Source organism: Thorsellia anophelis DSM 18579, assembly GCF_900111395.1.
GTDB lineage: Bacteria > Pseudomonadota > Gammaproteobacteria > Enterobacterales > Thorselliaceae > Thorsellia > Thorsellia anophelis.
The window spans coordinates 43,257-158,599 of the sequence record NZ_FOHV01000004.1 but is presented as its reverse complement, the minus strand read 5'-3'; the positions used below and the strand labels follow the sequence as shown (position 1 = coordinate 158,599).

General features: G+C 34.8%; 92 protein-coding genes, 5 tRNA genes and 3 pseudogenes (1 of these 100 only partly in view). 43 read left to right on the top strand and 57 right to left on the bottom strand.

What is annotated here, in order from left to right; translation table 11 throughout:
- Positions 1-3,232, bottom strand: partial view of an autotransporter outer membrane beta-barrel domain-containing protein gene (locus tag BMW37_RS03705; protein WP_177168567.1) — the 5' portion only. Its footprint begins 5,642 nt before the window's first position; only the first 3,232 of its 8,874 coding nucleotides appear in the window; it begins with the start codon at positions 3,230-3,232; its stop codon lies beyond the left edge, outside the window.
- 596 nt (positions 3,233-3,828) lie between these two features.
- On the bottom strand, positions 3,829-5,664 hold the full coding sequence (cydD, locus tag BMW37_RS03700; RefSeq protein ID WP_093317891.1) for a heme ABC transporter permease/ATP-binding protein CydD: 1,836 nt from the start codon (positions 5,662-5,664) through the stop codon (positions 3,829-3,831).
- A gap of 556 nt (positions 5,665-6,220) precedes the next feature.
- On the opposite strand from cydD, the gene gltS reads away from it, so the two are divergent.
- A complete protein-coding gene (gene gltS, locus BMW37_RS03695) occupies positions 6,221-7,444 on the top strand; it encodes a sodium/glutamate symporter (RefSeq protein ID WP_093317890.1) in 1,224 nt (407 codons plus the stop codon).
- A gap of 82 nt (positions 7,445-7,526) precedes the next feature.
- Here the strand turns inward: gltS and malT are convergent, their stop codons facing one another.
- Both malT and BMW37_RS03685 read right to left on the bottom strand, forming a co-directional pair.
- Positions 7,527-10,403 (bottom strand): HTH-type transcriptional regulator MalT, encoded by a 2,877-nt coding sequence (gene malT, locus BMW37_RS03690; protein WP_093317889.1) that lies wholly within the window; start codon positions 10,401-10,403, stop codon positions 7,527-7,529.
- A gap of 75 nt (positions 10,404-10,478) precedes the next feature.
- A complete protein-coding gene (locus BMW37_RS03685; protein ID WP_093317888.1) occupies positions 10,479-11,699 on the bottom strand; it encodes an MFS transporter in 1,221 nt (406 codons plus the stop codon).
- 169 nt (positions 11,700-11,868) lie between these two features.
- Between BMW37_RS03685 and BMW37_RS03680 the strand changes: the two genes are divergently transcribed.
- The 3 genes from BMW37_RS03680 (at position 11,869) to BMW37_RS03670 (ending at position 13,714) form a co-directional block, all read left to right on the top strand.
- A complete protein-coding gene (locus tag BMW37_RS03680) occupies positions 11,869-12,609 on the top strand; it encodes a phosphodiester glycosidase family protein (protein WP_093317887.1) in 741 nt (246 codons plus the stop codon).
- Between the two features lie 68 nt (positions 12,610-12,677).
- Positions 12,678-13,391, top strand: a complete 714-nt coding sequence (locus BMW37_RS03675) for an AzlC family ABC transporter permease (protein WP_093317886.1) — start codon at positions 12,678-12,680, stop codon at positions 13,389-13,391.
- On the top strand, positions 13,388-13,714 hold the full coding sequence (locus BMW37_RS03670) for an AzlD domain-containing protein (RefSeq protein WP_093317885.1): 327 nt from the start codon (positions 13,388-13,390) through the stop codon (positions 13,712-13,714). The genes BMW37_RS03675 and BMW37_RS03670 overlap by 4 nt, the downstream gene beginning before the upstream one ends.
- 270 nt (positions 13,715-13,984) lie before the next feature.
- Here BMW37_RS03670 and BMW37_RS03665 read toward each other — a convergent pair whose 3' ends face one another.
- On the bottom strand, positions 13,985-14,710 hold the full coding sequence (locus BMW37_RS03665) for an ankyrin repeat domain-containing protein (protein ID WP_245711015.1): 726 nt from the start codon (positions 14,708-14,710) through the stop codon (positions 13,985-13,987).
- 1,078 nt (positions 14,711-15,788) lie between these two features.
- Here BMW37_RS03665 and BMW37_RS03660 point away from each other — a divergent pair.
- A complete protein-coding gene (locus tag BMW37_RS03660; RefSeq protein ID WP_093317884.1) occupies positions 15,789-16,901 on the top strand; it encodes a hypothetical protein in 1,113 nt (370 codons plus the stop codon).
- Between the two features lie 48 nt (positions 16,902-16,949).
- On the opposite strand, the gene BMW37_RS03655 is transcribed toward BMW37_RS03660, so the two are convergent.
- From BMW37_RS03655 to BMW37_RS03625, 7 genes are all read right to left on the bottom strand, one after another.
- Complete coding sequence (locus BMW37_RS03655; RefSeq protein ID WP_093317879.1) at positions 16,950-17,510, bottom strand: RDD family protein; 561 nt, start codon at positions 17,508-17,510, stop codon at positions 16,950-16,952.
- A gap of 42 nt (positions 17,511-17,552) precedes the next feature.
- Positions 17,553-17,864: a cupin domain-containing protein gene (locus BMW37_RS03650; protein WP_093317878.1), complete on the bottom strand. Its 312-nt coding sequence runs from the start codon at positions 17,862-17,864 to the stop codon at positions 17,553-17,555.
- A 19-nt stretch (positions 17,865-17,883) separates the two neighbouring features.
- Positions 17,884-18,393, bottom strand: coding sequence for an NUDIX hydrolase YfcD (gene yfcD, locus BMW37_RS03645; protein ID WP_093317996.1), 510 nt, complete (start codon positions 18,391-18,393; stop codon positions 17,884-17,886).
- Between the two features lie 266 nt (positions 18,394-18,659).
- Complete coding sequence (locus BMW37_RS03640; RefSeq protein WP_093317876.1) at positions 18,660-20,861, bottom strand: alpha-amylase; 2,202 nt, start codon at positions 20,859-20,861, stop codon at positions 18,660-18,662.
- 162 nt (positions 20,862-21,023) lie between these two features.
- Positions 21,024-21,461, bottom strand: a complete 438-nt coding sequence (locus BMW37_RS03635) for an SRPBCC family protein (RefSeq protein ID WP_093317875.1) — start codon at positions 21,459-21,461, stop codon at positions 21,024-21,026.
- Positions 21,462-21,889: 428 nt separating this feature from the next.
- Positions 21,890-22,840, bottom strand: a complete 951-nt coding sequence (dusC, locus tag BMW37_RS03630) for a tRNA dihydrouridine(16) synthase DusC (RefSeq protein WP_093317994.1) — start codon at positions 22,838-22,840, stop codon at positions 21,890-21,892.
- A 12-nt stretch (positions 22,841-22,852) separates the two neighbouring features.
- Entirely contained in the window at positions 22,853-23,458 is a 606-nt protein-coding gene (locus BMW37_RS03625; RefSeq protein WP_093317873.1) for an acetate uptake transporter, read from the bottom strand.
- A 319-nt stretch (positions 23,459-23,777) separates the two neighbouring features.
- On the opposite strand from BMW37_RS03625, the gene BMW37_RS03620 reads away from it, so the two are divergent.
- On the top strand, positions 23,778-24,173 hold the full coding sequence (locus BMW37_RS03620) for a hypothetical protein (protein WP_093317872.1): 396 nt from the start codon (positions 23,778-23,780) through the stop codon (positions 24,171-24,173).
- 78 nt (positions 24,174-24,251) lie between these two features.
- Here BMW37_RS03620 and BMW37_RS03615 read toward each other — a convergent pair whose 3' ends face one another.
- The 8 genes from BMW37_RS03615 to BMW37_RS03580 all read right to left on the bottom strand — a co-directional run bounded on the left by BMW37_RS03615 (position 24,252) and on the right by BMW37_RS03580 (position 32,337).
- Entirely contained in the window at positions 24,252-24,986 is a 735-nt protein-coding gene (locus BMW37_RS03615; RefSeq protein ID WP_093317871.1) for a helix-turn-helix domain-containing protein, read from the bottom strand.
- Positions 24,987-25,156: 170 nt separating this feature from the next.
- A complete protein-coding gene (glnD, locus tag BMW37_RS03610; RefSeq protein ID WP_093317869.1) occupies positions 25,157-28,072 on the bottom strand; it encodes a [protein-PII] uridylyltransferase in 2,916 nt (971 codons plus the stop codon).
- A gap of 91 nt (positions 28,073-28,163) precedes the next feature.
- The gene (locus BMW37_RS03605; protein ID WP_093317867.1) at positions 28,164-28,421 is read right to left on the bottom strand and encodes a GrxA family glutaredoxin; all 258 of its coding nucleotides are present in this window, start codon (positions 28,419-28,421) and stop codon (positions 28,164-28,166) included.
- Between the two features lie 213 nt (positions 28,422-28,634).
- Positions 28,635-28,711, bottom strand: a tRNA-Pro gene (locus BMW37_RS03600).
- Between the two features lie 37 nt (positions 28,712-28,748).
- A tRNA-His gene (locus BMW37_RS03595) sits at positions 28,749-28,824 on the bottom strand.
- A gap of 30 nt (positions 28,825-28,854) precedes the next feature.
- A tRNA-Arg gene (locus BMW37_RS03590) sits at positions 28,855-28,931 on the bottom strand.
- Between the two features lie 292 nt (positions 28,932-29,223).
- The gene (gene eno, locus BMW37_RS03585; protein WP_093317865.1) at positions 29,224-30,525 is read right to left on the bottom strand and encodes a phosphopyruvate hydratase; all 1,302 of its coding nucleotides are present in this window, start codon (positions 30,523-30,525) and stop codon (positions 29,224-29,226) included.
- A 180-nt stretch (positions 30,526-30,705) separates the two neighbouring features.
- Positions 30,706-32,337 carry a CTP synthase gene (locus BMW37_RS03580; RefSeq protein ID WP_093317863.1) on the bottom strand — a complete coding sequence of 544 codons (1,632 nt, stop codon included), beginning with the start codon at positions 32,335-32,337 and terminating at the stop codon, positions 30,706-30,708.
- A 349-nt stretch (positions 32,338-32,686) separates the two neighbouring features.
- Between BMW37_RS03580 and BMW37_RS03575 the strand changes: the two genes are divergently transcribed.
- The 3 genes from BMW37_RS03575 (at position 32,687) to BMW37_RS03565 (ending at position 33,457) form a co-directional block, all read left to right on the top strand.
- Positions 32,687-32,833 (top strand): DUF4113 domain-containing protein, encoded by a 147-nt coding sequence (locus BMW37_RS03575; protein WP_093317861.1) that lies wholly within the window; start codon positions 32,687-32,689, stop codon positions 32,831-32,833.
- Positions 32,834-32,921: 88 nt separating this feature from the next.
- Complete coding sequence (locus BMW37_RS03570) at positions 32,922-33,173, top strand: type II toxin-antitoxin system Phd/YefM family antitoxin (RefSeq protein ID WP_093317992.1); 252 nt, start codon at positions 32,922-32,924, stop codon at positions 33,171-33,173.
- The gene (locus BMW37_RS03565; RefSeq protein WP_093317859.1) at positions 33,170-33,457 is read left to right on the top strand and encodes a type II toxin-antitoxin system RelE family toxin; all 288 of its coding nucleotides are present in this window, start codon (positions 33,170-33,172) and stop codon (positions 33,455-33,457) included. The genes BMW37_RS03570 and BMW37_RS03565 overlap by 4 nt, the downstream gene beginning before the upstream one ends.
- Positions 33,458-34,194: 737 nt before the next feature.
- On the opposite strand, the gene BMW37_RS03560 is transcribed toward BMW37_RS03565, so the two are convergent.
- From BMW37_RS03560 to ybgC, 9 genes are all read right to left on the bottom strand, one after another.
- A tRNA-Met gene (locus BMW37_RS03560) sits at positions 34,195-34,271 on the bottom strand.
- A gap of 398 nt (positions 34,272-34,669) precedes the next feature.
- Positions 34,670-34,745: transfer RNA gene (locus BMW37_RS03555), tRNA-Lys, on the bottom strand.
- A 214-nt stretch (positions 34,746-34,959) separates the two neighbouring features.
- Positions 34,960-35,697 (bottom strand): tol-pal system protein YbgF, encoded by a 738-nt coding sequence (gene ybgF / locus BMW37_RS03550; protein WP_093317858.1) that lies wholly within the window; start codon positions 35,695-35,697, stop codon positions 34,960-34,962.
- Positions 35,698-35,814: 117 nt separating this feature from the next.
- Positions 35,815-36,348: a peptidoglycan-associated lipoprotein Pal gene (pal, locus tag BMW37_RS03545; protein ID WP_093317852.1), complete on the bottom strand. Its 534-nt coding sequence runs from the start codon at positions 36,346-36,348 to the stop codon at positions 35,815-35,817.
- A gap of 57 nt (positions 36,349-36,405) precedes the next feature.
- Complete coding sequence (tolB, locus tag BMW37_RS03540) at positions 36,406-37,701, bottom strand: Tol-Pal system beta propeller repeat protein TolB (RefSeq protein WP_093317851.1); 1,296 nt, start codon at positions 37,699-37,701, stop codon at positions 36,406-36,408.
- A 204-nt stretch (positions 37,702-37,905) separates the two neighbouring features.
- Positions 37,906-39,159 carry a cell envelope integrity protein TolA gene (gene tolA / locus BMW37_RS03535; protein WP_177168566.1) on the bottom strand — a complete coding sequence of 418 codons (1,254 nt, stop codon included), beginning with the start codon at positions 39,157-39,159 and terminating at the stop codon, positions 37,906-37,908.
- Positions 39,160-39,178: 19 nt separating this feature from the next.
- Positions 39,179-39,613 carry a colicin uptake protein TolR gene (tolR, locus tag BMW37_RS03530; protein ID WP_093317849.1) on the bottom strand — a complete coding sequence of 145 codons (435 nt, stop codon included), beginning with the start codon at positions 39,611-39,613 and terminating at the stop codon, positions 39,179-39,181.
- A 22-nt stretch (positions 39,614-39,635) separates the two neighbouring features.
- A complete protein-coding gene (tolQ, locus tag BMW37_RS03525; protein WP_093317991.1) occupies positions 39,636-40,316 on the bottom strand; it encodes a Tol-Pal system protein TolQ in 681 nt (226 codons plus the stop codon).
- Positions 40,317-40,320: 4 nt separating this feature from the next.
- On the bottom strand, positions 40,321-40,734 hold the full coding sequence (gene ybgC, locus BMW37_RS03520; protein ID WP_093317848.1) for a tol-pal system-associated acyl-CoA thioesterase: 414 nt from the start codon (positions 40,732-40,734) through the stop codon (positions 40,321-40,323).
- 513 nt (positions 40,735-41,247) lie between these two features.
- Here ybgC and BMW37_RS15885 point away from each other — a divergent pair.
- From BMW37_RS15885 to BMW37_RS03480, 8 genes and pseudogenes are all read left to right on the top strand, one after another.
- Entirely contained in the window at positions 41,248-44,865 is a 3,618-nt protein-coding gene (locus BMW37_RS15885; RefSeq protein WP_177168565.1) for a DNA translocase FtsK 4TM domain-containing protein, read from the top strand.
- A 62-nt stretch (positions 44,866-44,927) separates the two neighbouring features.
- Positions 44,928-45,554: an outer membrane lipoprotein periplasmic chaperone LolA gene (lolA, locus tag BMW37_RS03510; RefSeq protein ID WP_093317847.1), complete on the top strand. Its 627-nt coding sequence runs from the start codon at positions 44,928-44,930 to the stop codon at positions 45,552-45,554.
- Positions 45,555-45,585: 31 nt separating this feature from the next.
- The gene (locus tag BMW37_RS03505; protein WP_093317846.1) at positions 45,586-46,920 is read left to right on the top strand and encodes a replication-associated recombination protein A; all 1,335 of its coding nucleotides are present in this window, start codon (positions 45,586-45,588) and stop codon (positions 46,918-46,920) included.
- Positions 46,921-47,296: 376 nt separating this feature from the next.
- Positions 47,297-47,788, top strand: a pseudogene (gene mepS / locus BMW37_RS03500) (bifunctional murein DD-endopeptidase/murein LD-carboxypeptidase); the annotation flags it as partial.
- Positions 47,789-48,038: 250 nt separating this feature from the next.
- Complete coding sequence (locus BMW37_RS03495; protein WP_093317987.1) at positions 48,039-49,808, top strand: extracellular solute-binding protein; 1,770 nt, start codon at positions 48,039-48,041, stop codon at positions 49,806-49,808.
- Positions 49,809-49,837: 29 nt separating this feature from the next.
- Positions 49,838-50,941, top strand: coding sequence for a microcin C ABC transporter permease YejB (locus BMW37_RS03490; protein WP_093317845.1), 1,104 nt, complete (start codon positions 49,838-49,840; stop codon positions 50,939-50,941).
- Between the two features lies 1 nt (position 50,942).
- Positions 50,943-51,962: an ABC transporter permease gene (locus BMW37_RS03485; protein WP_093317986.1), complete on the top strand. Its 1,020-nt coding sequence runs from the start codon at positions 50,943-50,945 to the stop codon at positions 51,960-51,962.
- 60 nt (positions 51,963-52,022) lie between these two features.
- Positions 52,023-53,705, top strand: a complete 1,683-nt coding sequence (locus tag BMW37_RS03480) for a dipeptide ABC transporter ATP-binding protein (protein ID WP_093317844.1) — start codon at positions 52,023-52,025, stop codon at positions 53,703-53,705.
- Between the two features lie 402 nt (positions 53,706-54,107).
- Here BMW37_RS03480 and fliE read toward each other — a convergent pair whose 3' ends face one another.
- Positions 54,108-54,395, bottom strand: a complete 288-nt coding sequence (fliE, locus tag BMW37_RS03475; RefSeq protein WP_483887620.1) for a flagellar hook-basal body complex protein FliE — start codon at positions 54,393-54,395, stop codon at positions 54,108-54,110.
- 504 nt (positions 54,396-54,899) lie between these two features.
- Here fliE and fliF point away from each other — a divergent pair.
- From fliF to fliR, 13 genes are all read left to right on the top strand, one after another.
- A complete protein-coding gene (gene fliF, locus BMW37_RS03470) occupies positions 54,900-56,699 on the top strand; it encodes a flagellar basal-body MS-ring/collar protein FliF (protein ID WP_093317842.1) in 1,800 nt (599 codons plus the stop codon).
- On the top strand, positions 56,692-57,684 hold the full coding sequence (gene fliG / locus BMW37_RS03465; protein ID WP_093317841.1) for a flagellar motor switch protein FliG: 993 nt from the start codon (positions 56,692-56,694) through the stop codon (positions 57,682-57,684). The genes fliF and fliG overlap by 8 nt, the downstream gene beginning before the upstream one ends.
- Positions 57,668-58,378 (top strand): FliH/SctL family protein, encoded by a 711-nt coding sequence (locus BMW37_RS03460; RefSeq protein WP_093317840.1) that lies wholly within the window; start codon positions 57,668-57,670, stop codon positions 58,376-58,378. Before fliG ends, BMW37_RS03460 begins: the two co-directional genes overlap by 17 nt.
- Complete coding sequence (fliI, locus tag BMW37_RS03455; RefSeq protein ID WP_425441752.1) at positions 58,371-59,744, top strand: flagellar protein export ATPase FliI; 1,374 nt, start codon at positions 58,371-58,373, stop codon at positions 59,742-59,744. The genes BMW37_RS03460 and fliI overlap by 8 nt, the downstream gene beginning before the upstream one ends.
- 19 nt (positions 59,745-59,763) lie before the next feature.
- Positions 59,764-60,204, top strand: coding sequence for a flagellar export protein FliJ (fliJ, locus tag BMW37_RS03450; protein WP_093317839.1), 441 nt, complete (start codon positions 59,764-59,766; stop codon positions 60,202-60,204).
- On the top strand, positions 60,201-61,694 hold the full coding sequence (locus BMW37_RS03445) for a flagellar hook-length control protein FliK (RefSeq protein WP_093317838.1): 1,494 nt from the start codon (positions 60,201-60,203) through the stop codon (positions 61,692-61,694). Before fliJ ends, BMW37_RS03445 begins: the two co-directional genes overlap by 4 nt.
- A gap of 30 nt (positions 61,695-61,724) precedes the next feature.
- Positions 61,725-62,198: a flagellar basal body-associated protein FliL gene (fliL, locus tag BMW37_RS03440; protein ID WP_093317837.1), complete on the top strand. Its 474-nt coding sequence runs from the start codon at positions 61,725-61,727 to the stop codon at positions 62,196-62,198.
- Positions 62,199-62,327: 129 nt separating this feature from the next.
- A complete protein-coding gene (gene fliM / locus BMW37_RS03435) occupies positions 62,328-63,344 on the top strand; it encodes a flagellar motor switch protein FliM (RefSeq protein ID WP_093317836.1) in 1,017 nt (338 codons plus the stop codon).
- The gene (gene fliN / locus BMW37_RS03430) at positions 63,337-63,765 is read left to right on the top strand and encodes a flagellar motor switch protein FliN (protein WP_093317835.1); all 429 of its coding nucleotides are present in this window, start codon (positions 63,337-63,339) and stop codon (positions 63,763-63,765) included. Before fliM ends, fliN begins: the two co-directional genes overlap by 8 nt.
- A 4-nt stretch (positions 63,766-63,769) precedes the next feature.
- A complete protein-coding gene (fliO, locus tag BMW37_RS03425) occupies positions 63,770-64,198 on the top strand; it encodes a flagellar biosynthetic protein FliO (RefSeq protein WP_093317834.1) in 429 nt (142 codons plus the stop codon).
- 81 nt (positions 64,199-64,279) lie between these two features.
- On the top strand, positions 64,280-65,020 hold the full coding sequence (gene fliP, locus BMW37_RS03420; protein WP_093317833.1) for a flagellar type III secretion system pore protein FliP: 741 nt from the start codon (positions 64,280-64,282) through the stop codon (positions 65,018-65,020).
- A 21-nt stretch (positions 65,021-65,041) separates the two neighbouring features.
- Complete coding sequence (gene fliQ, locus BMW37_RS03415) at positions 65,042-65,311, top strand: flagellar biosynthesis protein FliQ (protein ID WP_093317832.1); 270 nt, start codon at positions 65,042-65,044, stop codon at positions 65,309-65,311.
- A 17-nt stretch (positions 65,312-65,328) separates the two neighbouring features.
- A complete protein-coding gene (gene fliR, locus BMW37_RS03410; RefSeq protein WP_093317827.1) occupies positions 65,329-66,114 on the top strand; it encodes a flagellar biosynthetic protein FliR in 786 nt (261 codons plus the stop codon).
- A 32-nt stretch (positions 66,115-66,146) separates the two neighbouring features.
- On the opposite strand, the gene msrB is transcribed toward fliR, so the two are convergent.
- The 4 genes and pseudogenes from msrB to rppH all read right to left on the bottom strand — a co-directional run.
- On the bottom strand, positions 66,147-66,557 hold the full coding sequence (gene msrB, locus BMW37_RS03405) for a peptide-methionine (R)-S-oxide reductase MsrB (protein ID WP_093317826.1): 411 nt from the start codon (positions 66,555-66,557) through the stop codon (positions 66,147-66,149).
- A 118-nt stretch (positions 66,558-66,675) separates the two neighbouring features.
- Positions 66,676-67,470, bottom strand: coding sequence for a thymidylate synthase (thyA, locus tag BMW37_RS03400; protein ID WP_093317825.1), 795 nt, complete (start codon positions 67,468-67,470; stop codon positions 66,676-66,678).
- A gap of 99 nt (positions 67,471-67,569) precedes the next feature.
- Complete coding sequence (gene lgt, locus BMW37_RS03395) at positions 67,570-68,448, bottom strand: prolipoprotein diacylglyceryl transferase (protein ID WP_093317824.1); 879 nt, start codon at positions 68,446-68,448, stop codon at positions 67,570-67,572.
- A gap of 468 nt (positions 68,449-68,916) precedes the next feature.
- Positions 68,917-69,393 (bottom strand): annotated as a pseudogene (rppH, locus tag BMW37_RS15455) (RNA pyrophosphohydrolase); the annotation flags it as partial.
- Positions 69,394-69,856: 463 nt separating this feature from the next.
- On the opposite strand from rppH, the gene ahpC reads away from it, so the two are divergent.
- The 4 genes from ahpC (at position 69,857) to uvrB (ending at position 75,273) form a co-directional block, all read left to right on the top strand.
- Positions 69,857-70,420 (top strand): alkyl hydroperoxide reductase subunit C, encoded by a 564-nt coding sequence (gene ahpC / locus BMW37_RS03385; RefSeq protein ID WP_093317821.1) that lies wholly within the window; start codon positions 69,857-69,859, stop codon positions 70,418-70,420.
- Between the two features lie 174 nt (positions 70,421-70,594).
- Positions 70,595-72,163: an alkyl hydroperoxide reductase subunit F gene (gene ahpF, locus BMW37_RS03380; protein WP_093317813.1), complete on the top strand. Its 1,569-nt coding sequence runs from the start codon at positions 70,595-70,597 to the stop codon at positions 72,161-72,163.
- A gap of 58 nt (positions 72,164-72,221) precedes the next feature.
- Entirely contained in the window at positions 72,222-73,166 is a 945-nt protein-coding gene (locus BMW37_RS03375) for a LysR substrate-binding domain-containing protein (RefSeq protein WP_093317811.1), read from the top strand.
- Between the two features lie 85 nt (positions 73,167-73,251).
- Entirely contained in the window at positions 73,252-75,273 is a 2,022-nt protein-coding gene (gene uvrB, locus BMW37_RS03370; RefSeq protein ID WP_093317810.1) for an excinuclease ABC subunit UvrB, read from the top strand.
- A gap of 52 nt (positions 75,274-75,325) precedes the next feature.
- Here uvrB and BMW37_RS03365 read toward each other — a convergent pair whose 3' ends face one another.
- From BMW37_RS03365 to BMW37_RS03355, 3 genes are all read right to left on the bottom strand, one after another.
- Positions 75,326-76,639 (bottom strand): DUF418 domain-containing protein, encoded by a 1,314-nt coding sequence (locus BMW37_RS03365; RefSeq protein ID WP_093317809.1) that lies wholly within the window; start codon positions 76,637-76,639, stop codon positions 75,326-75,328.
- Positions 76,640-76,757: 118 nt separating this feature from the next.
- The gene (folE, locus tag BMW37_RS03360; RefSeq protein WP_093317984.1) at positions 76,758-77,414 is read right to left on the bottom strand and encodes a GTP cyclohydrolase I FolE; all 657 of its coding nucleotides are present in this window, start codon (positions 77,412-77,414) and stop codon (positions 76,758-76,760) included.
- Positions 77,415-77,457: 43 nt separating this feature from the next.
- Positions 77,458-78,351, bottom strand: a complete 894-nt coding sequence (locus tag BMW37_RS03355; RefSeq protein ID WP_093317808.1) for an NAD-dependent epimerase/dehydratase family protein — start codon at positions 78,349-78,351, stop codon at positions 77,458-77,460.
- A gap of 519 nt (positions 78,352-78,870) precedes the next feature.
- Here BMW37_RS03355 and dapD point away from each other — a divergent pair.
- The 5 genes from dapD to BMW37_RS03330 all read left to right on the top strand — a co-directional run bounded on the left by dapD (position 78,871) and on the right by BMW37_RS03330 (position 86,945).
- Positions 78,871-79,704 carry a 2,3,4,5-tetrahydropyridine-2,6-dicarboxylate N-succinyltransferase gene (dapD, locus tag BMW37_RS03350; RefSeq protein WP_093317807.1) on the top strand — a complete coding sequence of 278 codons (834 nt, stop codon included), beginning with the start codon at positions 78,871-78,873 and terminating at the stop codon, positions 79,702-79,704.
- Positions 79,705-79,993: 289 nt separating this feature from the next.
- Positions 79,994-83,095, top strand: coding sequence for a pitrilysin (gene ptrA, locus BMW37_RS03345; RefSeq protein ID WP_093317806.1), 3,102 nt, complete (start codon positions 79,994-79,996; stop codon positions 83,093-83,095).
- A gap of 252 nt (positions 83,096-83,347) precedes the next feature.
- Entirely contained in the window at positions 83,348-84,760 is a 1,413-nt protein-coding gene (locus BMW37_RS03340) for a vWA domain-containing protein (RefSeq protein WP_093317805.1), read from the top strand.
- A gap of 169 nt (positions 84,761-84,929) precedes the next feature.
- Positions 84,930-85,241 (top strand): hypothetical protein, encoded by a 312-nt coding sequence (locus tag BMW37_RS03335; RefSeq protein ID WP_093317804.1) that lies wholly within the window; start codon positions 84,930-84,932, stop codon positions 85,239-85,241.
- 312 nt (positions 85,242-85,553) lie between these two features.
- On the top strand, positions 85,554-86,945 hold the full coding sequence (locus tag BMW37_RS03330) for a DUF4459 domain-containing protein (protein ID WP_093317803.1): 1,392 nt from the start codon (positions 85,554-85,556) through the stop codon (positions 86,943-86,945).
- Positions 86,946-87,342: 397 nt separating this feature from the next.
- Here the strand turns inward: BMW37_RS03330 and BMW37_RS03325 are convergent, their stop codons facing one another.
- The 12 genes from BMW37_RS03325 to BMW37_RS03270 all read right to left on the bottom strand — a co-directional run bounded on the left by BMW37_RS03325 (position 87,343) and on the right by BMW37_RS03270 (position 105,952).
- On the bottom strand, positions 87,343-88,362 hold the full coding sequence (locus BMW37_RS03325; protein WP_093317802.1) for a pirin family protein: 1,020 nt from the start codon (positions 88,360-88,362) through the stop codon (positions 87,343-87,345).
- Positions 88,363-88,489: 127 nt separating this feature from the next.
- Positions 88,490-88,984 (bottom strand): coiled-coil domain-containing protein, encoded by a 495-nt coding sequence (locus tag BMW37_RS03320; protein ID WP_177168564.1) that lies wholly within the window; start codon positions 88,982-88,984, stop codon positions 88,490-88,492.
- A 123-nt stretch (positions 88,985-89,107) separates the two neighbouring features.
- Positions 89,108-89,815 (bottom strand): hypothetical protein, encoded by a 708-nt coding sequence (locus tag BMW37_RS03315; RefSeq protein ID WP_093317801.1) that lies wholly within the window; start codon positions 89,813-89,815, stop codon positions 89,108-89,110.
- A 78-nt stretch (positions 89,816-89,893) separates the two neighbouring features.
- The gene (locus BMW37_RS03310; RefSeq protein ID WP_245711013.1) at positions 89,894-91,525 is read right to left on the bottom strand and encodes an SUMF1/EgtB/PvdO family nonheme iron enzyme; all 1,632 of its coding nucleotides are present in this window, start codon (positions 91,523-91,525) and stop codon (positions 89,894-89,896) included.
- On the bottom strand, positions 91,515-92,762 hold the full coding sequence (locus BMW37_RS03305; protein ID WP_093317800.1) for an ABC transporter permease: 1,248 nt from the start codon (positions 92,760-92,762) through the stop codon (positions 91,515-91,517). The genes BMW37_RS03310 and BMW37_RS03305 overlap by 11 nt, the downstream gene beginning before the upstream one ends.
- Complete coding sequence (locus tag BMW37_RS03300) at positions 92,755-93,486, bottom strand: ABC transporter ATP-binding protein (RefSeq protein ID WP_245711012.1); 732 nt, start codon at positions 93,484-93,486, stop codon at positions 92,755-92,757. The genes BMW37_RS03305 and BMW37_RS03300 overlap by 8 nt, the downstream gene beginning before the upstream one ends.
- The gene (locus BMW37_RS03295; protein WP_093317799.1) at positions 93,486-95,684 is read right to left on the bottom strand and encodes a vWA domain-containing protein; all 2,199 of its coding nucleotides are present in this window, start codon (positions 95,682-95,684) and stop codon (positions 93,486-93,488) included. Before BMW37_RS03295 ends, BMW37_RS03300 begins: the two co-directional genes overlap by 1 nt.
- An 80-nt stretch (positions 95,685-95,764) precedes the next feature.
- Positions 95,765-96,790 carry a hypothetical protein gene (locus tag BMW37_RS03290; protein WP_093317798.1) on the bottom strand — a complete coding sequence of 342 codons (1,026 nt, stop codon included), beginning with the start codon at positions 96,788-96,790 and terminating at the stop codon, positions 95,765-95,767.
- Positions 96,791-96,848: 58 nt separating this feature from the next.
- Positions 96,849-99,650, bottom strand: a complete 2,802-nt coding sequence (locus BMW37_RS03285) for a putative virulence factor (RefSeq protein ID WP_093317797.1) — start codon at positions 99,648-99,650, stop codon at positions 96,849-96,851.
- Positions 99,647-102,682: a virulence factor SrfB gene (locus BMW37_RS03280; protein ID WP_093317796.1), complete on the bottom strand. Its 3,036-nt coding sequence runs from the start codon at positions 102,680-102,682 to the stop codon at positions 99,647-99,649. The genes BMW37_RS03285 and BMW37_RS03280 overlap by 4 nt, the downstream gene beginning before the upstream one ends.
- Before the next feature lie 101 nt (positions 102,683-102,783).
- Positions 102,784-104,340 carry an SrfA family protein gene (locus BMW37_RS03275; protein ID WP_093317795.1) on the bottom strand — a complete coding sequence of 519 codons (1,557 nt, stop codon included), beginning with the start codon at positions 104,338-104,340 and terminating at the stop codon, positions 102,784-102,786.
- 364 nt (positions 104,341-104,704) lie between these two features.
- Positions 104,705-105,952: a hypothetical protein gene (locus BMW37_RS03270; protein ID WP_093317794.1), complete on the bottom strand. Its 1,248-nt coding sequence runs from the start codon at positions 105,950-105,952 to the stop codon at positions 104,705-104,707.
- A 315-nt stretch (positions 105,953-106,267) separates the two neighbouring features.
- On the opposite strand from BMW37_RS03270, the gene BMW37_RS03265 reads away from it, so the two are divergent.
- Complete coding sequence (locus tag BMW37_RS03265) at positions 106,268-106,534, top strand: YkgJ family cysteine cluster protein (protein WP_218139455.1); 267 nt, start codon at positions 106,268-106,270, stop codon at positions 106,532-106,534.
- On the opposite strand, the gene BMW37_RS03260 is transcribed toward BMW37_RS03265, so the two are convergent.
- Together BMW37_RS03260 and BMW37_RS03255 are read right to left on the bottom strand one after the other, a co-directional pair.
- Positions 106,529-107,269 (bottom strand): phosphatase, encoded by a 741-nt coding sequence (locus BMW37_RS03260; protein WP_093317792.1) that lies wholly within the window; start codon positions 107,267-107,269, stop codon positions 106,529-106,531. The genes BMW37_RS03265 and BMW37_RS03260 overlap by 6 nt on opposite strands.
- Before the next feature lie 308 nt (positions 107,270-107,577).
- Positions 107,578-107,775 (bottom strand): YqaE/Pmp3 family membrane protein, encoded by a 198-nt coding sequence (locus BMW37_RS03255; protein ID WP_093317791.1) that lies wholly within the window; start codon positions 107,773-107,775, stop codon positions 107,578-107,580.
- Positions 107,776-108,041: 266 nt separating this feature from the next.
- Between BMW37_RS03255 and ychF the strand changes: the two genes are divergently transcribed.
- The 3 genes from ychF (at position 108,042) to BMW37_RS03240 (ending at position 110,130) form a co-directional block, all read left to right on the top strand.
- Positions 108,042-109,136, top strand: a complete 1,095-nt coding sequence (ychF, locus tag BMW37_RS03250) for a redox-regulated ATPase YchF (RefSeq protein WP_093317790.1) — start codon at positions 108,042-108,044, stop codon at positions 109,134-109,136.
- A 419-nt stretch (positions 109,137-109,555) separates the two neighbouring features.
- Complete coding sequence (locus BMW37_RS03245; RefSeq protein WP_093317789.1) at positions 109,556-109,834, top strand: type II toxin-antitoxin system RelE/ParE family toxin; 279 nt, start codon at positions 109,556-109,558, stop codon at positions 109,832-109,834.
- Positions 109,834-110,130 carry a HigA family addiction module antitoxin gene (locus BMW37_RS03240; RefSeq protein ID WP_093317788.1) on the top strand — a complete coding sequence of 99 codons (297 nt, stop codon included), beginning with the start codon at positions 109,834-109,836 and terminating at the stop codon, positions 110,128-110,130. The genes BMW37_RS03245 and BMW37_RS03240 overlap by 1 nt, the downstream gene beginning before the upstream one ends.
- A gap of 571 nt (positions 110,131-110,701) precedes the next feature.
- Here the strand turns inward: BMW37_RS03240 and BMW37_RS03235 are convergent.
- From BMW37_RS03235 to BMW37_RS03215, 6 genes and pseudogenes are all read right to left on the bottom strand, one after another.
- Positions 110,702-111,763: a virulence RhuM family protein gene (locus tag BMW37_RS03235; protein ID WP_093317783.1), complete on the bottom strand. Its 1,062-nt coding sequence runs from the start codon at positions 111,761-111,763 to the stop codon at positions 110,702-110,704.
- A gap of 224 nt (positions 111,764-111,987) precedes the next feature.
- The gene (locus tag BMW37_RS03230) at positions 111,988-112,581 is read right to left on the bottom strand and encodes a hypothetical protein (protein ID WP_093317781.1); all 594 of its coding nucleotides are present in this window, start codon (positions 112,579-112,581) and stop codon (positions 111,988-111,990) included.
- Between the two features lie 798 nt (positions 112,582-113,379).
- A complete protein-coding gene (gene nadS, locus BMW37_RS03225) occupies positions 113,380-113,664 on the bottom strand; it encodes a NadS family protein (protein WP_093317780.1) in 285 nt (94 codons plus the stop codon).
- 27 nt (positions 113,665-113,691) lie between these two features.
- A pseudogene (locus tag BMW37_RS03220) lies at positions 113,692-114,025 on the bottom strand (type II toxin-antitoxin system RelE/ParE family toxin).
- A gap of 632 nt (positions 114,026-114,657) precedes the next feature.
- The gene (locus BMW37_RS15715) at positions 114,658-114,786 is read right to left on the bottom strand and encodes a hypothetical protein (protein ID WP_281241257.1); all 129 of its coding nucleotides are present in this window, start codon (positions 114,784-114,786) and stop codon (positions 114,658-114,660) included.
- A 70-nt stretch (positions 114,787-114,856) separates the two neighbouring features.
- Positions 114,857-115,297 (bottom strand): helix-turn-helix domain-containing protein, encoded by a 441-nt coding sequence (locus BMW37_RS03215; protein WP_093317779.1) that lies wholly within the window; start codon positions 115,295-115,297, stop codon positions 114,857-114,859.
- Positions 115,298-115,343: the final 46 nt, after the last annotated feature.

Genomic DNA, 115,343 nt, shown 5'->3' with positions numbered 1-115,343 from the left:
AGTTTTGATCACGCGTTATACGTAAGCGTCCTGCATTAATATTAGTATCGCCGGTATAGGTATTATCTGCTGAAAGAACAAGCAATCCTTGACCTTTTTTCGTTAATGTCTTGCCATCCCAAAGTCCATAATCAGATTCAAATAAACCATCTTCATTACGTTTAATATCATCAGCAGCTCTATCAGCAAGTACGGTATCCACTTCAAATGACTCACTACGTGGCTCGATAGTGAAATCACCTGTAATACTCGGTAAATCGCCCTTATAATCCCATGAAAGGCTCAAGCTACTTAATACATACTCCTGTGCATTTACAGAAGTATCCTTAACACCGACTTCTTCTAAATCTGAATCTGCATCGATTAAGCAATTTGTTGTCACATTAACATTACAATTAATGATTCTGCCTTCACCACCCGTTAAATAATCAACGAACGCAGCAGGACGATTATTATTCGCAAATACTGCTTTTAAATTATCTTGAGTGTCATCTTCATCTGCAACAAAATCCCCACCAATAAACCCATCACTGGTATGAATGAGCGTAAATTGAGTATCTTCTATTTCCGATGATTTTAAAATCGTTTCAGGATCTTGTGTAGATGCCACCCCCGTCACTGAAAGTAATGCACCGCGAATATCGACTTTCCCTTCAGCGTAGATTTCAGGGCGTTCACCGCCACCAGCAATGATATTGAGTGTTGCACGATCCCCATCAAGGCTAGGATCATAATCAGTACCGGGGTTATCTTTACCCGCTAAAATAAAATCACCTGAACCTGGTATATAGATGCCTTCAGGGTGTTCCACCGTCGTAAAATCAATGTATTGTTTTTGGATGCGCAAGAAGGTGGCTGCATTTGATATCGCCGTCGTTGCACCAGCTTGTGTTTGATAATTTCCCTGTACTACCATCACATTAGGGTTATAACTATCAACTAATGGATTATATTTCTCATCAACTCGCCAATCGAGCGTGCCTGCTTTGACGTTCACGTTCAATTGCTGCTGTAAGAGCTCAGGTTCACCAATATCACTTAAGGTCAAATTTGGATTGATTAAAACTGTTCGGCCATCACCGGTTTTTATCAACGTTGAATTCACCCCATAAGCTTGGTTTCCTGTGAGGGTGCCTGTCAGCCCTCCTAAACTTTTATCTTTTGTGGTGGGTTCAAATTGCCCGTTAAATATCACTTCATCCTCTAACGGATCGTTGATACCAGGCGCCCCGATAATAGAATTTTGATTGAGCACGACAGTCGAACCAGTACCCATGCCATTTGGGTTGTCTTTAGCAAGTTGATTGATAGCAGCTTGCCACTCCTCGACAGTTGAATTTATATCTAAACCGAGCATTTCTATTTGCCACATATCATCAGGGTTTTTAAGATCAAATTCACTTAGAACAAAATTAGCCTGTGATGAAACATACTTTTTATTGCCATCACCATAGATATCCAGTAATTTTGCCCCATACACACCATCATAGCTACCTCTGATGCCTTGATCATCTAGCATACTAATATCAAAGGGTAATTTAGAATTATTGCCTGCATAACCACTATTTAACGTCAAGGTTGAGTTCAGTACATCCAAAATGATATCTTTATCAGTATAACCATACATATTGACATTTGATCTAACTATGGTTTCAGAATCTTGCCTGTCACCAAAACGAATAGCGGCCATTTTTTTGTAATCAAAACCATTTTCTGGTTTTCTAAGGTCTTCTGAAGTCATATTATTGAAATCATAATAGATGTCTCCATAAAAACTATTATCACCAGAAAATTGAATGGTAGAATCTACGGCAACTAAGAAATCACCTTTTAAATTTCTTATCCCGTCATTACTTTTAAAATCTAGCTTTGTTTTGATATCAAGATATGTATCGCCTTCATAACTCAGTTCACCACCTAATTCATAAATAGTTTCAACACCTTCTCTTCCACCACCACTACCATAATAGATACCGCCTTTTCCAGATATGTCGCCTGAAAGAATATATTTTCTATCACTGCCATTTGTGTAACTATCAAACTTTAATAATGTATTTGTATTTTTGGTGACAAAATCATGCGTTCCAGTACTGTTTGCAACACTGTTTGCAACAGAAAATTCTAATATACCTAAATTTTTACCTGCATAATTTAAACCATAAGAATCACCTAATGATGCATCAATATCAAACACCACGCTGCCTCTTTGCCCAGGAGTGAGATATCCCAAACTATTAGAACCTGATATTTTTAACGTACCACCATAAATATTCCACTGGCCGATATAGGCATAATTATCGTCCGTAATGCTAACTGTACCATTGCCACTTTTTCCATCACTGTTGAGCGCGTTAGCATCACCTTTATTAATGTTCATGACACGCGTCGCTTTACCGTCAATAATCGTGTTGTCATTGGCAGTGGTAAACTGGTTAAATTTAAAATGACCTGACCTGAATATAAGAGAATCATTATTTAACGCATTGAAATAAATATTTTGTCCTGCGAGTTTTACGCCCTGTTCATCACCCAAAACTTTTTGATGACTATCACTTGAAGATCCAACCGTATCACTCACAGTGATTTGGCTATAATTACCTAAAGTGATGGTTTTAAGATTTTGACGTAACGAGCCATTGATCAAGGTATTGAGCTCAATGGTTGAAAGCGCGTTTTCCTCACCTTCTACTAAGATATTGCCTGCAAAGATGTGGCCAGTTCCAGAGCCTTCCATGGCATGACGTAATCTTGCCCCTTTTTCAATCACTAATGTTCCTAGTGGGTTACCACGTTGATTATTACTTGGATTGATAATTGGCTTATCCAGAATTAATGTTTTATCTGTACCTGACAATAAATAAAAATCCGTTGCAATACCAGTTTTGATTACGACCTGTTCACCCGCGGCATTAACCCAGTTACCGAATGTGCCCCAATTCCCGATTCCTGTGTCATTTTCACCTACAAAACAATAGGTGTAAGTCCTCGTTGTCGGTCCGCACTCTGCAGCCTGCGCTTCAGTAAATAAGCCAAAATTAATTCCCATTCCCAAAGCCGTAAGGGTTAATAGCCGTAAGAGTGAAAGGCGAAATGGCATCTGAATTAGTTGGGTAATAGATGCAGATTTATCGACAAGTGAACTACTGGATTTGCCTTTTGATTGAGCGAGTTCTGAGACAGCTTGAAAAATTCCTAGTGATTTATTAAATACAATTCGGTAAACTTTATTCATAATTATTTTCCCTTGAAAGTCGCTCATTTCAAAATGAAAAGAGATCGCTTCTAACGTCCTTCTATTCCTAACGGTGAATAAAACATAATATTAAATAAAAAATGCTATTTTTGTGCTGATTACATCGTCAAATCTTGTTTCAATACGAGCAAATCACTAAAAATATTACAAAGTATGTCCTTGTAATACTTCTCTTAGGCATTCTTAATCGCTGTAAAACATTAAAAAACAAATATAGGTAACTAACTATCTAAAAATTTAATTAAAATATAGAGTTATCATGTAAACAGTAGAATGTAATTAGCTGTTAAATTTGACAAATGAAATTATTTCGCAACTTATTGTAATATATGTTAACACAAAAGATAAAAAGCAAAAATATTTCGCATTACAAAACGATACTTTATACGAAAATTTACATAAAACAGCTTATATGAGACAGGATAAAGTGTTTTTCTGGTGTAGGGTATGGTGAAGTGGTGATTAAATCTCACATAAATTACAATTGGTTGACTTAAGCCTTAAAATAACTGAGTCTGTGGCTAAAAACGAACAATTTTTATTTTAACAACCTCAAAATTGCTCGTTTTCACTCATCACGAATAGGATAATAATTTTCCTTCGTGCATAGTCCAAATGATATCCATTTTTTTAGCATCTTCTGCGTCATGGGTGATGAGGAATAATGTAACGTCTAATGCTGCCTTTTCATTTGTATTAAGCGCTGTGTGATTGTGCACAGATGTCATAATCGCTTCTGCATTTTCTTTATCCAAACTTGCAGTGGGTTCGTCTAAAAACCAGACTGTACGATAGGTATAAAATAATTTTGCTAAAGCAATTCTTTGGGCTTGGCCAACAGATAATCTTACTGCATTATCGCCTATCAAAGTATTATGTTGCTCTGGTAAGATCGAAACAAATTCATCTGCTTTTGCTTTAGCTAAAGCATCCCACATATTTTTTTCATCAAGTGGTTGCTCACTTGTTAGAGCTATATTCTCTGCAATTGTCTCGCCAGGTAGAATAGGGTTTTGACCAAGCCAATGTATTTGCTTTCGCCACTGAACAGCATGCTCATATTGAATTGAAATACCATCGATAATTATCTCCCCTTCATAGGGTAAAAATCCTAAGAGACACTGCATGAGTGAGGATTTTCCTGAACCGCTTTCTCCCATAAGGGCGATTTTATCCCCTCTATTAATTTGAAAGTTAAGTGCTTCAGTTAAATAAACACCATCAAACGATTTGACCCTAAGTGATTTTGCACTAAGTGATTGCCAATTTGTAAAATCAACTTCATGCATTATTGCATCAAAATTTCCTTTTATACTATTTGTATTTTTTCCTGCTTTATTATTTTCTGATTCATCTACCGATAAACAGGTGATGAGTGTATCAGCTGCAGCGATCGCTTGTGCCTTTGCATGATAATAAGTACCAAGTTCCCTAAGCGGTTGGTAAAACTCAGGCGCTAGCATTAGACAAAAAAAGCCAATAAAGAGCGTGATACTCATACCGTAATGCCCAAAATTAAGATCACCTAAAAAACTAAATCCAAAATAAACTGCCATTAATGCAATAGAAACTGATGTAAAAAATTCTAGCACCCCTGAGGACAAAAATGCTAAACGTAATACTTCCATTGTCCGAATGCGAAAATAGTGGCTCGTTTCAGCTATTTTTTTCAATTCGGGTTCTTTTCGATGAAATATCCTTAGTGTATCAAGTCCTTTCAGTCTATCTAAAAAATATCCACTTAATAAAGCTAAGGCTCTAAAATTTCTTCTATTCGCATCCGCAGCCCCAAGTCCAACTAAAGCCATAAAAATTGGAATTAAAGGTGCCGTTAATAATAAAATCAGCCCTGCTGCCCAGTTAAACCAAAAAACTGCTACTAGTATGGATAAAGGTGCGCTAACAGCAAGTTGCATCTGCGGGAGATACTTCGCGTAATAATCATTTAAATTATCAACTTGCTCAATAATTATTGAGGACCAAGCTCCTGCTGATCTAACTTGAAAAGCGCTAGGCCCTTTTTGAGAGAGTTCTTCAAAAAGTGTCTGTCTAACTCTTTGCCTAATCTGTTGCCCAATTTTTTGGCCAATTTTTTCTTTTACAATTAATAGGATTGCTCTTAATAAAAATACACCAAATAACATGCCTATCGTTGTAAGAAGTTGATTTGGATGTGTTTTTTGGATAATAATTTCATGCAATAACCAAGCCAGCAATCCAGCTTGTGCAATAATTGCTAAACTCATTAGCCATCCAATCAGAGCATTAAGCCTTATCAAAGGCTTTGCAAATAAAGCTGTTTGTTTTAACCAACGTTGTAATACCTTTTGTCGAGCTTTATCTAAAGGTACCATTTTAGAAGAATGGGATTGCTGTATTTTTTTTGTGTTCTTTGTTGTCATATTTTGCATGAGTAAGACGGCTTATACAATTTAAGGGGCTTTATCTAATTTTTTGAATCTAGAATATTAAACTTAGCATGCGGATCCATGTATTATCCTATCATAGTTCTTTCATATCAGCGAAATTAATCAACGCTCAACTAAAAGGATATTTTATTACTAAAAGGGCATTTAAGCTCTTTTATCTATGTTTAACCCACTTGATAAAATAACTAACCCAAATCTAGAGATTTATTGAGACACGACCTAATCTATAACTTTTAAACAGAGCAAAATTGAGCTATATGGATTACCATACGCTAAGTGTATCTTAAGAATAAAGCGTTAGTTTTTTTACATTTTAGTAACATTTAGTCTTTTCAGAAATTATTTTTCCTATTTTAAAACAACATCTAAATAACTTTTCTTAATCAGTTTTTATAAAAGGATTACATAGCGATAAAGATAAGTTACAATTAGGCTATCGCTATTTAGATTTAAGACTCTGATGAAATCATTTTAAATCATCTATCTAGATAACATTTTATTCTATCGTACTTAATTACGAACGACTGAAGGATATATTATGCCAACAGAATTCTCTACCATTACGTTTGATAACTATGCATCTTTGGTTGCTGCAGGTTTTGTTCTTATCATTGGCCGAAAGCTGGTTAAAAACATTTCTTTCTTAAATAAATACTCCATCCCTGAGGCAGTAGCTGGAGGTTTACTTGCCGCATTTATTATCACGGTAATCCGTAAATTCGCTCACTATGATATCGTTTTTAATGTTCAATCCTTGCAAGATACACTTATGTTTATGTTTTTTGCAACAGTTGGCTTAAACGCTGACCTTCGAAAATTAGCTAATGGTGGCGATAAACTAGTTATTTTTGTTATTGCGATTTTGGGCTTACTGATTTTACAAAATATACTCGGTATCAGCTTAGCTTCTCTATTAGGTTTAGACCCTCATATAGGACTTTTAGCAGGCTCAATTACGCTTTCTGGTGGGCACGCTACAGCTAATTCCTGGGGAAATATTTTCAGCAGCGAGTTCAAAATTACCGGCGCCACAGAAATTGCTGTTGCATCTGCTACATTTGGATTAGTCATGGGTGGTTTAATTGGTGGACCTGTAGCACGTTTTTTAGTGACTCGCACCAAAACACCAGAAGGTGTGCCAGATGATAAACAACAACCACTTGGATTTGAAAAGCCTCAAGATCCAAGGCCAATATCTACACGTTCTTTTACTGAGTCGATTATACTTATCGCTATCTGTCTAAGTGTGGGATATTATTTAAGCTCTGCGATTGGGCCTTATTTTAAACTTCCACCATTTGTCACGATACTCTTTACAGGCGTACTGTTAAGTAATCTTTTAGCATTAACAGGAATTTATACCGTGATTGAAAAATCCATTTCCATTCTTGGAAATGTGAGCTTATCTTTTTTCCTTGCTATGGCATTAATGCGTTTGAGGTTATGGGAAATTGCTGATCTAGCGTTACCTATGTTAATTATCCTAGCAGCTCAAGGCATGCTAATGGCATTTTACGCTATTTTTGTCACATTCAGAGTAATGGGTAAAAACTATGATGCGGCTGTGTTATCAGCGGGACATTGCGGATTTGGATTAGGAGCAACGCCTACGGCGATTGCAAACATGCAAGCTGTTACAAAAGTGTATGGTCCTTCTCATATGGCATTTTTTATTGTACCGATGGTGGGTGCTTTTTTAATCGATATTTTAAATGCGTTAATAATTAAATTATCCATTTTTGCTATAGCGTTATTTAGTTAATGGCTTAAATCCGCGATTTAATCATAACATTCATAAGCGATTTGCCTAAAACGTAAATCGCTTATGGTTTATCCAATTGATATCATTTTAATTTGAGTAAGTTTTCAGCAAAACTAATCGCTTCAGCTCTGTGCGATACATTAATCTTTTGATATATATTGCGAATATGTGTTTTTAAGGTTGTCATCGCCACCTCAATTTTATTGCAAATATCATCATTGCTTAAACCGGAGTAAATCAAACCAAGTACTTGCCATTCCCGGATAGTAAGAGGGCTAATTAATAGTATTTCAGGAACATTTCGATGAGATAAAATCATTTCAACTAACGTTTCATCGAATTGAACAATATCTGGTGTAAAGGTTTCTTCTAGTTTAATTTTTAATGACAAGGCAAATGTTTGAGTATCTTTCTCTATTATTTTCATACTGTTTGATGTTTGAGTAATCGAATTTAACATCTCAAGCATCAGCTCACCTTCAATAATAAACTCACTCCTAAACCCTGTTTTCACTCCTAGTTCAAGAGCATAAATTAAAGATTGCTTTGCAAGCTCTACTTGGCCAGTTTTATAATAAAGCAGTACCTGTAGAATATAATTTCGATTAAGATCACTCACTAATTTGTTTTTACTGGCGAAATTAAGAAGTTCATCTAAAATGGTATTTGCTTCTTCATACTTACCAACTAAGATCATTGCTCTCACAATATTTTGGGATTGGCCCTGCGTGAAATGATTTCCAGCTTTTTCAATAAAGGTTGTTTGATTGAGTAACCAATTATTTGCTGCAATTGTATTTTGGCTTAACTGCCAAAATATTACCCGTGCTTTGTCAACATTATGTACCCAATCTTGGTGATAAAAATCACTTTGTATTAAAGATTCACACCTTAGTAGTATCGTTTGTGCATGATTCAGCGCGCCCCTTACAAGACCGCACCGTGCTAAAATCGCTAAGCACTGGAGTTGCTTTTGAGGTTGATAATGACTGAGTACTAAAAGCCCCTGTCTTGCTGCTGATTCAGCCTCATCAATTTTACCTAAGGAGAGTAATAATTGGGCCCTGATGCGTAATAAAAATTCATGTAATGGTAATTGTTCTAAATAAAACTCATGGATATATTCAAATCCAGCCGTTTGCAAATCATAAGCTAACTCTAGGTGCCCCTGAGCCATCAGAATTTCACTTTGTTGAATGATAGACCAAAGGACATAATGGTGAGTTTGGTGCTTTTTAGCCAATACAATCGTTTCTTGCATACTCAAAAGCGCAGCCGTTAACTGTCCTTCACAGTGGTATACTTCACCTATCACTGAGTGAGATACTATTCGACTAAATGTCACAAGCGATATCAACCCTGTTTTATCAATTAAATTAGGATGTTCAAGTTCGATATCAAGCTTCTCTAATGCATCATGAGCAAATTTCCGTGCCAGTTTTACTTCGCCTAGATTAATAGCCACTTGAGCCCTTAATGCATCAACACACCCTTGAGCTTGTTTGTCCAATTGTATGCCAAGCTCTTTACGCTTTGCATCAGCTTCATTTAAAATTTGACCGACCGTATCATATCTATGTTGACTTTGTGCTAACCATGCATTTAAAAGAACCAAATCAGAATAGCCAATTAGTTCAGATGGCGATAAACGTTTGAAGCAAGATTCTAATAATGTCAATTTACTCTTGTGAAAAAAATCCCAAGCATGTTCTTGCATGATAGTTATCAATAATTCAGGTTCAGCGGCCTGCTTTGCATGCATGATAGCCTCAAGTGGCACATTAATTTCAAGCCAAAATTGCGCTGCTATGATATGTAATTGCTCAATAAAATCTGGGATTCGTTTGATTGCTTGTTTTTGCAAAAAAGAAGCAAATAGGGGATGAAATCCAAACCAATCAGTTTCATTCATTCCTGTTTGTTTCTGTGTAGCGTTTTTATCTTCATAAGAGGCTTTACGATAAATAAATAACCCTTGCTGCTCTAGCGATTCTAAAGATATAGAAGAGATAAGTTCAGCTTGATAGCCTATGCGTGCTTGATTTTTTTCCTTATTATCCGTCAAAGTGACAGTAACTAATCGCTTACAGAGCTCATTTGACATAACGGTTAAAATCGATGCGCACATGAGATAATGTTTTATCTCGCTGGCTAATGGTTCAAAAACCTCTTCATACAAATAATCACTTAGATATGTCTCACCAATTGGGCTATCGACTAGTGCATTTGATAAATGTGTTTCAATTTTATCTATCGATATCTGTTCTGTTTGAGCTTTTATGGCGATAAGTTGCAATGCAGTTGGCCAGCCATCGACTGAATCACACACTGGTTTAATTGACGAAATAGGTAAATTGGTCTGAAACTGTTGATTTAAAAAAAGCGTGGTTTCTTCCGGAGTAAATGCTAGTTGTTGGTGAGTTAATTCAAGTAAGGTCCCCCTTACCCTCAACTTAGCAATTCCTATAGGAGGGGATGTCCGAGTCAGCATCACTAAGGTTATATGTGCCGGCTTATGCCTTAAAAAAAACCGAATTGCCCCATGAATCTCATCATTCGTGATAAGATGATAATCATCTAAAACCAAATAGACAGGCCCACTCACTTCCGTTAACTCAACAAAAAGTTGTGCAAAAAGTGCATTTAACGAGGCATACTGATGCTTAGTCACTAATGCTGCTGTTTTGTTGATTGCCCCTTGCGTGGCATCTATAATCGCACTAATGAAATAACTCGCAAATTGTTCAACTTGATTATCGCTTTCATCTAAAGCATACCAGCCTATTTGATTTAATGTTTTGACCCACTGAGAAATTAATGTTGTTTTTCCAAATCCTGCGGGTGCTTGTAAAAGAATCAAGTCGCTGCGTTTTTTTGACTCTAACAATTCAATTAACCTTTGGCGGGTAATTGTATTTGCAGGTGCAAGTGGTTTTGTTGTTTTAGACGGTATTAGCATGCTTATTTTCAGATATTACCTAATTTTATCGTTATCTTAAGAAGTTAGCTTTTTAATGTGTTTAACTTTTTCTACTTACTCATTTTTTGTTACTGTACTTGTCACTTTTTTACTGCACAAAACAACGATAAGCAACAAAGAAGAAATAAGGAAAAAAGCCTTATCTAATCCAATTTGATTAGAAATAAATCCAATCGCAGCAGGGCCAATCAACATACCACCATACCCTACCATAGCTACAGCTGCAATTGCGAGATGTGCAGGCATCTCTTTTTGATTACCAGCTGCAGTAAATAAAATAGGCACAGCATTCGAAGCGCCGATTCCGATTAACGTAATACCAATAAAAGAGACAAAATGAATGGGTACAACAATCAATAATAAATACCCTAATGCAGAGAGTAAAGCTCCCCAAAATAACACTTTAAACCGCCCTAGGCTAGCAACCACCCAATCACCGGTAAGGCGTCCCACTGTCATGGCAATAGAAAATACAATAAAACCAGATCCACTAATATTAAGAGGTACATCTCTAAATTGATTTAAATAAATAGCACTCCAATCTAACATTGCTCCTTCAGCTAAAAAAAGAATAAAACACAGTATCCCTATCAATAAAACAATTCCTTTCGGGAGTACAATAAAAGGAGTTTTTTCTGTAGGTTTTATCTGACCATTTTCATCTAAGGGTTCAATTTGTTTTGGAAGCAAATTTTTAATAAACGGTACAAATGCAAAAATAATTAAAATAACTGCGATCAATAAGGTTAATAACGGATCAATTTTAATACCTAATAATGTTGTTACAATTGTAGAACCGATTACTCCTCCAATACTCCAAAAAGCATGCATACTTGACATAATGGGCTTAGGGGAAGCTTTTTCTAATAATACCGCTTGGGTATTCATTGCAATATCGACTAAACCTAGCCCTGCTCCAAAACAAAATAATACTGCCAGCATAAAAATCAGATTAGGAGCAAACATTAATAGCGGCAAAGTCAAACTGACAACTAAAAAGCCCAAACAAATCACTTTTTTACAGCTTAATTTTTCAATTAAAAAAGCTGCCAAAGGCATCATAGCTAAAGAGCCGACTGCTAAACTAATTAATAATAAGCCTAATATATCATCACTAAGAGTCAATTTATCTTTGATTAATGGAACAATCGGTGCCCATGCAGCCATAGAAAACCCTGCTAGTAAAAAAATAAGACGCGTGGTATTGACAGCTCTAAGCGTACCAAGTAGCTTTGTGTAATGCTCAGTTTGATTGTTTAAATAATGAGAAGACATATGGCCTCTAAAAATAAGTAAGTTCAAGTTATATTCGTCTATTGTACACGTTAATTACCCTACTTGTTCAATTATCATTTATATATGATTTGATTAACGTAAAAAAAATTGTATATTGTTGCTTGACATACCATGTTATCGTTATTTAAGAAAAAGGAAACAGCAAAATATGATACGCCCCTATTCTTTTATTGTTATGAGTCTATTACTTATTAGTCAAACTGTCATGGCTGCATGTGAAAGCCTATCTTTTAATAAAAATGATTTTATTGTCTGTACAATTGATAAAAACTTAGAACATCCAGTATTAGTATGGAAAAATAATCAAAATATCCCATTTAAATCAGTTAGAAATGCAGCAAAATCATCTGACCACACTTTTTCTTTTTTAATGAACGCGGGGATGTACCATGATGATTTGTCGCCTGTTGGTCTTTACATCGAAAATAGTAAGCAACTTAGCCCAATCAGCACTCAACCTGGTCCAGGTAATTTCCATTTAATGCCAAATGGTGTTTTTCATTTTTCAAAACTTGAAAATGGTACTTTTGAGTACCAAATTCAAACAACAGAAGACTATACAGACTCTAATGTTAACCCTATGTATGCTACACAATCAGGGCCTATGCTCGTGATTAATAATCAACTCCATCCAAGATTTATAAAAAATAGTGATTCCAAATTTATTCGTAATGGTGTTGGCATAGATAGACAAGGAAAACCTTATTTTGTCATAACTAAACAACCCATTAATTTTTATGATTTTGCCACTTTTTTCCGTGATATTCTTAAAACACCAAATGCACTTTATTTTGATGGTAAAATCTCAACACTATATGCCCCGCCTCTTTCAACCATTTCCACTTGGTTTTCTGTTGGGCCAATGGTTGGTGCAGTTAAAAATGAATAATAATCCATAGTATTTAATTTTTAGTTCATCTATTTCTTTAACTTTTTTAGCTTTATAAGGATTATCGTTTGTCATCAACAATACTATCTAAGACAATTCATCAAGCCCTATTAGATACCTTCCCTGTTGGTATGGGCTACATTCCATTAAGTATTGCTTATGCGCTTTTAATTAGTAATGCAGGCGTACCTTGGTATTTTGCTTTGCTAATGAGTTTTACTATCTATGCTGGTGCATTACAGTTTTTTGCGGCCAATATGGTCACAGCAGTTATGCCGCTACCTGAAGTCGCAATGACAACGCTTATCATTAATTTCAGACATATTTTTTATGGTTTGTCGTTTCCAATGAAATCAATTAAAACGCCTTTTAAAAGGTGGTATGCGATGTTTGCATTAACTGATGAAACCTACTCATTATTGGCAAGTCAAAACCATAAAAAACGATCTGAGAATTATATTTTTACAGTACAACTTTTAAATCAGTCATATTGGATTTTAGGAACAATAATTGGTCTTTCACTTAATTCGATTTTAAACCAACCAATTAAAGGCATTGAATTTATTTTAACTGCATTATTTATTGTTTTAGCTCAAGAGCATTTTTATCGTAAAACTGTTAATTTATCTTTGATATTAGGGTTAACAGCTGCGCTAGTCGCATTTTGGGTATTGCCAAAGCAATTTCTAAGTTTAGCAATTGCCACTTATCTTGTTTTTTTAGTGATTCACTACAATTTTACATTTAAGAATAACGTAAAAGAACAAGAGACTAAGGCATGAATAATACTTATTTAATTAGCATCATTGCAATAATGGCAATCATTACTTTCGTCTTAAGAGCACTTCCCTTTTTATTACTTAAAAATAAAAAACTTAAATTTATCGATTATTTAGGATTTATGATGCCACCTGGCATTATGATTATACTGGTATTTTATAGCTTTTTACCTAGTTCTCAAGCTGGGATTAATCATTATTTGCCATTAGCGATTTCAAGTTTAAGTGTAATTTTATTACATCATTTCTTTAGAAATCCGCTCATAAGTATCATTCCTTCTACTGGCCTGTATATAATCCTACAATATTATCCTATAGTAACTTAGCAGGTATGCCTATGGTAGAACTTTAGCATATACCACACGAGAACCTCTCATGCTATTTTGCGCGAATGGACGAATATATTTGTAATGAGATTGAACATGGCAAAATAAAATGTACCATGCCCAATTTAGACAAGTAAGAGCCGATATCAGTTTTTTGTTAATTTCAAACTAGATCACTTAGGATAGTAAAAGTAGTAATAAAATAGAATTCATTAACCCTGAATATCGGTTACAGCTTCAAAACACCTGTTTTTTTTAAGCTATTCAGCATTAATTAGCATCACAGCTAGGCTTACCTGTTTTAAAATTAACTGCACCTTTAGAAATTAAATAATCAGCAACTTCTTGATAACCGCCTTTACAAGCAAACGTTAACGCATTTTGCTGTTTAGGTTCACTGATAACCGATATATCAGCACCATTTTCTAGTAAAAATTTAACTATATCTAAACGATCATTACTAGCAGCTACAATTAGCATGGTTTCACCATCTGCTTCTTGTTCATTCAAATCAACTTCATCTTTGAGTAATTCATAGAGATACTTCACTACATTGACATTTTTCCCAAGTACAGCAGATTTTAAGGAATTCTTAACATCTGCTCTATCAGTAGCAAATAGATCGGCATTTTGCGCAACTAAATACTTAACCATATCCTCATAGCCAATAAATGCAGCCCAGCCGAGAGCAGTTTGGCCGAGTGAAGCTTCATCTTTGGCTTCAATATTTTGTCCCGCTTCTACCATTGATTTTACAGTCGCTAAATCCCCTTTCTTAACTGCGTCAAACCAAGCTGCATCTGCACCTTTAGATGGCTCAGCATAAAATATTCGATGAGATAATTTTGTTGGACTTGCGATATCTTGCATCTCTTCTTTTGATAATAAAAATTCACCAGATACCTGATTTGCGAATAGATTTGAGGAAAATATACCAAATGCTAAACAGCCGCTAGTAAGTATGCTTGCAATAAGTGTTTTATTCATTTTATTCATATTGTACCCTGTTAAATTAGGTTATTTATTGTCATTTAATTGGCTTTTCTCTGTGAGATAACCCACATAACATGTGCATTTTATCCACAAATTATTATATCAAATTGTGAATAAAAAAATAATTAATTATTTGACTACAGTTCTTAAACTTATTCACTAAACCTGTGGGTAACTCTGTGCATATCCATTTAACAACATCAGCAAACTCCCATAAAATAAGACCTGACATCATTCGAACAATAAATAACCCCATAAATTTGCAAATTAAATTAGTATTAATATACAGCAACTTAAACTAAATCCATCTTTAAAAATTAGTTTTATCATAAAAAAATCAGTCTATATGTGTTGTAACTAAATCAAGTCACACATCAAATTACATTTGGGGATAACATTTATAGTTGTCAAGTAATAAAGATTATTTTTTTAGTCAATCTGGCTTGACTTTATCGAAAGAAATAAATGTAATTTAGGCTATTTCCCCTGCCTTATTCAATACAAATGAATATCCCTGTGGATAAAACAATTAATTGAAGCAATTAGAAATGATTAATGCTAGCTTAATCGATCAAAATAGATTCACTTAACTAGTTTGATCAAAATATCATTAGAAAAACTTAATTTACTCACGTTTTCTGTGTATAACTCTGTGAATAAAGTATGCATAATAGTCTGGCATACAGATATATAAAGGATTACGATTAAGTGCTCAATAAAGGAACACTTAAATTTGATTTATTTTTAATACTTTACAATCAATCACTTGAGTGTAATGGACTTAGCAAGGATTGTTTATTTGTGAAATCAGAGAGCCCCTAGCTTATAAGATAACGTTTAATTAATAACTATAATGATATGGGGATAATTTTAGCAATGTATTATCACTTACCCTGTATAATCGACTATTCTTATTTTATTCATGAAAAAATCTTAGCAATGCATCTTCTTGTAATTGACACAACACTGCATATAATTAATCCGATTAGTTATATTAATAGAATGATTGCAGATATAATAAAAGAACGTCAGCATTTTCAACCCAACTTAACTGTTCCTAAAATGCAGGTAATATTAATATATGAACAATTTAATCATGCCTTCACACATTAATGCTAATACATCTAAGCACTTTGAGATTCACGAGCAATTTACTGATCCCCCCATTGGAAAACTAAATACCGATTTAATTGATAAAATCATGAATGGTCATGAAATCATGCCATTTGGTAGGCAGGCGCTTACTATTAATTTTTCTGGTAGCTATTCCTATAATATAGATGTATTAAAGACTCTCAATATTATATGCAAGAAATATAAAGACAGAATAAGAATTGCATTTCACACGCATCATTCAGAAAAAGGATTTAATGCCAGATATTTAGATTATTTACCTGATGCACGTTTAATAAGAATAAGCGTTGATGACTTACATACTCCTGAAGCCTTAAGCAGTCTTAAGAATATCAATTCGCTTGAATTATTGATTTCAAATGGCCTGCCAGAGAATATTCTTGAATTAGCTAATTTGCACAAACTCACATCCTTAAGTATTGGCCAGCTGAAGAAAAAGGGGGTAGATTTAGCCCCTCTTTCTGAATATCGTAATCTCAACCAATTATCTATACATAATAAGGCAAATGGACTGCATCATTTAAAACATCATAAAACGTTAGCTGATGTATGGTTATATGGACTATCTCACAAAACAGAATTAACACCCTTAAACGAACTACCTGCACTTAAAAAGCTCAAGATTTGGTTTGGCAGCAGAGAAAATCTTACTGAATTAAATCACCAAGCACTTACATCACTAGATATTTGCCACATAAAAGGCTTAAAAGGATTGGATTTAACATGTTTTGCTCAATTATTAGAGTTATCAGTCGAACAACAAGCAAAGGTAACCTCTTTAAATTTAGCACCCGCTTCACAATTAACCACAGTCAGAGTAAAACAGTGCAAATTATTGAATCAGTTGATTGGATTTGATTCCTTAAAGAAACTACGTACTCTAAGCTTAGACCGCTTACCTGAATTTGACTTTAATAATTTAATCTCAAATGATATTCCGCCATCGTTGGAAAATTTCATCGGGATTGAACCTACTGGAAGGAGAAGCGAAGACAAAGCCATTTTAAAAAAATTAGTTGAAATAGGCATTTCGATTAACAAACATACCAGACAAAATTAAGCTAAATATAATTCGAATTCGCCTGTGATGTAGTCAAAAAATATTGAACTATTTTTTTTGACTACAGATAATAGATGTACCTGCTAACTTATTATGTAAGCCTTGGTTCGTGCTATTACCTAAAAAAACAAAGATAAATAAAAGAATGATAATGAGCAACATCATTCCACCAACTATAAAACCCATTACAATATTAGCGTATATGGCTGTCATACATAAAATATAGTAGGGTATTTTCAACAAACTACGCATTAGAAGATTTCTTTTTTTTATCCTTCCATCTTGTTTATTAATAATCTTTATATTTGCCAAGCGTTTTCCTAATGTGTTGGTATTCTTACCAATGCTTGCAAGAAACTCAAAAATAGGACATATAAAAGTAATTGATATTACAGGTGAAAAAAAGAATATAAATAGAATTTGGTAGATATCATCATATGCAACATCTCCACCAATTATTGGGTCTTTAAAAATAATAAATATAAAATAGACTACAGGGATACCAATGAGTAGTGAGATAAAAAAATCAATCAAACTTGCAAATATTCTACTACCTTTACTGGCAAGGATAGGTGAATTATTGTTTGAAGTAATGGTGGTTTGCTCCATTAATTTTCCTTATTGTATTTTAGTTAAGTAGCAAAATTAAAGTTATACACTGCCTTCTTTTTCAATGACAAGAATACGAGCCTCACCAATTGGCTCAGCAAAATGTTCATCGCCAATACCAGCAAAAAAAATATCTCCTTGTTCAAGCCTAATGACTTCCTCTTTGCCATCACGCCTAATATGCATATCAACCATCCCAGTCATAACTGCAAAAACTTCTTCGCCATCATTTATATGCCAGTGATAAGGCTTATCAGTCCAATGAAGCCTGCAAGTCGTACCGCCCATATTTGCGATATCTAACGCTTCCCAGGCCCGTGACGCTTTAAACTCTATTGGTTTAATGGTTTTCATATTCAGTTTCTTTATACATTTAAGATAAATCGTTTCGGCTATTCCATTTTGTAAGTGCAAATATGGAATCAGGGGTAAACTCTGACTGCCTGTTAAAAATATCGTCTGTTCCAACCCAATCAACCTGTTCTATTTCACTAGATTGGAGAGCAAAAGGTCCTGTGGCGATGCAACTATATAACCGCCCTAAGATATAATGTTCTTCATCAGTAAAATAAAATTCTCCATGATCAACAAATGGAATATCAGTTATACCAAGCTCTTCTTCTGCTTCACGTTTCATGCTCACATACCAATCTTCATTTTCTTGAACAACTCCACCAGCTGCTGCATCCCAATAACCTGGATAGTAATCTTTATTCATCGTTCTTTTTTGAACCAGTATATTATTATTGCTATCATGCACGATTAAATAGGTTGCTTTATGAAGTAGCTTATGAAGTCTCATTGCACTTCTTGTAGATTGTCCTATGACAGCTTGCTCGCCAGTAACTTCATCTATTGCTATGATATCTACCCATTCCACCATATCTGTTTCTTGAAAGGTTTCGAGTTTTAATGCATCATCATTCACTTCTAAGGTTGTAACCTCTAACTCATCCTCTATCAAATCAGGAACACGTCCAGATCCTAAATGCTCTATATTCGTATTTTGATCCATTAGCCCTCCTATTTAATTATTCGTGTTATAGTTTATCGTATGAATTTAATTTTGCAAAATTGGGTAACCTCGACCTAAAGGGCAAGGTTTTAATAAATTACCAATTGAATATTACGTGAATATTACGCATCCTATTATTCAGAGGGATTACCCACCCACACCACCATTACTTTATCATTCCCTTTTTGTCTACTAAAAGCATAATAATTTTCTGCAGATAACCCTGTATGAATACCTGCCCCTATAGAGGGATGCATCTGCCTAAATTGAGATACTTTTTGCCAATGTGATAGTAATGATTGTTTTTGCTTGTCATTTTTAAGCTCTAGCCAATTCATATCAGAACGAGTCCCTTGCATTGCATCAGAACCCGTTGGACCAAATGGCCTGGCACTTTCATCACCATAATAGATTTGCACTGCACCAGGTGCAAGCAGTAATAAATTTGCAGCTATTTTTTGCTTTGAAACATCTTCTTTAGCGTGATCTTTGTAAAATAGGCCAGTATCATGAGAAGATAGGTAACTAAGCATATTAAAGCCCTCTTCAGAATGAGCGATATCAGGCTGATTCAATTTTTGACTCATGCTATCATAAACAGGGTCAATTTGCCCAAAACAAGCTAATGATTCTTTGGCTTTTGTTTGAAAATCAAAATTTATCATTGAATCAAATCCATTGTCAAAATAATCACTTCTATATACACCATGTCCCCAAGCTTCGCCCGTCATCCAAAATTCTAAATCATCTATTTTTTGATCTGGATGATTAGATTTCCATTCTTTTAATCCAGCTATTGCACTATTTTTTAATTCAAGCCATGCTTCTTTTTCAACATGTTTTGCAGTATCAATTCGAAACCCGTCAATTCCATATTCTGATACCCAATGAGTAAGCCAGTTAATAAGATATTTTCTTGGTGTAGCACCTTTAATTTCCACCGCTGCTGTATCAGGTTTATTGGCGTAAAAAACAGGTAGACCACTTGGCAATTTAGATTCTGTTTTAATATCAGGTAGTGAAGCTAAAGACATGGTAATATCATCAAAACCAGATGGGTCATAATCTCCGAGTTCACTGCGAATCCAATTTTTACCCCACCAGGTATCCCAAGCAGTTTTATGTGAGTAATTAATTAAATCATTAAATTTATGCCAATTTTGCCCTTCTTGAGGTCTCCAATCTCCCCAATTTTCACCCAATTGAGATTCAATTTCAAAATCATTAAGATATAAAGCGCCATATTTAAATTGTTGCATATCGGCAAGGGTATTATAACCAGTATGGTTCATCACAACATCAAACAAAATACGTATTCCTTTACTATGTGCTTTGTCAACTAACGCTTTAAGATCCTCATTCGTACCCATATTTGGATCTAATTTAGTCCAATCTAACGTATAATACCCATGATAGCCAAAATGAGGAAAATCCCCTGCGTTCCCACCACCAACCCAGCCATGCATTTGTTCTAATGGAGAAGAAATCCAAATTGAATTCACGCCTAATGCCTCTAAATAGTCTAATTTTTGAGTTAATCCAACTAAATCGCCACCATGAAAAGTACCAATATTTTCTAAACCATCATCTTTATAACGACCAAAATTAATATCATTTTCTGGGTTACCATTTTCAAATCTATCGGTCATAACAAAATATATCGTGGCATTTTGCCAATCAAACTGAGGTTTAGTCGTTTCTACTTTCATTGACTCTAATAATATCAAACCATTACTATCTACATGTGGAGTAAACGTTACTTTAGAATTTACCACTACAGCTGTCTCTCCACTGTAAGCATCTCTTATCACTTCGCCCTCTTCAAATACGCCTTCTACATTTATACTAATTGGACCTTTATTCCAGACAGGACAAACTACATTTTTAGCAACTTTATTTGCTGCATTTTTAACCTTCAATGTTAAAACTGGTGTACCACTCCTAAAATCAATTAATGCCGTATAATCACCTGCTCTGAAGACTCTCCAGCTTGACATGTTTTGTTCATCACATTTTTGTAAAGAGATTGGTGTATTTAATTTTGGAATACCTGTTGGCATCAAACAATCAGATAAACCTGTATATTGATTAATTAGTGCCTTAGAAGGTACAAAAGTCAACGCAACCTGACCTTTTTCTAAAGTTTGATTGGATTGGAAATGCCCTATTTCATTTTCAACTTGAGAGAAAATAGGGAAAGTTAATGACTTAATATTGATTGTTTCATCAGATTGGGCTGTTGCGCTGTACAGCGCAAAAGGTAAACCTGTAGATAGAAATAATACAAATGAAATGTTTGATTTAACAAAACTAAGATATAGATGGTTTAACCGCATAATTATCTCCAAAACAGAAGTTAAAAAAGAGTCGTTCAAAATGTACTCATAGCATTTAACCACGTTTACGAAATAAATAACTTGATCAAGTTCTCTAATTAAGTGTTACTAATATCAGAAAAATAATTTGGCTTTTTATATTAATAAAAAATTTGCATTTCGCTAGGATTGATTTTCACAGAAGGTTTTCAAACTCAGTGCAAAAATATCAAATGATTCATCGAATGGGGGTATAAAACGTTTGAATAGCGGTAAAAGAGGTCCTTTAATTACCTCTGTCATAGTAAAATAGACGATTTCCCCTGTTTGAGTGAGAACTATAGTTCTACTACCCATCGCATTACCTAAAACAAGTTTACTGGTCGGATTAAACTCTTTAACCGTCAATCGAAAAGTTTTTGTTGGCGCTAAATTTGTTATAAGCTCTATCTTAGCACCTAATTGACAATTCCCTCTTCCTGCAATAATGGTAGGGTTCCATTTATTGTATTCATTTACATCACATAATACGTTCCAAATTAATTGAATAGGTGCTTGAATATCTAAAGCAACATGGGTTGTTCGACTAAAAAACGTATGGGTGGTATGAGCGGCTGTCATATACTATCTTCCTCTGATGAATTAATATTTATTTTTCTTAGCTGAAACCGATATAACAATGCGATAAAAATCAAGATAAGATATTCTAAATAAAGATAAAAGAATAACATTAATATATATGCTATTGAGTTAAATTCTAATTTTCTTAATTATATTTTTTATCCAGCACCAAGTTAAAATTGAATGTCAAATTAAGTAACAATCTATCAAATTGATATCAATTAATCAAATAAGTGGACGTTAGAAACAAAGTGCTAACTATATGTAGTTGCGATAACAATTGATTAATTATTTCAATATATCAGCTCTTTTAGGTAATCTATTAGAATATAACCAAACCACCAAAATAAAATTTAACAATCAATAGTTTAATAAGTGAATTACATCTCCCATGTTAAAAATAGAATAGAGAATGTAATTACATGTTATTAGCGATTCATATCACTTAGAGCTGCGAGGAAAGTGGTTTGAATATCTTTAATTTGCTGCATTGGCCTAATTTGGCTGAATATTACTTGAGCCTCAGGATACGTTATTCTAAGAAAATTGAGCCACTGTTTAGTCCTTGCCATATGGTATAAACCATTATCGCCTGGCTTTTCCAAGGCAAAATAATCAATAAATAATGCTATCACTTTTCTCCATTCCAAGTTAGGTACATCTTGCTTAATGACTTCGGCTAAGTTAGGCGTTGCAAGCGCCCCTCTTCCAATCATAAGCGAGCGGCATCCTGTTATTAATAAGCAGCGCTCAGCAGAGGCTCTATCCCAAATTTCACCATTTGCAACAACATCTATTGGCAGTTTTTTTCGGATATTAGCAATGGCAGGCCAGTTTATTTTATTTGCCTGATAACCATCTTGTTTTGTTCTACCATGCACAGTTAATAGCTTTGCACCACCTTGGAAAGCCGCATCGGCTATTTCATAAGCATGCTTATCAGTTTCCCACCCAAGCCTAATTTTGACACTTACCACCTGATTAGCTGGTATTGCACGCACCATATGCGATACTGCTTGATAAATTAAATCGGGGGTTTTGAGTAAAGTCGCGCCGCCCCCATGCCCATTGACAAGTTTTGAAGGACACCCGCAATTTAAATCAATCCCGTGAGAACCTAGTTCTATTGCCTTATAAGCATTCTCAGCAAGATATTCAGGCGATTGCCCAAGTAATTGTACTCTAACAGGTGTACCACTTGAAGTTAAGCCACCTTGGTATAATTCTGGGCAATATCGATAAAAGACCTTACTCGGCAGCACCTTGTCAGTAACCCTTAAAAACTCACTAATACAGAGATCGTAAGGATTAATTCGTGTTAGCAGTGCTCGAACAAGTGGATCGAGTACGCCTTCCATTGGTGCAAGTAATAATTTTATCGAGTTCAAGACTTAATCAACTTTTTTAATAATGCCAAATGGTTTACCTATTGGTAAAAAAGTTCTACCGAAATGAATATTTAATACATTCGCAGCTGAGGCGTAAAAGCTCAGCAGTGAAACAATAAGCTCAGCAATACCTGCTAGTAATTTCATCTCATGGACCATTACACCAAATGTACTAAACGTTAATCCGACAAATAATATGATGATAAAGAAGAATATAGTAAAGAGGACTTTATTTGTTTCAAGTGCACCAATTGTCATATAAATAGTAAAAATCAAATAACCCAAAAACGCAAATCCTAGCTCTTTTGTATCAATATTACTAAATAGAGAATCACCTAATGCATTAAGTCCCATAAGCCAAGTGAAAGTGATCGCTAACCAAAAAAGTCCGAAGGCTAAAAATGCAGTTGCACCAAATACATTGCCTTTTTTATAGTCATAAATCCCTGCGATTAATTGTGCAAAGCCACCAAGAAATAACACCCATGGTAAAACGTAAGATAACCCTGAAGTTAACCCTAATTTTTCTGATGATGCTACTAAAGTCGCAATCGCTAACCCAAAAAGACCAATTGCTGAGGGATCAACTGGTTTACTCACTTCAGACATATAATACACTCCGTTTCATTAATATTAATAATATGTACATCGAAAAATAATTTTAAAGACAAAAATGTTCAAAAGACTCATTGCAAGCCTAATAAAAATAGCGCAGAATTCTCAAGCTTGTAGAGTAAAGTGTCAAGATGAATTTTAAAATTATTTCACTGAGATTGATCTAACGCCCTAACTTAACAAAATAATACTATTTTTTGACAATGTGTAACCGATAATATTCACAACATCACTAGAAGAGTATCGTTAAACATTTGAGTGATATAACTGAGAGTGTGATCCCAATTAGATCTATTCATAACAAGGAGTTTTTATGAAAAATATGGCGAAAATTTGTAGTTTAATAGCAACCTGTGTTTGTTTTAGCTTATATGCAGAATCACCATCAGGTACAGTAGAAACACCAACCACACCTTCATATAATATAAGCATCATTAGCAGCAACCACCCTGCTTCTGAACCAAAAGGGTTATTCATAGTAGATTTTAGAGTGGAAAATACAACGTCAGGAAACAGTAACGATTTTAAATATCGACTTTATTGCCCAAATTTAACAGTAAGAGACATTACACCTGGACAAAAAACAGGAGAATTAACAACTGTTGAGCAAGAAGATGCAACAGTCTTTAACAATTATCCTGTGTTAGCTCAAGTATCAAGCAGCGTGTGCAACGAGCAAGTTCCTCAATCTAAAGGCTTACCTCAATAACCGTCATCACTTTAAAGTAAGGTTAAATTGTTTAACTTAGCCTTACTTCTATTTTCTGAGACCTTATGAAAATCAATGCTATTTTACTCTTAATTGATTAAATGAGTCAGGCTCCCAATTTTTTAACGCCATAAACATACACATCCCCTTTTTATCTTTTATCGGGAGCTTAAGTGATGCGCTGTGTAATCCTGCCATCATTGCAGATAATTTATTCATCTCCAGGTGCATTCTGACAATCGCCTCAGCACTCAACATCCCAAAAACAAAATCTTGCTGTTCTTCTGGCTTGATATGTGTTTGACTAAAAAAAGAGTTCGCCCCTTCTTGCATTAAAAACTGCCATATAGGTCCATTTTTACGCCATTTAAAATTATGTTCAACTAACAATTTGATTCGGTTATTAGGTAATAGCTCTAACAAATTCATATGATGCAATTTGATAAGATAGTGAATGCATTGTGCTTCTGTGAAATCATAAAGTTGACGAATTTCTTCTATAGTCCAGTGATTAACAGCACAAAAAGCTATTAATAAAAGTCGTTTATCTGATACCAAGATTGACTCTTGTTCAAGTGATAGTTCTTTTATCTTAGGAGTAGTTTGTTCTACTTTTTGAAGTAATTCTATAACAGACAACCCAACAAGTTCACTAAGTTGCTGCATTTGAGATAATGTTAAATTACCCGCGTTGATCATTCTTTTAATACTTGGTTCAGATAATTCAAATGCATTCGCTACATCTTTGTAAGTGAGTCCATTTGCTTTAAGTAACTGTTTTAAAACAGTCACCATACGCTGAGGGTCTATCATCTTTTTGCTACCTTCCTCTATTATTTCGTATGAATAATTGACGTTACAAATATAAAATTGAACACAACTCGATGTTTAGTTTTGATGAATCTAAATCTCATTTCAATTACAATTATTCTATCTATTATACAACCCTAAAAATGCTAGTGTAATGCTTTTATCAACCTAATTTAAAGGAACTCTATTTCAGTTAATAATTTTTGTTTAAGTTGTTGTTTCAATGTTTCATCAAGTGCCAGCCGTTGGTTTGTTGTAATAATAAACATATCTTCAACGCGCTCACCAATTGTCGTTATTCTTGCTCCAAGTAAACTAAGCGAGAATTGTGCAAAAACATTTGCAATTGTGAATAATAAACCGGGTCTATCTAATGCATTAATCTCAATATAGGTTCGGCTAATATTATCAGATTCTATAAATTTTATTTCAGTCTGATGTTGAAAATAATGTTCAACTTGTTTTTTAGGCTTTATCTTAGTAACAAGCAGCTCATTTTGTAATACTAACTGATGTAATTCTTTTTTTATCAAAGCCTGCCTAGCAAGTGAAAGCGGAGTGCCTGTTCTTTCAGATATGACAAAACTATCCATTGCCATGTTATCCCGATTTGTAAATATCTGAGCGTGTAGTACTGAAATATTACGTCGTTCCATTAGGCTGACAATTGCAACAAATAAATTTTGTCTATCCTTGCACCATACAAATAACTCTGTTCCACCTTGGACAAATTGATTAGTTGCATGAATCGCCGCAGGAGGAAGGTTATTGATGATTTTAATTCGATAGTTATCATCTAAACTGTCTATTGAATAAGGCTCTTGAATAAGAAGCATTTGAGCATGCCATGCGAGCTGCTTAGGGTGATGGTACATTAAATAATCGACTCGGCAACGCCTCCAAAATGTCTCAAGTAATTCAGATAGTGCAGAATCATATAGGCTGTGCTTTACAATTTGATTATCAACAATATTAGCTAAGGTAATTTTTTTGCATTGGCTGATAAATAATTCACTAGCCTCATGCTTATTTTGTTTTATTCGTTGACGCCAATTCGATTTGAATAAGTGGGATTTTGTCAAATAGCTACTAGTCAAATGATATAATTGTTCTAGTAAGCTCTGTTTCCATCCACTCCACAATGTATGATTAGTTCCTTTAATATCAGCAACGGTAAGAATATAAAGTAAGTCAAGTCTCTCTTGTGTCCCTACCTGTTTAGCAAACTCGGCTATAATTGATAAATCAGATATATCTCTTCTTTGTGCAGTAACAGAAAGCAATAAGTGGTGTTCGATAAGCCAGCCAGTTGTATTAGTGATTTCTAAATCAAGTGAATGTTGCCGAGCAAATAAATCAAAAATCTCTCTTCCTTTTTTAGCGTGCTCCCCTCCTAAACCTTTTGCTACATCATGAAATAGCCCTGCTAAAGTTAAAATGGAAGTTTTTGATTGTTTTTTATAAAGCATACTTGCCAAGTTTTTATTTGATTCATCCTTCATCAGTTCAATTTGTGCTAATACCTGAAAAGTATGCTCATCAACAGTATAAGCATGAAACCTATCAAACTGCATTAGGCCTACTACATGTGTCCAATTAGGCATGTAATGCCATAAAATACACAGCTTATGTAAAGGAATGAGTGCAAATTTTATCGCATTGGGATGCATTAAAATTTTAATAAAGTCCGCTCGTGCTTTTGAAGAGTCAACTAAAAAGGAAGGAAATTCTGAGTAAATCTGATTTAACGATCTGAGTGTCTCAAGTTCAATGTGATCAAAAGTCACTTCATATTCAGCTAAATGATAGAAAAACCTCATCAAATTATCTGGCGTAAACTGCTGATTTGGCATCAAGCTTAATATATTGTACTTAGAAAAACTCTCATGTGAAGATAACCTTATTTCATCTATGCCGCTAGTATAGATTTTTAGCATAAATTCATCAGATAGCACCTTGCAACTAACTAAATTTGATATATTTCTAAAAGGTGCACTTACTATTTCGTATATGATACGAGTTTGCAAGCTTATACTTGCCATATTTTGATAAAGGCATTTCATCATAGACTCTACGTGAGACACTAAATTTGTTCTTGCCATTGTAAGCAGATTAGAATCTAGATTTTGAAAAAAAGGATAATTTTCAACAATACTAATTTGGTGTGTAAACAGAAGTCTATCATCAGGTCTTTGTAGAATTGAATGCAAAGCAAATCTATAGAGTAAAAGTATTTTTTCAGATTCACTAATTATATGAAACTCTTTTTCAGTAATCATTGATGACTTGAATAAATCGTCAAGTGAATCATACTCTTTATAACATTTTCTAATCACCCAATAGATTAAATGAAGGTCTCTTAGACCGCCTATATTCTGTTTAATGTCAGGTTCTAAATGATAACCTGTACTCTGATAACGGTCATGGCGAACTTTTTGATCATGCAATTTTTCTTTAATAAATGCTTCATGTGACCATAGTTGTGAAGATTGCACCAAATCAACTAACGCCTTGCTATATTTATCTTTTCCAATAAGAGTTCTTGCTGATAAAACACTTGTTGCCAGAGAGATATCTTCTTGCATTAAGGTCAAAAATATCTTAAATGAAGAAGTTTGAATGCTTGGTATGAGCCCTATATCCCAAAATAGTTGTGTAAGCAGACTAATTTCATTTGCTTCTTGTTCAGTGATCTCATCCTTTTCATGCAAAATTAAAATATCTATATCAGAATAAATAGATAGCTGGGAACGTCCATACCCACCAATAGCCATAACAGTTAATTGTTTGCTTTCTGAGTTGGTATCAGCATAAGATGAATCGAACCATAGTTTAACAATTGAATCAATTATATTGGTTCTGTGTTCAAGTACGGTAGTAATTATGCTGGATGCATCTCTAGCCGTTAGTTGTGATTTAACAAGCTCAATTTGCCAGCCTGTAAATTCATTAAGGGTTTGTTTTAATGATAATTTAAATGATTTAAGCTCATTTGATTGCAAAGAGGATGGGGGTAAAGCTAATTTTAGAGGTAAAGAAAAGCAATTTTCAATTTTTTTAAGATAAAAGCTAGTACAACGATTATCCATCTAAAAGCCTTTCATACGTGAAATAGTTAATTTTACGATGCTCAGTAGGCGTGTCAATCTTTGCTTATTAGAAGACACGCATTTAATATATTTATGCGCCTAAATTAGCCTTAGCATAGGCATCAAATTCAGTAAAACCACCAATAGGCTTACCGTCTAAAATGATTTGAGGTACGGTTTGAACTGGTTTATTAACAATTTTGGCTAGGTCTTCTTTATCTAGACCTTTAGCAATGATGTCTATATACTCAAAATCAAATCCATCAATCATTCCTTTTAATTTTGTCGCTAACGCTTTAGCTTTAACGCAATATGGGCAATTATCTCTGCCATAAATCACAACTTGCATACATACTCCTAGAATTAGATAATTAATTAAACTAAAAAAAACATTTTCATACTGTATTGATTATAGCAATTTTTTAAAAAAATTATAATGAATAAAATGCATAGTTCATAGCGAAAAGTTAAAACTATAATTTTTTTATATGTCAAATAAAAAATGGGGATCAAGATTAGATGAGTAAAGTAGCTTTGTCGAAAGTGTATTTTAATGAAAGAGTGGTCGGCGAGATAGGATTCGAACCTACGACCCTCTGGTCCCAAACCAGATGCGCTACCAAGCTGCGCTACTCGCCGATGTATGAAAAGAATAATTTATCTAATCACATTGATTTGGGGTGACTAATGGGACTCGAACCCACGACGACTGGAATCACAATCCAGGGCTCTACCAACTGAGCTATAGTCACCATAACAATTTCACGATACCCGTATGCCATTGGCGCGCCCGACAGGATTCGAACCTGAGACCTCTGCCTCCGGAGGGCAGCGCTCTATCCAGCTGAGCTACGGGCGCATCGCGCCGTTGCGGAGCGCATAGTACGTATTTCAGAGCACATTGTCTAGTACTTTTTATAAAATAATGCTCAATTGGCGAACCTTTGCACAAAAAATGCTGATTTGATGATTAAACAATCAAAAAAATCTTTCCTTAAAGAAATAAATATACGTTCAATTATGATATTTATTTGTATGATATATAGAAACTTCATAAATTAAGCTTAAAAAAAAGACCGCTAGATTGCGATCTTTTTAAAAAAAATATTTTAGATATGAATTTAGCCAAAACTAATCACATAAAAAATTTTTTATGCTTGGCCTTTCACTTCTTTTAATCCATTAAAAGGTGCTTTTGAACCTAAAGCTTCTTCAATACGGATTAACTGGTTATATTTAGCCACACGATCAGAACGGCTCATTGATCCTGTTTTAATTTGGCCAGCAGCAGTACCTACTGCTAAGTCAGCAATAGTTGCATCTTCAGTTTCACCAGAACGGTGAGAGATAACAGCTGTATAACCAGCATCTTTAGCCATTTTAATTGCAGCTAATGTTTCAGTTAATGAACCGATTTGATTAAATTTAATTAAGATTGAATTAGCGATTCCCTTATCAATCCCTTCTTTAAGGATTTTCGTGTTAGTAACAAATAAATCATCACCAACGATCTGAATTTTCCCACCCAAAACTTTAGTTTGGTATGCAAAACCATCCCAATCAGACTCGTCTAAACCATCTTCAATAGATTTAATTGGGTATTCATTAGCTAATCCTTCTAGATAATGCGTAAATTCATTAGAAGTGAAAGTTTTACCTTCACCTTTCATATTATATGTGCCTGATGCTTTATCATAAAATTCTGAAGCAGCACAATCTAAAGCTAACGTTACATCAGTTCCTAATACGTATCCTGCTGCTGTTACTGCTTCTTTTATTGCAGCAAGTGCAGCAGCATTAGATTCTAAATTAGGTGCATAACCACCTTCATCACCAACAGCTGTATTTAAACCTTTTGCTTTTAAAACTTTTGCTAAATGATGAAAAATTTCAGAACCAATTCTAACTGCTTCTTTAAATGTTTTAGCACCTACAGGTTGGATCATGAACTCTTGAATATCAACATTATTGTCTGCATGTTCACCACCATTGATAATATTCATCATTGGTAGAGGCATTGAATATTGGCCTGGAGTACCATTTAATTCAGCGATATGAGCATATAATGGCATGCCCTTAGATGCAGCAGCTGCTTTTGCTGCAGCAAGCGATACGGCTAAAATTGCATTGGCACCCAAATTAGATTTGTTTTCAGTACCATCCAAATCAAGCATAATTTGATCGATGTTAGCCTGATCTTTAGCATCTTTACCAACTAACGCAGTTGCAATTGCACCATTTACAGCATTAACAGCTTTAAGAACGCCTTTTCCAAGGTAACGTGATTTATCACCATCTCTTAATTCTAATGCTTCGCGTGATCCTGTAGATGCGCCTGACGGTGCAGCAGCTAAACCAACAAATCCACCTTCTAAGTGAACTTCAGCTTCTACAGTAGGATTACCACGTGAATCAATGATTTCACGACCAATTACTTTTGCGATTTTCGCCATTATGATTTCCTCAGTTAAGTTACAGTTAATACAAAAAATACATAAAAATATAAAATTGCTTAGAAAAATTTCACCCTACAACTTTACACTTATTCGTTAATTCATGCCAATATATGTGAACATTTTGCTGATATTAATCAATCAAAATCTCACTTCGTTTACTTAAATAACTAAGAATTATTAACGCTTAGCTATTTCAAAAGCTGCTTTAACAAACCCTTCAAATAATGGGTGTCCATCCCTTGGTGTGGATGTAAATTCAGGATGGAATTGTGATGCAATAAACCAAGGATGATCTGGTAACTCAATAATTTCAACTAATTTATTATTAGTGCATTTGCCTACAATATTTAAGCCTGCTTTCTCTATCCCTTCAAGATATTGGTTATTGACTTCATAACGATGACGGTGACGTTCAACAATTTGAGTTTTACCATAGAGTTTAGCTGTCAAGCTATCACTTGATAAATTCACTAATTGTCCACCTAATCTCATCGATCCACCCATATCAGCCTCATCATTTCTACGTATAAACTCACCATTTTCATTTTGCCACTCAGTAACAAGCGCAATAACAGGTGTGTTCGTCTGATTATCAAATTCTGTAGAACTAGCATCGGTAAGTTTAGCTACATTTCTTGCAAATTCAATAAATGCAACTTGCATGCCTAAGCATATGCCAAAAAAAGGAATTTTATTTTCTCTTGCATATTTAGCAGCTGATATTTTACCTTCTACTCCTCTATAACCAAATCCTCCAGGAATTAGAATGCCATCTAAATCATTGAGCGTTTCTTCAACACCCCTAGTCTCGATGTCTTGAGAATCAATTAACTTTATATTAACAGTTAATCTATTTTTTAGTCCACCATGCTTAAGTGCTTCAATAACGGATTTATATGCATCAGGAAGTGCAACGTATTTTCCAATCATGCCGATAGTCACTTCACCCCTAGGGTTAGCTTCTGCATAAATCACTTGCTCCCATTCAGATAGATCGGCTTCTTTGCAGTCAAAATTAAACCGTTCACAAACAAAATCATCCAACCCTTGAGATTTCAAAATACCTGGAATCTTATAAATTGAATTCACATCCTTCAGTGAAATCACCGCTTTTTCTGGTACGTTACAAAATAGTGCAATTTTAGAACGTTCATTTGAAGGAATTGATTTTTCTGAACGACAAATCAGAACATCAGGCTGAATCCCGATTGATAATAACTCTTTTACAGAATGTTGGGTAGGTTTCGTTTTAACTTCACCAGCCGTTGCGATATAGGGTACAAGGGTTAAATGTAAAAACAAGGTATTTTCACGCCCTACTTCTACCGCCATTTGTCTTATCGCTTCTAAGAATGGCAAAGATTCGATATCTCCAACAGTACCACCAATTTCAATCAAGGCGATATCATATCCCTCACTACCTGCTAAAATTCTATTTTTAATTTCATTTGTTATATGCGGAATAACTTGGACTGTCGCACCAAGGTAATCACCACGACGTTCCTTTCTAAGTACTTCAGAATATACTCTGCCGGTCGTAAAACTATTTCTTCGGGTCATTTTAGTTCTGATGAAACGTTCATAGTGCCCTAAGTCAAGGTCTGTTTCAGCCCCGTCATCCGTCACATAAACCTCTCCGTGCTGAGTTGGATTCATCGTTCCAGGATCGACATTAATATAAGGATCTAACTTCATCATAGTAACGCGGAGATTACGAGCTTCTAATATAGCAGCAAGTGAGGCGGCTGCAATGCCTTTTCCTAATGAAGATACAACTCCACCTGTGACAAATACGTATTTTGTGGTCATATTAAACTCTGAAGATTATTGTAATTACTTATTAAAGTAAAACTAAGCCTGCTGGAAGATTAATTATCTAAATCTATTTGTAATAAAATAAAGACAATTAAATATGCTTACTGGACGGGAAAGTAGTATATATCAAGTCATGGATATGTACAATTCTCTTTCTCATACAAAATACTATATTATTTTTTATTAAGGATTTAATTTTTTATTCCACGGTTTTATTAAAGGTTTTGAACCTACATTCCGCTGTTCAAAAAATGATTAATTAACATATTTTCTTGTGATTATTGTCACATCATTAATTTAAGCTGTTGATATTTTGAATAACCACGAACGAAACAATAAACTCATGAATGTGTTAGATAGCTTGAACCAAAAACAGCGACATATGCACTTTTTTGCCAGCCAAGGGATTAACCCACATTGGGCAATGAAACGACAATTTTTATCGCCTGCTTATACAACCAATTGGAAGGAGTTGCCTATTGTTAAATGAAATTCCGTTTACTGGAAAAGACTTGTTAATAGGTCTTATGCCGTGTAAAATTAGTACAATTAAACAATCTATTCAAATGAGGTGGTCTATGACAAGTATAATTTTAAGTGATACATGTGCTAGTGTCAGTGAGTTGAAAAAAAATCCTATGGCAACTGTAAGCTCTGGTGAGGGATTTCCAGTCGCTATTTTGAATCGAAATCAGCCTGCATTTTATTGCGTGCCAGCTGAACTTTATGAAAAAATGCTTGAAGCGCTGGATGATCACGAGTTAGCTAAATTAGTCGAAGAACGGAGTAATCAGCCATTAGTGGATGTTGATTTGGATAGCTATTTATGAGTTATAGGGTTAAGTTTAGGGAAGAGGCACTTAAAGAGTGGAATAAATTGGATAAGACTATTCAAAGTCAATTTGCCAAAAAATTAAAGAAATGTACAGATGACCCTCATATCCCTTCTGCTAAATTAAAGGGGATGAAAGATTGTTATAAAATCAAGCTACGCACAGCTGGATTTAGATTAGTCTATCAAGTTATAGAGAATGAGCTTATTATTGCCGTTGTCGCAGTAGGCAAACGAGAACGGAGTGAAGTATACCTGCTTGCAAGTGAACGGATGAGATAACCTTAAAACGTTATTTAACGCGTTCTAATCGTTGTTTATCCTGCACCCACTGTCATCTACGCCCCGCTTGCTCCATTTTACTGTAAGAGTTTAATGCACCTTCAACCGTAAGGATTCCGTGTTTTACAAGCTGTTCAACAGCCCATAGCGTTCCTTGTACTAAAATGGCTTTCGTTTTTGTTGTTTTTCGTAAAGCTGGTATGGCAACCCTTTTTAGTACAATTTATCGAAAGCACTTTTGTTTATACTCTATAGGACTTCGGCACTTTAAATTGGTAAGGCAGGCGGAAGAAATTCTCAAGAATCTGCCCTGCTTCCAGAACAATCAGACTTTAGTTCAATGAAGGAACTGCATCACTTATCAACAAATACATCTACACCACCTCAGCCAACATTTGACGCTGTTTATGAAGCGTCATTACTGTTATTTGCAATAATTCAGCGGCTTTGGATTCACTCAATATCCCTTCAGCTAACGCTCGGAAAACTAACTGTTCAAATAGTTGAGTTTGCTCTTGAGGATAAGGTTGACCTGGCTCCTGTTTACCCTATATTCCGCTATTCAAAAAATGATTAATTAGCATTTTCCTTGGTGATTCCTATCAGATTTTTAATTTAAATTACTGATATTATTATATAAAAGTGATTAATTATGACTTTTTGGCTAGTGATTATGAATTTCGATAATGTAGACGTGTATAATTATAGGCATCTAGGATTTTTTGAAGGTTTATCAGTGGTTGCGGGGGCAGGATTTGAACCTACGACCTTCGGGTTATGAGCCCGACGAGCTACCAAGCTGCTCCACCCCGCGACTGATGAGAGTATGATACCTTACTTTTGAAAACATACAACATCTATTTAATAAAACAAGCTAAAATCAGCGCTATTTGAACATTTTAAAATCAAGATGATTATATATCAGCCAACTTTTGACCTGTGTGATCAATTTTAATGCTTTATTCATATAGCTAACATGCACAAAAAAATACGGTCAAATGGCATTCTTAATTTTAAGAATGAAAAAATCGAACGACTTTTATAGCATTTTTCACTTTGAGCGGTATTCTGATATGTATAACTTCTTTTGAATGTATGTATTTGAAAGTTGTTAATAGATTTTAGTTAGATAAAGGATTGATAATTTTAATAGGAAATGCTTTTTTTGGAAGGTTTTTTTATACTAAAAATTAGCAGTAATTCTATGTTTGTTGGTGGGCCGTGCGGGATTCGAACCTGCGACCAACTGATTAAAAGTCAGCTGCTCTACCGACTGAGCTAACGGCCCAACGTTGATTAGTTTACTTAAATTCAATTTATGATCAACTTTTTTTTCTAATTATTGAATCTAACTGCGTATATTTAATCCACTATGGCGCAAAGATCAATCAATATGAGCAATAAACATGCAAGCTGAATTTATCGGAAATATAATCACCATAATCCCCCCACCTTATTAGGTGGGGGGATTATGGTGATTGGTAAATTTTAAATACTTAATATTATAGTTTAGCTTGGGCTTTCTTTGCTGATTCTGTTCCAGGATATAATTTAACCACCTCGGAGAATACTGCCTTAGCTTTCTCGATATCTCCTTTATTCTCTAGTATCTGCCCAACTTTAAAAAATGCATCTGAACTTTTTGCTGAATCTGGGTAATTTTTAACTACAAAAGCAAAATTTTCTGCTGCTCTGTCCATTTGATTTGTACTAAAATAGGATTGTGCCAGCCAATAATAAGCATTAGCTAAATAATCAGACTTTGGATAATTTTTGATAAATTGTTGAAGCTGTATAATAGCTTCATCATATTTTTGACTAGTTAAAATTAAATTTACTGCAGTATTATAGTCTTCAAAATCATTACCTCTGCTAACTGGTGTGTTAGCCTGTGAATTTTGGCTATTATTTGTGTTTACTGAAGTGTCACTAGGTATGGATGTATTATCCGAATTTGATTCAGGCACTATTTGATTAAATTGTTGCATAAGTAATTCTTGCTTATTTACCGCTTGATCAAGCTTGTATTGCAGTTGATCCATTTGATCACGTATATTACTTATATCTTGCTGATTGGCAGATAGTTGTTGCTGGATTTGAGAAAATAATTGACCATGCGCAGTTGTTATTCGTTCTAGCTGTGCAATTTTATCATCTGTAGTATTAGCAATTACAAATGGTGACAAAAATGCAAATCCAAATGTAATCGAATAACTTAAAAGTAACTTTTTGATTTTCATAAATTCACCTATTATTAATAATAATTGTTCTAACTATTTTATAGAGGGAGCAAATTTGACTAAACGAGGAGTTTTGAGAAGAACACGCATAAGAATATGCGTGTTCTATTGATATGACTAGTAAACTAACACAGAACGGCGGTTTTTGGCAAATGCAGACTCATCATTGCCGTATACAGCAGGTTTTTCTTTCCCATAAGAAACTATTTGCATCTGCTCATCACTTACTCCACGTCCCTGTAAGTATATTCTTGTCGCATTAGCACGGCGTTCACCTAAAGCGATGTTATACTCAGCAGTTCCTCTTTCATCCGTATGACCTTCGATCACAACACGTATTGAAGGGTTATCTCTTAAGAATGCAGCATGAGCATCTAATGTCATCATGTAATTAGAGCCAATATCATATTGATCAAATCCAAAGTAAATAATATTATCTCTTTGCAAATCTTGAAGTTGCATTCTAGCCTGGTCGCTTAACGAACCAAACTCATTGCCGCCACCAAAACCAGGTAACTGTCCCGATTCCATTAGCATACCATCGTCACCAGTGTAAACATCATCAGTAGTTTGAGAATTAGATTTACACGCAGCTAAAGCAAACATTGGTAAAATCACCAAAAGTGTTTTATTTAATTTATTTAATTTCATAATTAATCCTTTATTAAAATATTGTAATAATTTATACGTTAAGTAAGTTAAAAGCCATTATTTCGCAACAATAGGTCCCCATGCAGGATATTTTATTTGTCCTCCACTAGAGGGTAAAGAAGTTTTAAATCGCCCATCTGCAGAAACCAAGCCTAATTTTGAAGCATAACCACCTGTGCTATAAACCACCATCGTGCCATTTGGTGCAATGCTAGGGGATTCATCCAAATCAGAATTTGTTAAAAACTGCAGTGCATTATTAGCGAATGTTTGTTTTACTAGTCTTTGTTGGCCACCTGAAGATGTAATGTAAACCATGAATTTACCATCTGGGCTAATTCTAGCATTTTGATTTTGGTTGCCTTCAAATGTAATCCTTTGCCCTGAACCACCGCCAAGACTTGTTCTATAAATTTGTGGCCGTCCCGTTTTATCGGATGTGAATGCTAATGTCTGACCATCTGGAAACCATGCCGGCTCAGTACTATTACTTCTTTCATTAGTTATTTGCCTTAAGCTTCCAGATCCAACATCCATAACATACAAATTCAAGCTCCCTGTCTGTGAAAGTGCCATGGCAATTTTAGTACCATCAGGTGAAAATGCAGGTGCACCATTATGCCTTGGAAATGAAGCTATTTTTCTTACATTACCAGTTTGGGTATCTTGCAACATAACAGCTGAAGGTCCATTTTCAAAGGAAACAAAAGCAATTTTCGTTCCATCTGGCGACCACGAAGGTGACATTAATGGCTGAGAAGCTTTATGTATTGTTATTTCGTTAAATCCATCATAATCAGATACCCTTAACTCATGAGAGTACTGAGAGGTATTAGTTTTAACTACATAAGCAATTTTCGTTCTAAACGCACCTTTAATGCCTGTCAATTTTTCAAATACTTCATCACTTACTGCATGAACACCATAGCGAAACCATTGTGTTTGAATCTGAGCTTGATTTTGCATCATAACATTAGGTACACCAGTTGATATATCTATCAATTGGTAAGTCAATGTATATCGTCCATCTGAAGCAGGTTGGATTTGGCCAGATATAATTGAGTCCACTCCCAGTGATCTCCACAAAGCAGGCTGGATCTCAGCGACATTACTAATGTTTTGTGGGAATTGCCCTGCTTCTAAAGGACTAAATTTCCCACTATTCCTAAGATCAGCACTTATTATGTTCGATACATCTAAGCCTGATATTCCACCACCTACAGAATTAAATGGCAATATGGCAATTGGTCTTGCTGCATCTACATCTTCACTTATTTGAATCCTAATTTCAGCACCCACAATCTTTGCAAATAACATCAAGATCATAATACTGATTAAATAAAACTTTTTCATTTACGACTATCCCTCTTATAGAGTACAACACTAATACTTATGTTGAAAATCAATTGTAAATTTAATATTAACATCAACTAAAACTGATGAAAAACGCTAGAGATACATTACTAAATCTTCTATGAAACATTTTAGTCCATTCTAGCATAATATAAAAAAAAATTATTAAGATTTAATTCATGCTTTTTGTTACTGTTATTCAATTTAGTTAGTGTATTTAAAAACTAGCACTATATCTTGATTTTTCAGAACATTATAAACTTCATCAGTTTCTGGCCTTGGCAATTTGGATATATTAGTTGCTGCCAAAGCCTGCTGGCAAAGTCCATCATCACCAGCTCGTCTTTTAGCTGAAATTAAAGAGCCGTCACGATTAATTCTAATAACTATTTCACATTGCTTATTAGCATGTAACTTTCTTGCATCATACATATTATTCTTTATTACCGCTATAACAGCATTTTGATAGCCGCTTGTATTCACATTTGAGTTACCCGCAGTATTACCACCGCCTGCACCTAAAGCTGCTCCTTTACCATCGTCACGATTAGCACCTGAAGCTAAATCTCCAATTAATTTATCCATGTCACCAGATTTTTTTGCGTTAGCCTCCGCTTCTTTCTTTTTCTTTTCAGCTTCCGCTTTTGCTTTTGCTTCAGCTTCTAATTTTTTCTTTTCAGCTTCCGCCTTTGCTTTTGCTTCAGCTTCTTTCCGTTTTTTCTCTGCCTCGGCTTTAGCCTTAGCTTCAGCTTCTATTTTTTTCTTTTCAGCCTCTGCCTTAGCCTTAGCTTCAGCTTCTGCTTTTTTCTTTTCAGCCTCTGCCTTAGCCTTGGCTTCAGCTTCTATTTTTTTCTTTTCGGCTTCGGCTTTTGCTTTTGCTTTTGCTTCTTCCTCTTGTTTCTTTTTAGCTATTTCTTTTTTTAATGCCTCATCTTGCTTACGCTTTTCGTCTGCTTCTTGCTTTAATTTCAATGCTTTTTCTTCGGCCTCTTTTTTAAGAGATTCAGCTTGTAATGCTTTAGCAGCTATCAATTCTGCTTCAGCAGCTTTTTGAGCCTCTTCTTGCGCTTTTAAAGCCTCAGCCGCAGCATGTAACTCTTGTTCTTTAGCTAAAGCTTTAGCTTCGAGCTCTTTGTCTAACGCTTTTTGCTTATCTTGGATTTCTTTTTCAATTTCAGCTAATGCTTTTTTTTCTTCTTCGTTTTTCTGTTCACGAACAATTTCCGCTTCGTTACGACTTGATTCTTGTTTTGTAGCTCTAATGTCTTGTGCATTCATTGCATCCATATCTACCATTACAGCATCAATCAGTGCCCCTTCATTACCGCTACCTGTTTCATCCATTACATGGGTAAAAGCGGCAAATATAAGTATACCTAACAAGGTAATATGCAGTAAAAGTGATAAGATGAATGATAGCGTAAATCTATTTTTTCTTTTTGAAAAGTTATTTGTCACATCAACACCTAAGTAGATTCTAATTTAGCGGTTGAGTCATTAACCCAACTTTTGTTACACCGGCAAGTCTTAATGTATCAAGTGCTTTAATGATTTCATTATATTCAACTTGTTTCGCACCGCCAATCAAGAAAGTTGTCTGAGGATTTGTCAAGAGTTGCTGTTTAGCTTCTTCCACTAATAAAGCTTCGGTTAGCGGGCTGCTTCTTTCTTGATTAACTATCATCACATAAACATTTACATCAGAAACTTCAACTATAACAGGAGGATTCTCACTAGCGTCAACGACTGAAGAATCACTCGCATTTGGCAAATCGACCTCAACACTTTGACTAATTACAGGTGCGGTAGCCATAAAAATAAGTAAAAGCACTAATAAAACATCTAAAAATGGTACAATATTAATCTCAGATTTGAGCTCCCTTTTTGATGATCTTGTACGACGTCGAGACATTTTTAAATCCTATTTTAATAAATTATTGCTTCGCAGGATTATGTGAAAAAGCTTGGCGATGTAATATTGCCGTAAACTCTTCAACAAAGTTATCATAATTTTGTTCAAGTTTATTCACACGTTGATTTAGTCTGTTATAAGCCATCACCGCTGGTATTGCAGCAAACAATCCTATTGCTGTTGCAATCAATGCTTCTGCGATGCCTGGTGCAACTGTTTGCAAAGAAACCTGCTTTTCGCCTGCCAAAGAGATAAAGGAGTGCATGATTCCCCAAACTGTTCCAAGTAAACCTATATAAGGGCTAATTGAACCAACTGTTCCTAAAAATGGGATATACGCTTCTAATGTTTCCATTTCTCTATTCATAGCTATTCTCATTGCCCTAGCAGAGCCGTCAATGATAGCTTCTGGCGCATCAGAATTTGCACGATGAAGCCTTACAAATTCTTTAAAACCAGAATAAAAAATTTGTTCTGAGCCAATCAAACTGTCTCTTCTATCATGACTTTCTTGGTATAATCTAGATAATTCTATTCCCGACCAAAATCTGTCTTCGAATGCCTCTGCATCATTTGTTGCGGAGCTTAATACTCTAGTACGTTGAATTATAATTGCCCAAGATGAAATGGAAAAACCAAGTAAAACCAACATTACAAATTTAACAAACAAGCCCGCTTGCATAAACAAGCCAATAATACTCATGTCATTACTCACAACTAAACCCCACTTTAATAAAACCAGGCAACCTAATTGCCTTCATATTTTGTTTACTTACACTGGCTACAACAACATTAGCTTCACTAAGTAATAAACCGTTTTGCGAATTATACAACGATTGATGAAACTGAATCGAAGCATGATTGACTTTATTAATTACAGTCTCCACAATCAAAGAATCATCCAAAACCGCAGGTCTATGAAATTCAAGATTCATTTTCCTAACAGCAAAGGCAACATCTTGTTCAAGTAAAGCGATTTGAGAGAAACCTTTTTCTCTTAATAATTCTGTTCTTGCTCTTTCAAAAAAAGCAACATACCTTGCATGATAAACTACACCGCCTGCATCTGTGTCTTCATAGTACACTCTTATTGGCCATTTATGGTGAGATTTTTTTTCCATCTGTATATTACCTAATTTATGAAAACGCATAAAAACATGCTATACCTCTAATTTTATCACTAAATTTCAATTTTCAATAGTGTTAAATATCAGTCACCATAACTCCATTAATTTTTTCAAAAATTTATACTGAATTATCCTAATGAAAAAAAGCAAAAACCATATAAAATACATTCAAATAAAACCATAAAAAACCAAAATAACACAATGATTTTAAACAAAATAAAAAACCGCATACTTATTTCAAACGGGGCTACACAAAGTCTTTTTGCTATAGCTAAAGAATTTAACGAATTTAGTATTTTGCAAGCTGTAATAAATACAATAATTTACATTATTAAAATTAAGAAAATTAATGCTTATCGTAATAATAGAAAACAACTTAACAACCTAGCAGTTAAAATGTTAAACTTAACCTAACGAATATCTGAATGCTTATTGATAATGCCATTATCTAATGGAAACAATGAAGCATAAAGCGTCAATATAACGATTTACCTGAAGGAAATAGTTTTGTCTAATCCATATCATGAAGAAGTAGAAAATTCAGATCTTTTAAATATCAGACATTATATTTTAGAGATCACACTAATGATTTTATGCTTATTTAGCATTGTTTTGGCAGTAATTGTTTTCAGCTATGACCCAGCTGATCCTGGCTGGACTCAAACATCAACCTCCCCTATTACAACGAATATTGCAGGCTACTTTGGTGCATTTATTGCCGATATGTGTTTTTTCCTTTTTGGCATTAGCACTTACTTGTTACCAGTATTAACCATTACCTTCTCAATACTAGTTTATACAGATAATAGAAATCGAACTTCTATCTGTTTTTGGCAAATATCATTAAAATTAATAGGTTTTCTTTTACTCATAGTTAGCTCTTGTACATTAGCAACACTCAATATTGATGATAATCCTAATTATTCCGCAGGCGGCTTGATAGGCACGCTTTTTGCCCTTCTCTTAGGTATACATTTTAATGGTGTTTTAAGCACACTATTAATGCTTTTAACTTGGGTGCTGGGTTTTGCGATTTTAACAAAACTTTCTCCTTTAGTCGTTGCTGAAAAATTAGGAGAAATTGTTCTACTTACTGTTACCTTTGGCCGTTCAAGAGATAAACAAGTGCTTGATGAAATGGATCCAGATGTAGATGACCAAGATTATTTCGCATTTATGGATACAGACACAGATAATAATGAGCCTGAGGTAAATTCTAAATCAAAACAAAGCTCTGATAGTCATGACCAGGATTATCCTATTATTGATATGATTGAATTGTCGCATTTAGAAGATTCAACAAATGAAGCACAGTCAAAAAATTTAGATAGTGAAACAATCCCAACTTCACAATCCATTATTCATACCAAGCCTAATGATGATCTACCCACATTCGATATTACACAAAATAATCATGAAGAATATGGACTTCTTAATCAAGAAAATACAGAGCAAGGTGAGTATCAACCTAGCGATATTAATCCTACACCAATACAGGATGCCATTGTAAATATTTCTAATACAGAGAAAAAGCATAATGATATTGACGAAGCTAATCAAGTTAACCTATCTCAACCTAGTATAGTTGAACCAATCAATGATGAGACTTCAAAGCATATTATTACTATGAGTACACAAAATGAATTACCTGAACAACAAAATATCTTTGAACATAGTGCAACTACCGGTATTCAAACAAGTAAAAATGAAGAGAAAAGAACTTTATCATTGAACGAAAAACTTGCTTTACTAGAACAACAAAAGCGCTCTAATCCTGTATTTCCAATAAAAGGTTCAGATATAAGCAAACCGACTAGTTCGATTGATTCTCCGCAAACAATCGAAGAAAAGAGAATAGCAGAACGTGAACGTGTTCGAGCAGAGTTAGCAAGTTATGGGATTAAAATTCCTGAAACACACCCTAAGCATCCAGTCGATTATAAAAAAGAGATTAAACAAACCACTGTCTATAATGGCTCTTCTACTAAGGCAGTTCTCAATAGGGATGCTAAAAATATCCTAGGTCGTATTAGTGAAAATGAATATACAGAAGTTATTTTTGAACAAATAGATGATGAGACTATTGTCTTAAGAAGAATTTCTACTGCGCCTGTTCAGGTAGTGACACCAGGTCATACTGATTTGCCTCAAGCTAATTTCACAAAGCTAAACACTCAGATTGAACCGGTAACTAACTTAACTCAAGATAAAATTAAAGATTTAAATTCACAGCAAGAAAGCCTTAACCACGCTAACAGCTTACTAATAGCTGATGTAGCGCAAATTGAAGTACCGGTCGAAGCAGAAGAAATAACTGCTTTTTCAGTTAAACAACAACAACCTAATCACAATGGTAATAATTTAGTTGACTTAAAAACAAATTTAACACCCCCTCCCTCAGCTGATAGTTGGCAATCAGCTGAACAAATGCATAGTTCATCTCAACTTGATACAGTTAATTTAGGTGATCATGAACAAACTCAATCAATTAGTGAAATAACACCTAATGAGGCTATTGATGGTGAACATAGTTCCTCATCACTAAACCCAATATCAACTCATGATGAATCTATAAGTGATGTCATTCACCGACCTAAAAATGAGGACCCGCTATTTCACCCCCTACTTTTTAGAGAAACAGAAAAGTTGGAAAAACCGTCTGAACCTTTACCGACACTTGATTTATTATTTAATCAATCAAGTGAAAAAATTGAAATAGATCAAGAGCAAATTAATGAGACTGCAATCTTAATTGAAAACACATTGGCAGATTTTAGAATTAAAGTAACCGTTGTCGGTATTTGTTCAGGGCCTGTTATCACCCGATATGAGCTAGAACTCGCTCCTGGTGTGAAGGTATCTAGGATTACAACTCTCGATAGAGATCTAGCGCGAGCACTTTCTGTCAGTGCTGTACGCGTGGTTGAAGTTATACCCGGCAAACCTTATGTTGGTTTGGAATTACCTAATCCTAAGCGTGAAACACTTGTAATACGTGATGTTCTTAACTGTGAAGCATTTAGAGAAATGCAATCTCCCCTTGCTCTTGTTCTAGGCAAAGATATTGGAGGAGAGCCAGTTGTAGCTAACCTAGCTAAAATGCCTCATTTATTAGTTGCTGGTACAACTGGATCAGGAAAGTCTGTTGGCGTAAATGCCATGATAATTAGTATTTTATTTAAAGCATCACCTGAAGAAGTTCGTTTTATAATGATAGATCCTAAAATGTTAGAACTCTCTATTTACGAAGGTATTCCACATCTTCTAACTAATGTTGTAACTGATATGAAAGATGCTGCAAATGCACTACGCTGGTCAGTTGCAGAAATGGAACGTCGTTATAAACTCATGGCTGCTTTAGGGGTCAGAAACTTGGAAGGCTATAACGAAAAAATCAAACAAGCTGAAGCAATGCAAAGGCCTATTCCAGATCCGTTTTGGAAGCCAGGAGATAGTATGGACATTTCCATTCCTTCACTTGAAAAACTCCCATTTATAGTCGTTATTGTCGATGAATTTGCTGATTTGATTATGACAGAGGGCAAAAAAGTTGAAGAACTCATTGCGCGTTTAGCTCAGAAAGCTAGAGCAGCAGGTATACACCTTATTTTAGCCACCCAAAGACCTTCGGTAGATGTAATAACTGGCTTAATTAAAGCAAATATACCTACTCGTATTGCATTTACAGTATCAAGTAAAATTGATTCGCGAACAATTCTAGACCAAGGAGGGGCTGAATCACTTCTTGGTGCAGGTGATATGCTCTACTTACCGCCCAATTCATCAACTACCATTCGTGTTCATGGTGCGTTTGTTGCAGACGAAGAAGTTCATAATGTTGTATCTAATTGGAAAGCTCGTGGCAAACCCCAATATATAGATGCTATCACAGCTGGTGATAAAGGTAATAATGAAAATGAGACAACAGATGAAGAGATTGTGGATGCAGTTTTTGATGCTGCTGTACAATTTGTTATTGAAAAACAAAGAGTATCAATTTCTGGTATACAAAGACAATTTAGAATTGGATATAACAGAGCTGCAAGAATTGTAGAAGAAATGGAAGCTCAAGGCATAGTAAGCGCACCTGCTCATAATGGTAATAGAGAAGTGCTTGCACAATGATCGATAAATGATAAAGTATGTCTAATCTTCATCATCAACCAGTATTTTTAATAAGGTATAATATGCAAACCAAACATTACATAAACATCTTAATTAATTTAGTTATTATCACATTAAGTTTAATTTCTATTAATGCTCATGCAGACGCACAACAAAATCTACAAAGCAGGCTAGATAAGATTAACGTTTTCCAATCTAGTTTCGTTCAAAAAGTATATGATGCCGATAAAAAATTAATACAAAGTGGCGAAGGTGAGATGTGGGTTAAACGTCCTAATTTATTCAACTGGCACACATTAGTGCCAGATGAAAGTCAACTTATTTCAGATGGTAAAACACTATGGTTTTATAACCCATTCATTGAGCAAGTAACAGCGACAAACTTAGCTGATGCAACAGCAAACACACCTTTTATATTAATTGCAGGAAATAAAAATTCAGACTGGGCACAATATAACATTAAACAACGTGGAAATGATTTTTCACTCACCCCAAAATCTGACTCAAACAGTCTCAAGCAATTTGATATCAGGGTTACACCTGCAGGCACAATAGAAAGTTTTGTATCAGTCGAACTAGATGGGCAAAAAAGTGAATATCAACTAAGTAACCAAAATAGCCAGCCTGTTTCAGATGATAAATTCAAATTTGACATACCTGATGGTGTGACATTTGATGATCAACGATAATATCTGATTGAATATTAAATTGAAAAGCCAAATGCAAAATTATACACTTGATTTGAATGATAATAACGAATTTTTACCTCTTGCCGCAAAAATGAGGCCAAAAATTCTTGATGAGTACTTAGGTCAATCACATCTACTTTCCCCAGAAAAACCTTTATACAAAGCTATCAAAGCAGGTCGATTACATTCAATGATTCTTTGGGGACCACCTGGTACGGGAAAAACAACTTTAGCCGAATTAATAGCCTTTTATGCGAAAGCTGAAGTGATCAGGATCTCTGCTGTAACCTCTGGTATAAAAGAAATTAGGGATGCAATTAATAGGGCTGAACTATTTAAACAGCAGCAAGTAAAAACGCTATTATTTGTTGATGAAGTACATAGATTCAATAAATCACAACAAGATGCCTTTTTACCACATATTGAAAATGGCACAATCACTTTTATTGGCGCAACAACAGAAAATCCTTCTTTTGAGCTAAACTCAGCACTTTTATCACGAGCTAGAGTATATTTGCTAAAATCGTTAACAACAGATGATATAGTAAATCTGCTTAATTCAGCTATAAACAATAAAGAGAAAGGTCTTGGTGAATACAAAATTTCAATTGCACATGATTTGCTGACTTTAATTGCTGAACTAGCAAATGGTGATGCGCGAAAAGCCTTAAATACATTAGAAATGATGTTTGATATGGCTGATATTAATGATGATCAACAATATATCCTTACCAAGGAAAGTCTTCATGCAGCACAAGGTGCTAGAACTGCAATGTACGATAATAAAGGAGATAAATTTTATGATCTTATCTCAGCATTTCATAAGTCAGTTAGAGGATCGGCTCCTGATGCAGCATTATATTGGTATGCACGCATTCTCACTGCTGGAGGAGATCCTTTATATGTTGCAAGAAGATTACTTGCAATCGCATCTGAAGATATAGGAAATGCTGATCCAAGAGCGATGCAAATTGCTATTTCTGCATGGGATTGCTTTACTCGTGTTGGCCCATCAGAGGGAGAGCGAGCTATTGCACAGGCTACATTATACCTGGCCTGTGCACCTAAAAGTAATGCTGTATACACTGCTTTTGCTGCTGCTATAGCAGCAGCATCTGAATTGCCTGATTACGAAGTTCCATATCATCTTAGAAATGCTCCGACAAAATTACTAAAAGACTTAGGTTATGGAAAAGAATATCGCTATCCTCATGATGAAAAAAATGCTTATTCCATCGGTGTAAAATATTTACCTGATGAGATTGAAAATCTTAGATTTTACTATCCTACTGATAGAGGATTAGAGAAAAAAATACAGGACAAACTCAACTGGTTACAATCTTTAGAGGAGAACCAGCAAATGTAAATATTTACAAAGATATGAAAATATGAAAAAAAATAAATAAAACAATAGACCTGTGTTGTTTTTTTTTGTAAACTCTAATTGTTTTGTCGTGTAACTAAATTTTTATTTCCGTGGGCTTATGATATATAACAATAGTAAAGAAAAATCAAAAGCCCTTAATTCTATTTAACAATAACATTTTTAACTTATTTAATTGCAAGTTAAGTTATTTAATCCTGACAGGAAACCCCTCATAATGGCAACATTACGATCGAGCACCTTAAGTTCAGAAAAAAATTTATCAGATACTAAGTCTTCTAAATTTAATTTAATACAGAGTCTTAAAACTAGACATGTAAAAAAGATTTATGAGTTACATAAATCAAATATCTGCAAAATGACTAGCATGCTACTAATAAGCACCCTACTAGTTGCTTGTAATTCGAAACCGACTATTGATTCACAAGCTCTCGCACAATCACTCAAATCAAGTCAAGCTGAATTTGAAAAAATGGTAAACAGCTTAGACACACGTGAAAAAATCATGAATCAATATGCTACATGGAAAGGTGTACGCTACAGATTAGGGGGAAGCAGCAAAAAAGGGATAGATTGCTCAGGCTTTGTACAATTAACTTTTAAAGAACAATTTGGCGTGACTTTACCAAGATCAACTAGAGAACAACAAAAAATTGGCGAAAAAATTGCAAAAACTGCATTGATCCACGGTGATATTGTTGTTTTCAATGCAGGATCTACGGGTAGGCATGTTGGTATTTATATAGGCAATGATAAATTCGTCCATGCCTCAACCTCTATTGGGGTGACAATTTCTGATATGAATGACAGATATTGGAAAAATAGATTTAATGAAGCAAGACGCGTACTAAAACCGACTTCAATAGCCGCACTATCTTCTGATAAGCAAAATAAAAAATCGGTCAATGAAAATCTATTTAAAGAATCCAATTCAAAGCAAACCACTAATAAGTCTAAAAATAAGAATAGCTAAGTTATAAAATGCGATAGAGCTATCTATCGTTTATTCATTATTACATATTTTGGTAGATGGCAATATGTGTAAGCTTTTTATTTTTTTTCGCTATATCACTCAGCTAATATCGTTATTATTGATTCCAATGTTAGCGAGTGCAAATCAAGTATCGAATGATAATTTAATTTCCTTTAAATCCCTATCTATTTTAGGTATTCCTAAATATTCCGAAAATACAAAACACCCAGATTATGTCAATCCAAACGCCCCAAAAACTGGTCAGTTAGTACTTTCTTCGTTAGGTACATTTGATAATTTTAATCGTTTTGCTCAAAGAGGTGTTGCAGCTGAGAGAACTGGAGAGCTTTACGATACTCTTTTTAAGCAATCGTTAGATGATGCGGCATCTTATTATCCTCTAATTGCTGAATCTATTTCGATACACCCAAATTATCAATACGCAGAAATCACACTAAATAAAAATGCAAGATTCCATGATAATTCTCCAATAACAAGCGAAGACGTTCTATTTTCCTTTGATAAGTTTAAAACCGAAGGGGTAGTACAGTTCGCGAAAAAATTTGAAGGTGTTAGCTTATCCATTATAGATAAAAATAGATTTTCTGTCACCCTTCCCACTCCAGATAAATCCCTCTTGTTTGATTTTATTAACTTAACAATCCTTCCAAAGCATTATTGGCATGATAAAAAACTAAATGAACCACTTATCACCCCTCCTTTAGGAAGTGGTCCATATAAAGTAAAAGACTATAAAATGGGTCAATATGTTGTCTATGAACGAGTTAAAGATTATTGGGCAAAAGATCTGTTTATTAATACGGGCATGTATAATTTTGATACTATACGTTATGATTATTTCTTAGATGGGAATGTCACTCTCGAAGCATTTAAGAGCGGTGCTTTTGATGTGCAATATGAAAACAGAGCAAAAAACTGGGCGACGGCTTATCATGGGGAAAATTTTGATAATGGTAATATATTAAAAGTTGAGCGTAAAAATAATGCTGCCGCTAATACTCAATGGTTTGCATTTAATATCACCTCCCCTCTTTTTGAGGATAGAAATATTAGGGAAGCAATCGCACTGAGTTTTGATTTTGAATGGCTAAATAAAATGCTATTTTATAATAGTTATACAAGAGCAAATAGTTTTTTTCAAAATACTAAATATGCAGCAACAGGTCTACCATCAAGTGATGAACTCGCCATATTACTGCCTTTTAAAGACATTTTACCTAAAGAAGTGTTTGGTCCTGCATTTAAAGCTCCTGTAACTGACTCTTCTGGCTTTAATCGTGAAAACCTGATAAAAGCGTTAGATATATTAGAAAACTCGGGCTGGTCATTACAAAATGGCAAATTAATAAATGATGAATCAAATAAGCAATTTGAATTTGAATTATTAACTTATTCCGGCTCACCAACTAGTCATCTATTACAATTCCAACAAGCATTAGAGAAAATTGGCATAATCATGACAATTAGACAGGTTGACGTTTCCCAATATGTAAAAAGAATGCAAGCTAGGGATTATGATATGATTATTAAGTCTTACCCCGCTTGGGTTTTTCCAGACAGCAATCTATTTTATTTTTGGCACTCTGATTATATTGATTCAACCTATAATGCATCAGGAGTGGCAAATCCTGCTGTTGATCACTTGATTGAACAAATAGCAGAAGCTCAAGGTGATGAAGCGAGGTTGATGATTTTAAGCAGAGCACTCGACAGAATTCTGACTTGGCAATATTATATGTTTCCTCAATGGTACACAGCCAATACTCGCTTTGCACATTGGAATAAATTTGGTATACCAGAAATTTATCCTGATTATGATATTGGCGTTGATACATGGTGGTATGAACAATCAAAAGCAGAGTCTTTAATTAAATGAAGCTTATTTCCTAACAAATACTATAAATCATGCTAATTTACTTTTTAAAAAGATTACTTCTATTAATCCCTACACTTTGGGCAATTGTGACTTTGAATTTTTTTATTGTTCAAGTCGCTCCTGGCGGGCCTGTCGAACAAGCTATTGCTAAAATAGAGTTAGGAGAAAACTCAACGAGCCTTCATGAATCTGCGATGAATAAAATTTCGGGCAATGCAGGCATAGAAAATATATCACTGACTCAGACGGCAAAAAACTACAGAGGATCGCGTGGCTTAGATGATGCTCAAATTGAGGCCATAAAAAAACAATATGGATTCGATAAGCCGATACATATTAGATATGTGACAATGCTTAAGAATTATATACACTTTAATTTTGGTGACAGCTTGTTTAAAGGTTCCTCTGTTATCAATCTAATTGTAGACAGATTACCTGTATCAATATCCCTAGGATTATGGAGTACATTATTAATTTATTTCATCTCAATACCACTTGGCATCAAAAAAGCCATAAAAGACGGTTCAAAATTTGATGTGTGGTCGAGCTTAGTCATTGTAATTGGAAACGCTATTCCTGGCTTTTTATTTGCAATGCTATTAATAGTGTTGTTTGCAGGAGGCAGTTTTTTAGATTGGTTTCCACTACGTGGTTTAAGTTCCATAAACAGTGAAAACTGGCCACTTCACAAACGTATTTTAGACTATTTTCATCATATCAGTTTACCTATCCTTGCCACCGTGATTAGCGGATTTGCTGGATTAACACTTCTGACTAAAAATAGCTTTCTCGCAGAAATGAACAAGCAATATGTGGTAACCGCTCGCTCAAAGGGTCTTACAGAAAATAAAATTCTATATGGGCACATATTTAGGAATGCTATGTTAATTATTATTGCCGGATTTCCAGGTACTTTTATAGCAATGTTTTTTACAGGTTCGATTCTAATTGAGGTGATTTTTTCACTTAACGGTCTTGGACTATTAGGGTATGAAGCCACATTACAAAGAGATTACCCTGTTATATTTGGTACTCTTTTCATTTTTACGTTGTTAGGTTTACTCATTAAAATTATTAGTGATTTAACCTATGCTTGGGTAGACCCAAGGATTACCTTTGAGAAAAGTGAATAACATGCTGCATTTAAACCCAATAAACCAATTAAGACTACATAAATTCAAACAAAATAAACGTGGCGTGTTTGCTTTTTATATTTTCTTTTTAATTATGATTTTAGCAATATTTGCTGAATTAATAGCTAATGATAAGCCTATTTTTGTTAAGTTTGATGGGAAATGGTACTTCCCAATCGTCAATATGCCAAGTGAGAAAATATTTACAAACCAATTTGATTCACCCACTAATTTCCATGATCCTTATATTACAAATATCATAGAAAATAATGGCTTTATAATTTGGACGCCTATCAAGTTCAGTTATAATACAATTAATTATGCTAGCCAATTCCCTTTCCCTGCCCCACCTAATAAGCAAAATTGGCTAGGTACCGATCAAGAAGGCCGTGATGTAATAGCCATATTACTCTATGGATTTAGAATTTCTCTTATTTTTGGAGTAGCTTTAACTTTACTATCAAGTAGCATAGGAATAATCGTTGGCGCACTGCAAGGATACTATGGGGGATGGGTAGATTTGAGTGGTCAAAGATTTATCGAAGTATGGTCAAGTATACCAACTCTATTTTTAATCATTTTACTAGCTAGTGTTGTTGAGCCTAATTTTTGGTGGTTATTATCAATAACAGTGCTATTTGGTTGGATGGAGCTAGTGGGATTAGTTCGTGCTGAATTTCTAAGGATGCGTAATTTTGATTTTGTTCGGTCTGCAAAAGCATTAGGCGTCAGTAATTTCATTATTATGAAAAGGCATATCATGCCAAATGCATTAGTTTCAACACTAACCTTTATGCCGTTTATCTTAACGGGCTCAATTACTACTCTGACGTCACTAGATTTTTTAGGCTTTGGCTTGCCGGCTTCTTATCCATCTTTGGGAGAGCTATTATTACAAGGTAAAAATAACTTGCAATCGCCTTGGCTGGGACTTACCTCATTTATTTTTTTATCCATTGTATTAACAACATTAGTATTTATCGGCGAGGCGATACGTGATGCTTTTAATGTAGACCTGTAAGTTTATTCTATGAGTCAATATATCTATTAAATAATAACTTACTTTAAGGTAGGAATTTAGATGGCAAATCAATTTCAAACAACCGATATCATTCTAAAATTAGTAGACTATGAGATTAAACGTCCTGTTGATCTTCTCTACAGTGTAAATCATGTACAAACTGAGTTGGTAAATGATAATCTTGTTACGCGTCTCAATATAGAAGTATTTAGAAACGAAATATTAGCAATTGTTGGTGAATCAGGATCTGGCAAAAGCCTAACAGCACACGGTATATTACAGTTACTTCCACATAAATTAATTAAAAATCAATCAGGCAGTATATTTTATAATAACCTCAATATAACCACCTTAGATCAAGATGGATTAAGACAACTTCGACATCGTGATATCGCAATAATTTTTCAAGAACCAATGGTAGCCTTAAATCCAGTTCAAACTATTGGCAAGCAATTAGAAGAGATTTTAACTAAAAGCTGTAACAACAAAAACCTTCCCTCATCAAACACGCATAGAAATGGTACACAAGTAATCAACATATTAACTAAGGTCGGGTTAAAAGATCCTGAATTACGAATTAATAATTACCCTCATCAATTTTCAGGTGGGGAGCGCCAAAGAATTATTATTGCCATGGCATTACTTAGAAATCCTAAAATATTAATAGCTGACGAAGCTACAACAGCGCTTGATGTAACAACTCAAAAGCAAATAATTGATCTGCTGCTTCAACTTAAAAAAGAATATGGTATGACGCTTATTTTTATTAGTCATAACCTGCATCTAGTGCGTAAAATTGCCGATCGTGTTGCAGTGATGTATAGAGGAAGTTGTATCGAAATAGATAGCACTGAGAATATATTTAATCAACCGCAAACAGCCTATACACAATCATTAATTGATGCCCACAATAACAACTTAAAATTGAAAAAAAATCAACACACAGAAAATATCACTTCAACCAAAAATGAGATCCTTAGTATTAAAGGTTTAAGTGTGGCAATTACTCATAAAAAAGGATGGTTTTCTAAATCATTCAAACCCATATTAGAGAACTTTGAATTAAATTTAAAGCAAGGAAGCACTTTAGGACTAGTTGGTGAATCGGGTTCTGGTAAAAGTACTACAGCTTTTGCTATTACAAAATTAATAAAGTCTACAGGCTGTATCTCTATTAATGGAGTTAATACGTCAAATTTATCAGAAAAAGCCTTCAAACCTATACGGCGTGATATACAAATTATTTTTCAAGATCCATTTTCAACACTCAATCCTAAAAGAACAGTACAACAGACTATCGAAGAAGGATTAGAAGTGCACGAACCAAATTTAACTATAAAACAGCGAGATGAATTAGTATGTAATATTATGCAAGAAATAGGGTTAGATCCTGAAACAAGGAATAGATATCCTCACCAGTTTTCAGGAGGTCAACGCCAAAGGATTGCAATAGCAAGAGCTTTAATCTTAAAACCTAAGCTTCTAATTCTTGATGAACCTACATCTGCATTAGATAAAAAAGTAGAAATGCAAATATTAGACTTACTTAATTCACTACAATTAAAGTATAAATTATCTTATTTATTCATTAGCCACGACCTAGCCACTGTTCGATTAATGTGCGAGAACATAATTGTTTTGAAAGAAGGGAAAATAATAGAAGCAGGAACAACTGAGTCTATTTTCATGGCACCAAAAGAACAATACACTCAAGAATTAATCAATGCAGCTTTAATTGATTAGCTATACTTTTCTCTTATAACAAGTAACACTATATATTTTTATAACAGCACTAAAATCAAGGTGCTAAAAAATAAGATTAAAAAAACTTACACGATAGATAGCTGTTGATGAAAATAATATCAGTATAACCTCATAAAAACCCAGTTGTTTATACGAGCTAATAACCAATATGATTTAATTTTTTTTATTTGAAAACACAGAAATAGACACTCTCATACCTTTAAGTGTAACTATTAATTATTGCAAGATGAACTGAGCGACAAAGGAATATAACTTATCATTTATTTAAGCTAATAATAAACTCATAAGTTTTATAAATACTTAATGAAATAACTAGGTAAATGAGGGATGTAGTTAACTTCTTACCACACCCTCAATGACCAATAATTCAAAATAATAGAACTATACTGGCATATTCATAATTTCTTGATATGCCTGTACAACCCTATTTCTAACTTGAACGCCAAGCTGCAATCCAATAGAAGCTTTTTGTAAATCAACCATTATATCGCTCAATTCTAAACCTGGTTCACCACGCTCAAAAGCTTCAGCTTGGATTCTTGCAGCATTCTGAGTGTCACTAATTTTTGTAATCGCAGCATTTAAAAAAGAAGTGAAGCCATCGCTTTCTATATCAGCAAGTGGAGATACAATTGAATTGATAGAAGATATACCAGAAATAGACTGCATTTGATTAACAACATCATTAATAGCTGAAATAGTCACTTAAATACCTTTAACATTTGAAATTATAGAAAATTAATAAACAGTCAAGCCAAAATAAGAACAATTATACAAAATCTAACCTTAACCATCACACATTGACAAATCATTTACGTTAAGCGAATATTACATTAAAATCATAAATATTACTATAATTTTAATGTTACAAAAAAAAGAAATTTTTTACAAGACTAACCAATTAACTTACGCTAAAATGCTATCATAATAGATATTGCTTATATTTTTTAAAAAATATTTGTATCAAACTAGGCAATACCGAAATATTTTTTTGCACTTTCAGTCAAGTAATTGCATAATAGCGTCTATTGTAGAAAAAAACTGACATTTAAATTACAATATTTCAAATTGTGAAAACTGCAATTATTGGTACAACATTAAAGAGGAATGTGTTTTGTTTAAATTAGTTACAATTACTTACTCACACCTTGAAACAGTTAAGAAGGATAAGATATGAATGCTGCAACGCAAGGTGATAAACCCTTTGATATCAAAGCTCAACTAGAAAAAATCAAAAGCAGTCCTCTTATACTCTTAATACTAGCTTCATCAATTGCGATTGTAATTATTGTCGCTTTATTTTTGTGGGCTAAAACACCTAATTATGATGTGCTTTTTAGCAATGTTGAGACACAAGATGGTGGTGCAATTGTTCAACAGTTGGAACAAATGAACATTCCCTTCCAATTTACAGATAATGGTTCAACTATTCTAGTGCCATCAGATGTAGTCTTTGAAACTAGGATGAAACTTGCTCAAGCAGGACTACCTAGAGGGGGTTCTGTAGGCTTTGAATTATTAGATAGAGATAACTTCGGGATAAGTCAGTTTACTGAACAGGTTAATTATCAAAGAGCACTTGAAGGTGAGCTTGCTAGAACAATTGAATCTTTAAACTCTGTAGTTAAAGCTAGAGTACATTTAGCTATACCTAAGCCATCTATATTTGTTAGACAAGAAGGTAATCCAAGTGCATCAATTACTTTAACACTGCATAGTGGCAGAACCATTGATGAATCACAAATCAACGCAATTGTATATCTAGTATCCGGAAGTGTATCTAAATTATCCCCCGATAACGTAACAATTGTAGATCAAAATGGAAGACTGTTAACCAATCGATCTGGGAATTCAGATTTAGCAGGTAATGCAGAACAACTAAGAATTATAGAAGAAAACGAACAACGTTTAACAAGAAATATTGAAAATATTCTTGCTCCTGTAGTTGGTAATGGTAATGTTAGGGCACAAGTAACACTGGACATGGATTTTGCAGTGATGGAATTCACTCAAGAAAATTATGGACCAAACCAGCCACCTAATAATGAACCTGCTGTTCGTTCTCGACAAATAAGCCAAAATAATGCGTTAGGTGCAGATGCAAATGCAGGTGGTATTCCTGGTGCATTATCAAATCAACCAACACCTATAGCTACAGCGCCAATCACGCCACAAGATCCAGCCGCACAGGATCCTAATGCGCCGACAAATGAGCCCCAGCCTCCTGGGCAAACTGCTACAGAAACAGGGCCGGCAGCAAGTGTAACGCGTAGAGATGAAACGATTAACTTTGAAGTAGACAGAACAATAAGGCATTCTAAAGAGCAAGTAGGTAAAATTCAAAGAATTACAGTAGCGGTAGTAGTCAATTATATCCAAGATGAAAATGGAGAAAAAATTCCATTAACAGATGCTCAAAAACTTGAAATTGAAAATTTAGTCAAGCAATCTGTTGGATTTGATGATCAACGCCCAAGACCAGATCAATTAGTTATAGTTAATACACCATTTGCTAATTTAGAGCCTGTTGAACAAGTATTACCTATTTGGCAGCAACAAAGATTTATTGATCTTGCAATCAATGTATTACGTTACTTACTTGTGTTAATAGTAGCATTTATCTTATGGCGTAAACTAGTCAAACCATTTATTGCTAAACGCACAAAAGAAAATGAAAACATTGATGCTCAAACAAATGCAAATGCAAATACTAACGATGATAATACGCCAGTTAACTTTACTTCTGACGGTAGCGAACCTATCATTCTTCAGCCTATAAGTGGTGGTTTAACTAACAATCCAATTTCATCAAGTGATTTCAGCGGTTTAACAAGTGAAGATCTTGTAAGACACAAACGCTCGCAACAAAGAGTGACAACTGAAGTTAAAATCCAAAGAATTCGTGATCTTTCGGATAAAGATCCTCGCGTTGTAGCCTTAGTAATACGTCAATGGATAACTAATAATGAGTAAATTAACTGGTATAGAAAAAAGTGCAGTTTTGCTAATGACACTTGGTGAGAATAGAGCTGCTGAGGTATTTAAGCATCTTTCTCCAAATGAAGTGCAAGAGATAAGTGCTAAAATTATAAATATGCATCAAATATCACAATCTCAATTAAACGAAGTTCTTAATGATTTTGAAGAAGATGTAGAGCAATATGCAGCATTAAGTGTTAATGCTGGTGATTACTTGCGTACAGTACTAAATAAATCACTTGGAGAAGAAAAAGCAACTAATATTCTTGATGAATTACTACAAAGTAATGAAACAAGTGGTATGGATACATTAAACTTTATGGATCCAACTAGCGCAGCTGAATTGATTGCTGATGAACATCCACAAATAGTTGCAACTATCCTTGTTCATCTAAAACGAAGCCAGGCTGCAGATATTTTGGCTTTATTTGATGAGAAATTACGGCACGACGTTATGCTAAGAATTGCAACGTTTGGTGGCGTACAACCTAGTGCTTTATCTGAATTAACTGAAGTGCTGACAGGCCAACTAATGGGACAAAACGTAAAACGAAGCAAAATGGGTGGAGTGCGCACTGCTGCTGAAATTATTAACTACTTCAAGAAAAATCAACATGATGCTGTTATTGAAGCATTACAATCATTTGATGGAGAGCTTGCACAGAAAATTGTTGATGAAATGTTTCTTTTCAAAGATCTTATCAATGTTGAAGATCGTAGCATACAAAGAATACTTCAAGAAGTGGAAGGAGAAAGCTTACTTGTTGCCCTTAAGGGGTCTGATGATGCGCTTAGGGAGAAATTCCTTAAGAATATGTCCTCACGAGCTGCAGAAATATTGCGTGATGACTTAAATAGCCGAGGCCCTGTAAGGATGTCTCAAGTTGATAATGAACAAAAATCCATACTCATGATAGTTCGCCGATTAGCTGAAAGTGGTGAAATCAACGTAGGTGGTGGTGATGATGACTACGTCTAATCATCAAAGCTGGAAACCTTGGTTACCAGATAACCTTGCTAGTTCAAATACCAATGAATCAGTAGATTATCAAGTTAAAAGAAAAGAGCTGTCAAACTTACGTGATAAACTTATCACTGAAAAAAATCAGTTTGAAGATTATAAAAAACAAAGCTATGAGTTGGCTAAAACTGAGGGATTTGAAGAAGGCAAGCGTTCTGGTTTTGATATTGGTTATGCTGAAGGTTTTGCTAAGGGACAAGAACTAGGTCTTGAAGAGGCTCGAGCAAACCAAGAAGCTTTAACGCTTAAATTAGCTGAAATAAATGATCTTTTTAATAATGAAATGCAGCATATTAAAGCGATTGCGCCTGAAAAGATATTACAGCTAGCGCTTTCTGCTGCTAAGTATTTACTACAAATTAATTCAACTATTTTACAAGAAGAATTAGCAAAAAAAGTACAAGATGAATTAGAAAAATTACCGATTGCTCCTAAACAACTTACGCTAAAAATTAATGAGTATGATTGGCAATTTGTAACAGATTCTCTTAAAGAGCTGTTCGCTCAAAATAACTGGAAAATGTTAAAAGATGATGAACTTGCATCAGGTGGTTTTCATATAGAAACAGATACACAAGAGATAGATGCTACTTTAGAAAAAAGATGGGAGCAAATTATTAATTTAACTCGCGGTGGGATGAGCGATGCCTAATAGCATTAACATTGTAGCAGAACGACTGGATAGAACAGTTGGGGAAATGATAAATTCTATGAATAATCTACCACCCACTACTTATTATGGTAAATTAGTTCGTGCTGCAGGGCTTGTGTTAGAAGCAACTGGGTTAAATCTGCCTTTAGGTGCTTCATGCATTGTTGAGCGTAATCCTAAAACTTTCAGTTCCAATGTGGAATGTGAAGTAGTTGGTTTCTATGGCGATAGGTTATTTTTAATGCCATTAACTGAAATGGATGGTGTAGAGCTAGGTGCTAAAATAATTGGGGTTTTTGATGAAAATAATAATATTGCAGTCAAAAAGCTTCCAACAGGCATGGGACTACTTGGAAGAGTTGTTGATGCTTCAGGTCAACCTTTAGATGGTTTGGGTAAATTAGAAAATACTGAATTATCTATGCTAAACGCTATACCAATCAATCCATTAGAAAGGCGTTCAATAAAACATGTTCTTGATGTTGGTATTAAAGCAATTAACACATTACTAACTGTAGGGATTGGCCAACGAATGGGACTTTTTGCAGGTTCAGGGGTTGGTAAGAGCGTTTTACTTGGCATGATGGCTAGATATACTAAAGCTGATGTTATAGTGGTTGGTCTAATTGGTGAACGTGGACGTGAAGTTAAAAGTTTCATTGAAGATATCTTAGGAGAGCAAGGTCTTAAAAAATCAGTTGTTGTTGCTGCACCTGCAGATGTTTCACCTGTACTTAGATTACAAGGAGCTAATTACGCTACTAAAATTGCTGAAGATTTTCGAGATAAGGGACTAGATGTTCTTTTAATTATGGATTCTTTAACTCGTTATGCTATGGCTCAACGTGAAATCGCATTGGCCATAGGCGAACCTCCTGCAACAAAAGGCTACCCCCCTTCTGTATTTGCTAAAATACCAGCTTTAGTTGAAAGAGCTGGAAATGCAAGTGAAGATGGCGGTTCAATAACAGCTTTTTATACTGTCCTGACAGAAGGAGATGATCAGCAAGACCCTGTTGCTGATTCAGCAAGAGCTATATTAGATGGCCATATTGTTTTATCACGTATATTAGCAGAAGCGGGCCACTACCCTGCCATAGATATTGAAGCATCAATTAGTCGTGCAATGACTGATTTAATAGAAAATAACCAATTCAAACTTGCTCAACGCTTTAAACAGTTATTATCTGCGTACCAAAGGAATAAAGATCTGATAAATGTTGGTGCTTATGCACCAGGAAGCGACCCAATATTAGATGCAGCAATAAAGTTATATCCAGATATGCAAGTTTTTTTACAGCAGGCATTCAATGAAAGTGCTGATTTAGAAAGCTCATATGAAGCATTTGTCTCATTAATGTCATAAAATTAGCATAAGGCATACTATGAGCAAAGCGTCGCAATTAGCATTATTAAAAGGATTAGCAGATAAGGAACTTGATAAAGCTATAAAAGCACTTGGTTTTGCTAGAAAAAATTATATAGCTGGAGAACAAAAATTACTTGAATTAATTGAATATAAACATGATTATGGTATTCAATTACACCAAAAGCTAAAACAAGGTATAACTACAACAACTTGGGATAATTACGAAAGATTTATTGCATCGATGGAAAAAGCAATTTTGCAGCAAAGGCGACACTTAGCAGAACTCGATGCTCACGTACAAGCAGCAATAAAAAATTGGCAAGATAAGACACAAAAACTTAATGCTTACGATGTTTTAGTAAAAAGAAACTTACAAATATTAGAAAAACAAGAATTAAAAAAAGAACAAAAAATTATGGATGAATACGGCGCACGTACGAACAGGAGAGAATTTTGAATAACACACTGATTTTAAATATCATATCCCCTAGCACTACTCAAACACTTCAGGCACAAGCAACTACTGATGAGGGTGGGCTTTTCGGTGAACTTATGGGATCAATTTCAAGTAAATTCTCCGATACAGCTAAAGAAACTAATGATTCAAATTCAAAAGCTAATGTTACTTTATCAGAAAAAGAGATAAATGAATTAGAATTAAATCTTTCAGCTTTTTTATCATTGATAATAAGTTTCTCTGAAAAAATTGATTTAGATATTACAAATTTTGGAGACTCATCTATAGACCCTGCAGAGATTTCTAATTTTTTAGCAGCATTAGATAAATTAACATCTCTTTCTTCACTTGAAATTAGTTCTAAATCTTTAAATGAGGCGTTATCTTTATTAAATGATCTAAAATCTTCCCTGTCTTCTGAAATAGGTGAAATTTCAGATCAAAAAATCAGCTTAATTTCAATTAAAAGCAGCTTTGATTCTATTGATTTAAACAATGCGATACAGAATTTGAACAATACATTGCTGATGAAACAAAGAAATGGAATTGGTGCAGAATTATCAGTAGAGAATACTAATCTAATTTTGGAAAAAACAGCGCTGTCTGATATCTCTGGTCAATCACTTAACAATATTAAAGGCCAACATTTCAATAACATCTCAGAGTTTTTAGCACAAGCAGATGAAATTAATAATAGATTAAAAGAGTTGCTAAGTACACTTACTGTCAACCAAAAATCAGTATCTACACAGCCAAAATCGAATAAGGTAGATACAACCTTGATATCTACTTATTCATCCTTAAATCTAAACGAACCTAAGTTAATAAATAATGATATTAAAAATAATCTTGCTAACTCTGTTTTGTTGACACACATTAATGAACAATTATCTTGGGTAAACAGAGAAGAAACTAATGACTCTATACCTGAAATAACAAATCTAGATCTTGAGCAGCCTTTGTTTGCTGATAATAAATCAGTTTCAGATGTTTCGAATACTGATAAAGCTAGTTTAAGCCCTGCTAGAACATTCCAAGGTTCAATAAATATACCTTTCGCATCTGAGGCATGGCAAAATGCATTTAATAAACAAATGCTAATGTTCATTAAAAATGGGGTTCAAAATGCAGAACTCAGGCTTCATCCTCAAGAATTAGGTGTAATTAATATACAGCTAAGTTTAGATGATAATTTAGTAAAGTTACAACTATTCTCTGCTAATCCTCAAGTTAGAAGTAGTATGGAAAATACACTGAATAATCTCAAAACTGCATTTGATGCACAGGGATATCATTTAGATGAAAGTTTCATAGGAAATGAGAACCAGCATAATTCTAATTTCAGCGAAGATAATAATTCTTTTGAGCGTTTAAATTCACCTAAAAAGCAAGGAAGCGAAATAGATGACTCTAATATAGCAAACAATACAGATATACAAACCAAACCTACGCCTTCTTCAAGAAGCGTAGGTATTGATAATTTTATTTAATTAACAAAATCAACTAAAAGGCTTCGACAAATGGCTGAGAAAAAATCAAAAAAGAAACTTATTATCATCCTCTTATTAGTATTAATAATACTAGGTGCAGGTGGAGGCGGCGCATTCTTTTTTTTGAATAAACCGACTCATACAGAAGGTGATGCCCAGGCAGCTGCACCTAAAGCACCAGCAATACCAGTATTTTTTGAATTAGAACCCTTTACTGTCAATTTAATGAGTGAAGATCCAGAAGCGGATCATGTATTGTATGTAGGTATCACTTTAGAATTAGAAAATGAAAGTTTCCGTAAAAATTTACACACATACTTACCAGAAGTTCAAACAAGGCTTATTTTTTTATTGTCTTCAAAAAGCATAGAGGAACTTCGGTCGCTTGAAGGGAAACTAAAACTTTCAGATGAAATAAAAGCGGTTTTAAAACAACCTTTTATCCCTGAGCTCCCAGAAAATTCAGTCAAGAATGTTTCATTCACAACGTTTATTTTGCGATAATATGTTGTTTAATTGATAAAATTAACTTTTGCAGTTTAAAGATAGATTAATTCATTACTCGGCACATAAGCTGCCTTTTCAGATTAACTCTTTATGAGTTGATTTTTAACTTGGAAATAAAAGATTACTATGACTGATGATATTCTTTCACAAGAAGAAATTGACGCTCTGCTAGGCGGTGGTAAATCCGAAAGCTCGTCACAGGTTGAAGATAAAAACTCAAAAGACGGCATTAAAAAATATGATCCTACAACTCAAAGAAGAGTTGTACGTGAAAGATTGCAGGCCTTAGAAATTATTAATGAGCGTTTTGTAAGACAGCTAAGGATGGTTTATTTTAATTTATTTAGAAGAAGTCCTGAAATTACGCTTGGCCCATTAAAAACAATGCCTTACCATGAATTTGCTAAAAATTTGCCAATGCCAACAAATCTAAACTTGGTAAATTTAAAGCCATTGAGAGGCTCAAGTTTGTTTGTTTTCTCACCAAGTTTAGTGTTTATCGCTGTCGATAACTTATTTGGAGGAGACGGCAGATTTCCAACTCGTGTTGAAGGTAGAGAATTTACCCCAACAGAACAGCGTGTTATTAAACGAATGCTAAGACTTGCATTAGATGCATACAGTGAATGCTGGTCTGCCGTTTATAAAATTGACGCGGAATTTGTCCGTTCAGAATCACAAATTAAATTTACAAACATTACCTCATCTCCAAATGATATTGTAGTAACAACCGATTTTAATATTGAACTAGGTAATGCTCAGGGTGAATTTAGTATTTGTATTCCATTTTCAATGATTGAACCTATTCGTGAACTTCTCAAAAATCCACCACTTGAAAATTCACAATATGAAGATGAGCAGTTTAAAAAACAGATTCGTAAAGAAATTAACTTATCTGAAGTAAATATCAATGTTGATTTTGTAAATATACCGATTAGAGTAAATGATATCCTGACCCTTAAAGAAGGGGATGTTTTACCAATTGATAAACCAGATATTTTAACTGCATACATAGATGGTGTCCCTGTCATGACAGGAAGGTACGGTAATCATAACGGACAATATGCAATTAAAATTCAAGATATGATGAATCCAATATTAAAAAATTCAAACGAATTAGACAGAGGAAACAAAAATGACTGATGTAAACGATACACCACAAAATGAAGAAACTGGCTCAGCTGATGATTTATGGGCTGAAGCATTTGCAGAGCAAGGAGAAACTGCAGAAGCGCCTGTTGAGAATACAAATGCATTTGAGCAATTAGAACCTTCAAAATCAATACCTTCAAGCCAAGTTGGTGATATAGATTTAATTTTGGATATACCTGTTAAAATGACTGTGCAGCTTGGTAAAACTAAAATGGCTATCAAGGACCTATTAAGTCTTTCACAAGGTTCTGTAGTACCATTAGATGGACTTGCGGGTGAGCCTCTTGATATACTAATAAACGGCTATCTAATCGCACAAGGTGAGGTAGTGGTTGTTGATGATAAATATGGTATACGTATTACTGATATTATTACTCCATCAGAAAGAATGAGACGATTGAGTCACGGGTAACAGCATGGCTTTGCCAAAAATTAATATTGATGCAGTAAATTCCAGTATAACTAAATTACCTGATGTAGCATCAACAGAGAATACTTCCTCCTTTACAGAAGCGTATGTTTCCCTGATTTTGGTACTAGCGTTTATAATATTTTTAGCTTGGATATTAAAAAAGCTCGGAACTAATTCGCGTTTTAGACGTTCCAAAAATTTAGATATTATTGACTCGATTTCTGTTGGAAGTAAAGAGCGCGTTTTTTTATTAAGACAAAATAAACGCCTTCTTACTATTGGAGTGACTCAGCATTCAATTAGCTTACTTAATAGTGAGCTAATTGAAGATGAGGAATTATCTAATCTAAATAATCCAATCGATGCAAAACCAGATGAAAATTCAATTCCAGCTTCATTTAAAGATAAACTTGATAGCTTACTAAAAAGATAAGCTTAACTTTATCTTCAATGGGATGAACTGGATAAAAAATTATTTGCTTAATTATTGATATGTACTTGATTAGAGTGGACTATGCTTAAATTTTTCCGAAACTACTTTTTACCACTCATTGCTTTTTACTCAATTGAAAGCTTTGCTCAGCTGCCAGGGGTAGTTGTACAAACTTTAGCTGATGGCAGCCAAAGTTGGTCTTTACCAGTACAAACACTTGTACTATTAACTTCCTTGAGTTTTTTGCCAGCGGCTGTACTTATGATGACGAGTTTTACCAGAATCATAATTGTACTTGGGTTGTTAAGAAATGCTCTTGGTACCCCTTCTGCCCCATCTAATCAAATTTTAATTGGTTTAACCTTATTTTTGACGTTTTTCATCATGTCACCTATATTTGATAAAGTATATCAAGAGGCTTATCTTCCTTATAGCCAAGAAACGATTACTGGTGAAGAAGCTGTAGCTCGGGGTATGGTTCCAATGCGTGAATTCATGCTTCATCAAACAAGAGAAACTGATATAGCACTGTTTGCTAAAATCAGCAATCAACCATCATTTGAAACAGCTGATGATATCCCATTTAGAGTTTTATTACCCGCATTTGTCACAAGTGAACTGAAAACAGCATTCCAAATTGGCTTTACAATATTTATACCCTTTTTAATTATTGACTTAGTAGTCGCTAGTGTATTAATGTCATTAGGTATGATGATGGTTCCGCCTGCTACAATTTCACTACCCTTCAAATTAATGTTGTTTGTTTTAGTTGATGGTTGGCAATTATTGTTAGGCTCCCTTGCCCAAAGTTTCTTTACTTAAAAATCACAAGGAATACTTAATATGACACCTGAAATGGTCACAACACTTGGAACTGAGGCAATGAAAGTAGCGTTAGCAATCGCTGCACCGATGTTGTTAACCGCACTTTTTGTAGGTTTATTAATAAGTTTATTGCAAGCGGCTACACAAATAAATGAAATGACACTTTCATTCATTCCTAAAATTGTTGCCGTTTGTATCATGGCTATATTTGCAGGCCCTTGGATGCTTGAATATTTAATGGATTATATGAAATCATTATTTGCAAATCTGCCATATCTTATTGGTTAGAGAGATTAATTCACTTTATGATCTCATTTGATAGCTCACAACTCTTGGTCTGGATTAGTTATTATTTTTGGCCATTTGTCAGAATTCTAGCTTTAATTGCCTCAGCACCTGTTTTCAATGAAAAACAAGTACCGAGTAGGATTAAAATTGGCATTGCTTTATTAACCACGTTTCTTATTGCGCCGTTAATTCCTTTAAATGATACCCCTGTATTCTCAATTGCAGCTATTTGGGTATTACTACAACAATTAATGATTGGTATTATGATGGGCTTGATGCTTCAACTTGCATTTGTAGCCATACGTGTTGCTGGGGAAATTATTGGTCTACAAATGGGCTTATCATTTGCGACATTTTTCGATCCATCTGGTGGACCTAATATGCCTGTACTCGCTAGGTTCCTGAATGTATTAGCCATATTACTTTTTTTAACTTTCCACGGCCATTTATGGTTATTTAGTATGCTTGTTGATAGTTTTACAATATTGCCTATCTCTGAAGGCCAATTGAGTAGAATGGGAATATTAGCATTGCTCAAAGCAGCAAGTACTATGTTTATATACGGTTTAATGTTTTCCTTACCCTTAGTTGCAATACTGCTATTATTGAATATCTCAATGGGTATATTAAACCGAATGACACCACAGCTTTCTGTATTCGTTGTAGGATTCCCATTAAGTTTATTTATGGGAATTTATATGTTAGGCAATCTACTACCATATGTGAACCGCTTTTTTGAGTCCCTTTTTGGTGAATTTTTCTTGCACTTACAGACAATGCTAGATGCTTTAATTTTAATCTAAATATTACATTAATGCTTAAATCAAATAAATCTTCACCCTAAGATAACTGTTTTAGTATCATCATCTATAAATTGCAATGCCGCGGAATTTAAACAATAACGTTTAAATGTAGGAGCAGGACCATCATCGAAAACATGCCCTAAATGCGCATTACATTGCTTACAACGAATTTCGATTCTCATCCTAGCTAACGAATAGTCTTCTAAATAAGCAATTGCTTCATCATTCACTGCGTTAAAAAAACTTGGCCAGCCACAGCCAGCATCAAATTTCGTATCTGATTCAAAAAGTGGAGCTTCACAACAAATACAACGATATAAACCTGCTCTAGACTCATTTAATAATTTCCCGGTAAAAGGATGCTCAGTACCGGCGAGTTGAGTAATGTGATATTGTAATTTTGTCAGATGGCTAATATCAATTTTTTTTGTGTTTTCACTCATATAAATCCCTTCAATATTAACTTAAATTCAATTGCTTATCCAATTTTGTCTTTTACACAAATAAAGTTTCGTAGTTAAATTCAAAAGAACTCCTACGATCATTTTGCTAAAATTGATACTAAATTGCAATTGGCGCCTTAATCGCAGGGTGAGGATCATAGCCTGTAATTGTAAAATCCTCATATTGATAATCAAAAATTGAATCTGGCTTTCGATTAAGAGCCAATTTAGGTAACACTTTAGGTGCTCTTGATAATTGTAATTTTGCTTGTTCAATATGGTTTAAATAAAGATGCGTGTCTCCGCCTGTCCAAATAAAATCACCTACATCAAGATCACACTGTGCCGCAACCATATGAGTAAGTAATGCATAACTCGCGATATTAAATGGTAACCCCAAAAAAACGTCACAGGAACGCTGATAAAGCTGACAAGACAGCTTACCATCAGCAACATAAAATTGAAATAAAGCATGACATGGCGCTAAAGCCATTTTATCTAATTCAGAAACATTCCATGCAGAAACAATCATTCTTCTTGAATTTGGATCTTGCTTAAGTGTTTTTATGACTTCAGAAATCTGATCAATGTGCTGACCATCCGGTGTAGGCCATGATCTCCATTGTTTCCCATAAACGGGACCTAAATTACCTGATTCATCAGCCCATTCATCCCAAATTTTAACGCCATTTTCTTTGAGATACAAAATATTGGTATCGCCTTTTAAAAACCATAGAAGCTCATGAATGATTGATCTTAAATGGCAGGTTTTTGTTGTAACCAGTGGAAAACCTTCAGATAGATTGAATCTCATTTGGTGACCAAATATTGAACGTGTTCCAGTTCCAGTTCTATCTCCTTTTAACGCACCTTCTTTCAAAATTTTATCCATCAAGTCTAAATAAATTTTCATTAAAACCTCTTTTTAGAACCAGTAATCTTTCTCTACTCTTTTATAGGCAAGCCCTAATAAAGAGAGAAATCAGTAAAATGATACAGATAGATTATTTTTTTAAGAACCTGAAGATTGATTTTTTTTACGGTACGCCCAAATCACTAATCCAATACCTATTATGACCATTGGAATAGAAAGTTGTTGACCTCGACTAATAACACCAAATAACAAGTCTATCCCTTCATCAGGTTGTCTGAAGAATTCAACAAAAGATCTAAATAGTCCGTAAAAAATTAAAAACAGACCTGATACACTCCCTGCAGGTCTTGGTTTTCTAATAAACCAGTTTAAGATAATAAATAACACAAGACCTTCTAATACCATTTCATATAATTGTGACGGATGACGTGGAAGTAGACCATCATTTAAAAGTAATTGCTTAGCTAGATCTGGATTTTTTGTAGCTAAAATAGCATCTTCTCTTGCTGAGTGCGGAAAAAGCATTGCATAAGGAAAATCTATCGCTACCCTTCCCCATAATTCGCCATTTACAAAGTTACCTAAACGCCCAGCACCTAAACCAAACGGTACTAAAGGAGCAATAAAGTCAGCTACAGAAAGTATAGAGCGTTTGCTTAATTTGGCATATGTCAGTATAGCGATGAACACTCCGATTAAGCCACCATGGAATGACATTCCACCATCCCAAATTCTAAATAGATATAGTGGATTATCTAAAAAAGAATCCATTGCATAAAAAAACACGTAACCAGCACGCCCCCCTAAAATCACACCAGCAAAACATGAAAACAGGAGATTTTCAAATTGCTCCTTTTTCCAACCACTTCCTGGTTGCTTTGCTCTATAGCCCCCTAAAAAATAAGCAAATAAAAATCCTGCTAAATAAGTGAGTCCGTACCAATGAAGCGAAAGAGGACCAATTGATAACGCTATAGGATCAATTTCAGGAAAAGTTAAATATTGTGTTTGCGGCATATTTTAATCCAAATTAAATGTGGTAATGATTACTTTTAATTCTAAATTACGAAAAATAACAATTAACGTAACTAAATCAACTAGCAAAATGAACAGTTCATATTGTAACACTAAACTAAAATAGTCTAATGTAGTATTTTATTATGTATTTTTATGCTTTTTTTTAAAACGTTTAGGCCAGGATCGTGTTTTTTTCTTTACTTTTGTATTAATCACAACTTCCTCAGCTGGTGATAATTTTTCGTTCAATTTATCCGCTTTAGTTTCATGTAAGTTTAACGGTTTATCATCTGAATGAATGCAAGGGGAATTACTGATATTATTTTTCTGCAAATCAACTGAAGTGAGATCTATTGACTCCTTAGTTAACATCTCCAACATTTGGGTATTCTTATCAGGCCGTGTTTTGGCATTTTTTTTATCAAATGAAAAAGTTAAACTTTGCATTGGGATCATATCAAAAGGCGATTGAAGCGCAAGTGCAAATGGGGCAAACTCTTTTAAAGCTCTGCGATAAACATCTCGTTTAAAAGAAACGACTTGCCTAATTGGGTACCAATAAGTCACCCAGCGATAACCATCAAATTCAGGTTTTGAGTTGCTAATCATATTCACAGCTTCATCAGGAGAAATGAGTTCTAGCAAAAACCAACGCTGTTTTTGTCCAATGCAAAGCGGTTTGCTATCCCATCTAACCATGCGTTTAGGTAATTTATACCTTAACCATACTCTTGAAACAGCTAAAATTTTCACGTTATCAGGTTTCAATCCAACTTCTTCATAAAGCTCTCTATACATTGCTTGTTCGGCAGTTTCTCCTGGATTGATACCACCTTGAGGGAATTGCCAAGAATTTTGAGCATAGCGTCTAGCCCACATTAATTGGCCTTTGCTGTTACAAATAATTATCCCTACATTTGGTCTGTAACCATCACTGTCTATCACTTGTCATATCCACTGTCTATCTCGTCAATTCTATTTTTAAAATGATTCGCTTGGACTATTTTGTATAAATTTTAAATTCAGAGCATTTAAACATTATAGAAACAGTCTATAGCATTAATTAATAGTCAAAATTGATCTATTTTAATAGCCCACTGATTGACAAAAATCATTTTAAAGGACACCTAAGATCATTATAGTCTGATAGTATATACTAACAGCCAAAAAATTGTTATCAGGATATGGTGTATTAGACATAACTTAAGTTTCGCTATTAATCTTAAAGTAAGTCACATTGATAGTTAAAATCTATTGAATTAATAAAAATAATCGATTTTTATTATTAGAAAAATAGCGTATCATATACTCAGTTTAAAAAATCAATAGCATTAAATTAAATCTTGCTTTTGATTTGATTGTTATCAGTTAAACTTTTCAGACAACCGTAAGCAAACTAGGAGATGTTATGTCTTTAATCAATACTAAAATTAAACCTTTCGCGGCAAATATTTATCATAATGGTGAGTTTAAGTCATTAACAGATGCAGACTTAAAAGGAAAATGGTCTGTATTTTTCTTCTACCCTGCAAACTTTACATTTGTTTGCCCTACTGAACTTGAAGATTTAGCAGATAATTATGCTGAATTTCAAAAATTAGGTGTGGAAATTTATTCGGTTTCGACTGACACTCATTTTTCTCATAAAGCTTGGCAAGATACTTCTGATGCAATTGCAAAAGTTAAATTCCCAATGATAGGTGATCCAACAGGTACAATCACTCGTAATTTTGATGTGATGATAGAAGAAGAAGGTCTTGCATTACGTGGCACGTTCTTAATTAACCCTGAAGGTGACATTAAATTGTGTGAAATTCACGACAACGGTATCGGTCGTGATGCAAGCGAACTACTTCGTAAAGTAAAAGCTGCACAATATGTTGCAAACAATCCTGGTGAAGTTTGCCCTGCTAAATGGAAAGAAGGTGAAAAAACACTTAAACCATCTTTAGATTTAGTTGGTAAAATCTAATCATGCAATTGTTATAGATTATCTTTAAAAGAGAAATTTCACTGTTTAAAAAGGTTTGCTTCTGCAAACCTTTTTTATTAGAGCCAAATGCACATGCTTAAAACAATCAATTTTTTGACCACACTTAAATGAAAACTGTTATCTTTAATTGATTAATTTTAAAAGGAGTCACACATGTTAGACCATGATATTTTAGATCAACTTAAAAGCTACTTGACCAATTTAAAGCGCCCACTCATTTTGACCGCAAACATACATAATGCAACATTAGCAGAATCTGAAACAGCTAAAAACATGCTTGCTATGTTAGAGCAAATTAAAGGTCTAAGTAATTTAATTACTGTTGAAGTAATTGATGATGCCTCTATTAGACAAGCTACATTTCATGTCTCTTCACCAGATTACCCAGCTCAAATTCATTTTGCTGGATTACCCTTAGGACATGAGTTTACCTCAATGGTGTTAGCTCTGTTACATGTTGGTGGCCACCCAACAAAATTAGATGAAGAAACAATCGAACAAATTAAAAACTTACCAAGCGGATTAACATTTGAAACGTTTTATTCTCAATCATGCCAAAATTGTCCTGATGTTGTACAAGCTTTAAATTTAATTGCAGCGTTAAATACAAACATTAAGCATACAGCAATCGATGGTGCTAGCTACCAAGATGAAGTTGAATCTCGTCAAATCATGTCGGTTCCTGCTGTATATTTAAATGGTGAGCTTTTCTTGCAAGGCAGAAGTTCTTTAAAAGAAATTCTGGCTAAATTAGACACAGGTGCAATTGCTCGTGAAGCTGAAAAACTAGCAAAAAAGGATACCTTTGACATGTTAGTCATCGGAGCAGGCCCTGCTGGTTCTGCTGCTGCAATCTATGCAGCGAGAAAAGGAATTAAAACAGGTGTTCTAGCAGAACGTCTTGGTGGGCAAGTTATGGATACAATGGCGATTGAAAATTTCATTTCAGTTCCCTATACAGAAGGACCTAAATTAGTTGCGGCTGCTGAAATGCATATGCGTGAATATGATATTGACATCATGACAGGACAAAAAGCAAAACGTATTGAACGCAAAGAAGATGGTTTAATTTTAATAACCTTAGAAAATGAAGTCACTTTAAAAAGCAAATCTGTGGTATTGGCAACAGGTGCTCGCTGGCGATTGATGAATGTCCCTGGTGAAGATGAATATCGTAATCGTGGTGTCGCTTTTTGTCCTCATTGTGATGGACCACTTTTTAAGAATAAGCCAATAGCAGTAATCGGTGGAGGAAATTCAGGTATTGAGGCAGCAATAGATCTTGCCGGTATCGCACTTCATGTTACGGTATTAGAATTCAGTGATACATTAAGAGCAGATAAAGTCTTACAAGATAAAGTTGCAAGTTTAAGTAATGTTACTATTATAAAATCAGCTCAAACAACAGAGGTTTTAGGTGATGGTAATAAAGTTACTGGGCTTAATTATACAGATAGACTTACAAACCAATCTCACCACCTTGCATTAGATGGAATCTTTGTACAAATAGGATTGTTGCCTAATACAGAATGGTTAAAAGGAGATATTGAGCTCAATAAGATGGGAGAAATTATAACAAACAACCATCAAGCGACCTCAATTCCAGGTGTGTTTGCTGCAGGTGATGCAACTGATGTACCCTACAAACAAATTATTATTTCAATGGGTGAAGGGGCAAAAGCAAGCTTGGGTGCATTTGATTATCTTATTAGAAATAGTTAATCCTTTTAAAGGGGCTTTTTAAGCCCCTTTAATTTAATGACTGAAGGGTTATAAGAAAATGAATATTCGCGATTTAAGTTACTTAATCGCTCTTGATGAGCATAAACACTTTGGACGTGCCGCTGAGGCATCATTTGTCAGCCAACCCACCTTGTCAATGCAAATAAAAAAACTTGAAGAGCAACTTGGTGTACAATTAATTGAAAGAGAACCCAGAAACATTGTATTTACTGAGGCAGGAAAAGCGATACTCAGTAGAGCAAGAGTTATCATGCAAGAAATACAGGCAATTAAAGAAGATGCAAAATTAAGTGCAAGCCCTGATAAAGGGACTATCAAACTTGGTTTATTCCCAACTATCGCTCCTTATCTTCTTGCTCACATTATACCAAGCGTTAAAACACTCTTCCCCGATCTCACATTACTGCTAACAGAAGAAAAAAGTGGATTACTAGTTGAAAAATTAATGGAAGGGAAACTAGATGCAGCAATTCTCGCGCTGCCACTAACTGAAGCACAAAAACAGCAATTAGATACAGAGTTTTTATTTACAGAGCCTTTTATGCTCGCAACATCTGCAAACCATCCGCTAGCACAATATGACTCAATCACACTTGAACAATTATCCAAGCATGATCTTCTTTTGCTAGATGAAGGACACTGCTTGCGAGCACAAGCCTTAGAAGTATGTTATCTCGCTGGCAATCAAGAACAAATTGGTTTTCAAGCAACAAGCCTTGAAACATTAAGACAGATGGTTATTATGAATGTTGGCATTACATTATTTCCAATGCTTGCGATTATTCCACCTATCACTACTCCTGCAACAATAAAATTTATTCCATTTAAAGATTCTATTCCTAAACGAGAAATCGCGATAGTATGGCGAAAACGCTCAAGTTTGAGCCCTTTCCTATCAAAGTTTGCTAAAGCATTTGAAACTATAAATCCTTTAATTTTAGAGTTTGAATCAACCTTTTTTAGAGATCATCAGCAAGATTAAAATATATAGTCTATAATAGTTTTCTGAAATGTATTTTCATAGCTTAGACCTAATTCAAAACAGATTATCGAGTAAATGATTCCTTATGAGCAAAGTATTTGAACTTATTAGTCAATATAAACCGGCAGGCGATCAACCTTCTGCTATAGCAAAACTTAAAGAAGGTTTAGAAGATGGTCTTGCACACCAAACCCTTCTAGGAGTGACTGGTTCTGGAAAAACATTCACAATTGCAAATGTTATAGCAGATTTAAATAGACCTACCATGATTTTAGCTCATAATAAAACCTTAGCTGCTCAATTATATGGAGAAATGAAAGCTTTTTTTCCTAATAATGCTGTTGAATATTTTGTATCTTATTATGATTATTATCAGCCAGAAGCGTATGTACCAAGCTCTGATACATTTATTGAAAAAGATGCCTCTATTAATGAGCATATTGAACAAATGCGTTTATCTGCCACAAAAGCTTTTTTAGAACGTAGAGATGTCATCGTTGTAGCCTCTGTATCTGCTATTTATGGCCTTGGGGATCCTGATCTCTACCTCAAAATGATGCTACATTTATCAACTGGCATGATAATTGACCAAAGAGCAATTTTACAACGCCTTTCAGAACTACAATATACTAGAAATGATCAAGTGTTTAGCAGAGGCACCTTCAGAGTTCGAGGAGAAGTGGTTGATGTTTTCCCTGCTGAGTCAGATGACTGGGCTGTTAGAATTGAATTATTTGATACTGAAGTCGATAGATTGACACTATTTGATCCCCTTACAGGTCAACTAATTAGTGTTGTTCCAAGAACGACAATTTATCCTAAAACACATTACGTAACTCCAAGAGAAAGAATTTTAGAAGCAATTGAAAATATTAAAATTGAATTAGCTGAACGCAAAGAGCAGTTATTATCTAACCATAAATTGGTTGAAGAACAAAGACTCAGTCAAAGAACACAATATGATATTGAAATGATGAATGAGTTAGGTTACTGCTCTGGAATTGAGAATTACTCACGCTATTTGTCAGGTAGGAATCCAGGCGATGCTCCCCCAACTTTATTTGATTATTTACCCCCAGATGGTTTACTCATTATTGATGAATCACATGCAACCATTCCTCAAATAGGTGCAATGTATAGAGGGGATAGATCGCGTAAAGAAACCCTCGTAGAATACGGTTTTAGATTACCTTCTGCGCTTGATAATCGCCCCATGAGATTTGAGGAATTTGAGGCAAAATCCCCTCAAACAATATATGTTTCGGCGACACCTGGGGAATATGAATTAGAAAAGTCAGGTGGCGAAGTCATTGAACAAGTCGTAAGACCGACCGGTCTTTTAGATCCGATCATAGAAGTTAGGCCTGTTATGACACAGGTAGATGACCTTTTATCTGAAATTAGAATGAGAGTTGCTATTAATGAGCGAGTTTTAGTTACCACATTGACTAAAGCAATGGCTGAGGATTTAACTGAGTACCTAACCGATCATGGAGAACGTGTTAGATACCTCCACTCAGATATTGATACAGTAGAAAGAGTTGAAATCATCCGTGACTTGCGGTTAGGTGAGTTTGATGTACTTGTCGGAATAAACTTATTGCGAGAAGGCCTCGATATGCCTGAAGTCTCCTTAGTTGCTATTTTAGATGCAGATAAACAAGGTTTTTTACGTTCAACACGCTCCCTAATTCAAACCATAGGACGTGCAGCACGGAATATAAATGGTAAAGCAATACTCTATGGGGATAGCATTACTCCTGCAATGGCACAAGCAATAGAAGAAACAGAAAGAAGACGCTCAAAACAAATCGCTCATAACCTCAAGCAAGGTATCTCTCCGCAAGCTTTAAATAAAGCAGTCGGCGATATTCTTCAAATAGGACAAAAAATCGAGGTCAATAAGGCCAAGAATAAAAAACAGAAAGATACTCAATTTTCAGCTGATGCAGTAGATTATCAAAACATGTCCCCTAAAGAGCTCACTGCTCAAATTAAACTATTAGAACAAAAAATGATGACCCATGCTAAAAATCTTGAGTTTGAACTAGCCGCGGCAACCAGAGATGAATTACAATTGATCAAAACACAATTTTTAAATATCTAATGCGACATTAATTTAAATTAAGCAGAAATGACTTCTATTTAAATTGATATTATTAACCTCTGATGCATAATTGCATAAATCGCTCAGCAGGCCCTTTTTTATGAGTCCAAAGTAAAATTAAAATAGCGGTTATGAAAAGAGTTGATATTCCAAGCACCAAGTAAATCAACTGATTATAATTAATGACCCAATTTTCACTTGATATTGGCATAATATGAAAAAAAACATAAGCTAAAGAATTTAGCACTATTGTTTGTGTTAAGTAAAGGCTCAATGAAAGTCGCCCTGCCTTTTGAAAAAATTTTAACATCCTATTTTTTTGTATGGAATTAATAATACTTACTTGACAATGTAATGCTAAAGAAAGTCCTCCTAAAACTGTTAACATGGATAATATTTCAAAAATATACCAATAGTAATAAGCGCCAAGTTCAATATGCCATTTGATGTATTGTTGCCAGAAACTCACAATAATAAGCAAAGGTAGTATTACAACTAACGCATAACGAAAATTGGTAATAATAGACTTTATGCCCCTTTCATAACAAAAATATTCAAATGTATTATTTTGAATCCCATTATTTTTAATATCAGGATTTAAGTATCCTAATCTCACTATCAATACGCCAAATAGAAATAGTGCTAATATTATCCAAATGTAATGATAAAATGCGTTAGAGATTGCGCTTAAAAATGCTTCGGCATTTTGAAATCGATTCATTAAAAAACTAGATTCATTTGATAAGGTTAAAGGTTCATAGACTGGCTCAATCAAAGGTAAAGGTAATCCATCAAACTTCCCAACCCAATCAAAAATTTGAATATAATCTGAAATCATCCAGAAATTATAGCTATAGCTACCAATCAGAAGCATTATTATGATACTAATAAGAGAGATAGGATTTGAAGCAAATTTACCCATTATAATCAGCAGACAAGAGACAATTCCATATAATAAAAGCACATCCCCAGACCAAAAAAACAAACCATGAAATACCCCTAGTATGATTAATCCTGATGATCGCCTATATTGCTTTGATGAAAATTCATCATAAGAAGTTAACTCATCATTTTTAGATAGCATGGTTTTAGCTTGACTCATAGCAAAACTCATTCCAAAAACAATCGCAAGTAAATAAAACAATTTTAATTCAATGATAAGGTGATAAACAAACCAAATAGCTGTCATTCCTTGTGATAATTCAAAAAAATAATTAGGCGTAATTTTAGCCTCTATCGGAATTAAAAAATGTGAAGCATTAGAGAGTGGTAGAAAAAAAACAGCAAACCCTCTCAGTATATCAATAAGAGGGTTATAAATTGATGAATCATGATGATTGTGACTTATTTGTAAATCATTTTTCATTTTAATTAACGATGGAAACAGCTAACCTGTTAAAAGAAATAGAATTAATATCGCATTTATTACTATATTTTAAAAATAATGAGCCATTTGCTTATACTGTAAACTAAAATTATCTGAATCACCGACTAAGGAGTGATAAAAATTCATGCCTTGTGGTTGGATTTGATTTAAATATCCCACCTAAAGCCGTAGTGGTTGTCGTACTCGTAGCGTCACGAACTCCCCTCGCTTTAACACAATAATGTACGGCATCAATTGAAACTGCAACATTTTTTGTCCCTAATAATGTTTGAAGTGCAAGTAAAATTTGTTGAGTCAGCCGTTCTTGTACTTGAGGTCTTTGAGAAAAAAATTGCACTATTCGATTAATTTTAGATAACCCAATCACTTTGTCTTTCGGCAAATATGCAACTGTTGCTTTACCATCAATGGTAACGAAATGGTGTTCACAGGTGCTAGTTAATGTAATATCACGGACAGTGACCATTTCATCAACTCTCATTTTATTTTCAATTACTGTAATTTTAGGAAAATGCTCATAATTAAGGCCAGAAAAAATCTCTTCAACGTACATCTTTGCAATTCGTCTAGGCGTTTCAGCTAAACTATCATCGGTTAAATCTAAACCTAATAAGTTCATGATACTTGCCATGTGTGTTTCAATCATTTTCTGCCGAGTATGCTTATCTTGCTCTAAATGAATCAAGGGAGTCTCTAAACCCTCTGATAACAAAGCACTTTTAACCAATTGAGCTTCTAAACTAAGTTGTTTAATTTGTGTATTCATAATATTTCCCTGTGTTCAAATTATGAGTTAATTAAAATGGGATGCTGTAATCAAAATTATATGGATTTGGGTAACTATAGGTAAACCCTATCTCTCTTATAATTCGACTGCCATCTATAATTCTATTATTTTGAGGACTAGGTTCAGTTAATGAGTCAACCATGGTGCCTTTAAATTTAGGAGGTGGCAAACCTAATTGACTGGCACTATAGGCATAAAATAAATTTTTTGATGGATGAATTGAAGAGCATAAATTATAGATAGTACTTATTTTTCGAGCTGAACTTGAAATATTTTCTTTTAATTTGATTATATATTCAATTGCACTAACTACATCCTCTCCATGAACAAAATTAATGCTTGATGCGCCATCTATCTTGTTTACCTGACTAGTTGGATTAGAAAAAAAACGACCTGGGTGCCTGTTATACCCAGCAAGTCCAGCTAATCTTAAAATTGTCACTTTGTGTTCTAAACGCTGTAGTAAATTTTTTTCCACTTCTAAAAGCACCTTTCCAGAAGCAGTTACCGGTTCACAGCTAGCTGTTTCATCATAACTCCCAGGTTTATCGCCATAAACAGAAGTTGAGCTTGTAAATATTATTTGACACACACCATAATCTATAGCTAAATCAATTAACTGATCAACTGACTTAAAATATTCAGCTAGTATTTCAGGCTGCCTTGAAGCGGGTAAAATAATAGCAATTATATCTGTTTGATTAAATAATCCATCTATGCTTGGATTACTCTTCCAAATGTTTGGCTTTATAGATAAATCTAATGGTAAGGTTAAAGGGAATATTTGTACTCCCGCAATTATCTGAGTGTGTGTTCTTTTTGAACCCACAACCTGATAATTCTGGCTTAATTTTTTAGCTAGTGGCACACCAAGCCAACCGAGTCCAATTATTGCGATTTTCATATGTCATCCTTTTTTACTTACTCGTAGTCAGCTTGCTTTACCTTATTGACATTCTCCCCCGCTAAAGCAAGGGGATCCCTACTGCGCACCTTCAATTACATAAATAAGATCATTTAGGATTTTAGCTCCCTAAGAAATATACCCAGCTATTTTATCATATCTTCATCCGTATTATGCCTTTTAGCAACATAAGTAGGGATAAACTTTTTCTAGCATATTAATTTAAAATAGCCAAATTCAAAGTAAGACAGACATCAACATAAGCAAATAATCACATCCCTATCGTCTACTTTTATGGCCCAGTTGGAATTAACCTTTTTATATTAAGGTATAATATACTTAATTTTAGTCAATCAATTTATTCATAGTTTTAATACTCGTAAGGTTAAGTAAAAAAATATCCCTAAATAGAATAAATGGGTATATGATCTCATCAACTTAATTAATACTCTTGTTATCATTCATTACCCTATACTACCCATGGTAAACTAACTATATCTCATTACATAAGGAGAATTTATGAGTCAAACAGCCCTTCAAGGATTGATAGAAACTGCATTTGAACGTCGCCATGACATTACCCCTACATCAGTAGATGTTGAAACAAAACAAGCCATTAATTTGATAATTTCGGCCTTAGATAAAGGAGAGCTTAGAGTTGCAGAGAAAATTAATGGACAATGGATAACTCATCAATGGTTAAAAAAAGCTGTGCTATTATCTTTTAGAATTAAAGATAATCGTTTAATGGAAGGCGGAGAAACTCGTTACTTTGATAAAGTTGAGATGAAATATGCCAATACATCCGATGATGAGTTTATGAAGCAAGGTGTTAGAATCGTTCCGCCAGCAGCGGTTAGAAAAGGTGCATACATTGCTAAAAATAGCATATTAATGCCTTCTTACGTCAATATCGGTGCTTATGTAGATGAAGGTACGATGGTTGATACATGGGCAACAGTGGGGTCTTGTGCTCAAATAGGTAAAAATGTCCATTTATCTGGTGGTGTAGGAATAGGCGGTGTGCTTGAACCTCTGCAAGCTAACCCAACTATTATTGAAGATAATTGTTTTATTGGCGCACGTTCTGAAGTCGTTGAAGGCGTTATTGTTGAAGAAGGATCGGTTATTTCAATGGGAGTTTATCTAGGGCAAAGCACAAAAATTTATAACCGCATGACAGGTGAAATTACCTATGGTCGAATTCCGGCAGGCTCAGTAGTCGTAGCAGGTAACTTGCCAAGTAAAGATGGTCTGTACAGTCTGTATTGTGCAGTCATTGTTAAAACAGTTGATGAAAAAACGAGAGGTAAAGTTGAGATTAATACTTTGCTTCGTCAATTAGATGAGTAATCACTCAAGTATTTTTGTATAGCTGTAGATAAAATTTAATTTAGGTTACCTTATATCATAATACAGCTATATAAGAAGGTTGATTTATAAAATTAAATATTGCGCTCTATTATTTTCTAACTGATAACATAATAGTACAGCTAGAAAAATTGAAGCCTAAATCAGTACGATGTACTAACTTTTGAGTTTTTATATTCTAATAATACACTCTGAAATAAATCTCAGGGCATGCTTTCTAAATTAAGTTAATTTAGTTCCAAATACTTCACTAACAGATAGGTTTGTATTCATGTCTAAAAATAAAAAACTAAAAAAAAGTATTTTAACCACAAGCTTAATTGCAGCATTAATGTCACTGTCAGTTGAACACACTAGACTGAACTTATCAAAAGTTAATGCTAACGATGTGATTCAATCGCAAGATATAGCATCTAAAGAAATCTCTCAAAATCACACATGGACAGTCTTGCCCAATAAAATCAATAAAAGTCCTGCTGATAATAGAGATTATCAAGCGATAAAACTTGCAAATGGTATGACAGTTTTATTAGTTTCAGATCCAAAAGCAACTCGCTCCTTAGGTGTACTGGCTCTGCCAATTGGTTCACTTGATGATCCAAAAGATCAGCAAGGCTTAGCACACTATTTAGAACATATGGTTTTAATGGGTTCGACTAAATATCCTGAACCAAGTGGTTTTAGTGAGTTTTTGAATAAACATGGTGGTAGTCACAATGCGAGCACTGCGTCATATCGCACTAACTATTATTTTGAAATAGATGACTCAGGACTAGATGAAGCATTAGATAGATTAGCAGATGCTATCGCTTCTCCTCTACTTGATCCAAGTAATGCGGATAAAGAAAGAAATGCAGTCAATGCTGAATTAACCTTAGCACGTTCTAGAGATGGCATGCGCATGGCTCAAGTTTCTTCAGAAACGATCAACCCAAATCACCCTGCTTCACAATTTTTTGGTGGGAATTTAGAAACTCTACGTGATAAGCCCGGTAGTCAATTACAATCAACACTGGTTGAATTTTATCAAAAATTTTACTCATCTAATTATATGGTAGGGGTGATATATAGCCCACGACCGGTAACTGAATTAGCTAAATTAGCGAACGAAACCTTCGGCAGAATACAGGATAAATCTGCAACAGTTCCTATCATTAAAGAGCCGATTGTCAGAAAAGAAGATAAAGGTGTCATCATTAATTATGTTCCTGTACAACCATTGAAGCAATTACAAATTGAGTTTAGATTACCAGATACACATATTGATACAAAATCATTAGCATTTCTTGAAAAAAATGAAACTTATATTAGCTACTTAATTGGTAATAGCAGTCAAGGTAGCTTAGCTCAAACACTAAAATCCCAAGGATTAATAGAAAGTATTTATGCAGGAGCAAGCCTTGAACAAAATAGAAATGCCGGTATTTTTAGTATTAACATTGATTTAACTGATAAAGGGCTTAAATCAAGAGATAAAATTATTGCTGCAGTTTTTAACTATCTAAACCTAATTAAAACACAAGGAATAGAACAAAGTTATTTTGATGAAGTTAAGCGTGTACTTAATATTGATTACGAATTTCCAACTTTAACAAGAGACATGGATTATGTGAGTGGCCTTGCAGAAAATATGCTTATTAGACCTATTGAGCATGTTGTTGATGCAGACAATGCCATTTCAACTTTCAACAAAGATGCAATCTTATCCCGTTTATCTGATATGACAATTGATAACGCTCGTATTTGGTTCATTTCTCCAGAGGAACCTCATACTAAAACAGCTTATTTTATGCAAGCACCTTATCAAGTGAATGCCATATCTGATGAGCAAAAAGCAAAATGGCGAACATTAGAAAAAGAGTGGCATTTTAGCCTACCACAACTTAATCCATATTTAGCGGATGATTTTTCAATTCACTACGATGCAAGTCAAATAATAGCTAAGCCAGCTAGAATTGAAAACAGTGAACTTGCTAACCTAAGTCAAGATACAAGCCTAGCAACAGCGGCTATAAAAGTTTTTTCAATGCCAAGCAAAGCATTCATAGAGAAGCCTAATGCAGATATCACCTTAACTTTAAGAAGCCCCTTACCAAAAGCTCAATTATCGCCTGAACAAAAGATGAATAATCAAATATTATTTGCTCTGTCTGATTATTTAGCTGGTCTTGCATTAGATGAACTATCATATCAAGCCAGCGTAGCTGGTATTGATTTTTCATCTTACTATAATAATGGCCTTGTTATCAGCGCGAATGGTTATACTCAACATTTATTGGAATTAATGATGAGTCTGACTAAGCAATATGCCACATTTATACCAACTGAACAACAATTTAACCAAGCAAAGGTATGGTATCTTGACCAATTGCTCACAGCAGATAAAGTTAAACCCTTTGAATTAGCACTGCAACCATTACAAACTGTTTCACGGGTTCCATATTTCGAGAGAGAAGCTAGAAGAATTGCATTAGAAAAACTTTCCATCAAAGATCTTATTGACTATAGAGATAGTTTATTTAAAGAAAAACAATTTGAATTACTCTCAGTGGGTAACTTAACTAAAACGCAAATTGCCAACTTCATCCATCAATTTAATCAATCTTTACCTGACGGCATTGCAAAACAAGGAGAGTCCTTTGAAGCTGACTTTGGTAGACGCATTGTCTTTGATAAACCAAGACAAATACAGCTTACTAGGGAGGGGACTACAACAGACTCAGCATTAGCAGCTGTTTATTTACCGATTCAAACCCTGACTAGTAATGCACAAAACCGTTCAGACATTGAATCATCAAACAGCCATAATGAAGCAACAACAAAATTGCTTAACGAAATCATTCAGCCTTGGTTTTATGATAAATTAAGAAGCCAGGAACAATTGGGTTACGCGTTATTTACTCTCCCATTTTCTTTAGGAGAACAATGGGGTATTGGGTTTTTAATACAAAGTAACATCAAACAACCAGCTCAATTATTAACTTATTTTAACGCTTTTTATGATGAAGCCTCGAGTAAATTAGAAAAATTAGATGATAGCACGTTCAAACAATATCAATCTGGTTTGTTAGCCCAGTTAAATGAACCATCTCAGACTCTAAATGAAGAAGCTAATCAATTTAAAGCAGATTTTTTTAGGGGACGATACGATTTTAATGCAAAAGAAACACTCATTACATCAGTGGAAAATCTTACACGAAATGACGTAGTGGCATTTTTTAACCAAACAGTTCTAGGTCAAAATAGATTTGCCATTCTTTCAGAGCTCAGTGGGACTGAGCAAGATACCCCTGAATTTACACAAGACTCAAATTGGTCCAAAGTAGAAAATGTTTCAACTTTGCAATCAACTTTAACCATTGAACAACAATAATATTATGATGCTGAGCAGTTAACCTTAATTCATTGAGTGTTATCCAAAACAAGCGATATCAATCGCTTGTTTTTTCCTCTAGGCTATCGACATAATCCAGTGTGAGTACTACGGTTTCAGTAACAACAATTGATTAATTAATTAGAATACCTCATAATCAGTCAGCACTCTTGTGAATAATGCTTTTATTTAATAACAAGACCAACCATTCACCTTAACAATTTTACTTAATAGCCTTTGTTTGCGGGTCCTATGAATCGAATAGCTAGATATGAAAATGTAGAAAACACAGATGAATTATTGACAAGATATACTCTACTTCAATCTGCATTGAGTCCTTTTCCCAAAAGGATTTCTCAGCTTTATGCAATCCCGAAAGTACCAGAACAAGGCGTGATTGAGTGGTATTCACCTGTTGCAGGACAGCCTGTTCCTTATGATGATCTACCTATAGAAGAACAACAGGCTGTAGTACATAATTTAAAAGAAATTTTACAATCAATAAAAACTGTTTCAGCCTCAACAGCAAATGAATCTCGCGAAATTTTAGATCAAATATCAAACTACCCAGTTAGCAGTTCTCTTTATGCCATTAATGGCACCCCAATCATTGCATTGGGAGAACAATTACGGACACCGCCAGTAATTGTTCCTCCACCTATTGCACCAGTACCAGCTAAACGGGGCTGCTTAATTCCATTGATTTTACTTCTTTTATTATTGCTACTTCTAGCAGCTGCCGGCTATTACTTATGGGACTATTGGAAAAAAAATGGGCATTTCCCTTTCATGCCAGTCCCTGCTGAAGTGACTCACGCACAGATATCTGATACCCCTGCTTCATTACCTTTAATTCCGGTAAAAAGTCATTTACCACTTATTTTAGCGGATATTCCTAAACCACCCGTTGCACCTGAACCGGCACCGATACCTGAACCGATACCCGAGCCGGTACCTGAACCAGTTGCAGAACCACTGAAAGTAGAACCTAAAGTGCTAACTGAAAAAGAGAAAAAAATAGCAGAATGCAAAATTAGGAAAAAGAAAAAACAGCAAGAAAAAACAGATATGATGTTAGTATTCGATGCGTCATATTCAATGATGATCAATATGAATGCAACGCCGGAGGGAATTGAATTATGGGAAAGAGATATACCTGTACCAGGCATTGAGGATGAACCTCGTCGTGTATCAGTAGCAAAAGATGCATCTAAAAAAGTACTGAATCAATTACCAAGTAATGTCAATGTAGGACTTGTAACAGCTTTTGATTGTAATAACGTTAAACTAAGTAATATGGTCAGTGCAAATAAACGCAATACTATTATAAATCAAATTAATGGTATTACTCCATTAGGAGCAACTGCTCTTGCCGAAGGGCTTAGCTTAGCGGGTTCAAAACTAAACCCTGCTAAAGAGTCAATGATTGTAGTGATATCAGATGGTAAAGAGACGTGTGACGGTGATCCTTGTGCAGTCGCTAAAGCACTGGCAAATGCACACCCAAAATTGAAAATTAATGTTATCGATATAATGGGTGCAGGCGCTGGCTATTGCCTTGCTGAAGCAACCGGTGGTCAGGTTTTTACTGCTAAAAATACAAACCAAATTAATACAATGCTCAAGGCGGCAACAAAAGAACTTGAAGACGAGGAGTGTGAATAAAAATTAATGGACGTAAAGATATACATCGGATTATATACTTAAAATCTTAGTAATTAACTATTTTTATCTTCTGTGCCTTATATCTCTGCCCTTCAGGACAGAGATATAAGGCAGGTTGTTTTACCTAATCAATATGTTTTTTCGATTTCTACGAGGTTTATAAGAAATAATGAAATTAAAAAATGACAATGATACCTATGATGAGTTCCAAAATCACTTTGCATATGATCTATTACAAATCATTAGGCAAGAACTTGAACAATCTTCATTAAATCAAATGCAAATAAGAGAACTCACTACTAATATTGGCTTTAACATAGCTTGTTTATTAGATGCTAGCATAGAATTTTCTGTGCAAGGGCAAGCCATCACCCCAATATTAACGTTTTCAACAGACAATGAAACACTGCTTCACCAAGATAGTCCTTCTAGTATGCATGAGTATATTCATGGTAATATCGATGAATTATTTGAATCCTAATTAACGCGATGTTCTATTTCTAAAATGTGAAATCTACAATGTTTAAAAAGCAAGCCGAACATATTCTTTATTGAACAGAGTGGTACGCTTACATGAGAATATTTTTCTAGTTAATCCATTGATTAAAAATATTATTTTTGATTTTTCAATATTAAGGTTTTCAGTCAGTTGACCAATGATGCTTTCATTAACTCTTCTTTTATGATTTCAAATAATCTGATGTTTTTAAGGGGATCTCTTTTTAGCACACTTTGATAGCTGCTCGCAAAATCACAACTTTTTTAGTAGAATAAATACACGCAAGGAAATACAATGAATAAATTTTCGCATATTATTTTACTCTTCTTATTATTAAATTCAGGATCACTTCTCGCAATAGATAACTACATCATTCATTTTAAAGATAAGCCTACTGAATACCACATTTCAGATTTTGAAATGTGGACTGATGATATTTATAATTATGAATTTACTGCAGATGAATGGTTAGGTATCTATGCAAATAGTGAAGATGCGGAAAAAAGGTATCGTGTCATACCAGATGTAGAATCTATTGCATATGGTAAACCTTGGTGTAACTTACAAATATTCACGGGATCAATTGAATTAAAAAATATTCAAAATCAGAATTTTTCTTGTATTCAAATACTTGGCCAATCTAAACGTTCAGGTGAAATTCCATTTGGCACGAAAGGATTGTTAATTAAACATGACGGAATGATTCAATTTATTCCATTGCTAAAACAAGAAATATTGCCAGGAAAATATCCCGAGATCTCAAGAACGGAGATCTATTTACAAGAGTCTCATTTGTTACGAGCTAATAGCTCTTTAAATGATATGCGCATCATGTTAAATGAAATTTATGCTCGCTATGGCTATCGATTTAAACCTGGCGGGGAAATGGACAGATATTTTAGCACCCAGTCATGGTATGCACCACAATATGATAATGTCGATGTATTTTTAACAAAAACAGAAAAATCGAATGCAAAATTATTGCGTAAATTACTCTCTCCAGATGTTCAGAATCAAAAAAAACGTTATATAGAAGAAATAACTGCTTTTTGTCAAGCTTTAGAAAATGATGACCTGGAGTATTTATCTGAACACATTAGTTATCTTACAACTGGCGCAGATCAAACCGTTACTTTTGAGCAATTTAAAGAAATATTACCTAATTTTAAACAGGTAATGCTAACAAGCAGCGCTAACTGTGCACAAGACATGAGCCTTTTAAATAAAAATTGGCTTTTTTCACCTGAAGGATCTAATCCATTTATGAATGCAACTTTTATCTATGATGAAGAGGAGCAAAAATATTTACTAGTCTATTTTGATCTTACACAATCTTGTATTCCCGAGTCGAGTGAAATAGAGGTAGCTGGAACTTTAGCGCTCAAAGACTATATCGATGACAGCCAAGATAATAAATCTATAGTACGTAAAATCATTCTTAATACTGTCAATATGCCAGTTTGTATTACAGGGGCAGACGTGAATTTCCCATATTGGAATATTCATGTACAGTTGGAGTTATCTGATTCAGATGAGAAAAAATTCACTGAATTAGCAAATGAAAATGTTACTCTGCAAGGACAAGTCAAGCTTGCTAATTCTCCTCAAGACTACACGCGGGTAAAACTTATTAATGTAACAATTAAATCTATAGATACTGACAAAAAATCTAAAGCATTTATGTAGGTAAATACATTAAGTTGGTATTGTTATTAAATAAATGCTAAATACTATAAACTTCGGATAAGTAGAAAAAACATATTATTTAGTGAATTAATCATTCAATAGCAATATTATCAATTCAACCCATATTTTGCATTAATAAATCATTTATGCAAAATATGAACTGAATTGTATTTGATTCGATACCACTTGTATTGACTTCAAAAAGCCAAATAAAAGGTTATAGAAAGGGACAAACAATCATTAGAATAACAATTTACCCCCCGCTCTAGACTAGAGGTCAAGGTTTTACGGCACATAGGATAATTTATACTTTAACAATAAAATGCTATCAATAGCTTCATATAGATAGCATTACACTTAATATATGATATCTATCCCAAAATAAATTTCATTTAATTTATTTTGGGATAGATAGGCCATCCTTACTCTTTGCAAATCTTTTTTTCTCCGCACCATGGACAGGATCTAAGCGCCCCCATGACCAGCCACCATACTGAGTTTGCTGATACAGCTGAACCATTTCGACAAGTTCTTCTTGTGTATTCATTACAAATGGTCCATGTTGAGCAACAGGCTCTTTAATAGCTTGCCCCTGCAGCAAAAGGACTTTAACTTGACCGACTTTAGCCGTTAAAGTCACATCATAACTTGAATCGAGTTGAATAGAAGAATGCCGAGTGATTAATGTCTCATCAACTTGAAGTTGGCTCCCCTCATAAAAATAAATCGTCCGATTTGAATCGTTTTTATTTGCTTTTGGCAAAACAAAGGTATCCCCTTCTTCAAGTGTGATCATAGCAATAACAACATCATTTTCAGGATCAGCTGCCCAAGAATCGCTTGGTGGTGCTATTGAAGCTTGATACTGACCAATACTTCCAGTTGTCAGCTTTAATTTGCTGGCTGTGCCAATAGTAAAGTTAGCAATCTCATTCGCCCAAAACATAGCAAAATTAGCAGGGACCTGTTTACTCTTAGCGGGTAAATTTAGCCATATTTGGAATAACTCAAATTGGTTTCGATTCTCTGAGTCTAATAATGGGAACATCTCAGCATGCATAATCCCAGACCCAGTAGTTAACCACTGGACATCGCCTAAACCGTATCGTGCGCTAGCACCTAAAGAATCTGAATGATCAACAAAGCCTTTTTCAACAATTGTGACTGTTTCAAATCCACAGTGTGGGTGGGCAGGAAACCCCGGTACTGTTTTACCATGATACATACGGTAACCATTTTGTTTAACAAAATCACTTCCTATATTACGGCCAATTAATGATTCTGTTACAGCAAAATCAGTGTTGCCTTTTGGGTAATCATCTTCATGATAAGCGCAAAATAAAAAAGGATCAGAGACAGGCCAAGGAAATCCTAATGGGTTAATAGTTATGATACCACTAGCGTTTTTATTACTCATGTCCACCCTCACCTGTTTTATAGTCAATTTATTGCCTAACAGAATTACTAGTTTAGGCTCCTGTTTAATTAATCATAACATCATTATGACACTTATCTTAATTAAAAATATCGAATAAATAATTCAACTAACTTGCAAGACCAAGATCAGCTTCTAAACTACTTAATTTACTTCTAAGCTCTTCTAGCTTAATTTGTTTTTCTATAACCGACGCATTTGGGTTAGCATTTTCAATTTCATCTTGGATTGCATTAATCGATGCTTGTATTTGAGCATTATCCGTCGTTTTGGCTTTAAGTGTAGCGAGCAATTGGTTTAATTTTGCTTTGAGTGCTGAATTTGTTGAATTTGCTTGATTTAAATCCGCTCTTTGAGCAGCAATTTCTTTTTCTAGCTCTGCCATCGTAGCCTTGAATTCTGCATTTAACGCAGTTTCATTTTCTAAGATGATTTTCTTATCATCGATTCGCTTTTGGTAGGTGCCTGAGTATTGACAATTAAATTTCGTCACAATACTGACATCCCCGGAATTTGGGTCACAATCTTTTACATCGGTTGCACACCCTGATAATAACACGCTGCTTAATAATCCCACAGCAAGGTATATTTTATTAAATTTCATACTATTCCTTCCCAAATATAAAATATTATTTAAAATAAAGAGATGAATCATATGCAATCAATCATCCCTTTTTGAAATTTAAACTATAGACAATTTATGTACAAAGCAATACGATAATATCAATTATGATAATTTAATTGCTGATCGTTGAGTAAACAAAGAATCTAGCTCCGATTCTAACGCCTGTACTTTTTCATTCATTTGTGCAATTTGTTCATCTAACTCAGAACTGTCTGCTGAAGTGCTATTACTGACTTTTTCCCAATTAGCTTGGCGTTCTTTCGCCTTGGCGAGTGTATCACGTAGAAAATTGATATTTGCATCAATTGACTTTAATTGTTTCTCTGCCATATCAGCGTTAATTGTGTTATTAGCAATTTCTTTTGATAATTTATCAAGTGTTGCTTTATTATCTATAATCACTTGTTTATTTATCTGATTAATACGCTCAAGTCGATTATTTTCTACTTTCATGTCACTAATTGCGCTATTAAGGGCCTCTTCTTCAGACCCGTATTTTTTCCGGTTATAATCTAAATAGGCATTTGCTCCTATACCAACCCCGCACCCTGCTACCGCGGCAATTAAAGCACATTCCGCTTTTTTACTTGAATTACTAAGTAAACATCCTGCAATCCCTAGCCCTGCCCCTGCAGCACAAGCTGTCAATCCTGAACGACTGAAAAATTCAATATCAGGGTTATTTTTTAATCTTGGATCGACTGAACTTGAAGAACCAAAATATCCTCCCCCGCCTCCTGCGCACCCTGTTAGAATAAAGACTGTACTGACCATGATGCTAGTAATAATACGCTTAAGTTTATATGCCATGCTAAAACCCCTTATTGAAATAGCCTTAAATTTAAGATGCAACAGCTCAAACGTCCGTTTATCATTTATATTCCATCTTTAGTCTGTTGCTTTACATGCTGCTAACCATGCATCCTTGCTAATTTTTCCATCTTTCCAATAGTGTTGTAAGTGATCCCAATAAGTCTCTAGATAGTTATTGAGATTACTTTTTGCCCTTGCTTGCATTTGTTGTTTTAATATCTGGGTTTGCGGTTCAATTTCACTAAATCGATAGTTAAGGGCATTACTTACCAACGTATCAGCATAATACCCAACCATGAAATCTAGCACTTTTTTATGATCATCAAGCTGAGCCTTACGCTTCATACAAGTTTCATCCGCTGTATCTTTTTCACAAGATTTAGCATAAATCCCCTCTAGTCTCGCATAAAACTCTCCATCATCTTTAAGTTTTGTACATAAAAAAGCGCCCAATTCTAAAGACGAGCGAATTGCTTCATCTCTCTGTTCATCACGTGCCTGAGCATTGGCTCGAAGCTCAGTCCTCAGTGCTTCTAATTCTTTTTTAGCCTTTTCATCCTCAAGCTGGTCGGTTATATTTGCTAGTGTATCAAGTGGTGTTGGCTCTGACGTATTTTCTTTTCCTTCATCACTGACTTGTTGATTGCCTAAATTAAGCCAAGCTTGCTCTAATACTTTGACTTTATCACTTGAAGTCAATGCAGGCACAACCATAACAAATCGAATACCATGTGTTTTATCCCTATAAGCGCCCTTTTCATCATAATAAGGAGATTCATTCCTAAGAGAACTTCTTATTTCTGAAAGTTGTGTCAGATAACTTCCACCTCGCACAACATATCCCCCCGCTTGACCATGCTGCCTATCAAGCTTATTCATTCTAAAAGGCTCAAACATCATTTCTTGTGCATTACCAAGCATATCATGGATGCCTAAAGGGTTAGGTTTAAGTAATCCAATTAACTGTAAATTACCATTTGCAGATTGAGCACCTGCGTACCAAATATACTCATTGGCACTGCCTTGCATAGGTGGAAGTGCTTCTCTAAATTCAGATGCGGTGACTGAAAGACCTCCTCTTGCTGCAAACTCCCACTCAGTTTCAGTTGGTAATCGAATAAACCCTAATTGTCCATCTTCTGATGGTAATGCTTCACTATGATATTCACGTAGCCAAACATTTAATTTATCAGCTGCAGTCATTGCCTCAACCCAAGATACTTTAGTTTGTGGTAATAATAATTTTTTACTAGGCTTAGGACAATTTCCTTGGGTGATGGATTCATATTGCAACTGTGTTAATTCGTACTTAGCAATAAGATAATATCGCCCCTGAATATTATTTTTTTCATCTTGGTCGGTAAAGCTACCTGCAATATGCTCAGGCCGGCTGTACTCTACAAATCCCCATTCATCATTATCTCTTCCGAGTGTAATGCTATAATCCTCAAGCGGCTGGCTAAGTGGAATAAACACTTTTCTAAAAACAATTGCACCATCGCATGGCAAAGGGAAAATAACATCACCTTCCGTGGTAGCAGGATTAAAAAATTTCTCTTCCCATTTCACGCTACTTAATACATCACTATTATCAAAGGCCATTAATGAAGGACTAGTTATGGATGTGCTAAGCGCCAATAAACTTACTAGCCCATGATAAAAAAATGAGAATTTACTTTTTATGCACTTAAATTGATTAAATTTCACGTAGACTCTCCGCAGGTTCTATTCGGCTTGCTCTAATTGTTCCTAGTGTTGCAACAAATAGTGCAATACTAAAAGATATACCAAATGCGATAAGATAATGTTGATACGTTAAATAACTAGCAAATTGATTCTCAAGCATTGCACCACCTAAAGCTTGATTAAATAAATGACTCCCTATGGCATACAAACCACATGCAATCAGATAAGCAATTGTGGTTAATATGATAGACTGCATAGTAATATAAACAGTAACAGATCGTTTAGTAAATCCCATCAGTCTCATAATAGCCATATCCTTTCTTTTCCTATCAATATTAGCTAAAAATGCCCCTGATAAGGATGCAGCACAGCCTAAAAAGGTTATCCAAGCAATCACATTAAAAACAAATCCCAGTACATAACTAATCGCTTGGACATTTTCAATTTCAGCACTTTTTGTTTGGGTTTCAATATTCTGTGAGTTAAGCCATTTTGCTAATGGGGCAACATCTTCTAATGTGCTGGCAAAAAGACGAAATTTTGCAAAATGTGTTCTTTCAGGTGCAGTTCCACCTGTTGTAGCACTTAACGTTTTAACAAAAAAACCATCTCGGTAATCTTCCATATCAATCAGTTGATTGATAGAAATAAATCCTGCTAATCGCCCAAAATAGTTGGTATTAAGAATGTCTTTAACCACTAAATCTTGCTTTCCACGCTCAAGTTGACTATTTAATTTTCGGCTAACAAATAAACTCACCGACTCACCAATACTCACATTTAATTTATCAGCCAGTGGTAGCGTTAAAATGATTTCGTTATCGTTTAATCTACTTGCTTGCATTCCTAAAATAGGATCACCTTTATCAGTTGGTATCATCTCAACATTTTCAGCAAAATGCTTGCTATCTTTAAATAGATCTGCATGCGTATTTAAACTTCGAGTTAAGGGAATGACAAACTGCACATCATTTCTAGCTCTAATATCTTCTATTAAGCTAAGCGGATAGTTTTTATTACCCAATATAACAATTTCAATATTACGTGGATCGTTTAATAACTTTTGATTTAGTTGAGTGACAATACCATTTTTCAATCCAAACAATAGCATAAGTGGTGCAATAACTGATACTAATGCAAAAATGATGCACAACGCAATTTTTCTGTCAAATAGCAAATCCTTGTAGGCCAATCTTAACAGTAACTTACCTCGAGCAATCCACCCTAATTTTGGTGGTAGATTGCATAAATTAGACATATTCAAATACGCTCCGATGAGTACTTACTGATTTTGCTTGAATGCTCTTAAAACCATGCTTTTCAATTAATTTCCAATCATGACTGACTAATAAAATCGACAATTGTCGCTCCTTGGCTATTTCTTGCATTAGTACAAATAACGTCTCTGCTGTATAGGGATCTAGTGCTGCAGTCGGTTCATCAGCAAGAACTATAAGAGGTTCATGAGCAATTGCCCGAATAAATGCAACCCTTTGTCGCTCACCTATCGATAATTGGTGCGGCATTTTATCTGCGAGTCGTTTAATGTTTAACCTAACCATAATATCAGTTATCCAATCAGCTTGGTTTGGTAAGCCTTTTTGCGATCGAGTCAAAAAAATATTCTCTCTGACATTTAAAAAAGGCAATAAGCCACCGGTTTGCAAAATAAATCCAAGTGCTTGAGATCTTATCTGTGCTAATAAGGTTTCATTTTTTTCTAATATCTCACATGACAGATCATCCAGCTCATTGCCTTTACCTAAATTCAATTCAAAACGGGCTAAATTATCAGGTTTGAGTATGAGCCCTAGCACTTCAAGTAATGTACTTTTACCTGAACCACTTTGACCAGTTAACGCTAATATTTGCCCAGAATATAGTTCCAAACAAGGTAATTGAACGATAAATTTACGAGAGGCATCAAAACGTGTAACCGAAAGATCCTCTATTTTTAGAATCAACTGATTTATAGCTGTCATTAAGGTAAATTTTCCAAGGGAACTGGATAAACATAATCCCTAGGATCGCTATCTGGGGCTAATGCTATCCATCTATCGCTATCTTCGTTATACTTTTTATAGTACTGAATTTTCGTATTTAGTCGTCTTATGAATTTTTCTTGTTCTAACCCATCCCAACTTTTCCATGTCTCCTCATCCAAACTCAAAACTTCGCTCAAATAAGGTAAGTCTTCTAAATATTCCCCTAATAGTCCTAACTCACTCAGATTAGTAGTTCCAGATTGCTGTAACTGACCAGGATCTTTACCCATAGTCGCAGCAAGATCTCTTAATTCTGCAAACATATCTTCTGGAGAAATAAGTCCTTCATTCGCTGCATTAACAACTTTTGTCAACATATCACTCATGTCACTCATTTCACTTTTAGTCAATAGAACCTGCACCTCAACTGTGGGGATCGTTTGCTTTTCAATATCTCTATCACTTATCCATGCTTGAAAAACGGGAGGGGCTTGTACACCTTCCGTTTTTCCTAAATAAGCAAGTCTCATTGCATGTCCTAATAATTCGGTATCGGCAATCAATTGATCGTCAGTCGTTTCAGGAGTAGGTGTATTTTCAATAGGTGTGCTTTGATCTGATGCTTGCGTTGCACTACCAATCGCGTTTTCACCCTGATAAGCAGTTTGAATTTGTGTTGTAATCGCTTTACCTAACGTTTCGATTTTCTGCCCAAATTGAGAGACATCAGCTAATTCAATAGGATAATAAAGTGGTTTATTAATGTAACTATTAAAAGCAAGATCAGTATACTGTGCTTCAGCCTTTGCGTGATTTTTCAAGCCACTTTTAGATTTCAAATGCAATGTATAAAGTGCCACACCGCGCCTTGCAGCCTCTTGCCTAACTTGCGCTGCATCTAGACCTGTGCTTGATAAGGTATTATCTGCTTCTATTGCCCCAGCATCAGTTACTAACACAATATACCTTGCACCAAATTGATTCCAATCGATTGTTTCCAACGCTAGCATCACACCAGCATAAGGGTCTTCATCATATAGAGAACTTGAAACCTTAGCTTCTTTTAATCCACTTACTTGAGCTAAAAAATCTTGTCCATTTTTTACTTGATTTGGATTTGCAAACATCTTCGCATTCCATTCAAGCCCGGGTACCGCTTCAACATTTGACCTAAAAGATACTAATCCAAATTTGACCTGTTCTAACATATTAGCTTGTTCAATTTGTTGATAAATTTGATTAACCACTTCTTTCGTTTTATCAATATAAGGTCCCATCGAAATAGTTGAATCAATTACAAACACCACTGAGGCTGAAAATCCACTTAACCGATTTGGATCAGTTGATTCTTCCGTCGATTTAGAACTTTCATTCATTGGTTGATTTACTGTTTCTGATTTATTTTGTGAGTTGGTTAGATTCGCGCTCGATGTTTCTACTGGTGTATTACCAGAAGTCGTTGCATTTGGTACAGAGGTGCTATTTGAGTTTGATATATTAAGTTCTGTTTCATTTAGCTTTTCAATCACGGCCTCAGGTTCTTTTGATACAGAAGCAACATTTAAAAGCCGAGTTCTAAACCCAGCCTCTGTGAATACCTCTTCAGATGCTAAAACAGGCAATAGATAAAATTGTGTCTTTTGGTCTACCATTGTACTTGGTTCAATAGCTAAAACCTGTTCTACTACTTGGCTATTAGCAAGTGCGTCATAGATTGGCTTTAATTCTGTTTCTGGCGCTGAATTTTCTAACAATGCCTCAATTGTATTTTGTTCTTTAAAAAATAAAGTTTGGTTTCGACCTGCGGGATTGGTAAATGCAAGTGTGAGCTGCATTTTCCAATCAACTGCGCAATTAGCATTTATCCAGCCACTCGTTTTACCATAGCTGTCAGGTCCAACCTTTAACCAAGTATCACTCTCGATTACCTGTTTTTCATACACATAAAATCGACTAAACGCTGGTACAGCTTGACCCTCTATTTTGGGCTCTTGGCTAATTTTACAACTCGGTGTCGTTAAAACTCGCTGAAAAAGTGTTTTCTTTCCTTCTTGTAGCAAAGGTTTAATCGCTATAGTTGTTTCAGATTCAGCTTTTGTTTTAATCGGCACTTGTGCTGTTTCTGCAAAAGAAAACGCGACTTGCCCGTATAAAGTCATGCCTAGCGTGGGTAACAATACATATTTTTTAAGCACAGTTAATATCCTTTTCGACAACCTATAAAAAATCACAATGATAAAGTATTGATTTCCTCTCCTATCATTGTAAGACATAGTTATTTTTTAAGTTCTAACACTCTAGTCTTAGCCTCATCATTGTGAGGATCTGTTGCTAATACCGATTCATACCAGTAAAGCGCTGTTTCTACATCAGCAGTGAAACATCCACCTGATATATTTGAAGCAGGATCAAACTCTTTTGCATAAGCAAGACCAATAGTCTTATCACCGGATTGGGATTTATAAGCGTAAATACGCTGAGCAATTGTACAAAAGCCACTTGATTTAGCGTCTTTAATGACTTGTAATAAATCCTGACTACTCGGTGAGGATTTTAAGCATGATTTAACAAACTCAACCTCATTCGCTGAAGTTTTAGCGGCTTCAAGAGAACAAGCGGGACTCACACTTGCATTGAGTACATTTGAAACCTCTTCTACAGTAGCAGGTTCAGACGCTTTTGGTTCTGTATTAAATAAATTTTGCACAAGGCCTAAAAAATATGCAGCTGCAGCCCCTGCAATAATTAATACCAATACAAGTGCTAATAATCCATATAATAACCCACGGCTCTTTTTAGCTGGTGGTACTGGGGGCTGATTAATAGGGGGGATATTAACAGGGTCAGGAATAATTTCAGGTATTTCAACTTGAGAGATATTTTGTAGCTCTATAGTTTCCTCAACAGTCTCAACAGTCACCGTGCTAGCAGGTGTGCTACCAGCAGCTTGTGAGCCTAATAAATTATTTGGCATCATAATTGTACCAGCAGATTTTTTTCCATCTGCTTGGCTTAATGTTAAACGAAATGAGGCGCTGGTCAATTTTAAAAGCGGATCTAAAAGATTTGGCTTAAAGACTAAGACAAACAGTTCCCCTTCTTTGTCTAATTTTGATATTGAGTGATAAACACTTCCTGCTCCCCATTCACCTACATTATCTAAAAAATAGTGGTCTTGATTACGTTGAATTGTAAACTGAAGAGATTCATCATCACCCGTCCAGCCTTTGATAAGCAACTTAGCCATACCTGGTACAGGGGGGGTTAAGGGCTCTAAACGTAAATTTATAACTTGGGACATAATAACTCCATTTTAAAATAGCACAGTAACATTCAAATATTCATAGTGTTACGTTTTATTAATTTAATGTATTTGCTCTCATAAGTGAAATAATCATTCCTAAGCGTTCATTGTCTTCAGCTGCAATTTCTCGACCTGCACTATGACCTGCATTTTCCTCAATGAGTTTCATTAAACCAACTAACCAATCATAAACATAACGTTCAGTATACCTAGTAGGCTGGTTATCCAAAGTAAGCAATTGATTGGATTCTTTTATAGAGGGTAAAACAGGATAAGTGGCCTCTGGTAACTTAAAAATTTCTTCGCCTGCAACCACCCTACTTTTAGGTCTTTGTTCCATAGCTACGTCTAAGTATCCTAACCATGATAAAAAATCCCCTAGATGAGTTAACGCTTTGAAAACTTGCCTGCTGACAAGTCTTTCACGTCGTACACCAATATGTTCAGTACCTCTAAATTTCTCCAATAAAGTTTGCTCAACTCTTAATCTCACTACTGCGGTTATCAGTTCATCTATGAATTTCTCCATTATATTCCTTGGTACACCAAGCACATTTAATAGCTCTGTATTTTCTGGTAGCTGCCGTAGATGAGCAAACCACTCACTCATAAGTGCTTCTGTAAATAGTTTATCTTGATCAGCAATTGCTGCATCATGATGTGCATTAATTGCTTCTTTTGATGCAAATTCATCAAAACTAACAGGTGCATCTGAGAATAAATCAATTCCATCCCCAAATGAGTTATCTGAACTAAATGGGTCATCTAACATTGATGATCCCGTTTGTGTTGACTCATTTGTTTGTCCACCCAGATTCGTAGCGAAATTCGCATCTTGTAAATATAAACGTTCTAATATTTTTTGCTCTGGAAGTAAAGCGACTAATATTTCCCCATGCCTTTTTGCTTGTTTATTCAATCCTTCCACAACTTCTCTTGCTACCTGTTGTTTTAATTGAAAATCTGCAGCCCCTTGAGCTTGATACCAATGCATTAACCGATTATCAATTAGATCATGTTTAATTTGTTCTAATTGCTCTTTAATACGAGAAATTTTATTTGCTAAAATGGCAGTTTCTTTTAACGTCGCGGTCATTCTATCCATACCACCATCGTTCAGTGTCATCATCGCGTCCCACGCTTCAGCAGAACTCGCAATATGCTTATTTATGGTTTCGTCTTGTACAAAGGTTTGTCTCATTAAAGCCAATTTGCTCTCATGATTAGGATTAATAGAAACTTCATGATTATCATCCAAAATAATCGATGAAAATTGTTCTAGTCTCGGTTTACGAACTAAAAAGGTATTATTAAACGGTTTGCCATCCCAATTTTGCAGCCAATCGTATTGACCAAAACGTTCAAGCATCGCCATCTTCATTAACCCACCAGTACCCCAAACATCATTTAATTGTGATTCATCTAGCGTTAAACTTTGCCCAACTCGCATATCAAACATGGTCAAAGCCCAAATTAGCCCTGCTTTACGCTTACTTCTTGCAATATAGTCCTCGCCCTGAGTACGTTTAATCCAATCATCTAATACGGGTCCTACGGAAGTGACATCTGATTGTTTTGAGGAAGCAGTACACATAATCAAGGTATTCATTTCTTGATTATCAGTGTAGCGCTCAAACAAGTAAGCAACTTTACCGCGTAAAAACAATTGCGAAAGAATATCTTCGGACTCATCTTGAGCATCATTATTTGCAACTTGCTGCATTGATTCTAAAGATAATCGTCCTCTATAACCTGGAAAATCAAGTAGATCAACAGATTCAAACAGAGGTTCACTGGTTTTATCACTTAAAGGAATATAGAGTTCTACAGTCAAGGCTGCTAACATAGCAATCGATACTGAAATGGGTTGGTTAACATTATCTGCAGTAACAATATTAATCTTAAAATCATCTTCGGTTTTTAGCCTGCTCAGCATATCTACATTCATAATGCTATCTTTTTGTGAATAAACACCTGCATGCTCAGTGACAAGCGCGCTTAGCGGTGCAAAAACCTTTTTTGCACCGGCCATATTCGAGATAGCAAAAGCAAAATCACGATACGCTTCGGTTAATTCAGGCAAAGCCCCCCAAAGAAGTGAGAATAATTCGGCTCTATCTGCTAGAGTTAAGTATGGGGCTAATTCAATTGCAATCGGCCAATAATGTACTTTAAATTGATTTTGACTCTTCTCGGCCAAGCGAACCATGTAATCCCATAAAGAAACAACATCATCAGAGTCAACACCTGGTATAATATTGTTTTGTTTACGCTTCATTAATGCTTGTAAATGCTGATTGATATAATTTTCATCAAACTCATTGCGAACTTTTTGCTGATTAAAATCATTAAAAAATGCATTAGCTAATATTTTTGCAATTTCAATCTCATTAAAAACTGATAATTCAACGGGAAAGTCTTTAGGAGCGTCGCTATGACGTGAACTAAACCGTGTCACTAAGCCTGTTGCTTCTTTCCCCCCACCAGGTGGATTGATGTGGTTTATAAAATCAAGCTGATGCTCACCTAACTGAGTCGCTAATTTACCCGTATCACTACTTGCAGCTAAAGATGAGATAAGGTACGATTTTCCTGCTTGGGATAAACCAAAAAAGCCAACTGTCATTGGTTGCATAGTGGCATGAGAAAGACTTTTTGATAAATTTCTAGCACGCCTTAATTTAATGATTAAATTATCAGCCTCACCATTAACGCGCTTAGACTCTTTTCTTACCTTTTTAATCCAGTCAATCGCTTGTCCAGATCCTTCATAAAGATTAACCCAGTTTTTAACTAATGCTTGCTGTTCAATTGAAATGCTTTTAAGTTGAGTTTGGTTTATTAATGCGTTTATCATTTTGTAAGTACCCTTCCACTATCCATCCAGTAATGCGTTGCACCAAGTCCTGTATCTGAAAGTGTGTTAAGTTGCAATTTCACATCACTTGGAGTAGCAGGTCTATCAATTCCTTCATGATTGATTAATTCAACTCTATCAACATAAATCCTTTTTTCCAGTGCAATTGCGTTACGTCTCATTTCATTTGAAATTGATTTATCTGGTTTTGCAGTTAACGTCACTTTTAAAATTCCCCCTTTAGCAATTTCTTCACGTGCTCGTTGAGAATTTATCGTTAAAGTATAAAGTGCAGCAGCCGGCCATCTTTCTATTTCTAGCTGTCGATACCCTAAACGCATGGACCCACGCATTTCAAAATTTGTTTCAGCTAATTCAAATTCAGTATCGTCTAGATTAATTTCTTTGTAGTAGACATTGTCATTTTTAATCATATTACTGTTATCTAACATGCCAAGATAACGCACCGTAGAATAAGGCCTAAAATTAGAAGCTCTAAAATAAAAATTTGGTAATCTTTGATTATCTGCAAGCAAACAGAGCATTGCACCTACAGCAGCAGTAGATTTAGGATCATCAATTCTTCCTTGTTTATTGAAAGGATACCACTCACCAGTGTAATAGCCATGCAAAGGTAATATACGCGTTGCAGGTACCGGTTGTAATTGATTAAATAAGGCAACAATACCTGGTAATCTAGAAGGTCTACCAGTGAGTAGTAAAACATCGCAACCATAATGATAAACCACTTCAGATAAGGCTTTTACGCTATGGGTAATATTCATTCTTCCAGTTAAGAAGGCATTATGTAATTCGGCTAGCTCAAAAGTAATGCGAATACCTAATAAGTTAAAGTCCAAAGATTGAACACCAAGCTCACGGCGCATTTCTTGATGAAAATACTCAAGCACATTTTCAGTTGGCCTTTGAGTGGCGCCTAGCAAATCTGCTACTGTATTGTCTATTTTGGCAAATCTCAATTTAGGATTATATTGCTCATATTCCCTTAATATTGCCAGACCTAGTGGACTTAATATCTGTAATGTGAATTGCTGCCTTAGTACTTGTTGCTGAGCGGTAGCACGTTCTGAGCCTAATAACCTTGAAAGTAATCCATCTGGGTTGCTTATCCCTACATTTGATAACGCTTTTCTAAATTGAGGGATGACAAATAGTTGAATCACATCAAGTAAAATATCATCCCCAGCAATTTTAAAGCCATCTCTAAATTGTTGAATTGGATAAATGCCTACATTACTCCCTAACCCTTCATCAAGCTTGTAATGTGTCACAACAAGATCAGTTGTTCCTCCACCAATATCAATCGAAGCAATATTTAATGTTTTACCAAATTTATCACCTAGCAAAGACCGTTTATCTGGCCTTGCGAGTGAGGCAAAAAATTCCTCAGGTCTACCACCAAAACAATTTTGAGTCTCATTATAAAGATAAACCATCTGGCCACAGGTCGCCTCATCCCATTGAATATTAATTTTAGGGATAGGCATAGCGGTTAAATCACTATTAGAAAGCGTAATATTAGACATTTCTAAAGGCGCGTCTATTTCATGCCAACCTAAACTCTTCCAAACTAATCCTATTGCTTGGCTCATTCTTTTTTCAAATATAATACGCTCCGGTTTCGGCATAGACGGAGGGACTGTCAGGATAATATTTTTAAGAATTCTTGGTGCTCTTGCATGACTCATTTGCAACCTTTGCCCTGCACTATTCATTTGTATTAATGCTTGCGTGAGTACTTCACTTAACATAAATGTCATCAATGATGAGCGACAATATTGTGGCGAAAACACGGGCATGCGTTCTTCCATATCTAATGTATATAGTGCCTCTCCGGTATCATTAATTAAATTAATCATTGGTGCAGCAGTAGCTAACGGTTCATGATCTGATTTGACAAATGCACGATTAAATCTCCAACCGACCTCATAAGCATCTTCATCCCACAAATAGCGTTTAGGACTTGAAATGCCTGTAGAGCCTTCAGTTCCTAATCGCTGGGAAGCAAGTCTACTCGCTTCAGATCCAACTCGTGTCATTGTTGGCCATGTAAACGCATCATATCGCCCGCTTTGCACACAGAAATCCTTTTTACCAAACTCAGCTTGAGCAAATTCAATTCGGCTCTCAAAGGGCTCTTGATAGACTTTGTGAGGAATTGATATATCTCTTAGCCTCAGTTCATAAATTTGTTCTAAGGTTTCTTTGTCTCCATCGTGATGTTCAACCAAAATACCACAGGTTCTAGAATTACCTACATCTAACAAGAGATCAACTGAAATAGCTTTATCCTGCTTATTTCTCAAACATGCATTCATTTGAATATCAGGAACAGTAATGTGCTCGCCTAAAATTGCAAGGACATTTAAATAATGAGCTTGATGGTTTAGATCTGTTAACGCAATTTCAATGTCTTCGCTGTACATTTTTAATCTTGTCACAGCTTGTTCTTTAAAGACTTCAACTAGCCAACTATTAACCCATTTAAATCCTAAAAAATCACCATGTTGATTTGATTGAAAAGCTAAGCCAAAGTTAACGCCACTATTCACATCTTCACGAGTAGGTGCCAGATATTGTGCATTAGCTGTGTTATCAAAAACTTTTGTATCAAATGCCAAAATAACTCGATATTCATTACCTTCTTCATCAGGCTCATCTAGTTTAACGATTTGCCCTCTTACCCAATTAATCGGCCCTTCAATAAAATTGCGTGGCGGACTATATCGGAAAAATGGTAAAGGTAACCATATCCCTTCCAGTAAAGTTACCGATTCATCAAGAGAAAATGAAAGCTGTCCTTGAGTCACCTTATCAGTACCAGGTTGAACGTAGTCATCTTTACGCTCATCATAAACTAATCTGATAAGTGCTCCTTGGACCGTAGACTTAATAAATTCACCAGGCCTAGCCTTTTTTAATGATGCCTTAAATCCAAAATCTAAAAATTGGATCCCACTATCTTCAATCAGTGTAATTTTTTCTTTAAAGTCTATTAAGGGTGCTAACATATTGTTCTTACTCCTCGCCTTTTAACTATCAATCGCATTTAAAATCTATTACTATCGCCACCCTTTTATCAGGCTACGTTATGTTTTGCCGATACTCGCTTTTAATTTGTAGTTGTTTTCATATTGATTGGAAAATTCGTCCCATTTTCGTATTGACCTTTACAAGTTGCATTCACACCACCCTCTTGTGTGCAGACAATTTCTGGTAAGCTATAGGTCGAGCCATCTGTACAATTTGCAACTGATTGATTATTAATACCAAGCTCACCACTTTTCAATCCTGCACTGACTGTTCCTTCACAGACCACACCATCACTTCTAGTGACTTGAGCTTTCCCCGCCCCCTCTTTAAAATCATACGTCAAAGCAAGTGGTTTGCCTGTTTTTGCATCTTGGATCCCACCAGTGGCTTTCCACGCACCATTTAAAAAATCAGTACCCTCAGTTGCTTTAGCCGATTCTGGGATAGAAAGTGGTTTAGGTTGTTCAGTAGGTATTGCTTCTTCTGGTTTCTGCTGTTCACCTTGCATTGGGGGAGCTTCTCCCTCTTTAGAGGAACTTTCACCCTCTGTTTCCCCATCAGACGCACCTAATTCAGGTGGGGTTTGATTAGCGGGTTCAGACGTTGACTCCTCTTTTGGATCAGCTTTTGATTCATCTTGCTGCTGTGGAGGAGTAGTATCCTCTGATTGTGCCTCATTTGAACTATTGTCATCTGCTGATGTTGAGTTTTCTTCCGCTTGTTCTGGGGCACTTCTATTTGTTTCATCTAAGTTTTGGCTTGTAGTCTCTTGCCCTGTTAATTGGTTAATCGTACCCTCGCCTACACCTATTTCAGGCAAAGTCACATTTGGTAATGATATATTAGGTAGTGAACCATCAGGCACAATTACCTCGGGCAATGTGACATCAGGTAATTGCACTTCTGGTAATTCTAACTCAGGTACCTTTATATCAGGCAAATTTGTATCTGGAATCGTTATGTCAGGAGTAGTCAATGTAGGAGAAGGCATTGTGAGATCTGGTGCAGTCAAATGCTTATATAAAAAATAACCGCCAATCAATAGTAACAACAATAGTAAAAGCAATAACAACCACCAAAACCAATTTGTTCGTTTGATTATTAACGGCTCATCTACCACCGGCGGCGGTGTAGCTGCAAGAGGAGATTTTACAGGAGGAGAGGCTAAGCAATCTAGCGGATTGAAACGAATTGATTCTAGATTATTAAGAAATCCCCAAAACGTGACTACCGGACGCCCATCAACCAAATAAATATGAGTGCTATCAGGAAATTGCCTAGCTTTTTGCAAAAGACTGGCAAATAATGCTTGTTCTTTTTTTTCACTGCCTAATAAGGCTTCACTCACTTCAATTAGCTCTTCATGGATTTTCTCTAACTGTAATAGCGCCATAGATCGTTCGGATTCTGAGGCTGATGACCAAGGCACTACATTTCCAGGAAAAGCACTATACCAATCAATTCTATCTCCTGCCTCATTCATTTGTGGAATGGCTAAAGATTCAGACGCCCGTAACCGCCCCCTTAATCTCAATGTTTCCCTTAATTGTATTGCTGATTGATAGACAGGCTTACCATGCTCACCAATTGGCTGAAAATCATTAAGTGAATGGCTCCGTAGAAGAATTTTATTCATATACTATATCCTAGATATGCATCAAGCAAAACTAATAACTGTTGAGAAAAAATGGATGAAAAATTATTTTACATTTTTTTATTATACTTCATACCTTCATTATAAACGATATCATCTTATTAATGTAATTATATGTTTCATTTCATCTTAAGCTGCTGTTTAGCATAAATATTATCTCAAGCCTTAAGTAATAGTTTATTTACTAAGTCAATACGGCTTTTCAATGAACACATTATATATAGCAGTTTCATTTAGAAAACGTTATTGATAATGACCTTAGTAAATTAAATTCAAATTGATTCAGGTACATATTATTAAAACAAACAATTATCATAATTGATTGACAAATTGGGTTTTAACATAATCAATCCACTACATATAAATCAATCCATCCAGTCTTATTTAGGATATTTCCACGTATTACAAAATCCTTCCAATTTTGTTGAAGCCTTTTAATCATAATAAAACGATTATCACCGCTTAAACACTCTTCTATCATCCCTTGATATTCGAGCACTAAAAGGTCATGCTTGAAGTAAGCTTTATAGTTATCATCACACTTAACATTTTCTGAATTATTCGGATGGCTTGTTTGAATGGATACATGATCTTTTGTAATGCTGACTTGAAGTTCAACTTGCCTTGAGGCATCAAGCATATTGCTTGGCTGATTTTGCAATCTTACGAACCAATCCTCTAGTTCAATCAGAGCGTAAGGATCTGAATAATGCTCAAAAATCTGCTCAACCGAACCCTCATAAAAAAAAGGAGAACCATTGTTATAATATTCAAAATTAGATAGAACTTCATATTTCTTATCCGTATTCATATAACTGTTTATATCTTTAAAGATATAACTTTTTCTATTGAATGGATCAAAAACCTCGTCATGAGATTGTGCGGGCCCATCAAAGCTATTAAATGAGTAATCTTGATTTGATAATAACATTTCACTTAAAGAGGCGGTATATTGGAATCTCTCTTGGCAATTATAAATAACCTCATTTTTCATATAGGTCAAATATGCATCATCTTCTTTTGCAGGACCTAAACTGATACAACGCTTTTCAAGACCATTTTTAAGTGCAATATAATCAGATGACTTAACTTTATTTGGAAATAATTCAGAATCATCACTAAATTCTGCCTCTGAATAAATCCCCATGAAAGTATGACTATAAAAAGTCAGCTCGTCAAATTTTAGAGATGAGTTGTACTCGCCATAAATTCCCTCACCAAATGAAATAGATTCTAAGCCAATAATATGCCTTCTAAATGATTTTGTATCAAATAATATCATCTCAATTAGATGAGTATCAGCCCCATCACTATCACTTCTTCCTTTAAATAAAATAAAATATTGTCCATTGTAAACACCATTTTTTATGGGGAAAAAATCTGGTGAAGGATGTATGCAATTAGTTTCGATAATTGGGATAGACTCATCTTTCATACCTTCAAGCTCATAATACTCTTGAGTGGAATTATAGGACTCAGTGTCAATTTTTAAATAATCAATTATTAAAGTTTCTATCGATGGAGTGTGGGCTTGATGATATTTTGCTTCCTCAAGACAGTTGCTAATAGCTAAGGCATTAACTGAAAAAAGCATACAACAAATACCTAACAAATAATATTTAACCATTTTATCTACTCTGCCTTCTTTACAATATAGGTTGGCTGAAAATTAATGTATTTATTCTACAAATAATGATAGATTAAAGTGGTTTATTTCACTCAATCACATTTTAATCACTGTTATGTTAGTCCAAAAAAGAAATCAACTAAAACATATTTACCATTACACAGACAACTAACTCGTAAATATGCATATTCAATAATGCTCAATTTCAATTCTAAAACAGGAAAAACCATGCCAAAGTCTGTTTCTTATCGCGCTAAACTTACTCATAAACCATTTGAAGTGATTGCCTGTAGAGAGTATTGTGGCGCATGTTGTATTGCCCCTTCTATTTCGAGTCCAATTCCAGGTATGCCTAATGGTAAAAAAGCAGGTGAGCCTTGTATTCATTTAAGTGAACAAATGACCTGTCAAATTTTTACTTCACCTGACAGACCGGAATGTTGCGATGGATTACAACCTAATGCTGAAATGTGTGGTGATTCTCGAGAACAAGCGCTTAGATTTTTAGGCATTTTAGAGGCAGATACGATACCTGTTATAAAACTATAAAATATCTTTGAATTCTTCAAGATAATCTCGACCACGGCTAGCTAAAAAGTCCAAGGTTTTTTTAGGACTTTGGTTAATCACTCTATCGAGTGGAAACTCCGTTTTTTGAAGGATTAATTCACAATGAGGGAAATCTCCTAAATGGTAAGCGATATGTGAATCTGACCCTATCGACAATAGCCCGCCTGCATCACGCACCGCTTCTGCAATTTTTAAACAATTAGCAGCGCTACCTACTCGTGAATGCGTAAAGGACGAATTATTTAACTCAAGAGCGACACCATATTCAGCTGCAGCTTTTGCAACTTCATTAATATCAATTGGAAATTTAGGATTACCAGGATGACTGATAATATGAACATCACCATTTGAAATAGCCGCTATAAGAGCCTCAGTATGCATGAAAATATTTTGAGGGGCATAAACTGGTTCATGAAACCCTGCTAATACAAGATCGACTGCCTTAAGCATTGGACCAGTACAGTCAATGTCACCTTGTTGATTTTTTATGTTTGCTTCAATTCCTCTTAGTACACCAACGTCCTCAATTACCCTTGGCCATATACGTAAGTTCATAAAATGCCAATAATGGGGTGCATCTGCCATATCAGGCCCATGATCTGTTATTGCAAGTAGCTTAATGCCTTTTTTTTTTGCAATAGGGATGTAATCATGAATTGTGCTATAAGCATGGGTACTTGCAACAGTATGCATGTGTAAATCAACAGGAAACATAGTTCACCTCAATATTAGTTACCATAATCATCATATTTGGTAAATAAAAACCAATTTAAGAGTTTTTCAAGAAAATAGAATATTGCTTTATGAAATAGTATAGCGTTTTTTAAGCAAAAATGTTCACGTTTAACTATTTTCATTTTCATTATTTAAGCTAAAAAACAAAATTATACCCAATATTAGTATTACATCTCACTTAATATGAAGATGAGCTTTAATGATCCCTATCAACATCAATTTGAACAATATGCCTGTATATATTTGCAACTATCTAGCAAATAAGTAAAATTAATTCTGATATTGAATTAAACATTTTGATTTCTAGAGTACTGCTTCATACGTTTTTCAGATTCATATTGATTTAATGAATAAATTGCCCAAATAGTTGCAGGCAACCACCCTAAAAAGGTTAATTGAAACAATAGACAAAAGATACCAGAAAAAGGCCTGCCTATTGTAAAAAATGCTAGCCACGGAAAAATAATAGCAATGAATATTCGCATAGTAACTCCAACTAAAAATTATCTGGTACGGTAATTGTGAAAACGCATTATACAACTTAGACCTAATTTAGCTCCTTTTTAATTAAGTCAAATTGATACTTTTTGACCGCATAATAAAAATCAACTTAACACAGTCTATCAGTACAATAATGTTTCAGCAATTTGTATTAAAATCTGTTAGAATCCACCCTATATCAGTATCAACCCTCACTAAACAAACTTGCTTTTAAGCAAAATTAATTATTTTTTAACTTTAGGAATCTAATATGGGCTTTAAATGTGGCATAGTCGGCTTGCCAAACGTCGGAAAATCAACTTTATTTAATGCACTTACTCAAGCTGGTATTGAAGCTGCAAACTTTCCATTTTGCACTATAGAACCAAATACAGGTGTTGTTCCTGTACCAGATGACCGTCTTAACGAATTAGCAAAAATTATTAATCCTCAAAGGATTGTTCCAACCACAATGGAGTTTGTTGATATTGCAGGCTTAGTTAAAGGTGCATCAAAAGGTGAAGGTCTTGGAAATCAATTTTTAAGCAATATACGAGAAACTGATGCTATTGGTCACGTGGTTAGATGTTTTGAAAATGATAATATTATTCATGTTGCAGGTAAAATTGACCCTCTTGATGATATTGATACCATCAACACTGAATTAGCACTCTCGGATCTTGATACTTGTGAGCGTGCGATACATAGAGTACAAAAAAAGGCTAAAGGCGGAGATAAAGATGCCAAAGTTGAATTAGAGGCACTTCAAAAGTGCTTACCTCATCTTGAAAATGCAGGGCAATTAAGAGCATTGTCAACATTAACAGACGAAGAAAAAAATGCAATTAAATATATTAATTTTTTAACTTTAAAACCAACTATGTATATTGCAAATGTGAATGAAGACGGATTTGAAAACAACCCTTTTTTGGATAAAGTTAAAGCACTAGCTGAACAAGAAAAGGCTGTGGTTGTAGCAGTTTGTGCGGCAATTGAATCTGATTTAGCCGAATTAGACGAGGAAGATAGAGCAGATTTTATGGAATCACTTGGATTAACAGAACCTGGCCTAAACAGAGTTATTCGTGCTGGGTATGAGTTATTAAACCTACAAACCTACTTTACTGCAGGCGTTAAAGAAGTTAGAGCGTGGACTATCCCTGTTGGAGCAACAGCTCCACAAGCAGCAGGTAAAATTCACACAGACTTTGAAAAAGGGTTCATCAGGGCTCAAACTATTGCATTTGAAGATTTCATTCAATACAAAGGTGAGCAAGGTGCAAAAGAAGCAGGTAAAATGAGAGCTGAAGGTAAAGACTATATAGTGAAAAATGGTGATGTTTTAAACTTCTTATTTAATGTGTAGCGATTTGAACTGAAAAATTTTATTGATTGGTGTTCGTTTTCAGAACACCAATTAATAAAATTGGCAAATACACAATTTAAATTACGGCTTAGTTACTTAGGTAAGATCAAGTGACAATGCTTAATGAATTTATCACTAGAGCCTATAAATACTCCCCTACTCGACACGGAATTTCGAACACTATCAAAATAACTCTTTTTCCCGCGCTTTTAAAGACCTCATAACACTATTTATACCTTTCTTTGTCTCTTTGTTATAATTTTGGATGAGTTAACAGCAACTGTTATAATCCTTTTTTAAATATAGTCGTTCTTCTAAGAATTAGTGTCTTGCAAGGAATGGAAAAACTTAAAGTATTTCTGGAAAATTCATCAAATAAGCCGCCTTGACATTGTAACCAGATAGGTTACAATGTGCATATGATCAAAAATTTTAAACATAAAGGACTAGAAAAATTTTACCTAACTGGTAGTACAGTCGGTATCCAAGCTATACATGCAAAGCGGCTTAGATTAATTTTATCAAATCTTGATCAAGCTGAATGTATTGAAGAAATGGACTTACCTGGTTTACGTTTGCATGAACTAAGTGGTTCCCGAAAAGGCACTTGGTCCGTCACAGTAAATGGTAATTGGCGCATTACGTTCAAATTCAACGGACGAGATGCTGAAATTGTAAACTATGAGGATTATCACTAATGACTATGCACAACCCAGCTCATCCAGGAGAAATTTTGAGGGATTTGCTAATTGCTCCTTTAAATTTAACAATCAGTGATGTCGCAGATCACCTTGATATAAGCAGGAAAACCCTATCAAAAATATTAAATGGACGAAGTTCAATTACTCCTGAAATGGCTATGCGATTAGAACTTGCTTTTGTCAGGCCATCAGCTGAACATTGGTTACGCCTTCAAAATGCTTACGATATTTCGATTCTCAGAACTAGAAAAGAAACCCTACATGTGCAATCTTTTGAGCCCATACTGGGATAAGTTTATGCCCGCAGATAAACTAAATTAACTAGCACATTTTTTATGTTTTTAAGACATTGCAAAATAGTTATTATAATATGGTTGTTGCTATGCCAAAGTGAAGTTATCAAAGCAAACATTTTAGTATCAATTTAGTATTAGAGCCCAGAAAAACGCTAAATATGGCTATTATCCCAGCAACTACCAAAGTGAGTACAAAGGTGAGTATAATTTGAAATGAGAAATTTAAAGCAATTATAATACAATCACTTGAATTAAGAGTTGCGCTTTAATGTGTGGCATTTTGTAGTGAACGGATTATGACAAAATATGGTGTTCATTTTACTGAGCACAAAAAAATTAAATGACCGAATAATCGGCATTACAGAGACCTTTGAATTTCTATATGAATTTTGAACTCGCATATTTAGCAATCAGGTCATGCTTTAAAAATAAACAAATCATATGCAAAATAACAGCATTTTGGTATGAATTTACACCACTTTTTGCATGTGATGACAATTTATACACTTATGCAAAGCTCTCTATTAACATTATCATAACAACCTTCATATGTTACATCCCCTGATTTTCATTCATTCTCATCTCCCGAGCCTATCTGCTTCAAATGCTGTTGCTCAAGCAATTTTACTTCCCTGTCAAAATCGGATTCAAACAAACGGTCCTGAATTATACGATATTTTTCAAACTCACTTTCTGCGTGAGTTTTGGCAATTTCGGCACTCACTTTGCCAGCATCCTGTAAAATTTCCCTATCTGTGGCAGCAATAAAACGGTTTATACGATCTTCCCAATCATTCATAGTCATTGGTATTTGCCGTAGTGCCATATCTTCAGCTACATCCAAATAGGCACTGACCAGACGTTGCAACTGCGCCATTTCATCTTGATTCAAATAATTTTTGGCAACGTTCACATCAAATTTTTGAATTTTACCTCGTGGGGAATCCTTCCATGTTATCAGTCCCATATTGGTTTTATCGGCGTCTGCGCGTGCGTATATGACTTCTGCAGCGGTTTGCCCATGAATAGCCCAGTGTAATTTATTCTGAATTGTGGCAAAAAAACGCTTGGTCACTTGAGCCGAGACATCATAATCAATAGCAGTTGCATAAATATCAGTAATTTTTTGATAGAATTTACGTTCTGATAAACGTATCTCGCGAATACGCTCCAGCTGTTCTTCAAAATATTCTTTCCCAAGAATGGTGCCGTCATTTTTTAGACGCTCATCATCCATAACATAGGCTTTTATGGTATATTCTTTAATAATACCCGTTGCCCATTTGCGAAATTGTACTGCGCGTTCGGAGTTTACTTTATACCCAATAGCTATAATAGCAGAAAGGTTATAGTGCTTGGTGTTATAGCTTTTACCGTCCCTAGCAGTTATTCGAAAATTTCGAATAACTGTATTCTCATCCAACTCACAGTCAGAAAATATGTTTTTTAGGTGATAATTGATGGTATTCGTCTCTACATCATATAGCGTACCTAGCATTTTTTGGGTGAGCCACACATCTTCATCCGCATAAATGGTCTCAACACCACCCTCACCGCTAGCAGCTATAAAGGTGAGATATTCAGCAGCTGATGAGCGAATTGCTGGTGACTTTTCTTTCTTTTTTATCATATGGTTAGCTCCTTTTAAAAGTTGGACATTTTATCATTTACTTCGTAAATATTTAGGATTATCTCCATACTTTCATCAATCTGGGATTATTGGTTTTATCTTGTTGCTAATATTGGCTGGCATCGAGAGAAAAGACATCTTCGTGATTTTTATCAAAAGTGCGTAAAACCATGCCCTTTAGGGCAAAGATGTAAGCACGGACTGCCTCGCAGTTCTCTTGGTAATTAAATACTTTGATATATTAGATCGATAAAACGTGTAGAAATCCACTGATTTACTTTTACATATTTGCTTAGCGCATCAGTAAATTGACGATGATAGCTCACTTCTTGAATAGCTGAAACAAGATAGCTTTCATCGTGCTGATTAATAAATTTTGTATGACTGCCCGTTCTCTCAGTAAAAACATCTAATACAATGTCAAGTAATCGTGAACGTATTAAGCGTGCATTATCACTTTCTATTAGTAGCATCGCTAAATTCAAAACTGCACGAAAACTAAATACTCCTAGAATAGTTGTTTTGGTACCGTAATGAATTACGGTGCCAAAAAACAAATCCTTAAACTTTCTGAGTTGTTCGCCTGTAAGCAAAGCGTAGCCATTCTTTTTTAATTCATCAGCATATTTAACCAGATACTTTTCAATAGTAATTTCACTTACATCAAATAAATTAATGACATGTTCTTTGGTAAATACCGTTTTGCCTTCAAATTGCAAACCTCCTAAAGCTAGACGAGTTTCTGCTTGATCTAAAACATAATGGTTGTTTAGTATATTCTGTCGGTCATATAATGATGAGGTTAAGTCTTTAGCCATTTAAACTCCTACTTTGTTGCTTGTAAATAGGATATGATGTAAAAAATGTTATTGTTAGTTGGCTAACACTACGTTTTTAAAAACACTAAAGCTTTTGGGCAATTGTCTGTTGCCCAATTAATACCTTAGAAATTTAGATGCCCTAATGCTAGCACGAGTAAAAAACGTTCCAACGACATTGGTCAAAATAAACATAAAATAGGTTATCATATTTTTTCTTATCAGCAGTAATTTTTGTCTTATTGATTAGATTTTTTATTCTCACCCGTGGTATTTTAGCCATCTGTTAATTGTCTATACTGAAGTTACTTCAAGTTGCAGGTGCTGATATTCTTACGATGTCTATTGAGTGGGTTAAGTAATGCCAAAACCTGCATCTTGATTTCCATTGAGTATACATCTTCAGTAATCTTTGAAAACAATCAGAGTAATGAGTGACGGAAAGTACTTTACATTGCTATTACCTAGGGCTGTCAAGCCCAGATGAAACTATCAAAATAAACTTTTAAGTTTTAAAGCACCCAAAAATCCTAAATATGGCTATATTACCAGCAATTACCAAAGTGAGTACAAAGGTGAGTATAATTTGAAATGAGAAATTTAAAGTATTTATAATACAATCACTTGATTTGAGAGTTGCGCTTTAATGTGTAGCGATTTAAATTACATCTTCTTTCAATCATGTGGGTATGAAATAAATTTAAATTCATTTCATACCCCAAAGAAAGTAAATATTAATTATTTGTACTTTTTTATTCAATCTAAAGCTTCTTTTTATTTAAGTTCAATCATATGTTTTTAATGTGATTGTAATTCTTTATAAAAATCAGGATTAGATTTAATTGTTGCTAGTACTTTAGCTGCTAATCCTGTTGGATTACGTCTCCCTGACTCCCAACTTTTAATCGTATCTAAACTCGTTCCAAGGGCAATAGCTAATTCACTTTGAGAAACATTCAATTGTTGACGAAGTTCTTTTACATCAGCTAATTCATAACGTTTACGAATAGCATTAGTATTAAGACCATTTTTAATATCAACAGCTTCTTCAAGTGATGCTTTCAATTCATCAAAAAAATTCATATTACACCTATTTTTTCAATAACTTAGTTAATTTTTTAGCTCTATTTTTTCAAATTCAGTCAAATTTGTCTTCTTGCTTTTATGATAAGCTAACACTAGAAAAATCATTTGTTTTGAAGCAATAAAATAAATAACTCTTATACCACTACTCTTACCCTTAGAATTATTAGGCATGCTTATTTTACGTAGCCCACCTGTATTTTTAATTCAAACACCTTTTTCTGGAGAACAAATTAACTCTATCTGTAGCTCTTTATCTGTAGCTCTTTATCTGTAGCTCTTTGAGCTCATTATCTGTTGCAAGTTCTTTAATTTGACGTGTAAAAATTGGTGTTTCTATGAATTCAATAGCATGAGCTATTTAAAATTCCTTTTTAAAAGGGGTACACTGTACACCATTTTGCGATTATATCAATAATTCCCTAAGAATTTTCACTTTTTAAGGACTGTCAACGCTTCAAGCTCAAAAATTAAATATTATGAAAATTAATAAGTAGCTACTTAGCTTGGTAGTTCTTGAGAAAGATACATCTATTCTTCAGACCTCCTTAGCATTAAATTTGAAAACAATACCATGAGGGGGTATGACAATATCGATTGAGTAAAAAATCTAGAACTATCATGCTTTTTAGAGCATTTTATTTAAGAGTCTAACTCGTCTGTCCTGCCGTGATTTATCGACTCAATCAAAATACTGAGGTGGTATTTTATGACTGAGATGACGGTAAGTTAGTCATCAATCAATGCAATCAGAAAAAAATCCACATCCTTAAGCGTTCGTAATAACCACCATAAAGAAAAAAGATTAAAACATCTAAATTTCAATATTTTAGACAATCAATCATGATTTTATTAATAGCTATTCTAGCAATTACCAAAGTGAGTACAAAGGTGAGCATCATTTGAAATGATAAATTAAATATGATTATAATACAGCAACTTGAATTGAGAATTGCGCTTTAATGTGTAGCTTAGCACGACGTCTTTTATAGGTTAAAGCATTTGCGTAATCGCATGCGTGACTTCTTCAGCGCTTTTGCGGCTAACTGACAAGGCTAGTCGTAGTTTTGATTTTTGCTCATCAAAGACTGCTAATGCACCTTTGTGTTTGTTTCCAATCATAGTATCAGCTTCCCAGTCACCAAGTCGTGTTCGGTTATTAGCTGCTTCTGGTCTTTAATCAATATCTTTTCTATTCGGTATACCAGACTGTACCGTAATGCTTTCTATAGGTCTTACCTTGATGTCGTAAGTGCGTATACAAATCACCGCCTGCTTTTTTATCTGCCAAGATATATTGGTAGACTGTTTCATGATCCAATTTAATTATGCCGTCACTTGCTAACCGTCCCACTATTTGTTCAGGGCCCCATTCTCGACGAAGGTATTTATCAATTTTTTTAGTTATCTCAGCTGTCAATTTTACAAGTTTATGCTTGTCTTTATTACGGTTTACTTCTCTGCTAATTGTACTTTGTGAACGCTCAAAATCTCTTGCTATTTGTGATAAAGACATTCCTTTTTTCAATGAAGTATTGATATAATGCCTTTCTTGAAGACTCAGGTGATTGTAGCTCATTGTGTAGCCATCTGCTTTGTTTCGTCGCTTAGCATTATATCTCTGAGTTTTCATCTTTTCGACCCTCAATTAATGCCATGCGACTGACAGCGGCTATGCA

Excerpts from the sequence above, each read along its gene's own strand:
- BMW37_RS03355 (WP_093317808.1), bottom strand. The coding sequence starts at position 78,351 with ATGAAAATCGCAATAATTGGACTCGGTTGGCTTGGTGTGCCACTAGCT.
- BMW37_RS03255 (WP_093317791.1), bottom strand. The coding sequence starts at position 107,775 with ATGCGAATATTCATTGCTATTATTTTTCCGTGGCTAGCATTTTTTACA.
- ybgC (WP_093317848.1), bottom strand. The coding sequence starts at position 40,734 with ATGGAAAAAAAATCTCACCATAAATGGCCAATAAGAGTGTACTATGAA.
- BMW37_RS03280 (WP_093317796.1), bottom strand. The coding sequence starts at position 102,682 with ATGTTAGCACCCTTAATAGACTTTAAAGAAAAAATTACACTGATTGAA.
- BMW37_RS03575 (WP_093317861.1), top strand. The coding sequence starts at position 32,687 with ATGAATGTGTTAGATAGCTTGAACCAAAAACAGCGACATATGCACTTT.
- BMW37_RS03625 (WP_093317873.1), bottom strand. The coding sequence starts at position 23,458 with ATGTCTGAAGTGAGTAAACCAGTTGATCCCTCAGCAATTGGTCTTTTT.
- BMW37_RS03460 (WP_093317840.1), top strand. The coding sequence starts at position 57,668 with ATGATGACTACGTCTAATCATCAAAGCTGGAAACCTTGGTTACCAGAT.
- BMW37_RS03320 (WP_177168564.1), bottom strand. The coding sequence starts at position 88,984 with ATGAAATTTAATAAAATATACCTTGCTGTGGGATTATTAAGCAGCGTG.
- BMW37_RS03300 (WP_245711012.1), bottom strand. The coding sequence starts at position 93,486 with ATGACAGCTATAAATCAGTTGATTCTAAAAATAGAGGATCTTTCGGTT.
- fliO (WP_093317834.1), top strand. The coding sequence starts at position 63,770 with ATGGCTTTGCCAAAAATTAATATTGATGCAGTAAATTCCAGTATAACT.
- BMW37_RS03655 (WP_093317879.1), bottom strand. The coding sequence starts at position 17,510 with ATGGAGCAAACCACCATTACTTCAAACAATAATTCACCTATCCTTGCC.
- BMW37_RS03305 (WP_093317800.1), bottom strand. The coding sequence starts at position 92,762 with ATGTCTAATTTATGCAATCTACCACCAAAATTAGGGTGGATTGCTCGA.
- fliE (WP_483887620.1), bottom strand. The coding sequence starts at position 54,395 with ATGCAGTCTATTTCTGGTATATCTTCTATCAATTCAATTGTATCTCCA.
- tolQ (WP_093317991.1), bottom strand. The coding sequence starts at position 40,316 with ATGAGTATTATTGGCTTGTTTATGCAAGCGGGCTTGTTTGTTAAATTT.
- BMW37_RS03340 (WP_093317805.1), top strand. The coding sequence starts at position 83,348 with ATGAATCGAATAGCTAGATATGAAAATGTAGAAAACACAGATGAATTA.
- BMW37_RS03580 (WP_093317863.1), bottom strand. The coding sequence starts at position 32,337 with ATGACCACAAAATACGTATTTGTCACAGGTGGAGTTGTATCTTCATTA.
- BMW37_RS03330 (WP_093317803.1), top strand. The coding sequence starts at position 85,554 with ATGAATAAATTTTCGCATATTATTTTACTCTTCTTATTATTAAATTCA.
- BMW37_RS03670 (WP_093317885.1), top strand. The coding sequence starts at position 13,388 with ATGAATAATACTTATTTAATTAGCATCATTGCAATAATGGCAATCATT.
- BMW37_RS03565 (WP_093317859.1), top strand. The coding sequence starts at position 33,170 with ATGAGTTATAGGGTTAAGTTTAGGGAAGAGGCACTTAAAGAGTGGAAT.
- lgt (WP_093317824.1), bottom strand. The coding sequence starts at position 68,448 with ATGCCGCAAACACAATATTTAACTTTTCCTGAAATTGATCCTATAGCG.
- ptrA (WP_093317806.1), top strand. The coding sequence starts at position 79,994 with ATGTCTAAAAATAAAAAACTAAAAAAAAGTATTTTAACCACAAGCTTA.
- malT (WP_093317889.1), bottom strand. The coding sequence starts at position 10,403 with ATGCTAATACCGTCTAAAACAACAAAACCACTTGCACCTGCAAATACA.
- tolB (WP_093317851.1), bottom strand. The coding sequence starts at position 37,701 with ATGAAAAAGTTTTATTTAATCAGTATTATGATCTTGATGTTATTTGCA.
- eno (WP_093317865.1), bottom strand. The coding sequence starts at position 30,525 with ATGGCGAAAATCGCAAAAGTAATTGGTCGTGAAATCATTGATTCACGT.
- BMW37_RS03485 (WP_093317986.1), top strand. The coding sequence starts at position 50,943 with ATGCTGCATTTAAACCCAATAAACCAATTAAGACTACATAAATTCAAA.
- ychF (WP_093317790.1), top strand. The coding sequence starts at position 108,042 with ATGGGCTTTAAATGTGGCATAGTCGGCTTGCCAAACGTCGGAAAATCA.
- BMW37_RS03635 (WP_093317875.1), bottom strand. The coding sequence starts at position 21,461 with ATGACAGCCGCTCATACCACCCATACGTTTTTTAGTCGAACAACCCAT.
- BMW37_RS03275 (WP_093317795.1), bottom strand. The coding sequence starts at position 104,340 with ATGAATAAAATTCTTCTACGGAGCCATTCACTTAATGATTTTCAGCCA.
- BMW37_RS03680 (WP_093317887.1), top strand. The coding sequence starts at position 11,869 with ATGATACGCCCCTATTCTTTTATTGTTATGAGTCTATTACTTATTAGT.
- BMW37_RS03235 (WP_093317783.1), bottom strand. The coding sequence starts at position 111,763 with ATGATAAAAAAGAAAGAAAAGTCACCAGCAATTCGCTCATCAGCTGCT.
- BMW37_RS15715 (WP_281241257.1), bottom strand. The coding sequence starts at position 114,786 with ATGATTGGAAACAAACACAAAGGTGCATTAGCAGTCTTTGATGAGCAA.
- BMW37_RS03240 (WP_093317788.1), top strand. The coding sequence starts at position 109,834 with ATGACTATGCACAACCCAGCTCATCCAGGAGAAATTTTGAGGGATTTG.
- uvrB (WP_093317810.1), top strand. The coding sequence starts at position 73,252 with ATGAGCAAAGTATTTGAACTTATTAGTCAATATAAACCGGCAGGCGAT.
- nadS (WP_093317780.1), bottom strand. The coding sequence starts at position 113,664 with ATGAATTTTTTTGATGAATTGAAAGCATCACTTGAAGAAGCTGTTGAT.
- BMW37_RS03375 (WP_093317811.1), top strand. The coding sequence starts at position 72,222 with ATGAATATTCGCGATTTAAGTTACTTAATCGCTCTTGATGAGCATAAA.
- yfcD (WP_093317996.1), bottom strand. The coding sequence starts at position 18,393 with ATGGTGGAATGGGTAGATATCATAGCAATAGATGAAGTTACTGGCGAG.
- BMW37_RS03315 (WP_093317801.1), bottom strand. The coding sequence starts at position 89,815 with ATGGCATATAAACTTAAGCGTATTATTACTAGCATCATGGTCAGTACA.
- BMW37_RS03245 (WP_093317789.1), top strand. The coding sequence starts at position 109,556 with ATGATCAAAAATTTTAAACATAAAGGACTAGAAAAATTTTACCTAACT.
- fliM (WP_093317836.1), top strand. The coding sequence starts at position 62,328 with ATGACTGATGATATTCTTTCACAAGAAGAAATTGACGCTCTGCTAGGC.
- BMW37_RS03335 (WP_093317804.1), top strand. The coding sequence starts at position 84,930 with ATGAAATTAAAAAATGACAATGATACCTATGATGAGTTCCAAAATCAC.
- fliN (WP_093317835.1), top strand. The coding sequence starts at position 63,337 with ATGACTGATGTAAACGATACACCACAAAATGAAGAAACTGGCTCAGCT.
- BMW37_RS03325 (WP_093317802.1), bottom strand. The coding sequence starts at position 88,362 with ATGAGTAATAAAAACGCTAGTGGTATCATAACTATTAACCCATTAGGA.
- BMW37_RS03505 (WP_093317846.1), top strand. The coding sequence starts at position 45,586 with ATGCAAAATTATACACTTGATTTGAATGATAATAACGAATTTTTACCT.
- BMW37_RS03665 (WP_245711015.1), bottom strand. The coding sequence starts at position 14,710 with ATGAATAAAATGAATAAAACACTTATTGCAAGCATACTTACTAGCGGC.
- BMW37_RS03215 (WP_093317779.1), bottom strand. The coding sequence starts at position 115,297 with ATGAAAACTCAGAGATATAATGCTAAGCGACGAAACAAAGCAGATGGC.
- BMW37_RS03615 (WP_093317871.1), bottom strand. The coding sequence starts at position 24,986 with ATGATAGACCCTCAGCGTATGGTGACTGTTTTAAAACAGTTACTTAAA.
- fliG (WP_093317841.1), top strand. The coding sequence starts at position 56,692 with ATGAGTAAATTAACTGGTATAGAAAAAAGTGCAGTTTTGCTAATGACA.
- fliQ (WP_093317832.1), top strand. The coding sequence starts at position 65,042 with ATGACACCTGAAATGGTCACAACACTTGGAACTGAGGCAATGAAAGTA.
- thyA (WP_093317825.1), bottom strand. The coding sequence starts at position 67,470 with ATGAAAATTTATTTAGACTTGATGGATAAAATTTTGAAAGAAGGTGCG.
- lolA (WP_093317847.1), top strand. The coding sequence starts at position 44,928 with ATGCAAACCAAACATTACATAAACATCTTAATTAATTTAGTTATTATC.
- BMW37_RS03230 (WP_093317781.1), bottom strand. The coding sequence starts at position 112,581 with ATGGCTAAAGACTTAACCTCATCATTATATGACCGACAGAATATACTA.
- tolR (WP_093317849.1), bottom strand. The coding sequence starts at position 39,613 with ATGTCTCGACGTCGTACAAGATCATCAAAAAGGGAGCTCAAATCTGAG.
- BMW37_RS03490 (WP_093317845.1), top strand. The coding sequence starts at position 49,838 with ATGCTAATTTACTTTTTAAAAAGATTACTTCTATTAATCCCTACACTT.
- BMW37_RS03260 (WP_093317792.1), bottom strand. The coding sequence starts at position 107,269 with ATGTTTCCTGTTGATTTACACATGCATACTGTTGCAAGTACCCATGCT.
- fliL (WP_093317837.1), top strand. The coding sequence starts at position 61,725 with ATGGCTGAGAAAAAATCAAAAAAGAAACTTATTATCATCCTCTTATTA.
- BMW37_RS03640 (WP_093317876.1), bottom strand. The coding sequence starts at position 20,861 with ATGCGGTTAAACCATCTATATCTTAGTTTTGTTAAATCAAACATTTCA.
- ahpC (WP_093317821.1), top strand. The coding sequence starts at position 69,857 with ATGTCTTTAATCAATACTAAAATTAAACCTTTCGCGGCAAATATTTAT.
- ybgF (WP_093317858.1), bottom strand. The coding sequence starts at position 35,697 with ATGAAAATCAAAAAGTTACTTTTAAGTTATTCGATTACATTTGGATTT.
- BMW37_RS03650 (WP_093317878.1), bottom strand. The coding sequence starts at position 17,864 with ATGAAAACCATTAAACCAATAGAGTTTAAAGCGTCACGGGCCTGGGAA.
- BMW37_RS03685 (WP_093317888.1), bottom strand. The coding sequence starts at position 11,699 with ATGTCTTCTCATTATTTAAACAATCAAACTGAGCATTACACAAAGCTA.
- BMW37_RS03620 (WP_093317872.1), top strand. The coding sequence starts at position 23,778 with ATGAAAAATATGGCGAAAATTTGTAGTTTAATAGCAACCTGTGTTTGT.
- fliP (WP_093317833.1), top strand. The coding sequence starts at position 64,280 with ATGCTTAAATTTTTCCGAAACTACTTTTTACCACTCATTGCTTTTTAC.
- BMW37_RS03660 (WP_093317884.1), top strand. The coding sequence starts at position 15,789 with ATGAACAATTTAATCATGCCTTCACACATTAATGCTAATACATCTAAG.
- fliI (WP_425441752.1), top strand. The coding sequence starts at position 58,371 with ATGCCTAATAGCATTAACATTGTAGCAGAACGACTGGATAGAACAGTT.
- dapD (WP_093317807.1), top strand. The coding sequence starts at position 78,871 with ATGAGTCAAACAGCCCTTCAAGGATTGATAGAAACTGCATTTGAACGT.
- BMW37_RS03290 (WP_093317798.1), bottom strand. The coding sequence starts at position 96,790 with ATGTCCCAAGTTATAAATTTACGTTTAGAGCCCTTAACCCCCCCTGTA.
- BMW37_RS03495 (WP_093317987.1), top strand. The coding sequence starts at position 48,039 with ATGTTAGCGAGTGCAAATCAAGTATCGAATGATAATTTAATTTCCTTT.
- pal (WP_093317852.1), bottom strand. The coding sequence starts at position 36,348 with ATGAAATTAAATAAATTAAATAAAACACTTTTGGTGATTTTACCAATG.
- ahpF (WP_093317813.1), top strand. The coding sequence starts at position 70,595 with ATGTTAGACCATGATATTTTAGATCAACTTAAAAGCTACTTGACCAAT.
- BMW37_RS03270 (WP_093317794.1), bottom strand. The coding sequence starts at position 105,952 with ATGCTTTTTTCAGTTAATGCCTTAGCTATTAGCAACTGTCTTGAGGAA.
- BMW37_RS03570 (WP_093317992.1), top strand. The coding sequence starts at position 32,922 with ATGACAAGTATAATTTTAAGTGATACATGTGCTAGTGTCAGTGAGTTG.
- msrB (WP_093317826.1), bottom strand. The coding sequence starts at position 66,557 with ATGAGTGAAAACACAAAAAAAATTGATATTAGCCATCTGACAAAATTA.
- fliJ (WP_093317839.1), top strand. The coding sequence starts at position 59,764 with ATGAGCAAAGCGTCGCAATTAGCATTATTAAAAGGATTAGCAGATAAG.
- cydD (WP_093317891.1), bottom strand. The coding sequence starts at position 5,664 with ATGCAAAATATGACAACAAAGAACACAAAAAAAATACAGCAATCCCAT.
- fliR (WP_093317827.1), top strand. The coding sequence starts at position 65,329 with ATGATCTCATTTGATAGCTCACAACTCTTGGTCTGGATTAGTTATTAT.
- BMW37_RS03605 (WP_093317867.1), bottom strand. The coding sequence starts at position 28,421 with ATGCAAGTTGTGATTTATGGCAGAGATAATTGCCCATATTGCGTTAAA.
- gltS (WP_093317890.1), top strand. The coding sequence starts at position 6,221 with ATGCCAACAGAATTCTCTACCATTACGTTTGATAACTATGCATCTTTG.
- glnD (WP_093317869.1), bottom strand. The coding sequence starts at position 28,072 with ATGGATAATCGTTGTACTAGCTTTTATCTTAAAAAAATTGAAAATTGC.
- BMW37_RS03365 (WP_093317809.1), bottom strand. The coding sequence starts at position 76,639 with ATGAAAAATGATTTACAAATAAGTCACAATCATCATGATTCATCAATT.
- BMW37_RS03480 (WP_093317844.1), top strand. The coding sequence starts at position 52,023 with ATGGCAAATCAATTTCAAACAACCGATATCATTCTAAAATTAGTAGAC.
- fliF (WP_093317842.1), top strand. The coding sequence starts at position 54,900 with ATGAATGCTGCAACGCAAGGTGATAAACCCTTTGATATCAAAGCTCAA.
- BMW37_RS03285 (WP_093317797.1), bottom strand. The coding sequence starts at position 99,650 with ATGATAAACGCATTAATAAACCAAACTCAACTTAAAAGCATTTCAATT.